The 111433-nt window shown below is 70.4% G+C and carries 116 protein-coding genes, 4 tRNA genes and 3 pseudogenes (2 of these 123 only partly in view); 60 read left to right on the top strand and 63 right to left on the bottom strand.

Annotated features, from left to right (window positions below; translation table 11 throughout):
• Together ACFWRT_RS12955 and ACFWRT_RS12950 are read left to right on the top strand one after the other, a co-directional pair.
• Positions 1-16 carry the end of a type II toxin-antitoxin system VapB family antitoxin gene (locus ACFWRT_RS12955; RefSeq protein WP_003967677.1) on the top strand. The gene continues 281 nt to the left of window position 1, outside the view, so the window shows 16 of its 297 coding nt (coding positions 282-297); the start codon falls outside the window, past its left edge; it ends in the stop codon at positions 14-16.
• 196 nt (positions 17-212) lie between these two features.
• Positions 213-842 carry a LytR C-terminal domain-containing protein gene (locus tag ACFWRT_RS12950; RefSeq protein WP_380954488.1) on the top strand — a complete coding sequence of 210 codons (630 nt, stop codon included), beginning with the start codon at positions 213-215 and terminating at the stop codon, positions 840-842.
• A 117-nt stretch (positions 843-959) separates the two neighbouring features.
• Here the strand turns inward: ACFWRT_RS12950 and upp are convergent, their stop codons facing one another.
• Positions 960-1595 (bottom strand): uracil phosphoribosyltransferase, encoded by a 636-nt coding sequence (gene upp, locus ACFWRT_RS12945; protein ID WP_018513622.1) that lies wholly within the window; start codon positions 1593-1595, stop codon positions 960-962.
• Positions 1596-1691: 96 nt separating this feature from the next.
• Here upp and ACFWRT_RS12940 point away from each other — a divergent pair, with 96 nt between their 5' ends.
• From ACFWRT_RS12940 to ACFWRT_RS12925, 4 genes are all read left to right on the top strand, one after another.
• Entirely contained in the window at positions 1692-1964 is a 273-nt protein-coding gene (locus ACFWRT_RS12940; RefSeq protein ID WP_380954476.1) for a hypothetical protein, read from the top strand.
• Between the two features lie 221 nt (positions 1965-2185).
• Entirely contained in the window at positions 2186-2773 is a 588-nt protein-coding gene (locus ACFWRT_RS12935) for a tRNA adenosine deaminase-associated protein (protein ID WP_380954490.1), read from the top strand.
• Between the two features lie 155 nt (positions 2774-2928).
• A complete protein-coding gene (gene tadA / locus ACFWRT_RS12930) occupies positions 2929-3357 on the top strand; it encodes a tRNA adenosine(34) deaminase TadA (RefSeq protein WP_380954491.1) in 429 nt (142 codons plus the stop codon).
• Between the two features lie 67 nt (positions 3358-3424).
• Positions 3425-3512, top strand: a tRNA-Ser gene (locus ACFWRT_RS12925).
• An 82-nt stretch (positions 3513-3594) separates the two neighbouring features.
• Here ACFWRT_RS12925 and ACFWRT_RS12920 read toward each other — a convergent pair.
• The 4 genes and pseudogenes from ACFWRT_RS12920 to ACFWRT_RS12905 form a co-directional block, all read right to left on the bottom strand.
• Positions 3595-4698, bottom strand: a complete 1104-nt coding sequence (locus tag ACFWRT_RS12920; protein WP_380954478.1) for a methyltransferase domain-containing protein — start codon at positions 4696-4698, stop codon at positions 3595-3597.
• Positions 4695-5044 (bottom strand): annotated as a pseudogene (locus tag ACFWRT_RS12915) (hypothetical protein). The gene ACFWRT_RS12920 and the pseudogene ACFWRT_RS12915 overlap by 4 nt, the downstream one beginning before the upstream one ends.
• The gene (locus ACFWRT_RS12910; protein ID WP_380954479.1) at positions 5041-5340 is read right to left on the bottom strand and encodes a hypothetical protein; all 300 of its coding nucleotides are present in this window, start codon (positions 5338-5340) and stop codon (positions 5041-5043) included. Before ACFWRT_RS12910 ends, ACFWRT_RS12915 begins: the two are co-directional and overlap by 4 nt.
• A 130-nt stretch (positions 5341-5470) precedes the next feature.
• Entirely contained in the window at positions 5471-5623 is a 153-nt protein-coding gene (locus tag ACFWRT_RS12905) for a hypothetical protein (protein WP_380954492.1), read from the bottom strand.
• Between the two features lie 130 nt (positions 5624-5753).
• Here ACFWRT_RS12905 and ACFWRT_RS12900 point away from each other — a divergent pair, with 130 nt between their 5' ends.
• The 8 genes and pseudogenes from ACFWRT_RS12900 to ACFWRT_RS12865 all read left to right on the top strand — a co-directional run bounded on the left by ACFWRT_RS12900 (position 5754) and on the right by ACFWRT_RS12865 (position 12674).
• Complete coding sequence (locus ACFWRT_RS12900) at positions 5754-6872, top strand: helix-turn-helix domain-containing protein (protein ID WP_380954480.1); 1119 nt, start codon at positions 5754-5756, stop codon at positions 6870-6872.
• A 12-nt stretch (positions 6873-6884) separates the two neighbouring features.
• Positions 6885-7466 carry an HD domain-containing protein gene (locus ACFWRT_RS12895; protein ID WP_380954481.1) on the top strand — a complete coding sequence of 194 codons (582 nt, stop codon included), beginning with the start codon at positions 6885-6887 and terminating at the stop codon, positions 7464-7466.
• A 490-nt stretch (positions 7467-7956) separates the two neighbouring features.
• Positions 7957-8513 (top strand): annotated as a pseudogene (locus ACFWRT_RS12890) (Uma2 family endonuclease).
• Positions 8514-8895: 382 nt separating this feature from the next.
• Positions 8896-9060 (top strand): hypothetical protein, encoded by a 165-nt coding sequence (locus ACFWRT_RS12885; RefSeq protein ID WP_204117102.1) that lies wholly within the window; start codon positions 8896-8898, stop codon positions 9058-9060.
• A gap of 19 nt (positions 9061-9079) precedes the next feature.
• Positions 9080-9373 (top strand): Dabb family protein, encoded by a 294-nt coding sequence (locus ACFWRT_RS12880; protein WP_380954482.1) that lies wholly within the window; start codon positions 9080-9082, stop codon positions 9371-9373.
• A gap of 246 nt (positions 9374-9619) precedes the next feature.
• Positions 9620-10531, top strand: a complete 912-nt coding sequence (locus ACFWRT_RS12875) for an RNA polymerase sigma factor SigF (protein ID WP_380954483.1) — start codon at positions 9620-9622, stop codon at positions 10529-10531.
• Positions 10532-10765: 234 nt separating this feature from the next.
• Positions 10766-11632, top strand: a complete 867-nt coding sequence (locus ACFWRT_RS12870) for an RNA polymerase sigma factor SigF (protein ID WP_018513654.1) — start codon at positions 10766-10768, stop codon at positions 11630-11632.
• Positions 11633-12119: 487 nt separating this feature from the next.
• Entirely contained in the window at positions 12120-12674 is a 555-nt protein-coding gene (locus ACFWRT_RS12865) for a hypothetical protein (protein ID WP_381121267.1), read from the top strand.
• Positions 12675-12810: 136 nt separating this feature from the next.
• On the opposite strand, the gene ACFWRT_RS12860 is transcribed toward ACFWRT_RS12865, so the two are convergent.
• Complete coding sequence (locus ACFWRT_RS12860; protein WP_031122634.1) at positions 12811-13026, bottom strand: hypothetical protein; 216 nt, start codon at positions 13024-13026, stop codon at positions 12811-12813.
• Between the two features lie 244 nt (positions 13027-13270).
• On the opposite strand from ACFWRT_RS12860, the gene ACFWRT_RS12855 reads away from it, so the two are divergent.
• From ACFWRT_RS12855 to ACFWRT_RS12835, 5 genes are all read left to right on the top strand, one after another.
• Positions 13271-13783 carry a MarR family winged helix-turn-helix transcriptional regulator gene (locus tag ACFWRT_RS12855; RefSeq protein WP_380951799.1) on the top strand — a complete coding sequence of 171 codons (513 nt, stop codon included), beginning with the start codon at positions 13271-13273 and terminating at the stop codon, positions 13781-13783.
• A gap of 136 nt (positions 13784-13919) precedes the next feature.
• Positions 13920-16370 carry an MFS transporter gene (locus ACFWRT_RS12850; RefSeq protein WP_463288169.1) on the top strand — a complete coding sequence of 817 codons (2451 nt, stop codon included), beginning with the start codon at positions 13920-13922 and terminating at the stop codon, positions 16368-16370.
• A 226-nt stretch (positions 16371-16596) separates the two neighbouring features.
• Positions 16597-17412 carry a YceI family protein gene (locus tag ACFWRT_RS12845; protein ID WP_380951797.1) on the top strand — a complete coding sequence of 272 codons (816 nt, stop codon included), beginning with the start codon at positions 16597-16599 and terminating at the stop codon, positions 17410-17412.
• Positions 17413-17474: 62 nt separating this feature from the next.
• On the top strand, positions 17475-17945 hold the full coding sequence (locus ACFWRT_RS12840) for a PPOX class F420-dependent oxidoreductase (RefSeq protein ID WP_355873689.1): 471 nt from the start codon (positions 17475-17477) through the stop codon (positions 17943-17945).
• Between the two features lie 5 nt (positions 17946-17950).
• The gene (locus ACFWRT_RS12835) at positions 17951-18955 is read left to right on the top strand and encodes an NAD(P)-dependent oxidoreductase (RefSeq protein ID WP_380951806.1); all 1005 of its coding nucleotides are present in this window, start codon (positions 17951-17953) and stop codon (positions 18953-18955) included.
• Here ACFWRT_RS12835 and ACFWRT_RS12830 read toward each other — a convergent pair.
• Both ACFWRT_RS12830 and ACFWRT_RS12825 read right to left on the bottom strand, forming a co-directional pair.
• A complete protein-coding gene (locus ACFWRT_RS12830) occupies positions 18949-19860 on the bottom strand; it encodes a TetR/AcrR family transcriptional regulator (protein WP_380951796.1) in 912 nt (303 codons plus the stop codon). The genes ACFWRT_RS12835 and ACFWRT_RS12830 overlap by 7 nt on opposite strands.
• 88 nt (positions 19861-19948) lie before the next feature.
• Positions 19949-21478, bottom strand: coding sequence for an MFS transporter (locus tag ACFWRT_RS12825; protein WP_380951795.1), 1530 nt, complete (start codon positions 21476-21478; stop codon positions 19949-19951).
• Between the two features lie 329 nt (positions 21479-21807).
• Here ACFWRT_RS12825 and ACFWRT_RS12820 point away from each other — a divergent pair, with 329 nt between their 5' ends.
• Both ACFWRT_RS12820 and ACFWRT_RS12815 read left to right on the top strand, forming a co-directional pair.
• Positions 21808-22680 (top strand): endonuclease/exonuclease/phosphatase family protein, encoded by an 873-nt coding sequence (locus ACFWRT_RS12820; protein ID WP_380951794.1) that lies wholly within the window; start codon positions 21808-21810, stop codon positions 22678-22680.
• Positions 22681-22980: 300 nt separating this feature from the next.
• Positions 22981-24153 (top strand): serine hydrolase domain-containing protein, encoded by a 1173-nt coding sequence (locus ACFWRT_RS12815; protein ID WP_380951793.1) that lies wholly within the window; start codon positions 22981-22983, stop codon positions 24151-24153.
• A 25-nt stretch (positions 24154-24178) separates the two neighbouring features.
• Here ACFWRT_RS12815 and ACFWRT_RS12810 read toward each other — a convergent pair whose 3' ends face one another.
• From ACFWRT_RS12810 to ACFWRT_RS12775, 8 genes are all read right to left on the bottom strand, one after another.
• Positions 24179-26299 (bottom strand): mannosyltransferase YkcB-related protein, encoded by a 2121-nt coding sequence (locus ACFWRT_RS12810; RefSeq protein WP_380951792.1) that lies wholly within the window; start codon positions 26297-26299, stop codon positions 24179-24181.
• Entirely contained in the window at positions 26296-27648 is a 1353-nt protein-coding gene (locus ACFWRT_RS12805) for a bifunctional glycosyltransferase family 2/GtrA family protein (RefSeq protein ID WP_380951791.1), read from the bottom strand. The genes ACFWRT_RS12810 and ACFWRT_RS12805 overlap by 4 nt, the downstream gene beginning before the upstream one ends.
• A 26-nt stretch (positions 27649-27674) precedes the next feature.
• Positions 27675-29333: a sensor histidine kinase gene (locus ACFWRT_RS12800; protein ID WP_380951805.1), complete on the bottom strand. Its 1659-nt coding sequence runs from the start codon at positions 29331-29333 to the stop codon at positions 27675-27677.
• A 19-nt stretch (positions 29334-29352) separates the two neighbouring features.
• On the bottom strand, positions 29353-30099 hold the full coding sequence (locus ACFWRT_RS12795) for a response regulator transcription factor (RefSeq protein WP_380951790.1): 747 nt from the start codon (positions 30097-30099) through the stop codon (positions 29353-29355).
• Between the two features lie 75 nt (positions 30100-30174).
• The gene (locus ACFWRT_RS12790; protein ID WP_380951803.1) at positions 30175-31056 is read right to left on the bottom strand and encodes an amidohydrolase family protein; all 882 of its coding nucleotides are present in this window, start codon (positions 31054-31056) and stop codon (positions 30175-30177) included.
• An 80-nt stretch (positions 31057-31136) separates the two neighbouring features.
• The gene (locus ACFWRT_RS12785) at positions 31137-32033 is read right to left on the bottom strand and encodes a DUF2797 domain-containing protein (RefSeq protein ID WP_380951789.1); all 897 of its coding nucleotides are present in this window, start codon (positions 32031-32033) and stop codon (positions 31137-31139) included.
• Positions 32034-32084: 51 nt separating this feature from the next.
• Entirely contained in the window at positions 32085-32711 is a 627-nt protein-coding gene (locus ACFWRT_RS12780) for a hypothetical protein (protein WP_380951788.1), read from the bottom strand.
• 435 nt (positions 32712-33146) lie between these two features.
• Positions 33147-33902, bottom strand: coding sequence for a signal protein (locus tag ACFWRT_RS12775; protein WP_381121266.1), 756 nt, complete (start codon positions 33900-33902; stop codon positions 33147-33149).
• A gap of 98 nt (positions 33903-34000) precedes the next feature.
• Between ACFWRT_RS12775 and ACFWRT_RS12770 the strand changes: the two genes are divergently transcribed.
• Positions 34001-34945 carry an RNA polymerase sigma-70 factor gene (locus tag ACFWRT_RS12770; protein ID WP_380951786.1) on the top strand — a complete coding sequence of 315 codons (945 nt, stop codon included), beginning with the start codon at positions 34001-34003 and terminating at the stop codon, positions 34943-34945.
• Positions 34946-35038: 93 nt separating this feature from the next.
• Positions 35039-36271 carry an NAD(P)/FAD-dependent oxidoreductase gene (locus ACFWRT_RS12765; RefSeq protein ID WP_380951784.1) on the top strand — a complete coding sequence of 411 codons (1233 nt, stop codon included), beginning with the start codon at positions 35039-35041 and terminating at the stop codon, positions 36269-36271.
• A gap of 361 nt (positions 36272-36632) precedes the next feature.
• Here the strand turns inward: ACFWRT_RS12765 and ACFWRT_RS12760 are convergent, their stop codons facing one another.
• The gene (locus ACFWRT_RS12760) at positions 36633-37484 is read right to left on the bottom strand and encodes a GIY-YIG nuclease family protein (protein ID WP_380951783.1); all 852 of its coding nucleotides are present in this window, start codon (positions 37482-37484) and stop codon (positions 36633-36635) included.
• 117 nt (positions 37485-37601) lie between these two features.
• Between ACFWRT_RS12760 and ACFWRT_RS12755 the strand changes: the two genes are divergently transcribed.
• The 3 genes from ACFWRT_RS12755 to ACFWRT_RS12745 all read left to right on the top strand — a co-directional run bounded on the left by ACFWRT_RS12755 (position 37602) and on the right by ACFWRT_RS12745 (position 41038).
• Positions 37602-38975 (top strand): DNA cytosine methyltransferase, encoded by a 1374-nt coding sequence (locus tag ACFWRT_RS12755; RefSeq protein WP_380951782.1) that lies wholly within the window; start codon positions 37602-37604, stop codon positions 38973-38975.
• A gap of 130 nt (positions 38976-39105) precedes the next feature.
• Positions 39106-39789 carry a very short patch repair endonuclease gene (locus tag ACFWRT_RS12750; RefSeq protein WP_380951781.1) on the top strand — a complete coding sequence of 228 codons (684 nt, stop codon included), beginning with the start codon at positions 39106-39108 and terminating at the stop codon, positions 39787-39789.
• A gap of 715 nt (positions 39790-40504) precedes the next feature.
• Positions 40505-41038 carry an NUDIX hydrolase gene (locus ACFWRT_RS12745; RefSeq protein WP_380951779.1) on the top strand — a complete coding sequence of 178 codons (534 nt, stop codon included), beginning with the start codon at positions 40505-40507 and terminating at the stop codon, positions 41036-41038.
• Here the strand turns inward: ACFWRT_RS12745 and ACFWRT_RS12740 are convergent.
• Positions 41016-42364 (bottom strand): annotated as a pseudogene (locus ACFWRT_RS12740) (hypothetical protein). The gene ACFWRT_RS12745 and the pseudogene ACFWRT_RS12740 overlap by 23 nt on opposite strands.
• 346 nt (positions 42365-42710) lie before the next feature.
• On the opposite strand from ACFWRT_RS12740, the gene ACFWRT_RS12735 reads away from it, so the two are divergent.
• The 4 genes from ACFWRT_RS12735 to ACFWRT_RS12720 all read left to right on the top strand — a co-directional run bounded on the left by ACFWRT_RS12735 (position 42711) and on the right by ACFWRT_RS12720 (position 45450).
• Positions 42711-43016 (top strand): hypothetical protein, encoded by a 306-nt coding sequence (locus ACFWRT_RS12735; protein WP_380951778.1) that lies wholly within the window; start codon positions 42711-42713, stop codon positions 43014-43016.
• A gap of 193 nt (positions 43017-43209) precedes the next feature.
• Entirely contained in the window at positions 43210-44334 is a 1125-nt protein-coding gene (locus tag ACFWRT_RS12730) for a radical SAM protein (protein WP_380951777.1), read from the top strand.
• Positions 44331-44495: a hypothetical protein gene (locus tag ACFWRT_RS12725; protein WP_380951776.1), complete on the top strand. Its 165-nt coding sequence runs from the start codon at positions 44331-44333 to the stop codon at positions 44493-44495. Before ACFWRT_RS12730 ends, ACFWRT_RS12725 begins: the two co-directional genes overlap by 4 nt.
• Positions 44496-44583: 88 nt before the next feature.
• Complete coding sequence (locus tag ACFWRT_RS12720) at positions 44584-45450, top strand: GNAT family N-acetyltransferase (RefSeq protein ID WP_380951775.1); 867 nt, start codon at positions 44584-44586, stop codon at positions 45448-45450.
• Positions 45451-45535: 85 nt separating this feature from the next.
• Here ACFWRT_RS12720 and ACFWRT_RS12715 read toward each other — a convergent pair.
• Together ACFWRT_RS12715 and ACFWRT_RS12710 are read right to left on the bottom strand one after the other, a co-directional pair.
• Positions 45536-45608 (bottom strand) — tRNA-Arg (locus tag ACFWRT_RS12715).
• A 466-nt stretch (positions 45609-46074) separates the two neighbouring features.
• Positions 46075-46299 carry a hypothetical protein gene (locus tag ACFWRT_RS12710; RefSeq protein ID WP_380951774.1) on the bottom strand — a complete coding sequence of 75 codons (225 nt, stop codon included), beginning with the start codon at positions 46297-46299 and terminating at the stop codon, positions 46075-46077.
• A gap of 196 nt (positions 46300-46495) precedes the next feature.
• On the opposite strand from ACFWRT_RS12710, the gene ACFWRT_RS12705 reads away from it, so the two are divergent.
• From ACFWRT_RS12705 to ACFWRT_RS12665, 9 genes are all read left to right on the top strand, one after another.
• Positions 46496-47515: a hypothetical protein gene (locus ACFWRT_RS12705; RefSeq protein ID WP_380951773.1), complete on the top strand. Its 1020-nt coding sequence runs from the start codon at positions 46496-46498 to the stop codon at positions 47513-47515.
• Positions 47516-47620: 105 nt separating this feature from the next.
• Positions 47621-48340: a DUF6907 domain-containing protein gene (locus ACFWRT_RS12700; RefSeq protein ID WP_380951772.1), complete on the top strand. Its 720-nt coding sequence runs from the start codon at positions 47621-47623 to the stop codon at positions 48338-48340.
• Positions 48337-48756 (top strand): DUF6907 domain-containing protein, encoded by a 420-nt coding sequence (locus ACFWRT_RS12695; RefSeq protein WP_380951771.1) that lies wholly within the window; start codon positions 48337-48339, stop codon positions 48754-48756. Before ACFWRT_RS12700 ends, ACFWRT_RS12695 begins: the two co-directional genes overlap by 4 nt.
• Positions 48753-48947 (top strand): hypothetical protein, encoded by a 195-nt coding sequence (locus tag ACFWRT_RS12690; protein ID WP_380951770.1) that lies wholly within the window; start codon positions 48753-48755, stop codon positions 48945-48947. Before ACFWRT_RS12695 ends, ACFWRT_RS12690 begins: the two co-directional genes overlap by 4 nt.
• Positions 48944-49171, top strand: coding sequence for a hypothetical protein (locus tag ACFWRT_RS12685; protein WP_380951769.1), 228 nt, complete (start codon positions 48944-48946; stop codon positions 49169-49171). Before ACFWRT_RS12690 ends, ACFWRT_RS12685 begins: the two co-directional genes overlap by 4 nt.
• A 221-nt stretch (positions 49172-49392) precedes the next feature.
• Positions 49393-49794 (top strand): hypothetical protein, encoded by a 402-nt coding sequence (locus tag ACFWRT_RS12680; RefSeq protein ID WP_380951768.1) that lies wholly within the window; start codon positions 49393-49395, stop codon positions 49792-49794.
• Positions 49791-50168, top strand: coding sequence for a hypothetical protein (locus ACFWRT_RS12675; RefSeq protein ID WP_380951767.1), 378 nt, complete (start codon positions 49791-49793; stop codon positions 50166-50168). Before ACFWRT_RS12680 ends, ACFWRT_RS12675 begins: the two co-directional genes overlap by 4 nt.
• A gap of 832 nt (positions 50169-51000) precedes the next feature.
• The gene (locus ACFWRT_RS12670) at positions 51001-51597 is read left to right on the top strand and encodes a DUF5753 domain-containing protein (protein ID WP_380951766.1); all 597 of its coding nucleotides are present in this window, start codon (positions 51001-51003) and stop codon (positions 51595-51597) included.
• A complete protein-coding gene (locus tag ACFWRT_RS12665) occupies positions 51590-51775 on the top strand; it encodes a DUF397 domain-containing protein (RefSeq protein ID WP_380951765.1) in 186 nt (61 codons plus the stop codon). Before ACFWRT_RS12670 ends, ACFWRT_RS12665 begins: the two co-directional genes overlap by 8 nt.
• A gap of 97 nt (positions 51776-51872) precedes the next feature.
• Here ACFWRT_RS12665 and ACFWRT_RS12660 read toward each other — a convergent pair whose 3' ends face one another.
• A complete protein-coding gene (locus ACFWRT_RS12660) occupies positions 51873-52412 on the bottom strand; it encodes a hypothetical protein (RefSeq protein ID WP_380951764.1) in 540 nt (179 codons plus the stop codon).
• Positions 52413-52553: 141 nt separating this feature from the next.
• On the opposite strand from ACFWRT_RS12660, the gene ACFWRT_RS12655 reads away from it, so the two are divergent.
• Entirely contained in the window at positions 52554-53342 is a 789-nt protein-coding gene (locus tag ACFWRT_RS12655) for a hypothetical protein (RefSeq protein WP_380951762.1), read from the top strand.
• Between the two features lie 60 nt (positions 53343-53402).
• On the opposite strand, the gene ACFWRT_RS12650 is transcribed toward ACFWRT_RS12655, so the two are convergent.
• The 6 genes from ACFWRT_RS12650 to ACFWRT_RS12625 all read right to left on the bottom strand — a co-directional run bounded on the left by ACFWRT_RS12650 (position 53403) and on the right by ACFWRT_RS12625 (position 61848).
• Positions 53403-53714 (bottom strand): hypothetical protein, encoded by a 312-nt coding sequence (locus ACFWRT_RS12650; protein ID WP_380951761.1) that lies wholly within the window; start codon positions 53712-53714, stop codon positions 53403-53405.
• An 87-nt stretch (positions 53715-53801) separates the two neighbouring features.
• On the bottom strand, positions 53802-54644 hold the full coding sequence (locus ACFWRT_RS12645) for a helix-turn-helix domain-containing protein (RefSeq protein WP_380951760.1): 843 nt from the start codon (positions 54642-54644) through the stop codon (positions 53802-53804).
• Positions 54641-55174, bottom strand: coding sequence for a DUF6879 family protein (locus ACFWRT_RS12640; protein ID WP_380951759.1), 534 nt, complete (start codon positions 55172-55174; stop codon positions 54641-54643). The genes ACFWRT_RS12645 and ACFWRT_RS12640 overlap by 4 nt, the downstream gene beginning before the upstream one ends.
• Positions 55175-55176: 2 nt before the next feature.
• Complete coding sequence (locus tag ACFWRT_RS12635) at positions 55177-55380, bottom strand: hypothetical protein (RefSeq protein ID WP_380951758.1); 204 nt, start codon at positions 55378-55380, stop codon at positions 55177-55179.
• 99 nt (positions 55381-55479) lie between these two features.
• Entirely contained in the window at positions 55480-55977 is a 498-nt protein-coding gene (locus ACFWRT_RS12630; protein WP_380951757.1) for a hypothetical protein, read from the bottom strand.
• An 84-nt stretch (positions 55978-56061) separates the two neighbouring features.
• Positions 56062-61848: a peptidoglycan DD-metalloendopeptidase family protein gene (locus ACFWRT_RS12625; RefSeq protein ID WP_380951756.1), complete on the bottom strand. Its 5787-nt coding sequence runs from the start codon at positions 61846-61848 to the stop codon at positions 56062-56064.
• Between the two features lie 136 nt (positions 61849-61984).
• On the opposite strand from ACFWRT_RS12625, the gene ACFWRT_RS12620 reads away from it, so the two are divergent.
• Positions 61985-62275, top strand: a complete 291-nt coding sequence (locus tag ACFWRT_RS12620; protein ID WP_380951753.1) for a helix-turn-helix domain-containing protein — start codon at positions 61985-61987, stop codon at positions 62273-62275.
• A gap of 38 nt (positions 62276-62313) precedes the next feature.
• On the opposite strand, the gene ACFWRT_RS12615 is transcribed toward ACFWRT_RS12620, so the two are convergent.
• From ACFWRT_RS12615 to ACFWRT_RS12520, 20 genes are all read right to left on the bottom strand, one after another.
• Entirely contained in the window at positions 62314-62454 is a 141-nt protein-coding gene (locus ACFWRT_RS12615) for a hypothetical protein (protein WP_380951752.1), read from the bottom strand.
• 87 nt (positions 62455-62541) lie between these two features.
• On the bottom strand, positions 62542-62706 hold the full coding sequence (locus ACFWRT_RS12610) for a hypothetical protein (protein ID WP_380951751.1): 165 nt from the start codon (positions 62704-62706) through the stop codon (positions 62542-62544).
• Between the two features lie 251 nt (positions 62707-62957).
• On the bottom strand, positions 62958-63227 hold the full coding sequence (locus tag ACFWRT_RS12605; RefSeq protein WP_380951750.1) for a hypothetical protein: 270 nt from the start codon (positions 63225-63227) through the stop codon (positions 62958-62960).
• On the bottom strand, positions 63224-63658 hold the full coding sequence (locus tag ACFWRT_RS12600) for a hypothetical protein (protein ID WP_380951749.1): 435 nt from the start codon (positions 63656-63658) through the stop codon (positions 63224-63226). Before ACFWRT_RS12600 ends, ACFWRT_RS12605 begins: the two co-directional genes overlap by 4 nt.
• Positions 63655-64350 (bottom strand): hypothetical protein, encoded by a 696-nt coding sequence (locus tag ACFWRT_RS12595; protein WP_380951748.1) that lies wholly within the window; start codon positions 64348-64350, stop codon positions 63655-63657. Before ACFWRT_RS12595 ends, ACFWRT_RS12600 begins: the two co-directional genes overlap by 4 nt.
• Positions 64347-64760 (bottom strand): helix-turn-helix domain-containing protein, encoded by a 414-nt coding sequence (locus ACFWRT_RS12590; RefSeq protein WP_380951747.1) that lies wholly within the window; start codon positions 64758-64760, stop codon positions 64347-64349. The genes ACFWRT_RS12595 and ACFWRT_RS12590 overlap by 4 nt, the downstream gene beginning before the upstream one ends.
• On the bottom strand, positions 64750-65004 hold the full coding sequence (locus ACFWRT_RS12585) for a hypothetical protein (protein WP_380951746.1): 255 nt from the start codon (positions 65002-65004) through the stop codon (positions 64750-64752). The genes ACFWRT_RS12590 and ACFWRT_RS12585 overlap by 11 nt, the downstream gene beginning before the upstream one ends.
• Positions 65001-65471: a hypothetical protein gene (locus ACFWRT_RS12580; RefSeq protein ID WP_380951745.1), complete on the bottom strand. Its 471-nt coding sequence runs from the start codon at positions 65469-65471 to the stop codon at positions 65001-65003. The genes ACFWRT_RS12585 and ACFWRT_RS12580 overlap by 4 nt, the downstream gene beginning before the upstream one ends.
• Positions 65472-65799: 328 nt before the next feature.
• The gene (locus tag ACFWRT_RS12575) at positions 65800-66144 is read right to left on the bottom strand and encodes a DUF3846 domain-containing protein (RefSeq protein WP_380951744.1); all 345 of its coding nucleotides are present in this window, start codon (positions 66142-66144) and stop codon (positions 65800-65802) included.
• Positions 66141-66566 carry a hypothetical protein gene (locus tag ACFWRT_RS12570; RefSeq protein WP_380951743.1) on the bottom strand — a complete coding sequence of 142 codons (426 nt, stop codon included), beginning with the start codon at positions 66564-66566 and terminating at the stop codon, positions 66141-66143. Before ACFWRT_RS12570 ends, ACFWRT_RS12575 begins: the two co-directional genes overlap by 4 nt.
• Positions 66567-66590: 24 nt before the next feature.
• Positions 66591-67022 (bottom strand): hypothetical protein, encoded by a 432-nt coding sequence (locus ACFWRT_RS12565; protein ID WP_380951742.1) that lies wholly within the window; start codon positions 67020-67022, stop codon positions 66591-66593.
• Positions 67019-67387 carry a hypothetical protein gene (locus tag ACFWRT_RS12560; protein ID WP_380951741.1) on the bottom strand — a complete coding sequence of 123 codons (369 nt, stop codon included), beginning with the start codon at positions 67385-67387 and terminating at the stop codon, positions 67019-67021. Before ACFWRT_RS12560 ends, ACFWRT_RS12565 begins: the two co-directional genes overlap by 4 nt.
• A gap of 83 nt (positions 67388-67470) precedes the next feature.
• Complete coding sequence (locus ACFWRT_RS12555; RefSeq protein WP_380951740.1) at positions 67471-67818, bottom strand: hypothetical protein; 348 nt, start codon at positions 67816-67818, stop codon at positions 67471-67473.
• Between the two features lie 238 nt (positions 67819-68056).
• Positions 68057-69061, bottom strand: coding sequence for an AAA family ATPase (locus tag ACFWRT_RS12550; protein ID WP_380951739.1), 1005 nt, complete (start codon positions 69059-69061; stop codon positions 68057-68059).
• Positions 69062-69117: 56 nt separating this feature from the next.
• The gene (locus ACFWRT_RS12545) at positions 69118-70104 is read right to left on the bottom strand and encodes a bifunctional DNA primase/polymerase (RefSeq protein WP_380951738.1); all 987 of its coding nucleotides are present in this window, start codon (positions 70102-70104) and stop codon (positions 69118-69120) included.
• Positions 70101-70358 (bottom strand): hypothetical protein, encoded by a 258-nt coding sequence (locus tag ACFWRT_RS12540; protein ID WP_380951737.1) that lies wholly within the window; start codon positions 70356-70358, stop codon positions 70101-70103. Before ACFWRT_RS12540 ends, ACFWRT_RS12545 begins: the two co-directional genes overlap by 4 nt.
• A gap of 97 nt (positions 70359-70455) precedes the next feature.
• A complete protein-coding gene (locus tag ACFWRT_RS12535; protein ID WP_380951735.1) occupies positions 70456-70956 on the bottom strand; it encodes a hypothetical protein in 501 nt (166 codons plus the stop codon).
• Positions 70953-71534, bottom strand: a complete 582-nt coding sequence (locus tag ACFWRT_RS12530; protein ID WP_380951734.1) for a hypothetical protein — start codon at positions 71532-71534, stop codon at positions 70953-70955. Before ACFWRT_RS12530 ends, ACFWRT_RS12535 begins: the two co-directional genes overlap by 4 nt.
• A 126-nt stretch (positions 71535-71660) precedes the next feature.
• Complete coding sequence (locus ACFWRT_RS12525) at positions 71661-71999, bottom strand: DNA-binding protein (RefSeq protein ID WP_380951733.1); 339 nt, start codon at positions 71997-71999, stop codon at positions 71661-71663.
• Complete coding sequence (locus ACFWRT_RS12520; RefSeq protein WP_380951732.1) at positions 71999-72235, bottom strand: helix-turn-helix transcriptional regulator; 237 nt, start codon at positions 72233-72235, stop codon at positions 71999-72001. The genes ACFWRT_RS12525 and ACFWRT_RS12520 overlap by 1 nt, the downstream gene beginning before the upstream one ends.
• Positions 72236-72323: 88 nt before the next feature.
• Here ACFWRT_RS12520 and ACFWRT_RS12515 point away from each other — a divergent pair, with 88 nt between their 5' ends.
• Together ACFWRT_RS12515 and ACFWRT_RS12510 are read left to right on the top strand one after the other, a co-directional pair.
• Entirely contained in the window at positions 72324-73049 is a 726-nt protein-coding gene (locus tag ACFWRT_RS12515; RefSeq protein ID WP_380951731.1) for a helix-turn-helix domain-containing protein, read from the top strand.
• Positions 73046-74554: a tyrosine-type recombinase/integrase gene (locus ACFWRT_RS12510; protein ID WP_380951730.1), complete on the top strand. Its 1509-nt coding sequence runs from the start codon at positions 73046-73048 to the stop codon at positions 74552-74554. Before ACFWRT_RS12515 ends, ACFWRT_RS12510 begins: the two co-directional genes overlap by 4 nt.
• 61 nt (positions 74555-74615) lie before the next feature.
• Here ACFWRT_RS12510 and ACFWRT_RS12505 read toward each other — a convergent pair.
• Positions 74616-74706 (bottom strand) — tRNA-Ser (locus ACFWRT_RS12505).
• A 301-nt stretch (positions 74707-75007) separates the two neighbouring features.
• Between ACFWRT_RS12505 and ACFWRT_RS12500 the strand changes: the two genes are divergently transcribed.
• Together ACFWRT_RS12500 and ACFWRT_RS12495 are read left to right on the top strand one after the other, a co-directional pair.
• Entirely contained in the window at positions 75008-75559 is a 552-nt protein-coding gene (locus ACFWRT_RS12500) for an SSI family serine proteinase inhibitor (protein WP_380951729.1), read from the top strand.
• Between the two features lie 257 nt (positions 75560-75816).
• On the top strand, positions 75817-80022 hold the full coding sequence (locus ACFWRT_RS12495; protein ID WP_380951728.1) for a hybrid sensor histidine kinase/response regulator: 4206 nt from the start codon (positions 75817-75819) through the stop codon (positions 80020-80022).
• A gap of 93 nt (positions 80023-80115) precedes the next feature.
• Here the strand turns inward: ACFWRT_RS12495 and ACFWRT_RS12490 are convergent, their stop codons facing one another.
• The 9 genes from ACFWRT_RS12490 to ACFWRT_RS12450 form a co-directional block, all read right to left on the bottom strand.
• Positions 80116-81768, bottom strand: coding sequence for a long-chain fatty acid--CoA ligase (locus ACFWRT_RS12490; RefSeq protein ID WP_380951727.1), 1653 nt, complete (start codon positions 81766-81768; stop codon positions 80116-80118).
• A gap of 124 nt (positions 81769-81892) precedes the next feature.
• Positions 81893-82459 (bottom strand): SigE family RNA polymerase sigma factor, encoded by a 567-nt coding sequence (locus ACFWRT_RS12485; protein WP_350679392.1) that lies wholly within the window; start codon positions 82457-82459, stop codon positions 81893-81895.
• A 190-nt stretch (positions 82460-82649) separates the two neighbouring features.
• Positions 82650-83816, bottom strand: a complete 1167-nt coding sequence (locus tag ACFWRT_RS12480; RefSeq protein ID WP_380951726.1) for a lipid-transfer protein — start codon at positions 83814-83816, stop codon at positions 82650-82652.
• On the bottom strand, positions 83813-84286 hold the full coding sequence (locus ACFWRT_RS12475) for a MaoC family dehydratase (RefSeq protein WP_380951725.1): 474 nt from the start codon (positions 84284-84286) through the stop codon (positions 83813-83815). Before ACFWRT_RS12475 ends, ACFWRT_RS12480 begins: the two co-directional genes overlap by 4 nt.
• Positions 84283-85332, bottom strand: a complete 1050-nt coding sequence (locus ACFWRT_RS12470; protein ID WP_380951724.1) for an acyl-CoA dehydrogenase family protein — start codon at positions 85330-85332, stop codon at positions 84283-84285. The genes ACFWRT_RS12475 and ACFWRT_RS12470 overlap by 4 nt, the downstream gene beginning before the upstream one ends.
• A gap of 1 nt (position 85333) precedes the next feature.
• Positions 85334-86413, bottom strand: coding sequence for a bifunctional MaoC family dehydratase N-terminal/OB-fold nucleic acid binding domain-containing protein (locus ACFWRT_RS12465; RefSeq protein ID WP_380951723.1), 1080 nt, complete (start codon positions 86411-86413; stop codon positions 85334-85336).
• A 26-nt stretch (positions 86414-86439) separates the two neighbouring features.
• Complete coding sequence (locus ACFWRT_RS12460; RefSeq protein ID WP_380951722.1) at positions 86440-87615, bottom strand: acyl-CoA dehydrogenase family protein; 1176 nt, start codon at positions 87613-87615, stop codon at positions 86440-86442.
• 257 nt (positions 87616-87872) lie between these two features.
• Positions 87873-88187, bottom strand: a complete 315-nt coding sequence (locus ACFWRT_RS12455; protein ID WP_380951721.1) for a hypothetical protein — start codon at positions 88185-88187, stop codon at positions 87873-87875.
• 231 nt (positions 88188-88418) lie between these two features.
• Complete coding sequence (locus ACFWRT_RS12450) at positions 88419-88964, bottom strand: pyridoxamine 5'-phosphate oxidase family protein (RefSeq protein ID WP_380951720.1); 546 nt, start codon at positions 88962-88964, stop codon at positions 88419-88421.
• Between the two features lie 108 nt (positions 88965-89072).
• On the opposite strand from ACFWRT_RS12450, the gene ACFWRT_RS12445 reads away from it, so the two are divergent.
• A complete protein-coding gene (locus ACFWRT_RS12445) occupies positions 89073-90005 on the top strand; it encodes a bifunctional DNA primase/polymerase (protein WP_380951719.1) in 933 nt (310 codons plus the stop codon).
• A gap of 73 nt (positions 90006-90078) precedes the next feature.
• Here ACFWRT_RS12445 and ACFWRT_RS12440 read toward each other — a convergent pair.
• Both ACFWRT_RS12440 and ACFWRT_RS12435 read right to left on the bottom strand, forming a co-directional pair.
• A tRNA-Ser gene (locus ACFWRT_RS12440) sits at positions 90079-90165 on the bottom strand.
• An 86-nt stretch (positions 90166-90251) separates the two neighbouring features.
• Positions 90252-91964 carry a S1C family serine protease gene (locus ACFWRT_RS12435; protein ID WP_380951718.1) on the bottom strand — a complete coding sequence of 571 codons (1713 nt, stop codon included), beginning with the start codon at positions 91962-91964 and terminating at the stop codon, positions 90252-90254.
• A gap of 201 nt (positions 91965-92165) precedes the next feature.
• Between ACFWRT_RS12435 and ACFWRT_RS12430 the strand changes: the two genes are divergently transcribed.
• The 3 genes from ACFWRT_RS12430 (at position 92166) to ACFWRT_RS12420 (ending at position 94864) form a co-directional block, all read left to right on the top strand.
• Positions 92166-93002, top strand: a complete 837-nt coding sequence (locus ACFWRT_RS12430) for a glycerophosphodiester phosphodiesterase (RefSeq protein WP_380951717.1) — start codon at positions 92166-92168, stop codon at positions 93000-93002.
• 93 nt (positions 93003-93095) lie between these two features.
• Complete coding sequence (locus ACFWRT_RS12425; protein WP_380951802.1) at positions 93096-93704, top strand: ATP-binding protein; 609 nt, start codon at positions 93096-93098, stop codon at positions 93702-93704.
• A gap of 194 nt (positions 93705-93898) precedes the next feature.
• Positions 93899-94864 carry a DUF5926 family protein gene (locus ACFWRT_RS12420; RefSeq protein WP_380951715.1) on the top strand — a complete coding sequence of 322 codons (966 nt, stop codon included), beginning with the start codon at positions 93899-93901 and terminating at the stop codon, positions 94862-94864.
• Between the two features lie 240 nt (positions 94865-95104).
• Here ACFWRT_RS12420 and ACFWRT_RS12415 read toward each other — a convergent pair whose 3' ends face one another.
• A complete protein-coding gene (locus tag ACFWRT_RS12415; protein WP_380951714.1) occupies positions 95105-95515 on the bottom strand; it encodes a hypothetical protein in 411 nt (136 codons plus the stop codon).
• Positions 95516-95876: 361 nt separating this feature from the next.
• Entirely contained in the window at positions 95877-96560 is a 684-nt protein-coding gene (locus ACFWRT_RS12410; RefSeq protein ID WP_380951713.1) for a bifunctional DNA primase/polymerase, read from the bottom strand.
• A 564-nt stretch (positions 96561-97124) separates the two neighbouring features.
• Here ACFWRT_RS12410 and ACFWRT_RS12405 point away from each other — a divergent pair.
• Complete coding sequence (locus ACFWRT_RS12405) at positions 97125-98615, top strand: PP2C family protein-serine/threonine phosphatase (protein WP_380951712.1); 1491 nt, start codon at positions 97125-97127, stop codon at positions 98613-98615.
• A gap of 104 nt (positions 98616-98719) precedes the next feature.
• Positions 98720-100201, top strand: a complete 1482-nt coding sequence (locus tag ACFWRT_RS12400; protein WP_380951711.1) for an aminopeptidase P family protein — start codon at positions 98720-98722, stop codon at positions 100199-100201.
• Between the two features lie 35 nt (positions 100202-100236).
• Here the strand turns inward: ACFWRT_RS12400 and ACFWRT_RS12395 are convergent, their stop codons facing one another.
• A complete protein-coding gene (locus ACFWRT_RS12395; RefSeq protein ID WP_380951710.1) occupies positions 100237-100797 on the bottom strand; it encodes an ATP-binding protein in 561 nt (186 codons plus the stop codon).
• Between the two features lie 305 nt (positions 100798-101102).
• Between ACFWRT_RS12395 and ACFWRT_RS12390 the strand changes: the two genes are divergently transcribed.
• The 9 genes from ACFWRT_RS12390 (at position 101103) to ACFWRT_RS12350 (ending at position 111337) form a co-directional block, all read left to right on the top strand.
• On the top strand, positions 101103-101948 hold the full coding sequence (locus tag ACFWRT_RS12390) for a hypothetical protein (protein WP_380951709.1): 846 nt from the start codon (positions 101103-101105) through the stop codon (positions 101946-101948).
• A 207-nt stretch (positions 101949-102155) separates the two neighbouring features.
• Positions 102156-102917, top strand: a complete 762-nt coding sequence (locus tag ACFWRT_RS12385; protein ID WP_380951708.1) for a YcnI family copper-binding membrane protein — start codon at positions 102156-102158, stop codon at positions 102915-102917.
• A 148-nt stretch (positions 102918-103065) separates the two neighbouring features.
• Positions 103066-103725, top strand: coding sequence for an SCO family protein (locus ACFWRT_RS12380; protein ID WP_326704728.1), 660 nt, complete (start codon positions 103066-103068; stop codon positions 103723-103725).
• Positions 103722-104171, top strand: a complete 450-nt coding sequence (locus ACFWRT_RS12375) for a copper chaperone PCu(A)C (protein WP_380951707.1) — start codon at positions 103722-103724, stop codon at positions 104169-104171. Before ACFWRT_RS12380 ends, ACFWRT_RS12375 begins: the two co-directional genes overlap by 4 nt.
• A 13-nt stretch (positions 104172-104184) precedes the next feature.
• Positions 104185-106086: a copper resistance CopC/CopD family protein gene (locus ACFWRT_RS12370; RefSeq protein WP_380951706.1), complete on the top strand. Its 1902-nt coding sequence runs from the start codon at positions 104185-104187 to the stop codon at positions 106084-106086.
• Between the two features lie 137 nt (positions 106087-106223).
• Entirely contained in the window at positions 106224-107450 is a 1227-nt protein-coding gene (gene efeB / locus ACFWRT_RS12365; protein WP_380951801.1) for an iron uptake transporter deferrochelatase/peroxidase subunit, read from the top strand.
• Between the two features lie 157 nt (positions 107451-107607).
• The gene (gene pheA / locus ACFWRT_RS12360) at positions 107608-108543 is read left to right on the top strand and encodes a prephenate dehydratase (RefSeq protein WP_380951705.1); all 936 of its coding nucleotides are present in this window, start codon (positions 107608-107610) and stop codon (positions 108541-108543) included.
• Between the two features lie 695 nt (positions 108544-109238).
• Positions 109239-110516: a serine--tRNA ligase gene (gene serS, locus ACFWRT_RS12355; protein ID WP_380951704.1), complete on the top strand. Its 1278-nt coding sequence runs from the start codon at positions 109239-109241 to the stop codon at positions 110514-110516.
• A complete protein-coding gene (locus ACFWRT_RS12350) occupies positions 110513-111337 on the top strand; it encodes an HAD family hydrolase (RefSeq protein WP_380951703.1) in 825 nt (274 codons plus the stop codon). The genes serS and ACFWRT_RS12350 overlap by 4 nt, the downstream gene beginning before the upstream one ends.
• A 71-nt stretch (positions 111338-111408) precedes the next feature.
• Here ACFWRT_RS12350 and ACFWRT_RS12345 read toward each other — a convergent pair whose 3' ends face one another.
• Positions 111409-111433, bottom strand: the end of a protein-coding gene (locus tag ACFWRT_RS12345) for a hypothetical protein (protein ID WP_380951702.1). Its footprint extends 683 nt past the window's final position; the window shows 25 of its 708 coding nt (coding positions 684-708); its start codon lies beyond the right edge, outside the window — the gene reads right to left on this strand; the stop codon is at positions 111409-111411.

Raw genomic sequence — 111433 nt, 5'->3', positions numbered from 1 at the left:
CCTCGACCTGGGCTGACGCCGCCACACCTCCAGCGCACGCGCGCCGCGCATCCGTACGTATCACCCTCATAACAGCCCCCCGGCGTCCGCACGCGAATTCGGGCCTTTCGGGTGCTTTCGCGCTCATCCGGGTGCCATACGTTGATCATTTAGTACGCAGCATCACGGGGTCGCACTACGCTGCCTCCATGAGCATGCTCACTCCCCCCGGCATGGGCGGAAAGTACCGCATCACGGGCGACACCTACCCCCGCATGCGCCGCCCCCGGCACCGCCGCAGGATCGTCCTCGTGGGCGTCTCGGCCGTGGTCGCCCTCGGCCTCGCCGGCTGGGGAACACTGCAGCTCATCGACGTCTTCACGGGCGGCGACAAGAGCGCGAGCGCCGCCGGCCACCAGCGGGACTGCCCCACGCCGAAGCCCGCGGCCCCGGCGAAGGCGCTCCCGAAGCCGGCCGCCATCAAGGTCAACGTCTACAACGCGACGACCACCAGCGGGCTCGCCAAGGCCGCCGCGGACGAGCTGAAGAAGCGCGGGTTCACCGTAGGCGAGGTGGGCAACGCCCCGAAGGCGTACGACAAGAAGGTCCCCGGTCCCGGTGTGCTGCTCGGCGCCCCGATCGCGGCGGCCGGCGGCAGCTTCACCGTGCTGGGCACGCAACTGCCGGGCACGGTGCAGAAGACCGACCAGCGCAAGAGCGCCGAGGTCGACCTGATCCTCGGCGCGAAGTTCAAGGCGTTCAGCACCCCGGCGGAGGCCACGGCCGCCATGACGGCCCTCACGAAGCCGTCCCCGGCGCCTTCGGCGTCCTGCGCGACGACTCCGACGACGAAGAGCGGCTGAACAACACACGCGGACACGCGCGGACACACCGGTGCCCCTTCCACCACGTACGCGGAAGGGGCACCGTGCCGTTCTGCCGTCGGGCCGTATGGATGGCCACTCCGCCCGTACGGGTGGCTACTCCGCGGTCCCGTACATCCGGTCGCCGGCGTCGCCGAGGCCCGGCACGATGTAGCCGTGCTCGTTGAGCCGCTCGTCGACGGAGGCGGTGACGACGGTGACGGGGGTGCCCGCCAGCTCGCGCTCCATCACCTCGACGCCCTCGGGCGCCGCGAGGAGGACGACGGCGGTGACGTCGTCGGCGCCGCGCTTGATCAGCTCGCGGATGGCGGCGACGAGCGTGCCGCCGGTGGCCAGCATCGGGTCGAGGACGTAGACCTGGCGGCCGGAGAGGTCCTCCGGCATCCGGGTCGCGTACGTCTCCGCCTGGAGCGTCTCCTCGTTGCGGATCATGCCGAGGAAGCCCACTTCGGCGGTGGGCAGCAGCCGCACCATGCCGTCCAGCATGCCGAGACCGGCGCGCAGGATCGGGACGACGAGGGGCCGGGGGTGCGAGAGCTTGACGCCCGTCGTGGGCGTGACCGGGGTCTCGATGTCGACCTGCTCGGTCCGCACATCCCGGGTGGCCTCGTAGGCGAGGAGGGTGACCAGTTCGTCGGCGAGGCGCCGGAAGGTCGGGGAGTCGGTGCGCTTGTCGCGCAGCGTGGTCAGTTTGTGCGCCACCAGCGGGTGGTCGACGACGTGGATCCGCATGCGTCAACAGTAACCGCGCCTTCCGGCACCCTGCGCTGGCATCAACCACCTGTTCGGGGGGAAGGTGGGGGCATACGGACCCAGGGTTGGGGTGGTATGTCGATGGCGGACGGGGAACGGCGGCGGAACGCGGTCTCACGCGGAGTGAGCGACGCGCGCGAGCCGCGCGACACGACACGCGAGCCGGCGCGCGACATGACAGGTGATGTCACGGACGCGCAGGAGAGTGACGCGGCCCGGCGCCGACGACGGGCACAGTTCCTCCGCGAGCTCCATGAGGCCAAGCAGCTACGCGACCGGGTGCAGCCGCGCCGAGCCCGTGCGGCCCGTATGCGCCAACAGATGCGGATGCGTACGTTCCGCTGGTGAAGCGGGTCCGTACCACCGGCGCACGCCCTCCGCTGATCGGGTCCGTCAGGCGGACGTCCGAGCAGGCACTCCTGGAACTGATGGCCGACGCAACGGTCGAAGAGGTCTCGCTCGGCGCTTGTTTCTGCCACGATGCCGATTGGGCGGGGCTCAGAGCAGACGGACTTCTCCATCTGCCCTCCCGTCGGACCGATTCACCTATGACCAGTGGGAGAGTCACGGTGTACTTCGCCGCACTGCTCGCGCGCACCGAAGACGGGTGGGAAGCGAGCGATACAGAGCTCGACGATGTGGAGACCCTGTCCGACCTGACGGATCTGGCCCAGGAGGCCTCGGTGGACGAGGACACGGTCCTGGTCTACATCGAGCAGGAGGACGCCTGGTTCGGCATCCTCCGGGTGGACGGTGAGGAGGACCCCCGTATCTACGTCTCGGACGCGTCCGCCGCCGCCCGCTCCTCGTACGGGGAGATCCTGCTCACCGACGAACTGCTCGGCCGCGATCCAGGGGCCGAGGACGAGATCGCCGCGCTGGAAGAGCTCGTCGACCTCGACGGCACGGAGGACGACGACCCGGACGGCCCGACCCGCCTCGCGTCCTCGTCCACCACCACCACCACAACCACCCCTGAAGCGGATACGGACTCCGATCCCGACTCCGACTCCGTACCGGCGGGCCCGATCGGCGAGCTGGGCATCCTTGCCGACTTCGGGGTCTCCGAGAAGGACCTGCTGACGCTGCGAACCGACGCGCTGACGGAGATCGCCGACGCGCTGGGAGCGGCCGAGGTTCTGGAGGCGGTCCGCTAGGGGGCGTCGGGCGGCCCTGATCGCCGGACGCTCTCCCGCCCCTCCCCCTTCCCGTCCGTTAGGGTCCGCGGGTGACCGCAAGCCCGCCGAACCCTTCCTCCTCCCCCTCCTCCCGGCCCGCCTCGGATCCCGTACGCGACCCGTGGCAGGCCCCGATGCGCCGCGCCCTGGCCGAGGCCGAGCGGGCGGCGTCGGCCGGTGACGTACCGGTCGGCGCCGTCGTGCTCGGCCCCGACGGCACCGAGTTGGCCGCCGCCCACAACGAGCGCGAGGCCACCGGCGACCCGACGGCCCACGCCGAGATCCTGGCCCTGCGCCGGGCGGCCGAGGCGGTCGGCGAGTGGCGCCTGACCGACTGCACGCTGGTGGTCACCCTGGAGCCCTGCACGATGTGCGCGGGCGCCCTGGTCCAGTCCCGGGTCGCCCGGGTCGTCTACGGAGCCCGCGACGAGAAGGCGGGCGCGGCCGGCTCCCTCTGGGACGTGATCCGCGACCGCCGCCTGAACCACCGCCCGGAGGTCGTCGCGGGCGTGCTGGACGCCGACTGCGCAACCCGACTGACGGCCTTCTTCCGCACACTCTGACCGGCCACGGCCCCGCCCCCGGGAACCGATTTCTGTGCACGCCCCGGGATGGTCTAAGCTCTCTCTCGGTAGCGTGTCCGAGCGGCCGAAGGAGCTCGCCTCGAAAGCGAGTGTGGCGTAACCCGTCACCGTGGGTTCAAATCCCACCGCTACCGCTGGTAGAAGGGGTGTCCGACTGATCTCAGTCGGACACCCCTTCTGGCATGCGTCTTACGTCTCTGCGGCCATGGCGGCCGGTTACCGCCTGCTGGGTCGGATGACCTCGCGCGGATCTCGCAGCCATACCTGCTGCCCCCGGTCGGTCACGGTGAGCCCGAACTGTTCGGCGTCGGGCCGCCCGACGGTCTCGTACTCCCACCAGGTCTGTTCGATCTCCTCCCACAGGAAGCCGGGCCCGTACTGCCACACCTCCTCCCCCGTGGCAGCCGTAGCGGCGCCCCCGTCCTGGTGGGTCGCCCACACCTGGACACCGTCCGGGGTGTTCTGATGGACGAGCCGTACACCGGGCAGCCGGGCCCCGGCATACAGGGCGAACCCGAGATCGAGGAGCCGGCCCGGATCCAGACCGGCCGCCCGGGCCCGCCCCTTCTCCCGCACCTCGTGCAGGTCGGGGACGCGGTGGGAGCGCATCGGCATGTACGTCGCCCCGCCGCGGAACGGACCGGTCGCGGTGCCGTCGCCCTGGACATGGAGCTGGACCAGGGCCCCGGACCAGAACTCCCGGGCCAGCGGGGCGACAAGAACCCCGCCGGGCCGCACCTGCCGCAGCAGCACGTACGGGACGTGCCGCAGGGCGCAGGTGGCGATCAGCCGGTCGACCGGCCCGAGGCCGGGCCAGGGCTGTTCGCCGTCCCCGACCCGCAGATGCGGCCGGTACCCGGCCTGCGCAAGAGCCTCCGCCGCCTGCCGGGCCACGACAGGATCCAGCTCGATGCTGTGGACGAGGTCGTCGCCGAGCCGCTCGCAGAGCAGCGCGGCCACATACCCCGTCCCGGTCCCGATCTCCAGCACCCGCTGCCCGTCCTCCACAGCGAGGAGCCCGAGCATCCGGGCCACCATCGACGGCATCGAGTTCGACGACGTCGCCACACCCGGCCCACCCTCGGCCCCGTCATCAAGCTGCGTGACAACGGGTTCGTCGCTGTTGACCAGGGCGAGCCACTGCTCCGTCCCGATGACCAACTCGCACCGGTCGGGCAACTGCCGCCACACATTGGCCGGGACGAACCGGCTACGCGGCACAGCCTCGAACACCCGCCGCCACCGGGCATCCACCAACCCCCGATCGGCAAGGCCCCGAACCAGCCCCGGATAGGTAGGGGCGGTGTGTGCGGTACTCACGACTGCGGGGCGAACTTGGGGCGGCTGCCGTCCGGGGACGGCTTCGGCTCCTGGGGCGGCGTCCACGGCTTGTCCGACGGCGGCCCACCATGCTTACCGTCATCGATCAGTGCGGTGCTGCTCATCATGCGTCTCCTTCATGGAGTGGATTGGTTCGGCTGCCCGGGCGGCGCAGCCGGTAGATCCCGTACGGCGGAAAGAGGTCGACCCGGCGCGGACAGCCGCCCTCGGCGCACCCCCGGCACAACAGATCCCGCCCGTTCGCGGTGCGCCGGACAGCCGTGACCGGCGCACGCCAACACGCCTCACACGTACGGACAACCGTCGGCGACAAGCTGACGCTCATCCGTCCTCCCGGAGGGCGGTGGCGGTCACGTGACACGGACAGCCGCAGTCCGCCTGCCGGCAGACCGCGTGCGCGGCGGCCAGGTCCGAGACCGAGGCACCACGGCAGACCACGCTGTACCGGCCATCCGCCCCGGGCAGCAGCTCGCCCCAGGAGGTGTCCGCCTCCTGGACCAGATCGGCCCCGGCGATCGGCTCACCACGCCAGAGCAACGTCACCCCGTGCTCGGGGCAGTAGGCACCGGTGACGTCCTGAATCGGGAAGTCGTGCGCGTCGCCCTCCACGTAACACCTCACCCGCGAGCCTCCCGCCAGGCCCGGCCGAGCCGGGTGGCCGTCGCACACGAGACCCTGGCACGACACACGGCACAGCGCTGAGTGTGCCCAAGCCAGGTCTTGTAGGCGGTGTCGCCTGTGGAAGTGGTCTTCACGAGGCCCCCTCGGAACAGGTGAGGCATGCGCAAGCGGGGTACTCGGGCGCGTACTCCGGCCTTTCCAGTGGTGCCACCTCGGTCTCCGGCCGGATGACCCGGGTACCGCCCTCGCGGTCCACCTCGTACACCTTGATCGTCATCGTCACGACTCCGCCCTTCCACTACGCTCAGTTGCCCGGTCGTCACTGTGACTACGAAGGTAGGGAACGGGGGCCGCCGCTTGAACTGACCGCGAGTACGGGTGTCCGACTGCGGTCGACAGGCAAGGGGGACACCATGGACAACGGCACACGCACCTCCCTGACCAGCGGTCAGGGAAGGACACAGAGGAGCCGTGGCGGCACCGTGTCCGGTTACGTGTTCCGCCTGATTCGCGAGCAGTTGGGCCACACCCAGGACTCCCTCGCGGAGCAGCTGCGAATTTCGCCCGACACCGTCGCAGGTTGGGAGTCGGGGCGCCGCCCCCTGATCGCTGTGCCGGTCGGGCAGATGCTCGTGTACCGCCATCAGCTCTTACGGCTGGGTAGTGCGCCGGCCTTGCTGATGACTCTGGAACGGGCCATGGAGGCCGACGTACTTCTGGGAGCGGCTCTCGACGAGGACGTACCTGCCCGTGACAGCCCGCTCGGCGCGTGGGTCATGCAGCGCGGACTGGTCGAGGTGCTGTCCTGGCCGCTCAACGGCGTGACTCCAACACCGTTGCACACGCTGCCTGTCCCGCCGCGACCACGCCGAGGCCCCGTACCGCGAGGACCGGAGCTCGCTGCTGCCGACCACAGGCGCTTCTTCTCCCGTATGCGCGAGTCGGCAGAGCAGGCGCACGGCAGGGACAGCTTTCTGCTACGCCGCCAGGCCCTTTACCTCGCCGGGTACGACGCCGCATCCGACACTTCCGAGTGGCTGGCCCAACAGCAGCGGGCCGAGCGCCCGGAGGGCTGGCTGGCCAACTGGCTCAACGCCCGTTCGGTCGCGGCCGTCGCCGCCAGGCAGGGCGACCGAGACCGGATGAAGCACTTCATCACCACGGCCCTCACCGATGACGACGCGGGCGAGGCAGCGAACCTCAACTACTGGGCGTACTGGATCGGAGAGGCACCGCATATCCAGCTGTCCGACGACTTCATCGCCAAAACGTCCCCAGGCCCGTGGCCTGGGGACAAGCTGATGCGTCACCTCGTGCGGGGCTTGACTCCGGACTTCGGGTTCTTCGATCTGAACGTCCACACCCTGTGGGCCCTGGTCGCCGCTCGTCCCAACCTGCTACGCCCCGGAACCGTGATCGGGAACGAACTACGCGCATCCCTGCCTGTGATGTTGGATGGTCGGGAGCTGTCGGCGCGATCGCGCCGGGAGTTGGAGGGCATCCGGTACGCGATTCGCCTCGCCGAGGCGTGAGAGGAGAGGGTCGTGGCTGACGACCTGTCCGCGGTGGGCCGTTTCCTGTTCGAAGCGGGCACACTCAAGCAGACGCGGCGCACCGGCTGGTGGATGGCCGGGGTGCGTGATCCCGAGAGCGTTGCCGAGCACTCCTGGCGTACGGCACTGATCGCCACGATCATCGCGAAGCTGGAGGGCGCCGACCCGGCCCGGGCCGCCTACCTCGCCGTATGGCACGACACGCAGGAGAGCCGGACCGGGGACGTGAACCACCTCGGGAAGAAGTACGCGCCCGCCGGCGACCCCCAGGAAGTCACCGCCGACCAGACAGCGGGCATGCCCGAGGTACTGGCCTCGGCGGTCCGCGAACTGGTCGCGGAGTACGAGGCGAAGGAGTCACCGGAGGCGGTCTGCGCCCGCGACGCAGACAAGCTGGAGTGCCTCCTCCAAGGCATCGAGTACAAGGCACAGGGCTACGAGAACGTCCAGCGATGGATCGACAACAGCCGCAGCCGCCTCACCACCGGGACCGCGAACCGCCTGGCCGACGAGCTTCTAGCGCAAGGATCTCTCGACTGGCTCCGCACAGCTCTCGGAGAGGGCAAGAAGTAGACGCTGGCGTGCGGCGGAACATGAAGTCCGGCCGCATCGGGAGGGTTGCGCCTTTTCGGGGTGGGCGAGGGCCTGCGCGTTGTCGCCTTGGCGGCTTCTGAAGCTCACCCAGGTCGAACGTGCTGCGAGGGGATCTAGGTCGCCCGAGTGCTGATGGCGTAGCTGTGCATCGAAATAATGAGGGTCGCACGACTTCCGAACGGGGACCGCTGGGAGATATGTCCGTTTCTCAAGAAGTAAGTAAAAACGAGCCCCCGGCCGCCTAAACCCGCAGGTCACGAACTGTGGTCCCCGCGCGTGCGGGGGTGTTCCCGTCGAGCTTTATGGCCCGCCAGGCCGGGGCCAGTGGTCCCCGCGCGTGCGGGGGTGATCCCTGCTTCGCGACCTGTGCCTACGTCATCGCTGAGTGGCCCGCTCCCACTCCCAACTGAGGCCGCCACGGGCGTGATGCTTCGCAGCCTGCCTCGGACACAGACGGAAGCAGGATCTAATGACCGGTGCACCGGACTACAGCCAAGGCATCGACGTCGAGCGCGCCCTGAAGTTCGCCGTGCAGCGTATGCGCGGGGGCCGTGTCCAGATCATTGAGGGGATCATCGAACCGGTGTCACCGACGTGGAACCACGAGCACGCCGCCGGACTGGTACGCCGCCAGATTGAGAAGCGGGTTGGCGAACTCGGGTGCGTGGAGGGTTCCGGGAACTGGATCTGCCCGGAACCTCCAACTGGTACATCCCTGACATCGCTGTTGTACCGGAGGATTTGGCCAAGGGCGGCAGCGCCCTTCTTCCTGAGCAGACATTGCTGATCGTGGAAGTGACGTCCGAGTCAAACGCGGAGGCAGACCGTGCCGTCAAGCGTCGTAGATATGCGGAGTACCGCGCGCCCCTGCACCTGCTCGTCGACCGCAGGGAACGCAGCGTCACTCTCTTTTCAGAGCCGCAAAAGTTGGGGTACACCCACGTGAAGGGCCCCCACCCGTTCGGTGCCGTCGTGCGGCTCCCAGCGCCATTCGGTCTCGACCTCGACACCAGCGGCCTCGTGTGACAGATCGCTTCGGCGGCAGCGCCGGAAAAGGTCAGGTCGGGGGAAGCGGCGTCGGGGGGACAGGCCGCTTCCCCCGATGAGAACAGGGCCTCCCGGTCAGCCGTCGCGGTCAGGGGGGAAGTCGCGCGGCGGTGACCCCGCAGTGAGGGCCTGTTCCGGCCCTCCGGTTTCCTGCCAGGGCCGGAGGGCTCGGATCCATCCTGACGGGGCGCAGAAGCCGTACGGGTGGGCAAAAGGCCTTTATGGGCGGGGCCTAGGTCCTTAAAAGGCGCATCAGTGATCGAGAGCAGCCCCTGGATACGGCCATACGTGCGGATACAATCTGCCGATCGCACGCCGGGTCCAGGCGGCGTCAGGCGGGGTCTACGGGGAGGCAAGGGCAGTGGCGCAGGCTAGGAAGATCGCGCTCTACATAGTGGTGGTCTTCGTGCTGTACTCGATCATCACCTCGCCCAAACGGTCCGCCGAGCTCGTGGGGGTGGGGTTCGAAGGCGTCTCCAGCGCTGCTCAGAGCGTCGGCGACTTCATGACCGAACTGGTGAAGTAGCGAAACCGTAGGGGTACCGATGATCCGCCACCTGGTCCTGTTCAAGCTGAACGAAGGCGTCGAGCGGGACGACCCGCGCGTCGCCGCCGGGGACCGCGCCTTCCGGGAGCTGGAGGGGCAGGTTCCGGAGCTGGAATTCTGGGAGTGCGCCTGGAACATCACCGACCGGCCGATCGCGTACGACTACGCCATCAACTCCGCCGTCGCCGACGAGGCCGCCCTCAAGCGCTACATCGAGCACCCGGCCCACCAGGCCGCCGCCGGTCAGTGGCGCGAATTCGCCACTTGGGTGATCGCCGACTATCCCTTCTGAGACCACTCCGGCCCCTTCCCGGCCCCTTCCCTGTGTAGGTGCAGGACCCGTTCCGGCCGACCCCTCGCCGTTCAGGCGAGGGGTTTCTTTGTGCTGTTTAAACCTTTATGACCTCAACACGGACTTTTGCGGTGCTTGCACACAGTGGACATGTCTTGTGATGCTATGACCGCTTTTGACGGATGAGTTGACCGAAGTTGACCGCGAAGGGGTGGCGTCACCGTGCCGGCCAGTACAGCGCCTCAAGTGCCTCCCCAGTCCGTCCAGCCGTCCCAGGGCGCTCCTCAGGTTGCCTCCCAGGGTGCCTCTCAGGCCGCCCCTCAGGGCGTCCAGGCCACTCCCGCCGAGGAGATCCAGACCGAGACCCCGGACCCCACCACCCCGCCCGCCAGAACCCGCGGGGCGGACACCAGGGCCCTCACCCAGGTCCTCTTCGGGCAGCTCAAGAACCTGGAACCCGGCACCCCGGAACACGGCCGCGTCCGGGCCGCCCTCATCGAGGCGAACCTCCCCCTCGTCCGGTACGCCGCCGCCCGCTTCCGCAGCCGCAACGAGCCCATGGAGGACGTCGTCCAGGTCGGCACCATCGGTCTGATCAACGCGATCGACCGCTTCGACCCGGAACGCGGCGTCCAGTTCCCCACCTTCGCGATGCCCACCGTCGTCGGCGAGATCAAGCGCTACTTCCGCGACAACGTCCGCACCGTCCACGTCCCCCGCCGGCTGCACGAGCTCTGGGTCCAGGTCACCGGCGCCACCGAGGACCTGACGACCGCTCACGGGCGCTCCCCAACCACCGCCGAGATCGCCGAGCGGCTGAAGATCTCCGAGGACGAGGTGCTCGCCTGCATCGAGGCCGGGCGCTCGTACCACGCCACCTCCCTGGAGGCGGCCCAGGAAGGCGACGGGCTGCCCGGGCTGCTCGACCGGCTCGGTTACGAGGACCCCGCGCTCGCCGGCGTCGAGCACCGCGACCTCGTACGCCACCTCCTCGTCCAGCTTCCCGAGCGCGAGCAGCGCATCCTCCTCCTGCGCTACTACAGCAACTTGACCCAGTCTCAGATCAGCGCCGAACTGGGCGTCTCCCAGATGCATGTGTCAAGGCTCCTGGCCAGAAGTTTCGCCCGACTGAGGTCCGCAAACAGGATCGAAGCGTAACCGGAACGGGTAGACCCTCCAGGGACCGGTTCTGACGGTGTAAATGCCCTACACCCCCTGTTTCCAGGGCGGATTCACCGCTGACTTGTCGACATGTCACTACAGCGTGTTGCCGACATGTGACATTCTGCTGGAAGCGCGTTTGCCGCAGCCCCACCTCCGGTATTCAGGTGGAGGCTGCGTTCCTCCGATGGTCGCGGCCACCGCGACCGTCCGCGACCTCAAGGGGGTGGCATGTCCGCAGAACAGGGCAGCTCGAAGGTGCTCACGCTCACGAAGAGCGTGCCGGCACCCGCCGTGCTCACCAGCTCGCCGGAAGCCATCGACACCCGCACTCTGTCCCGCTCCCTGTTCCTGCGGCTCGCCGCGCTCGGCCCCGCTTCGGGTCCTGAGGGAACGGACAGTCCGGAGCGGACCTATGTGCGGGACACACTCATCGAGCTCAACCTCCCGCTGGTGCGTTACGCCGCGGCGCGGTTCCGGAGCCGCAACGAACCGATGGAGGACATCGTCCAGGTCGGCACGATCGGCCTGATCAAGGCGATCGACCGGTTCGACTGCGAACGGGGCGTCGAGTTCCCGACGTTCGCGATGCCGACCGTCGTCGGGGAGATCAAACGCTTCTTCCGCGACACCTCCTGGTCCGTCCGGGTCCCCCGGCGCCTCCAGGAGCTGCGGCTCGCGCTGACGAAGACCAGCGACGAACTGGCTCAGCGGCTCGACCGCTCCCCGACCGTGCCGGAGCTTGCCAAGGCGCTCGGGGTCTCCGAGGAGGACGTGGTCGACGGCCTCGCCGTCGGCAACGCGTACACCGCCTCCTCGCTCGACTCCCCCTCGCCCGAGGACGACGGCGGCGAGGGCTCCCTCGCCGACCGCCTCGGCTACGAGGACGCGGCGCTGGAGGGCGTCGAGTACCGCGAGTCGCTGAAGCCCCTGCTGGCCAAACTCGCCCCGCGCGAGCGCCAGATCATCATGCTGCGGTTCTTCGCCAACATGACCCAGTCGCAGATCGGCGAGGAGGTCGGCATCTCCCAGATGCACGTCTCCCGGCTGCTCACCCGCACCCTCGCCCAGCTCAGGGAAGGGCTCATCTCCGACTGAGCCGTGCGAGCCGTGCGACGTGAAGCTTGCGCCGTGCACGAGGGTTCTTAATTGACGGGGCGTCAGACACACTGGCGCGATGCGATGTCAGACTCGTCAGTCATGCGGACCCGCCGGCCGCCGAGGCACCGTGATCGCCGCCTCGGCGGCCGCGCTGTGTCTGGTCGGCGGCCTCCTGACCGGCTGCGGAGGCGGCCCCGGGGACGGTTACGCGGCGGTGGGCGCGGGCGGCGGCGGGCCTGAGCGGTCCGCGGGCGGGGCCTCGGGGCACCAGGGGCCCTCGGGGCCCTCGGGGAAGGTGACGCTGGTCCCGTTGGACGGCAGCGGCGCTGGGGGTACGGAGAGGGGCGGGGGGTCTGGTGCCGGCCGGGGCCCGGGGGCCTCCTCGCCGCCGCCAGCCGGAGGCTCCGGTGGGCCTGACGCCGTCGATGGGCTTACGGGAGGCCCCTCGGCACCCCTTCCGGGTCCCGGGGCAGGAGGCGGCGGCGTGAGCGGGGGCGGGGGCGGAGCTCGTACGGGAGCGGCCGGCGGGTCCGGAGCAGGGGGCACCGAGCCCGGGGCCCGGCCCGGTGAGCCCGCTCAGCCGCCCACGTCGTCCAGGCCCCCCAAACCCGCCGAGCCCTCCGCCCCCGGCAGTGGCTCCAAGCCCGGCGGCGGGTCCAAGCCCGGTGAGGGAAGCGGAACGACCACCCCTCCGCCCAGCCCCCCGCCCGGCAAACCCGCCCCGCCCCCGGCGCCCGCCGCCCTCACCCTGAGCGCCCCGCAGCGTGCGCCGGCGGGCAAGCGGTGGTGCGAGAAGGTGACCGTGGAGTTCCGCAACACCGGCGGCTCCCCGGCCCGTTCGGGAACCATCACCTTCGCCACGCACATCATCGGCGCCCTGGGCGTCGACTGGGCCACCATCCGGTCCAGCCAGTCGCTTCCCGCGCCCATCGCGGCCGGGGCGACGCGCTCGGAGACGTACACCGTGTGCGTGGCGTCCTGGCGCGTGCCCCTGGGGATGCGCGTCGAGACCCAGGACGTCTCCGCCGTGTGGGAGTGAACCTCGGCCGATACCGAAGCCGATACCGAAGCCGATGCCGATGCCGAAGCAGATCAGAATCAGAACCGCCTGGGGGGCGGGCAGCGACGTCGGCCGCTGCCCGCCCCCCAGGCGGTTCAGGTCGTGGTTCGGTGCGTCAGCCCAGTGCGAGCCACGCCACCGCGCCGAGGACGACGACGACCGCGACGACGATCGCGATCACCCCGACCTTCGGCCCGGAGGAGGTCGCCGCGGGCTGCTGCCGGCGCTGCGGCTCGCCCTCGTCGACGAAGGCGCGGAACATCTGCGTGCTGCCCGCCGGATCAGGGGTGCCCTCGGGGCCCGGCTGAGGGGCGTGGGGGTTGTGTGCCATGGGGCAGGACCCTAGCGAACTCGGGCCTTCCGCCCAACCCCCGGGCCACCCGGCACGCCGCCCGACCAGCGGCGGAACGCAGCGGAAACGGGCTTGACCCGGACCCGACGGAGGCTTTTGCGTTCCTTTACTTCTGCAAGGCCGTTTTCGTTTGCCTGTAGCAACCAACGGCTTCTATGGTTGCCCTAAGCAACAACATATCCAGCCATGACCAGCACAGTCATCAGTGCGTTGGGGGGTCCCGGTGGCCGCACGGAGTCGGTACGAGGAACTGGCCCGGCAGCTCAGCGCGGTCGGGGCCGTCAAGCGGGGACTCGCCCGCGCACTCCCCCCGGAGTGTCCCGGTGGCTCCGCCGCCGTGCTGACGCTCCTGGACCGGCACGGCGAGATGCGGATCAGCAGGCTCGCCGAGCTGATGGCCGTGGACCTCTCGGTGACCAGTCGCCACGTGGCCCATGTGGCCGATCACGGCTGGATCGAGCGGTCCCCCGACCCGGCGGACAAGCGGTCCCGCATCCTGCGGCTGACCCCCGGCGGTCGCGCGCAGCTCGGCGAGCTGACGCGGCGGACCACCGAGATGTTCGCCCGCAATCTCGACGACTGGTCCGACGAGGACGTCGGCCGGCTCAACGCGCTGCTGTCCCGGCTGCGCGACAGCTTCGCCTGTCGCGGACCCGGTGGCTGTGCCCCCGGAAGCCACTCCGGCGAGTGCCGGAACGGGCTCGGCGACAACGCGCACACCCGTACACCTGTGTAACAGAAGCAAATACGCACGGATAAGGAACTCAATGGCTACGACCACACCGACCGGTGTGCGGGGCGGCCACGCCAAGCACGGAGGTCACGGAGGCCACGGAGGCCACAGCGGCCCCGGCGCCTCCGACGGCACACCCATGACGCACCGCGAGATCATGGAGGCGCTGACCGGGCTGCTGCTCGGCATGTTCGTCGCGATCCTGTCGTCGACGGTCGTCTCCAACGCCCTGCCCGAGATCATCTCCGACCTCGGCGGCGGGCAGAGCGCCTACACCTGGGTCGTCACGGCCTCGCTGCTGGCCATGACCGCCACCACCCCGCTCTGGGGCAAGCTCTCGGACCTGTTCAGCAAGAAGCTGCTGGTCCAGATAGCCCTGGTCATCTACGTCCTCGGATCGGTCGTCGCCGGTCTGTCGACCAGCAGCGGCATGCTCATCGCCTGCCGGGTCGTCCAGGGCATCGGCGTCGGCGGCCTCTCCGCCCTCGCGCAGATCGTGATGGCCGCGATGATCGCCCCGCGCGAGCGCGGCCGCTACAGCGGCTACCTGGGCGCGGTCTTCGCCGTCGCCACCGTCGGCGGCCCGCTCCTCGGCGGTGTCATCACCGACACCAGTTGGATGGGCTGGCGCTGGTGCTTCTACGTGGGCGTGCCGTTCGCGATCATCGCCCTCATCGTGCTCCAGAAGACCCTGAAGCTCCCGGTCGTCAAGCGCGAGGGCGTCAAGGTCGACTGGACCGGCGCGTTCTTCATCAGCGCCGCCGTCTCGCTGCTGCTGGTGTGGGTCACCTTCGCGGGTGACAAGTACGACTGGCTGTCGTGGCAGACGTACGTGATGGTCGCGGGCTCGGTCCTGCTCGGCCTGATCTTCGTCTTCACCGAGTCGCGGGCCAAGGAACCGATCATCCCGCTGCGCCTCTTCCGCAACCGCACCATCACGCTGGCCTCGATCGCCTCGCTGTTCGTCGGTATCGCGATGTTCGCCGGCACGGTCTTCTTCAGCCAGTACTTCCAGCTCGCGCGCGGCAAGTCGCCGACCATGTCCGGCGTCATGACCATCCCGATGATCGCGGGGCTCTTCCTCTCCTCGACCATCTCCGGTCAGGTCATCACCAAGACCGGTCGCTGGAAGGCCTGGCTGGTCACCGGTGGCTTCCTGGTCACGGCCGGGCTCGGACTGCTCGGCACGATCCGGTACGACACCGAGTACTGGCACGTCGCGGTCTACATGTTCGTCATGGGTCTCGGCATCGGCATGATGATGCAGAACCTGGTCCTCGCGACACAGAACCAGGTCGCTCCCGAGGACCTCGGTTCCGCGAGCTCCGTCGTCACCTTCTTCCGGTCCCTCGGCGGTGCGATCGGCGTCTCGGCGCTCGGCGCCGTCCTGGGCAACCGCGTCACGCAGTACGTCAAGGAGGGCCTCGCCGACCTCGGCCCCGAGGGCGCCAAGCTCGGCCACGGCGGTACGGGCGGCGGGGGCATCCCCGACCTGGACAAGCTGCCCGAGCCGTTCCGCGTGGTCATGGAGGCCGCGTACGGGCACGGCGTCGGCGACGTCTTCCTTTACGCCGCCCCGTGCGCCCTGGTCGCCTTCATCGTGACGCTCTTCATCAAGGAGGTCGCCCTGAAGACCAGCGCCGCCAACGACGCCCCGGAGACCCCCGCGGTGGAGGCTCCCGTGCCCGCCGCCATCGGCGCCGCCGGGCTCGGCTCCGAGGGCGCGGCCGGGGTCACCTCGGTCGATACGGCCGAGGCGGCCGACACCGTCACCTCCTCGTACGAGAACGGGACCGTCCAGGACACCTCGTACGAGACCGTCCAGGGCACGCCCGTACAGGGCGTCGTGCGCGGCGCCGAAGGGGTGCCGGTCGCCCGGGCGGCGCTCACCCTGATCTCGCTGGGCGGCCGGCAACTGGGGCGTGCCGTCGCCCGGGGCGACGGCGGCTACACCCTGGACGCGCCGGGCTCCGGCAGCTACGTCCTGATCGCCTCCGCCGACGGCTTCCAGCCGCAGGCGTCCACGGTGGTCGTCGGCGAGGAGCCGCTGGCCTTCGACATCCTGCTCTCCGGTACGAGCGGACTGGCCGGAACCGTACGGGCCGCCGAGTCCGGTACGCCGGTCGACGGCGCGATGGTCATCGTCACCGACGTACGGGGCGATGTCCTGGCCACCGGGACCACCGGCCAGGCCGGGGAGTTCACGTTCGGCGAGCTGGTCCCGGGCTCCGTGACCGTCGCGGTCAACGCGGCCGGGTTCCGTCCGCTGGCGCTGCCCGTGGAGGTCGGCGGCCAGGGCGTCACCCGCGTCGAGGCAGCCCTGCGGGCCGGTGCGCTGGTCCGGGGCGTCGTACGGGCCGGGTCCGCCCGGAGCCCGCTGGCCGACGCCCGGGTCACGCTGATCGACGCGGCAGGCAACGTGGTCGCCACCGCGACGACCGGCGAGGACGGCGCGTACGCCTTCACCGACCTGGACGCGGGCGAGTACTCGGTCATCGCGACGGGCTACCCGCCGGTGGCGGGTGCCGTGACGGTGACCGGTACGGGAGTCGACGGGCACGACATCGAGCTCGCCCACCCCGGCGACTGATTGATCCCTCCCCATACGTGCACGCGTGCGCCTATAAGGATGCGCGTCAACACGTGAAGGGATCGCAAAGACCCCTGGTCGGACAGCACTTCTTGCGGAGAGGCTGTCGCGGCCGGGTGGAAATGGGCCCCGGAGGTGGGTACGGCAGGCAGGGGACGGCCTGCCGTGGCCGCCCCGGGGCCCGACTCATGTGACCCAGGGTCATGGAGCTAGGAGAGAGATACGGATGGGACTTCGCGCACAGGTACGGACGCGGGACGGCTGGGCGGTCCAGCACGCCGTCGTGACGGTCACCGACATGACCGGCACCCAGGTGCTGCGGGCCGCGGCCGACGAGGACGGGGCCGTCCGCACGGACGGGTCCCTGCCGGCCGGCGCGTACACGGTGATCGTCACGGCGGTCGGGTACGCCCCCGCCGCCTCCACCGCCCTCGTCACGGCGAGCGGCCGGATCGAGGGCGGGCAGATCGTGCTGGCCCGCCAGGGCGGGGTCCAGCTCCCGCCACCGGGCGCCTGGTCGCTGGACCCGGTGCACTCCTCGGTCGGCGCGGTCGCCCAGCACCTGGGGATCTCCAGCGTCCGGGGCCGGTTCACCGACTTCGGCGGCCGGATCACGATCGGCGACGACGTCGCCCGCTCCCGGGTCGACGCGGTGATCGGCGCGGCCAGCATCGACACCGGCAACGGCATGCGGGACAAGCACCTGCGCTCGCCCGACTTCCTCGACGTGGACCGCTTCCCGGAGATCACCTACCGCTCCACCGGCATCGCCCCGGCAGGACCCGACCGCTGGACGGTCCACGGCGAGCTGACCATGCACGGCGTCTCCCGCCCGGTCGACCTGGACCTGACCTACCTCGGCACCGGGCCCGACCCGTGGGGCGGGGTGCGTGCCGCCTTCCACGCCACGGCCGAGCTGCGCCGTGACGACTTCGCGATGAACTACAACCAGGTCGTCCAGGCGGGCATCTCCGCCATCGGGACCACCCTGCGCGTGGAGCTGGACATCCAGGCCGTACAGGGCGACGCGTTGCCCGGATAGGGACCGCGGGGGCGTGGTTCGCTGCCGGGGTGGTGTGCGTGCGCGGTCGTAGGGTGGTCGCCATGGCTCCCAACATCGCGACCAACACCGCCGTGGACCTCGATGAGTTGCTGGCGTTCGTCCGGCCCCGGCACCGGGCGATCCTGCTGACCGCCCGGGCCGACGGCCGTCCCCAGGGCTCCCCGCTGACCTGCGGGGTCGACGACGCGGGCCGGATCGTCATGTCGACGTACCCGGAGCGCGCCAAGACCCGCAACGCCAAGCGCGACGAGCGGGTCAGCGTGATCGTCCTCTCGGACGAGTGGGACGGGCCGTGGGTGCAGGTCGACGGCGTGGCGGAGGTGCTCGACGTCCCGGAGTCGGTCGAGCCGCTCGTCGAGTACTTCCGGAACATCTCCGGTGAGCACCCGGACTGGGACGAGTACCGGGCCGCCATGGTGAAGCAGGGCAAGTCGATCATCCGGGTCACCCCGGAGCGCTGGGGGCCCGTCGCGACCGGCGGCTTCCCGGCTCACCTCGCACCGGGCCGGTGACAGGGGTGGTGCCGCCCGGCCCGGAGCTCCTCGCGCGGGCCCGGCTGCTGGTCGCGCCCGAGCTGAGCGCCTCTCTCGTACGGGAGGTGGAGCGGATCACCGGGCGGAGAGCCGAGCCTTTGGAGGACGGGGCGGCGGGCAGTGATCCGCTGCTCTGTGTGGGGGCCGCACTGCCGGGCTCGGTGCGGGCGGCGGAGCGGCTGCTCTGGTTCCACAGCGTCAACGCCGGTACGGATCCGCTGCTCGCGGCCGGGCCCTGGCCCGCCGGGGCGCTGCTGACCCGGACCGTGGGGCGGATGGGCGAGCGGATCGCGCAGTACGTGCTGGGCTGGGTGCTCGCGGAGTGCCAGGCCGTCCCGGAGTACGTCGCCCAGCACGCCCGCGCCGAGTGGCGCCGGCTCCCGACGGAGCTGGTCGCCGGGCAGACCGCCCTCGTCTACGGCACCGGGCGCATCGGCGGGGCCGTCGCCGGGCTGCTGCGGAGTTGTGGGGTGCGGACGGTGGGGGTGGGCCGGACCGCACGGACCAAGGCGCCGCCGCCGGGCTTCGACCGGGTGATCGGGGCGGGCGGGGGCGCGGGGCCGGAGAGGGAGGAGCCGGAGGGGGCGGCGCGTGCGGATGCGGAGGCCGAAGAACTGGCGGGGGCGCGGTGGGTCGTCGGTGCGTTGCCGTTGACCGGGGTGACGGAGGGCTTCTTCGGGGCGGGGCGGTTCGCGGCGGTGCGGGGCGCGACGTTCGTCAACGTGGGACGGGGCGCGACGGTGGACCTGGGGGCGCTGGAGGCCGCGCTGCGGGGCGGTGGGGTGCGGAGTGCGGTGCTGGACGTGCTGGCGGAGGAGCCGGCCGCGCCCGACGACCCGGTCTGGCGGCTGCCCCGTACGGTCATCACCTCGCACTCCGCGGGGATCACCGCCGACGAGGACGTGGCCGTGGACTTCGCCGCCTGCTGGGAGGCCGTGCGGGAGGGCCGGCGGCCGGAACTGGCGGTGGACGTGGGGCGCGGTTACTGAGGTTGGCGGGGATGCTGGGGTTGCCGGGGTTGCCGGGGTTGCTGGGCAGCGGTGGTCGTTGCGGAGTCCGTCCGCTCGCACATCGTCTCGATGCCCGCGACCAGCAGGTCCAGCGCGAAGACGAAGTCCCGCTCGCGCATCTCCTCCACCGTGTCACCGCCCCGGGCCGCCATCAGGTCGTCGGACGACTCGACGATCGCCCGCAGGTGCGGCTGGGCCCGGATCGTGCCCATCGCGTGGCGGTGGTACGCGTCCTGGGTGAGCCCGGTCGCGTCGCACCGCGCCTTGAAGTGGCCCTCGACGGTGCCGAATCCGTACACGAACTGGAAGACCGCCGCGAGCGCGCCCGTCTGCCGCTCCAGGGGCAGGCCGGTGGAGCGGATGACGTCCATGACGGTGGACGAGAACAGCACCGAGTTCGGGCCGATGTTGAGGAAGGTCCCGGCCAGGGGGGAGGTCCAGATGTGGCGGACGAGCAGTTCGCGGTAGCTGCGCGCCAGCTCGCGCAGCCGCTCCCGCCAGTCGGCGTCCTCACGGGGCGGTGCGATCTCCGCGTAGACCGAGTCGAGCGCCAGCTCGAGGAGGTCGTCCTTGGTGTCGACGTACCAGTAGAGGGACATCGCGGTGACGTCCAGCTCGGCGGCGAGCCGGCGCATGGAGAACTTGGCGAGGCCCTCGGCGTCCAGCAGCCGCACCGACGCCTCGGTGATCCTGTTCAGGTCCAGGCCCGTCGGGGACTCGGTCCTGCGGGGCCGCGAAGGGGTCCGTCGGTCGAGCCACACGCTGGTCCGCGCGGGGGACTTCTCGGCAGGCGTCGCCTCGGGGTCCTTCTCGGGGGATGTCGCCTCGGGGGGCGTGCCGGCGGCCTTCCCAGGGTTCGTCACACGGTCGGACGCGGACACCATGGCGCACTCTCCTCGTCTCGTCTCGCCTTGCCTTGGCTTGGCTTGCTGGGACCGGCCCGGCCCCAGCCCCGCGCTGCCCCTTCCGATGCTATGCCGCCGGTCCCACCGCCTCGGCCCGGCCTCCGGCCGCCTCCGTCCGTTCGGCCCGGCGCAGCAGCATCGCCGCGAGCAGACCGCCCGCCAGCACCGCGACCGCGCCGGCCAACTGGCTGGCCTCCAGGCCGGAGGCGAACGCGTCCTTGATCGTCGCGCGCTCGCCCGGGCCGTCGGCGGCGGCCAGGGCGGCCGGCAGCGAGGCGGCCCCGACGGCGGCCGGTACGAGGGCGGCGAACCGGATGTTCAGGACCGCGCCGAGCACCGCGACGCCGAGCCCGTTGCCGAACTCCGCCAGCGTGCCGTTGACCCCGGCGCCCACCCCGGCCTTCTCCGGCGGGATGGCGCTCATGATGGCGTTGGCCATCGCGGGCATCGCGAGGGAGATCCCGGCGCCCATCACGACCAGGCCGAGCAGCATCCCGGTGTACCCGTCGCGCCCGAGCACCGCGATGGCCGCGAGACCGGCCGCCAGCGCGGTCATCCCCGCCGCGATCGTGGCGGGCGTGCCCGTCCTCCGGACCAGCCGGGCGCCCAGGCCTGTCAGGTTGAGGGCGACCACGGTGAGCGCCATCGGCGCCGTACGCAGACCCGCCTCCAGCGGCCCGTACCCGAGAACGAACTGAAGGTGCTGCGTGAGCAGAAAGAGGGAGCCGCCCATACCGAAGGCAACCAGAACAGCGCCCGCCACCGCGCCGATGAACGTCTGGTTCCGGAAGAAGTGCATGTCGAGCATCGGGTGCGGGATGCGCAGCTCCCACAGGACGAACCCGGCGAGGACCGCGACCCCGATGAACGCCGTCAGCAGCACCCGGGCCGATGCCCAGCCGTGCTCGGGGCCGGAGATGATCGCGAACACGACCGCCGCCATCCCGACCGTGGAGAGCAGCGCGCCGAGCAGGTCGGGCCGCTCCCCGCGCGGGTTCTTGAACTCCGGTACGAGCCGGACGACGGCGACCAGGCCGATCACGGCGACCGGGATGTTGATGAGGAAGATCGCGCCCCACCAGAAGTGGTCCAGCACGATGCCGCCGACGAGCGGCCCCGCCGCGAACCCGAGGGAGTTGACGGTCGCCCAGAGGCCGATCGCCTTGACCCGCTCGGAGTCGTCGAAGATCTGGACGACGACGGCGAGGGTGGTGGTGATCAACAGCGCGCCCCCGACCCCCATGCCGGCCCGGGCCGCGATGAGCTGGCCGGAGGACTGCGCGAGACCGGCGGCCAGCGAACCGATGCCGAACAGGGCGAGGCCCACGACCAGCATCTTCTTGCGCCCGTAGCGGTCGGCGGAGCTGCCCGCGGTGAGCAGCAGACCGGACTGGACGAGCGAGTAGGCGTTGATCATCCACTGCACGTCGGCGGTGGAGGCGTCCAGCTCCGTGGTGAGGGAAGGGATGGCTACGTTGAGGACGGTGTTGTCGAGCAGCACGGTGAGCTGGGCCAGGCAGATGACGCCGAGGATCAGCCAACGCTGCGGGTGCCCCTGGGGGGCGAGATCGGGTCGCGGTGCGGCGGGCGCCGTCATGCGGGCTCCTGGGTCTCCGGTTTGGTCGCCGGTCGGGTCGCCGGCGCGGCTTGCGGCCTTGACGGATCGATGAGTTCTACGGTGTATAGGAAGTGGGCGTTGTACACCGTAGGGCACCCCTTGTACGGCGTACAACTCGATTACGGCCTGTGCGCCGCCATCCCTGCCGACTCCCGCCATCCCTGCCGACTCCCGCCGCCCCTGCTGATGCCGCCGTCCCTGCTGACTGCCGCCGCCCCTGCTGATGCCGCCGTCCCTGCTGACTGCCGCCGCCCCTGCTGATGCCGCCGTCCCTGCTGACTGCCGCCGCCCCTGCTGACTGGAGAGCCATGTCGCCGCGTCACCGTGTCCCCAGCCGTGCCCGCCTCCCCTACCTGCTCCTCGCCGCCGCCTTGCTGAGCGCGTTACTCGGAGCGCCCCCCGCCGCCGCTGCGGCCTCCTCTGCTGCCTCCCCCGGCGTGCCGCTTCGAGTCGCCACGTACAACATCCATGCCGGTGCGGGCATGGACAACGCGTTCGACCTCGATCGGCAGGTGGCCGAACTGCGCACGCTCAAAGCCGATGTGATCGGCCTTCAGGAGGTCGACCGGCACTGGGGCACCCGCAGCGAGTGGCGCGATCTCGCGGGTGAGCTGGCCGGGCGGCTGGGTATGTACGTGTACTTCGCGCCGATCTACAGCCTGGACCCCGCCGAACCGGACGGGCCGCGGGCGGAGTTCGGGGTGGCGGTGCTGTCCCGGTACCGGATCGTGAGCGCCGAGAACCACGAGATCACCCGGCTCTCGACCCAGGACCCCAACCCGGTCCCGGCCCCGGCTCCGGGGTTCGGCGAGGTCGTCGTACGGGTGAAGGGGCGGCCCGTGCACGTGTATGTGACCCACCTCGACTACCGCCCGGACCCCGCCGTACGCGTCGCCCAGGTCGCCGACACCCGGCGGATCATGGCCGAGGACCGAGGCCCGAAGATCCTGCTCGGCGACTTCAACGCCGAACCCGGGGCCCCGGAGCTTGCCCCGCTGTGGGGGGAGCTGACGGACGCCGACCCGGGGGCGCCGACCTTCCCGGCGCAGGACCCGGTCAAGCGGATCGACTACGTGGCGGTGTCGAAGGGGGCCGCGCAGGTGCGGCGTGCGTGGGTACCGGAGAGCGTGGCCTCGGACCACCGGGCGGTCGTGGCGGATCTGGTGCTGCGGGAGCGGTGAGTGCCCCGGGGGCCCGTGAGTGCCGGGGGGGGTGCCGGGGGGGGTGCCGGGGGGGGTGCCGGGGGGGTGCCGGGGGGGGGTGCCGGGGGGGGTAAGCGCGGGGGCCGTGAGGGCGGGGGCCGGAGGCTCCGGAGTCCCTATTACCTTCAGTCGCCTCTTTTTGCCGTCGCGCCGCTTTCTTTCGGCCACCGATGACGTCTTACAGTCCGAGCACCGCTCGCGGACCGCTGCCCACGGGGGGACGCACCACGGAGGGGGCGGACTCATGACCGAGCACGCGGTATCGGAGAAAGGCCGACCATGAGCACCCCGCACGGACTGCAGGACCTGCTGGACTCCCACATCGCCCGGGGATCGGCGCCGGGCGCGGTGGCGCTGGTCGCCCGGGGCGAGCGGGTGGAGGTGGCGGCGGCCGGTTCGACCACGCTCGCCGGGACCACGCCCATGCGGCGGGACTCCGTCTTCCGGATCGCCTCGGTCACCAAGCCGGTCATCGCCGCGGCCGCCATGACCCTGGTCGAGGACGGCCTGATCGCCCCCGCCGACCCGGTCGCCGCGTGGCTGCCCGAACTGTCCTCGCCGCTGGTCGTCCGGACCCCGCAGAGCCCGGTCGACGACGTGGTGTCCGCGGTCCGCCCGATCACCCTCCTGGACCTGCTCACCTTCCGGGCCGGGTACGGCTTCCCGTCCGACTTCTCGCTCCCGGCCCTCGCCCCGCTGTTCGCCGAGCTGAAACAGGGCCCGCCCCAGCCCCAGGCCGTCCCCGCCCCGGACGCCTGGATGGCCGCGCTCTCCCGGATCCCGCTGCTCCACCAGCCGGGCGACGGCTGGCTGTACAACACGTGCTCCGACATCCTCGGGGTCCTGATCTCCCGGGTCGCCGACCGCCCGCTGCCCGCGTACCTGGCGGAGCGGATCTTCGAGCCCCTCGGCATGACGGACACCGGGTTCGCCGTCCCGCCCGCCGCGCTGGACCGGTTCACCGGCTACTACCGGGCCGGGGAGGGCGGCGGGAGTGGCAGCGGTCTGGAGCTGGTCGACGCCCCGGACGGGCAGTGGAGCACCCCGCCCGCCTTCCCGTCCGGCGCCGGCGGCCTGGTCTCGACCGTCGACGACTGGTACGCCTTCGGCCGGATGCTGCTCGCCGAAGGCCTGGCGGACGACGGCAGGCGGGTACTGGCCGGCGAGTCGGTGCGCCAGATGGTCACCGACCACCTCACCCCGGACCAGCGCGCGGCGAGCGGACTGTTCACCGAGGGCCAGGGCTGGGGGTTCGGCGGCTCGGTGGACGTCGAGATCACGGCCCCCTGGAACGTACTGGGCCGCTACGGCTGGATCGGCGGCACCGGCACCACCGCCCACGTCATCCCGGCCACGGGGACGGTCGCCGTCCTGCTCACCCAGATGGAGCTGGCCGGACCGGTCGCACCCCAGGTGATGCGGGACTTCTGGACGTACGCGGCCGGGTTCTGAGCCCGGCCGCGTACGGGTCGGCTCATCAACTCGTCGGCTGCGTCAGGTCGTAGAAGGTGGCGCTGCCGACGGTGACCTCGGTGAAGTTCTCCGTCACCCAGGAGGAGATCTGGGACGAGGCCCCGGCGCTCCCGCCCAGGCCCCCTCCTTCTCCTCCTCCGCCTCCCATGCCTCCGCCCGAGACGAAGTAGTGGATCCGGCCCTCCGCCACGTACTTCTTGAACTGGGCGAGCGTCGGGGACGGGTCGCTGCCGTTGAACCCGCCGACGGCCATCACCGGGTCGCCGGTGGCGAGCTGGTAGCCGGCCGCGTTCTGCGCGCCGACGGCCGCGGCGGTCCAGGTGTAGGCGCCCGCGTCCTTCTCCAGGAGCGCCTTCGCCTCGGCGGAGACGGACGCGCCGTTGAGCAGCCCGCCCATACCGCCGCCACCTCCTCTCATACCCTCGCCGAAGCCGGTGCCGGTGCCGGGTGCGGTTCCGCCGGGCGTGGCGGGCATTCCGCCGGGCGCGTTGCCCTGCTGACCGCCCTGCCCTTGCCCCGGGAACTGCCCCTGACCCTGACCGCCCGGCGGCTGCATCCCGCCGCGCTGCCCACCGCCGTCACCACCGGCACCGCCCCCAGGACCCCCAGGGCCACCCCGGCCACCACCCCCGGGCCCGCCCATACCGCCCCCGCCCGACGGCCCGGCGGTCACGATCGACCCCTGGTGCCCGGAGTTCAGGGTGCTGAGGGTGTACGCCGTCGGCCCCGCCAGCGACGCCGCGAAGCTCAGCACCACCACCGCGAGGGCCAGCCCCCGTCCGCCGAACCGCCCCACGACCAGCAGCCCGGCCGCCCCCACCAGCCCGCCCACGAGCACCGCCCACCGCAGCCACGGCAGGTACTCCGGAACCCGGCCCAACAGCACGAACGCCCAGATCACCGTCGCCACCACAGCCCCCGCGAGCACCACCCTCGGCCACCAGGCAGCCCGCTCCTCCCACAGCACCGCCACCCCCATGGCGACGAGCGCCGCGATGTACGGAGCCAGGGCCACCGTGTAGTACTGGTGGAAGATCCCCGCCATGAAGCTGAACACCGCAGCCGTCATCACCAGCGCCCCGCCCCACGCCAGGAACGCGGCCCGCGCGGAATCGGTCCGGGCCGCCTTCCGGGTCAGCCAGAGACCGGCCACCAGCAGGATCAGCGCGGCAGGCAGCAGCCAGGCGATCTGGCCGCCGACCTCGGAGTTGAACATCCGCCCGATCCCGGTCTCCCCCCAGCCACCGCCCCCACGGCCGCCCCCGCCCCCACCGACGCTCCCGGTCTCCTCCCCGTTCAGCCGGCCGAGCCCGTTGTAGCCGAAGGTGAGCTCCAGGAACGAGTTGTTCTGCGAGCCGCCGACGTACGGCCGCGACGACGCGGGCATCAGCTCCACGATCGCCACCCACCAGCCCCCGGCGACGACCATCGTCAGCGTGGAGAGGGCGAGTTGGCCGAGCCGCCTCCGTACGGGAACCGGCGCGCACACCGCGTACAGCACGGCCAGCGGCGGCAGGATCAGGAACGCCTGCAAGGTCTTCGTCAGGAACGCGAGCCCGACCGCCGCCCCCGCCCACAGCAGCCACGCCGTCCGCCCCTGCTCCAGCGCCCGCAGCACGCACCACACGGTGACGGTCATCAGCAGGGCGAGCAGCGCGTCCGGGTTGTTGAAGCGGAACATCAGCGCGGCGACCGGCGTCAGCGCGAAGACCCCGACCGCGATCAGCCCGGCGACCGGCCCGAAGCGACGGCGTACGGCGGTGTTCAGCACGGCCGCCGTGGCCACGCCCATCAGCACCTGCGGGGCGAGGATCGCCCAGGAGTTGAGCCCGAAGAGCCGTACGGAGAGGGCCATCGGCCAGAGCGCGGCCGGGGGCTTGTCGACGGTGATGGCGTTGGCGGAGTCCAGCGAGCCGAAGAAGAGCGCCTTCCAGCTCTGGCTGCCCGCCTGGACGGCGGCGGAGTAGAAGGAGTTGGCGTAACCGGAGGCGTTGAGGTTGGAGAGGTACGCGAGCCCGACGGCCAGGAGGAGCCCGTACAGCGCGGGTCGGGCCCAGCGGGGGCCTCCGGCGCGTTCGGGCGGCGCGGGCACCGGGATCGGAGATGCGACGGTGGTCGTGGTCATCGGACGTCCTCGGAGTCAGGGCAGGCGCGGGCCGGGAAGACCCAGGCGCGCAGGAGCAGGAAGCGCAGCACGGTGGCGGCGAGGTTGGCGGTGACCAGGACGGCCAGCTCGGTGGAGTGCGAGGGCGAGGTGCCGTGCGACGGCGAGCCGGTGGCCGCGCCGAGCGCCGCGAGGGATCCGCTGGTCAGGGCGAGGCCGATCGCGAAGACGACGAGGCCCTGGGCCTGATGGCGTACGGCTCCGCTCCGGCCGCGTACGCCGAAGGTGAGACGGCGGTTCGCGGCGGTGTTGGCGACGGCGGAGACGAGGAGCGCGCCGCCGTTGGCGAGCTGCGGGCCGACGCCGAGCCGGAAGAGGGAGTAGAGGGCCAGGTAGAAGAGGGTGGACAGGACCCCGACCGCACAGAACCCGACCAACTGCCGGGCCAGTCCGCGCTCCACCCCGGTCAGCGCCCGGTCGCGCGGGTCGTCGCCGAAGGGCCGGGCCAGCCGGTCCAGCGGCAGGGCGCCCACGGCGAGCGCGCGCCCCACCCGCCACACCCCTTTCAGGTCCTCGGTGGCCGTCCGCACGATATGGACGGTCGAGTCGGGGTCGTCGATCCAGTCGACGGGCACCTCGTGGATGCGCAGCCCGGCCCGTTCGGCGAGGACCAGCAGTTCGGTGTCGAAGAACCAGCCGCTGTCCTCCACCATCGGCAGCAGCCGTTCGGCCACCTCGCTCCGGATCGCCTTGAACCCGCACTGGGCGTCGCTGAAGCCGGCGGCGAGGGAGGAGCGCAGGATGAGGTTGTAGGCGCGCGAGATGAACTCCCGCTTCGACCCGCGCACCACCCGTGCACTCCGGGCGAGCCGCGAGCCGATGGCCAGGTCGGAGTGGCCGGAGATCAGCGGGGCGACCAGGGGGAGGAGGGCGTTGAGGTCGGTGGAGAGGTCGACGTCCATGTAGGCGAGGACCGGTGCGTCGGAGTCCGACCAGACCGTACGCAGCGCCCGCCCGCGCCCTTTCTCCTCCAGCCGTACGTGCCGCACCCCGCGCAGCTCCGCCGCGAGCGCGGCCGCGACGGCCGGCGTGGAGTCGGTGGACGCGTTGTCGGCGACGGTGACGCGGAAGGCGTACGGGAAGGTGCGGGAGAGGTGGTCGTGGAGGCGCAGGACACAGGGGCGGAGGTCCTTCTCCTCGTTGTGGACGGGGACGACGACATCGAGGACGGGGACGGGGACAGGGACGGCGGAGGCGGCGGGCGCCGTCTGCCAGGCCGGCAGATGCTCCCTGCCCGGCAGACGGCCGCGGTTCGCGCTGCGGCGGCCGTCGGGGCCGGGTCCGCTGCGGAGGCTGTCGGTGGTGGTCATGGCACCGACGTTCGCCAACCGCGCTGTCACACCGGTGTGGTGAGCCTGTCCCCGTCCTGTGAACCCTGTTGTGCGGCCGTCGCGTCCGTCGCGGCCGTCGCGTCCATCGCGGCCGTCGCGGCCGGCAGCTCGACCGCGAAGACCGTCCGGCCCGGCGCGGAGTCCACCCGTACGCGCCCGCCGTGCGCGGAGACGACGGCCTGCACGATGGCGAGGCCGAGACCGGTGGAGCCGGTGGTGGTCCTCTCGTCGGCGGCGCCCCGGGTGCGCGAGGCGTCACCGCGCGCGAACCGCTCGAAGACGTGCGGCAGCAGCTCCGCCGGAATCCCGGGCCCGTCGTCCCGTACCTCCAGGGTGACCGGCTCACCGCCACCTACGGACGTCTGTACGGGCGGCTGTACGGGCGCCTGTGCACCCGGCCGTGCGCACGGCTTCACGGAGACCGTCACCGTCGTCCCCGGCGGGGTGTGGGTGCGGGCGTTGGCCAGCAGGTTGACCAGCACCTGCTGGAGCCGGGCGGGATCGGCGCGTACGGTCACGGGCTCGTCGGGCAGCTCCAGCCGCCAGCGGTGGAGCGCGTCGCCGCCGGTGGCCGTGTCTGCCGCCCGGGCATCGCTCACCGCGTCCACCACCAATGGCAGCAGATCACTGCTCTCGTACGAGAGCGGGCGTCCGGCATCGAGCCGCGCGAGCAGCAGCAGATCCTCCACCAGCCCCGTCATCCGGTCCGCCTCCGACTCGATCCGCCCGAGCGCGTGCCGGGTGACGGTGTCCGCGTGCTCCCGACGGGTGGCGCGCCGGGTCAGCTCGGCGTACCCCCGGATCGAGGCCAGCGGGGTGCGCAGCTCATGGCTGGCGTCGGCGACGAACTGCCGTACCCGCGTCTCGCTCTCCTGCCGGACCATCAGCGCCGAACCGACGTGCCCCAGCATCCGGTTGAGCGCCGCGCCGACCTGCCCGACCTCCGTACGGGGATCGGCCTCGGCGTCCGGAACGCGTTCGAGGAGCGCCACCTCACCGCTGTGGAGCGGGAGTTCGGCGACCCGGGTGGCGGTGGCGGCGACCCGGCGCAGCGGGCGCAGGGCGACGCCGACGAGGACGGTGCCGGCGAGGGATGCGGCGATGAGGCCGGCGGCGGTGACACAGACCTCGACGACGATCAGGGTGGTGAGCGCGCCGCTCACCTCGGCGGTGGGGATCCCGACGAGGACGGTGCGGCCCTCGGTGGTGGTGGCGGCCTCGACGCGGTAGCCGCCGAGGCCGGGCAGATCGACGCTCCGGGCACCGTCGCCGAGCGCCGGGGCCGCCGCCTCCAGGGCCCGCCGCTGCGCCTGAGTCAGCGGCTTCGCGCTCTCCTCGGAGCGCAGCCCGCCGTCCTCGACGACCTTCGACGCGCTGATGTCCCGGTCGTCGTCGACGAGGGCCCCGAACGTGCCGAGCGGCTGCCCGCCCCCGCCGACGAAGCCGAGCGGACCGGCGTCCCGCAGGGCCTCGGGCAGCGGCCCGGGTCCTGGTGGCCGCTCCGCGCGTACGGCGATGGAGTGGAGCTGGTCGTCGAGCTTGCCGTACAGGTAGCTGTGGAAGGCGATGGCGGTGACGGACCCGATGACGGCCGCGACGACGGCGATCAGGGAGACGGCGGAGACGACGAGCCGGGTCCGCAGGGTCCACGGCCGCCGCAGCACACCCCTGACGCCCGGGCGCCTATTCACCGGGCTTGATCAGATACCCCGCCCCGCGCCGGGTGTGGATCATCGGCGTCCGTCCGGCGTCGATCTTCTTGCGGAGGTACGAGATGTAGAGCTCGACGACGTTGGCCTGGCCGCCGAAGTCGTAGTTCCAGACCCGGTCCAGGATCTGCGCCTTGCTGAGCACCCGGCGCGGGTTGCGCATCAGGAACCGCAGCAGCTCGAACTCCGTGGCGGTCAGGTGGATCGCGTCCCCGCCCCGGCTCACCTCATGGCTGTCCTCGTCCAGCACCAGGTCCCCGACGGTGAGCGTCGACTGGCTCCGCTCGGCGGCGAGGGCGGTGCCGGAGCGGCGGATCAGCCCGCGCAGCCGGGCCACGACCTCCTCCAGGCTGAACGGCTTGGTCACGTAGTCGTCGCCGCCCGCCGTGAGCCCGGCGATGCGGTCCTCCACGGCGTCCCGGGCGGTCAGGAAGAGGACGGGTACGTCGGAGTGGTCCCGCCGGAGCCGGCCCAGCACGGAGAGCCCGTCCATGTCCGGGAGCATCACGTCGAGCACCACCGCGTCCGGGCGGAAGTCACGGGCCGCGCGGACGGCCCCGGCCCCGTCGGCGGCGCTGCGCACCTCCCACCCCTCGTACCGCAGGGCCATCGAGAGCAGCTCGGCGAGCGGGGCCTCGTCGTCCACGACCAGGACGCGGACGGGCGTACGGTCCGGCCTGAGCAGTTCGGTACGCCCCTGGGGCGCGGTCGTCGTCGTCATGGGCACCAGCCTGTGAGGCGCCCGTGAGAGAAGCCTGACCCGTTTCTGTGAATTGCCTGAGAAAGCGGCGGCTCTCTACGTGCGGATCCCGAACAACGCCTCCGCGTTCCGGTAGCAGACGGCCCGCAACCACTCCTCTCCGAGCCCCAGCCGCTCCAGGGCCTCCAACTGGTGGACGTACGGATACGGGATGTTCGGGAAGTCCGTCCCGAGCAGGATCCGGTCCCCGAGATCGGCGAGCCGCCCGCGCTGGTCGGCCGGAAACGGGGAGAGCCGTTCGCTGAAGTCGGTGAACGCCATCGTCGTATCGAGCCGCACCTCGGGATACGCGGCCGCCAGCGCCAGGAACTCCGCGTACTCCGGCATCCCCATGTGCGCCACGATCAACCGCAGCCGGGGGTGGCGCGCGAGGAGCCGCCCGATGGGCTCGGGCCCGGTGAACCTCCCCGGCGCCGGTCCGGACCCGCAGTGCATGACCACCGGCACCCCGGCCTCGGCGAGCAGCCCCCAAGCCCCTTCCAGCAAGGGGTCGTTGGCGTCATAGTTCCCCACCTGGAGGTGCGACTTGAAGACCCGCGCCCCGTTCTCGACGGCCTCCTTCACGTACAACTCCACGCCCTCCTCCGGGAAGAGGGTCGCGGTGTGCAGGCAGTCGGGCACCCGGGCGGCGAAGCCGACGGCCCAGTCGTTGAGCCAGCGGGCCATGCCGGGCTTGTGCGGGTAGAGCATGGAGGTGAAGCGGCGCACCCCGAACGACCTGATGAGGGCGAGCCGCTGCTCCTCCTCGTACCGGTAGGTGATCGGCCACTCCAGCCCGGTGAGCGGCCCGGCGGAGTCGAAGTAGGCCCACACCTTGCGCAGGACCTGCTCGGGCATGAAGTGGGTGTGCACGTCGATGATCCCGGGCAGCCCGAGCCGCTCCCAGAACCGCACGACGTCATGACTCTCGGCCTCCACGGACTTCACAGACTCCACGGCCTCCAGGGCCTCCACAGGCTCCACAGACTCCACGAACGACGACTCCTCACCGGGCAAGGTCAGAACAACCCACCCTGCACGCCGCCGCCCCCGATGTCGATGAGGGGGACACGTACATCGTTGGCCGCGGCCGGATCCACGGCGGCGAGCTCCCACCCGGTGATGAGCCGCGTATCCAGCACGACCACGCCACCACTCCCGCCCCTGTCGACGGCCAGATGAAGATCGGGCCCGGCGGCAGCCACCAACTCCCCGGCCACCACGCCCCCGTCGACCAGCTCACGCACCGACCGTGTGGCGCGGGGAGCACGGTCCAGCCCGAAGATCCCCCCGTGATCGACCACGTCGAGCGGAAGCCGCTCCAACGACTCGGGCCACCCGCGCCCCTCAAGCTCCGCGGCCCGCCCGTACAACGTCACCACTTCGGCCAACCGCGTGCGCTCTCGCGGCAGTTGACCGCGTACGCCCCGCTTCCTGGCGTACGGAATCCGGTCCGGCACCCCGAGGGCGGCCCGCAGCACCTCCTCGGTCCGCCGGGCGGCCATCAGGGGCCCGCGCCCCAGCCAGGTGAAGGCCACGGCCCCCTGCTCCCGCAGCCGCGCCCCGCCCCGCTCCTCCCGGGTGATCCCCACCTTGACCAGGCCGGGCCCGAACCAGGCGAGATAGACGCGGTACGTCCGCGGGTCGTCCAGCAACGTATCGGCGGCCACCGAGTGGGCCCGGTCCAGCCGCGCACACTCCGGACACCGGGCCCCGGTACTGCGCGCGGACACCACGGCCCCCAGCGGGCACACGTTGCCCCGGGCCCCCACACAGTGCCGCTCCCCCACCACGCGGAACCCGAGCCCGACCCCGTACGCGAGGGTGCTCACCCGCCGCTCGCCGCCCCTGCTCCACCCGAGCTGCGGCTCATCCCCCGGCCACGCGACCCCGGTACACCGCCACCCGAAGGCCACCCGAACCCCGCTCTCCGCTCCACCACGCCGCCGCCTCGGCCTCAGCGAAGGCTAACGGGCCCCGTGAGCGAACCCCTCCGCACCACCGACGGGACCGGCGGCGGGACCACCGACAGGACCGGCGGCGGGACCACGCGCCAGGCCACCACCGACTCCCTCGATCCGCCGCCGCATCCCGGCCATCCGGCGGGCGAAGCGCCGGTTGAACCAGACCATCCACCCCAGGAACGCGGCACCGAACGCGAGCCCCCACAGGCCCGCCGTCACGTTCCCGGCGGCGAACCAGAGCACCGGGATCCCGAAGAAGAGCAGCGCCAGCAGCGGGAAGGCCCACCACCGATGGCGCCGCAGCTTCTCCTCCCGGCGCCGGATCAGCCGGATCATGGCAGCCTGTTCGGCCGGGTCCTCGGGCAGCGGACCGTTTTTCGCAATACGCCGCTCCAGCTCCGGCACGCGCGCGGCATCGGTCCCCACCGCCCGGGCGTCACGACGTCGGCGCCGCATCACGAGCCACGTCATGAACCCGGCGTAGACGAGCCCGCCGACCAGAATGCCGGGCCACCCCGACCACCCGTCGAAGGCCAGCCGGATGCCGACCCACACCACCAGCACCAGCAGCCCCACCGCCCACCACCGGTCCTGCCACCGCTGCACCTGGCCATGCTCCTGCGACCCCATCGGTAACCTCCGAGCCGGGCGCGCCCATCACACCCCGTGCATGTCCGGCTACCCCGGCTCGGGACCCTGATGCGGCGGGCGCGGCGCCTCACCGGGGGGGCGGGTGCGCAGGCGGCCCCCTGTCGCCGCCCGCGTCCAGGTGGTCGCCGTACCCAGGGTCGCTCGATGTGATCCCGTCCTCCGGACCCTCGACCTCACGCGCATCGCCTGCCGTGATCACCCCTGAGAGAACGGTGTATGTCCCCTCGAAGACCTTCAGGCTGCCGTCGCTCTGGAGCGCCTCCAGCTCGGCCCGACGTGCTCCCCTCCATGTCGAGGATCCGGACGGTATCGCGCTCCGTCCCGGCGAGGCCGACGGCGAGCAGCGCCCCTCCCGTCAGCAGGAGAACCCCGTGCACCACATCCATCAGCGGACCGGTGTCCCCTCCACCCGCGTCACGACAGCCGTGCCTCATCCACGACCGGTGCCACGCCGGTGACCGGCCCGGGCATCGCCTGCGCAGGGCCGGACGGCTCCTCCGACGGCTGTCCGGTCGACGCCTCAGGCGACTCCTCGATGGTCAGCCTGTATTCCGCGCCGACCGAGAGGCCGGTCGACCGACCACTGAACTTCAGGATGTGCTGCCCCAGCCCCGGCGCGGGCAGTTGGATCCACAGGCCGCACCCTGTGGTGGTGAAGCGCTCCGCCACTCCCGTGACCGCGTTCCCCGCCAGCCCCTGCACGGTGATCGACTCGCCTGCGTAGACCTCCGGTTCGACCGGCATGCCATCCAGGAGCGCGGCCCCTTCCGCGTCACGCATGAAAGCCAGGCAGTCCTGCCCACTCCCGAACAAGTTCGCCAGCGGGAACACGATCGGGCGCCCTTCCGGAACCGTGCACTCGCGCTCGACCTCACCACCGAAGGTGCCCGCCAGGAACCAGACGGCCTCCGGCTGATTCCGGTCGCAGAAGCTTCCGTCCTCGTCGGCAACGGGGTTGGTCTCCTCGGGCTCGGACGCCGCCCACGTCCACCACTTGCCCTGCAACTCGGCTGAGGCGGAGACCGGTTCTCCCGCCGTCGTCATGACCGGGCCGCAGCCCGCCGCCGAGACCACCGCCAGGGCGGCAAGCCCGACCATTCCCCACGTGAATCTCATCCGTCCCCCTGACTCACCGCGCGGCTGCCAGAACCCCCCGGCGCGGCGCGACATCGAGCGCACACCCTACCGACCGGGCTGCCGACCCGACGCCTTCGGCAGGCCCCGCATGCCCAAGGCTCCGGGCAGCCCGCGAGCGTAGGATCCGGACCATGGCTCTGACGAGGACGCACATGGACCGGTTCGAGGCCTCCATGCCCCGCCTGGAGGCCATCGCCTACCGCCTGCTCGGCTCGGCGAGCGATGCCGAGGACGCCGTACAGGACACGTTCCTGCGGTGGCAGGCCGCCGACCTCGACCGCATCGAGGTCCCCGAGGCCTGGCTGACGAAGGTCCTCACCAACGTCTGCCTCAACCAGCTCACCTCGGCCCGCGCCCGGCGTGAGTCGTACGTCGGCCAGTGGCTGCCCGAACCGCTGCTCGCCGGGGACCCGATGCTCGGCCCCGCCGAAACCGCCGAACAGCGCGAGTCGCTCTCGTACGCCGTCCTCACCCTCATGGAGCGCCTGACGCCCAACGAGCGGGCGGTGTACGTGTTGCGGGAGGCGTTCGACCACCCGCACCGGAGGATCGCGGAGATCCTCGACATCAGCGAGGCCTCCTGCCAGCAGATCTTCCACCGCGCCAAGAAGCACGTCGCGGAGGGAAGGGCCCGCACCGAGATCGACGAGGCCGCCGCCCGGCGGATCGTCGAGGAGTTCCTCACCGCCGCCACCAGCGGGCAGACCGAGCCGCTCGTACGGCTCCTCACCTCCGACGTCACCGCGATCGGCGACGGCGGCGGAAAGGTGCCGGCGCGCACCAGGCCGTTCGCGGGGGCGCTCGCGGTCGCGAAGTTCATGCGGGGTCTGTTCAAGCCCAGCAAGGCCAAGCGCGATCTCGTCGGCGGCTCCCCCGAGGTCCACCTCACATCCGCCAACGGCGCCCCCGCCGTCCTGGTCGTCCTCGACGGCCGGGTCATCGGCGTCCTGTGCGTGGAGATCACGGCGGAGGGCATCGCCGCGTTCCGCAGCCAGGCCAACCCCGACAAGCTCGAACGCGCGACGAGGCAGTGGGCGGCCACCGACCACGGAGAACCCCTGCTCCACGTCTTCTGACCACCCCGTGACGCAGGTCACATCGCATACCTGTCAGGAAACGGCGGGCTGCCCGGTTCAAGGGGCGAAACCGCGCGAGACAGGAGCCAGGTCATGCAGGTCACGCAGGTCACACAGCACCGCATCATCGTCATCGGAGCCGGATACGCCGGAGCGATCGCCGCCGGCCGCCTCGCCAGGCGGCTGCGGAGCGAGGACGTCGCCATCACCCTCGTCAACCCCGAGCCGGACTTCGTCGAGCGGGTCAGGACGCACCAGTTGGCGGTCGGGCAGGAGCTGAGGCCCCGCCCGTTCGCCGAGATGTTCGCCGGTACGGGAGTCCGGCTGCGGCTCGCGAGGGTGACGGCCGTGGACGCGGACCGCAGGACGATCACCGTCACGGACGAGCAGACCACCGAGGAACTCACCTACGACACCCTCGTGTACGCCCTCGGCAGCACCTGGAACACCCACGACGCCCCCGGCACCGCCGAACACGCCCACGACATCGCCGGCCGCCCCGGCGCCCTCCGGCTCCGCGAACGTCTGGCGGCCCTCACCGCCGGGCAGCCCGTGGTCGTCGTCGGCGGCGGCCTCACCGGCCTGGAGGCGGCAACCGAGATCGCCGAGGCCCGCCCCGACCTGGACGTCGCCCTCGCCGCCCGGGGCGCACTCGGCGACTGGCTCTCCCCCAAGGGCCGCCACCACCTGCGCAAGGTCTGCGACAGGCTCAACATCACGGTCCACGAACACACGACGGTCACCGCCGTGGACGCGGACCACGTCACCACGTCCTCCTCCACCATCCCCGCATCGGTCACGATCTGGACGACAGGCTTCGCGGTCCACCCCATCGCGCAGACAACCGCGCTGAAGACCGACGCCACGGGCCGGATCGCGGTAGACGGCACCATGCGCTCGCTCTCCCACCCGGACGTGTACGCCATCGGGGACGCGACCCTGGTGCTGGGCCCGGGCGGCAAGCCGCTGCGCATGTCGTGCGCCTCGGGCGTCCCCACCGCATGGCAGGCCGCCGACTCCATCGCGTCCCGCCTCACCGGCACGAAGCCCACGACCGTCCCGCTGCGCTACTTCAACCAGTGCATCTCGCTGGGCCGCAAGGACGGCCTGATCCAGTACGTCACCGCCGACGACCGGTCCCGCCCCGCCGCCCTCACCGGCCGCCTGGCCGCCCTCTACAAGGAAGTGGTCTGCAAGGGCGCGGCCTGGGGCGTCGCCAACCCCACCCTGGGCCTACCGACCCGCCGCCGCGCCGTCGTACAGGACCCGCCCCCCGTGCCGCACCCCACCACGGCGACCGCCGCGAACGCCGCGAACGCCGGATAACGCGAGAGGCCCCCGGGATTTCTCCTGGGGGCCTCTGGCCTGCTGTGCACTCGGCAGGATTCGAACCTGCAACCTTCTGATCCGTAGCTCTAGCCGGATCGGTCAATGATGACCATTCCAGCCGCTACGCGGTTCCCGAGGGGCACCACCGGGTGGAGGCGGTTGCTTGGGTTGCGGTACTGCGCTGCTGTACTGACGACCCCTCCGTCCCGGAGCAACTCGGCGCGCTCGCTGTCCCTGGGCTGCAGTGCCTGTCACCTGAGTTGATGGTCCGATGACGTTGGCGGATGTTCGTGGTCGTCTGCCGCCGTTGTCACGCAGTTAGAAACTCAGCCGCGGAGGGGCTTCCGCCCGGCCAGGCCTACTCGTCATCCTCCGCCGCATCGGGCTCCTCGGGGATCTCTCCGACCTCCCCGATCTCGGGCTCGACGTCGAGAATCTGTGCGCCTCGGTAGTAACGCCACACGCTCGGGTAATCACGCCGGTTGTCTGGGTACATGATCACCCGACCGGGGAGGACCGCGATTTGCCACTCAGCCGGCAGTGAACCGGCGATCAGTTCGAGCAGTTGGGCGATTGTCAGCTCGCCGTCAGGGATTTCCACCTCTCGCTTGTAAGCGCCATCCGTTTTCTTCTTCTCGTAGCGGAAGGTGTAAGGGGCTTCGGCGCTCACCCTCGCGAGAACCCTACTGAGGGGCATAGGTCCCGGCTTGAAACCGGAGATTACGCGCTCCAAGTCGATGCGAAAGAGGGCATCGAAATGGTTCGCCTTGACGATGGTCTCGTCCCGCCGCTTGCCAGGGTCATTATTGCCGAACCCATTGTTGTTCCAGCGGATCTGACCTTTCTTTTTATAGTGATTGATCAGCAGCTTCTCGGGCGCGAGCGCGGAGAAGTCTTCGGCAACATAAAGACAAGTAAAGGACATTTCGGCGAGCGATATTCCCTGGCGGCCGGAGACCTTCCTCAGGTGCTTGAGGATGCGGGTAGGGAGCGACTTGTCGGCTTTGCCGACGTAGACGAACTGGCCGTTGCGGTACAACTGGTAGACGCCGGCCCTGTCGGCCAACCGATCGAGGTTCGGTTCGGTAAGGGGGGCTGGCGTGAGCTGCTTCAAAGCTACGGCCAGTTGATCGCCGAGGGCCTGCGTGATGCTTAGCCTGAAATCACCATGATTGGTAGCATCGGTGCCGGGTTCGTCCGGTTGTGACATCAGCCCTGTTCCTTTCGGGTCGGTGATCAACTGGAACCCTATGGCGCTGCGGAGCCGCTGCCAGCTCGTTTTAATGGATCGTCCCCAAGATCACAAACTCCGCGGTATGGTTTACGCATGGTTGACCTGCCAGAAGACATCAAGAAGCGCCGCACCAGCGTTGAACTGTTCGCCGGCGGGGGCGGCCTTGCCATGTCGGTCCACCAAGCCGGGTTCCGGCCGCTCCTGTTCAACGAGTACAACGCCCGCGCCTGCGAGACCCTGGTGGCTAACGCGGCCAGGACGCTCGGCGTGGACGGGATCGCTCGCACAGAGACGTTCAAGCCCGAACCACCGCAGGAGGGCGAGCCCGCGCCCTTGTTCCCACTGGACGTGGGCAAGCTGGACCTGAGCGCCTTCGAGGGCCAGGTAGATGTGCTAGCTGGTGGGCCGCCCTGCCAGCCGTTCAGCGCCGGCGGCGTGGCCAAGGGCGACGAAGATAAACGCAACATGTTCCCCGCCATGTTCAAGGCCATCCAACAGATGCGCCCCAAGGCCGTCATCTGCGAAAACGTGCGCGGCCTGCTGCGGCCTTCCTTCCGGGACTACTTCACCTACATTCAGCGCGAGCTGTCTCTACCCTTCGAGTCGCGCAAGCCGGATGACCTCTGGCAGTACCACAACCAGAAGCTTGCCAGCATCCTCGGCGAGCGTGTTGAGCTTCCGGACGAAGATGACAACCCCGAGCATTATCGGGTCAAGGTGTTCCCGGTAAACGCGGCCGACTACGGGGTACCCCAGGTACGCAACCGTGTCGTGATGGTTGCCTTCCGTGCCGACCTGCCGATCGATGTGGAGAAGTTCCACGAGATCTACTCCGCGCGACAGTTCTCCGAAGAGGCGCTCCACTTGTCGCTGCTCGATGACAATAGTGAGTACTGGCAGCGGCACTCGGAAGTAGAACCTCACGTTCGCGAGCGAGTGCGCGCCCGCATCCCGAAGGACGTGCGCCCGAAGAAGGGCGAGGAGGAGCTGCCAGCCTGGCGGACCATGCGTGACGCCATCCAGGGCTACGGCACAGACACGAAGCTGCCCGCGCTCCCCAAAGTCGATCTGAACATGCTGGATCGAAAGTCCGAGCAGGCCCAGCACCTCGGGATCTCGGATCACATCGGCTGGCCGGACGCGAGGATCTACAAGGGGCACACGCCCAACGAACTTGACCGGCCGGCTAAGACTGTCAAAGCCGGGGTGCACGGGGTGCCCGGAGGCGAGTCTGTGGTGCTCCTGGACGACCTCGCCCCGGGGTCAAGGCCTGGCGAGGGCGCGACGTACCTGCACCGTTACATGACAGTGCGCGAGACTGCCCGCGTCATGACGTTCCCGGACGAATGGCAGGGTGCCGGCCCCCGAGGCGAGAAGATGCGTCAGCTCGGCAACGCCGTGCCTGTGGTCTTGGGCGAGTTCTTCGCGCGCGCGGTGGCCGACACCCTGGACAAGGCGGGACAGTGACCGCCTCGTGACTTCGGGAGACCGACACTGGAAGGAAAAACTTCCACCTGAGCATGCCTACAAACGGCGACCCGGCGCTGCGGCACCCGCTACAGAGCAGGATCGTGTGGCAGGAGGAAGGCACCGCCGGATGGTGGCCCTCGGAGACGGACGCTTCGCCCGGGCCTCGATCACCCTTCGCCTATACCGACGCACGCGGAGGATCCGTGCCTACCTGCGCTGGTCGAAAGACGGGGAGACTCAGGAGCGGTACGTCTGCGAGGTCACGCATGAATGGCGCGGAGCGAACCTCGCGGAGGCATGGCGACGCGCACGGGAGCAGGGATTTCTCACTGAGGAGCCACTTCCCGCCGAGTCCAAGGCCTCTTCACGTGCGGTCCGTGCCAATATGCAGGCCAACCGTGGGCGGGACACCGGTCCGGAACTGGCCCTCCGCTCCCTGCTCTACGCTGCCGGGTTGCGCTACCGGGTCAACACTCGCCCTCTCCGGGAACTCCGGCGTACTGCCGATGTCGTGTTCCCGCGAGAACGTGTCGCGGTCTTCGTAGACGGATGCTTTTGGCACGGCTGCCCTGAGCACAGTCGACCCGCGAAGGCGAACGCTGGGGCGTGGTCAGCAAAAATTGAAGGCAACCGTGCGCGTGATGCCGACACGAACATGCGTCTTCGCTCTGCTGGATGGACAGTCCTTCGAGTATGGGAGCACGACGACGCCAGCGAGGCAGCGCGAATGGTGGCGCAATTGGTTGCCGCAGCACGTGAATCCGCTGCTAAGGATGAACCGGAAAGCGCCGACGGCGTCACGAGAGCTTAGCGACCGATACCCACCACTCTCCCCGGCTTCCATCCCGTCCGCCTTCGACCCACACACCGTGGAGCGGTTGTGGTTCAGGGCGTCAAGGTGGAGCGCGCCAATGTACGGACGCCCTTGATGCCCTGGGCCGCGACTGCTCGGCTCTGCCTGGGTCGAAGGTGGTCGGGATGGGAGCCCCACGACGCTCACCCCGCTCCGACCGGCACTCGCGAACGGGGCTCCTCCCATCCCGGAGTCTGAGCGCCCCCGCCGGAGGCATCCTCTTGAAGCCGCGGGCCTGGTTCTCGTCTCATGCCCCCGGGCCTATCCAGTTGTGGGCGCGCGTCGGCGGCGGCAGCGCCGAGCGGGCCGAAGGCAGGAGCGCGGGCGCAGCCAGAGCCGGGAAGCGCGCCCGGCGGAGCGGAGCGCAGCCGGGTGCCTTGATGAGGTAGAGAAACCTGTAACACCACCAGGCGATGCCTGCGTCGGCTCGGCCGTTCGCCGGGTGGGCTCGTGAGCGTCTCGCTCACTTCCGCGTGCTGCCTCTGCCAACACCAGCCGGTGCACTACAGATCGGACAGAGGCGTGAGCGCTGCGTTGGCGCCGTGATACGCCTCCTGCCTCCCTCGCTGGACACATCTCTCGTATGTGTCAGTGTGACGCGAACTTGCCTGATGCACGGTCCCCGCACCTTCACCTCTGCGATGCTGAAATCCGATCGAGAGGGGCCGCAGCAATGCAGTGGAAGATCCACGGGGAACGTCCGATCTACGAGAACAACTGGGTGAACCTGTGGCTCACCGACGTGGAAACGCCGGACGGGAACCGTTGGGAGCACCACGTCGTCAAGCTCCGGCATCTGGCCGTGGCCGCCGTCCTCAACGAGCGCCGCGAGGTTCTCATGATGTGGCGGCACCGTTTCATCACGAACGCCTGGGCATGGGAGCTGCCCATGGGGTTGGTGGAGGAGGGCGAGACGCCGGCGGAAGCGGCAGCCCGGGAGGTGCTGGAGGAGACCGGTTGGCGGCCCGGTCCGATCAAGTCGCTGATCTACGCCGAGCCGGCCAACGGCATCACCGACTCCCAACACCACATCTTCCGGGCCGACTCGGCGACGTACGAAGGTCCGCCGACCGAGAAGAACGAGTCGGACCGGATCGAGTGGATTCCGCTGGCCGACGTGCGGGGCATGATCGACCGGCGCGAGATCGTCAGCAGCGGCTCCCTCGTAGGGCTGCTCTACGTCCTCATGGACGAGGCGATCCGCTGACTTGGCGGGGCAGCACTTCACGGAGCCGGGCCTCGAACGCCACCGCGGCCGATTCGCGGCGGAAGGGCTCCAGTTGCTCGTAGAACTCCCGGAGGTGACCGGCCACTCGTTGCGAGCTGACGGCCACCGCCGGGGCGAGGGCGTTCATGGCCGTGTGGCACGCCTCGTCGAGTTTGCCGCGCTGGAGCTGGGTTCGGGCGAGCCAGAAGGCGTGGAAGGCGCGGCCTCGGTGGTTCGTCCGGTGTTCTCGGCGGAGGGCGTCCGCGATGAGGGGTTCGGCGAGGGCGGCTTCGCCCAGGCGGCCGTGTGCGATGCCGGTGTCCACGATCAGCTTCGGTTCGTCGAAGTAGGCGACCCAGGCGGGGTCCGGATCGCCTGTGCTGATCCGGCCGAACTGGGTGTGGGCTTCCGAGATCGCGGTGTGGGTCGCACCGTGGTTGCCGAGGGTGGCGTGGGCGAAGGCTTCGCGCATCGCGAGCATTGCCAGCACGCGCGGTGTCGTCCCTGCGGGCGCCCGGGCCTGGTCCTGGGCGGCCGTGACGAGTGCGAGGGCGTCGCCGGGCTTGTCCTGGTAGGTGGCCTGAAGGCTCATACAGGCAAGGACGTTGGCCATGAACTGACGGTCGTCGATGGTCCTGGCCAGTCCGAGGGATTCGGTGAAGTAGACGCGTGCCTGGTTGTACTGGCGGGCGTCGAAGTAGGTCCATCCGGTGAGCCGGGCCAACTCGGCCGCAATGCCGTATAGGCCGTCCCGAAGAGGAGTTGAGTGCTGCTCCTTGAGGAGATCGACGACATAGCGGAGCTGGCCGACCACCGCCGGCCGTAAGGTCTCGCTGCCGTGCTCGTCATCCCGGCGCCAGTAGTCCGCGATCGACGAATGCAGGGCGTCCAGCGTCGACACACCAAGGTCCCGATCGGCCGCCAGTGCAAGGATGCTGTCGACGTCCGCCCCCGGTAGTCCGGAAGCCAGTGGTTCGACGGCTGAGGGAGCCGGTACCTCGGCCGGCACACGGGGCGCGACCGTCAGGCTGGGCGGCGTTTCCCATGAGCGTCGGGCGAGTCCGAGCATGGTTCCAGGGATGCGCAGTCCGTCCGAAATCCGTTCGATCACGTCCATGTGCAGCAACTGCCGCCGTCCGGCGATGACCTCACCCACACGGCTTGGCGTGAGGTCGCAGCGGCGCGCGATCACGACGGATAGATGCCTGCTCGCGCCTTGACCAGCTGAAAGATGCGGCCGAAGTCTCTGCCTTGGCATGCCTCGATCATCACTGAGTCCGTGAGAAGGCTGACCGGGAGTTCCTTCGGACGAGATGGCTCGGGCATCGGCACGCTCCGGCATGAGAACTACGGATCGCTGCGCTTCATCAACCGAGGGTGATGTTACCCAAGTTGGGTAATCAGCTTGGCCTTTCTGGCCGGGTCCGCGCATCGCGATGCTCCTGGCCATGGTGAACGGACATGAAGACGTACGGATGACCTTGCGAGTCTCCCGCGATTCCGGCCAGACGTGGGGGCCTCTCACGGAGGTACGCGTGGGCGACGACCCGGTGGTCCCGGAGGATCCTGGCCGCTACCCGCCGTGCGACTGCCCCCGGTGCTCACAGCAGGCCCGGAAGGCCGTCGCGTCCTTCCGGATGGTGTCGTAATGCGGTGTACGCACCGCCGTCGGGTGCCCCTCGACCTGGCGCGGGAAGCGCAGCAGAAATCGGCCTCCACCTACGTCGACCGGGCGTTGCAGTGCCAGCTGTCCGCGCACGACGAGGGTGAGCACTTCGGCCTTCTCGTTGACGCCGGGGCGTGCGGGACGGCGCTCTGGCTCCGCTGGTACGGGATGGACGAGGCGGAACTTGTCGTGCTGCCGGACTGCCCGGTGGTCGCCCCGGGGCCCGACAGTGAGGGCTGCTGCCTGTTCGCCGACCACGCCGAGCAGCACACCTGGGAAGACGCCCTGGAGGAGGGCTCGTGCAGCGGCTGATGACGACTTCGCACAAAAGTCGGCGCCCTCGCCCGCCTCGCAACGAACAGTGCGGGGACTGCCGTGGCCGCGGCACCACCTCGTCCGGCAAGACCTGCGGCACCTGCAACGGCCTCGGCGAGATCCACTGCCGAGCTGGCTGCCAGGAGTCCGGTCCGCTGTCCCGCCCCGTGATCCGGAAGGAGGGCCACCGATGGCCCACGCTCTGATCGCCTCCCCGTTCCTCGACGGACACCTCCTCCTCAAGCCGGGAGCACGAGCCGGCGCCCGCATCTCCGCCGACCACTACGAGGGCCTGCGCCAGTCCGTCACCGACGGTGAGTCGCTTCCCACCTGGGCGGTGCAGACCGCCGCCGACGTGTGGGGCCTGGGCCTGGGTGGCCGGACCGCGCGCGGCACCGTGCTGGTGCGCGAGCCCTCCCCGTACGGCTACTACCGAGCCTCCTGGGAGATCAACCTCGGCTGCAACTTCGGCTGCAAGCACTGCTACCTCGGCGAGCGGCCCTTCTCCGGCCTCGGCTGGGAGGACAAGGTGCGGCTGCTGGACATCATGCGCGAGGCCGGGGTCCTCTGGCTCCAGATCACCGGCGGCGAACCCACCATGGACCCCCACTTGCAGGGCGCCTACCGGTACGCCTGGCAGGCCGGGATGATGCTCACCATCTCCACGAACGGCTCGCTGCTCTGGCGGCCGGACCTCCTGAAGCTCTTCCACGACTCTCCGCCGTACCGCCTGGTGGTCAGCTTGTACGGGGCGAGCGAGGAGTCCTTCGACACGCTCACCCAGCGCCGTGGCGCGTGGAAGGCGTTCCGGCGCGGCATGGACGCCGCACGCCAGGCTGGCCTGCCTCTGCGCATCAACGTCGTGGTGACCGAGGACAACGCCTCCGAGGCTGACGCGATGGCCGCCCTCGCCGACGAGTGGAACGTCGAGAACCACGCGTACACGAACATGACGCCCACGATCTACGGCGGCGGTGAGCCGCTGCTCGCCCAGTCCGCCGCCCACCTGCGGCAGCGCAAGCCGTTCGCCGGCTGCAACGCGGGACACACCTTCTTCCACGCCGACCCGCACGCCAAGGTGTCGATCTGCAAGGTCGGTCGCGACGACCAGATCGACCTGATGACGGAAGGCATCGACGGCCTCACCCAGCTCGGCGCGATCGCCGACCGCCTCATGCTTCGCACCGGTGGGTGCGAGGGCTGCGCCCTGTCCGGCACCTGCCGGGTCTGCCGCCCCCTGGCCAAGCACTACCAGGAGGCCAAGGCGCCGCTGCACAGCTACTGCCAACACGGAAACAAGGAGAACGCCTCATGACCCCGCCCGTACCAGTGACCATCCTCCCCGGCCCGCCACCCTCAGCCCGCCGCGCGGCCCCGCCCGTCGCGACCACCTCGATCACCGCCGTCCAGGACCTCGACCTGATCGTGGAGAGCGCGGAGTGCTCCTGCGACGCCGGAGACGACAACCCCCACTGACCGACACGGTCCGGTCAACTCCGCTCACGCCCCGGCGTACTCGCGTCGGGGCCTGAGCTCTTGCCGGTCCACCGCTAGGGTGCCGGGCATGTTCTTCCGCTGGGACTGGCTCCGGCCCCAACTGACCGCACCCGTCGTGCCGACCCTCGGCCCCGTCCACCCCGACTCCCTGTCCGTCGGCATCTTCGAAGACATCCTGCGAGCGGCCGACACCCGGAGTTTTCTGCCCTACGACAAGGACCGGCGCTGGGGCGGCGAGAAGGACGAGAAAGTCCTTCAAGAGGACGTGGTGCACCAGCGCGAGCACACCCTCATCCCCACTCTGATGCGTCGCGGACGCGGCACCGTGAAGGTCTTCGCCTACGGGCGCGCCGACAGCGTCGTCGATGAGGCCACCGAGCTGGCCGCCAAGCTCGCCGCCAGGCACGGTGTGGTCAACGCGAGGGTCGTACGGCCCCTCGGCCCCGGGACCGCACACCCGCGCAGCACCCGCATCCAGTTGAAGGACTTCACCATCGGCGCTTGCCGTGCCCCGGATGGTCCGGTCCGCCCCGTCACCGACTGGCCGACCGCCGTGCAGGAGACGTTCGCGCCGTTCGCCGAGGCCATGGCGGGTGACGGCCTGGCCTTCCTCCACACCCAGATGCAGGCGGGTCAGTGCGGCCCGGTACTCGCCGCCGCCATCGAGGACCGCGTCGTGGGCGCGATCGGCCCCATGGACGTACGTCCTGACGCCGTCGGACGCCCCCAACTCATGCCCCAGTACTTCGCCGTCCTGCCCCATGCCCGAGGCCAAGGGCTGGGCAAGCTCCTGTGGAGAGCCGCCATGTGCTGGGGCCAATCCCACGGCGCCGCCTACCAACTGCTCCAGACCGAGGTCGGCGGCGCCTCAGACCGCCTGTGCCAGTCCGAAGGGCTGATCTCCCTCGGCTTCAGCCATACGACGCACGCGTAGTCGCTGACGCGGTCACTGTACTTCGCTGCTGTACGGGCAACGCCAGAGGCCCCCAGGATTTCTCCTGGGGGCCTCTGGCCTGCTGTGCACTCGGCAGGATTCGAACCTGCAACCTTCTGATCCGTAGTCAGATGCTCTATCCGTTAAGCTACGAGTGCTTGGCGTTCCGGGCTTTTCTGCCTGGTCGGCGTTGCGGGAACAACATTACATGACCTGCGCCGTGACGCGAAATCCATTGCCTGCACCACCTCTGACCTGCGGAAACACCCTTTCGGGGTGGATCTCGGATGCCCTCTTGACCTGGCCGTGCGGCCGCTGCGGTGCCGGGAACGGCCGAAGCCCCGTGCCAGGGGCACGGGGCTTCGGGGTGGAGCGGAGGCGGAGGGATTTGAACCCTCGATGGGCTTTAAGACCCAAACCGCATTAGCAGTGTGTTGCCCCTCGTCCGATCGGGACGGGGGGCAACCTCTCTATGTGCTCAACCGCAGGTCAGCGGGGGTGTGGCTGGACAGCTGGTAGGACGGCGACTGAACCTCACCGTGCCCTTTGGTGCCAGCGCCGTGCCATCTGGCACACGGCACACCAAAGGCCCTGACCAGGGCCAGGGCCTCACCTTCTGCACCTTCAGTCCTGCGTCGACTCCGACCAGGGGCCGGCGGCCGGACGGTCGGGGAGCTTGGCGCCGGGCCGGCGCATGTACCAGCGCATGAACTCGCGCAGCACCTTGCCGCGGGGGCTGCGGCCCTTGGGATGGACGGCGCGCGTAGCCGCCTCGAAGGGAAGCCACTCGTCGTCGGGCGCTCTGAAGTTTCGCGCCGGGTCGTACTCGGTGTCGGGATCGGGCGTCATGGCCCGAGGTTACCGCCTTGTACACACAAGAGGCCAGACAGGCGAGCGCATTTCGTAGGTACAAGATTCTTCGACGATGGGGTTGCTTTGTAGGTACAAGGCGACTAGCTTCGTACCTACAAGAACGGCCCCCGCCGGTGCTACCAACACCGAACGAGGGCCTCACGGACACACCTGAGCGAACAGGAGTACCGCTGTGAGTCATGCTCTCACGTCGCGTCATCGTCGGATTGCCGCTGCTGCGGCCGTCGACAAGGCCGTCCTCTACACCACGATCTCCGCTGGGATGGTCCTCGCCCGCCGGTACCTGACCGGCCGGGGTGTCGACCAGGCGTTCGCCGACCAGTACGGCAGCCCCTTCGGCCGGACGGCGGCGAAGGTGTACCGCACCGAGATGGGTACCGAGCCCCGCAAGGCCTGGTCGAACGTCCACGGGAAGTGGCGCCGGGTCAACGGGTTCCTGCCCTCGGAGACGGCGGTTCTCGACAAGGCGTTCGTGACGTACAAGCGGACCGCCGAGTACGTCGCCCCCGCCCCGGTCGCCGCCCCGGCCCCGGCCGAGGTGTACGTGAAGGCGACCGCCGGGTACGCCGCCCGGTTTGAGGGCCTGACCGGTGACAGCCTGCGGGCCCTGGAGACGATCCACGGCAGCGAGGCGCCCACCGACCACATCGCCCCGCTCCTCGACACCCTCGCCGACTGGCAGCAGCACCTCGACCGGTTCGAGGCTGCGGTCACGGACGCCGACGAGAAGGCGGTTGAGGGCCTGCCGGAGGACGACCCGCGCCGGGTGGCGTGGCGTGCGGCGAGCACGGGCATGGACGCGTTCCTGAAGGCGCAGGCGGCCGTGCACGGCGCTTACGTCGACTGGTCGTTCGACCTGACCGGCACCGTCGAGATCAACGACGGGCCTCTCCCCGCCGCCCCGGTCATCGCGGACGGGTGCCGGATCCCCGGCTGTGACCAGCACTGGCACTCGGACGGGCTGTGCGTCGCCCAGCTGGGCGAGCTGCCGTTCGACGAGGGGTCGACCCTCCCGATCGAGCTGACGTCCCCCGAGGACGAGCCGCCGTACATCGTGGCCTACGCGTTCGACCCGGTCGCGATGAACATGCGCCGCCAGATGAACACCCAGGCCGACGCTGTGGCGTTCGCCAAGGCCCTGCGGGACGCGGCCGACGCGGTCGATGAGGCCGCCGCCCACCTCGCCGCCTAACAGCCCCCTGCCCCACCTCCGTGTCCCGCGGTTTCGGGACTGCCCCGGCCGGACGTGTCACCGTCCGCCGGTCGGGGCCCCTCACAGCCTTTGAGGAGACTCGCCATGAGCGACACCGCCCGCACCACGTCCGTCCCCGCCGCGTTCCGCCAGTCCGGGGCGCCCGTCACCCCGCCGGCCGCCGAGCCCGCCCCCGCGTCGCCCACCGCAACCGCCGACCTGTACGCGATGTGGCAGGGCATGACGATCGGGGAGACCGCGGCCACCCCCCTCCCGCAGCTGCTGACCCTCCTCGGGGTCAACGTCGAGGAGGTGGAGCCGGAGGAACTGCCCATCGGCGTGTACGCCACGATCCACGGGCAGATCGGTGACGCTGACGTCAAGCTGTCCCGTTCGCTGCCGCAGGCCGAGCGTGAGCCGATCATCCGGGAGTTCCTGAACACCATCACCCCGGACCTTGCGCACAGGTCGAAGGGCCCGGCCCGGTACAGGGTGACGAAGCAGATCACCGGCACCATCGAGTGCTACGACTGGTGCAGCGAGGCGCACCACGAGCACACCGGCAACATCGAGAACATCGTTCACCAGAGCTCCCGCATCACGATGGAGCTGCCGACCGAGAACGGCCCGATGGCGCTGCTGTACGCGCACATCGCGGTCGACCCGTTCGCGGTGGACGTGGTGCAGCGGGAGCCGCACATCGTCATCGACGACGACCAGTCGCTGTACTTCCTGCCGCTGATGCAGTCGGTGGAGCTCTGCACGGAGCTGACCGAGTTCGCCGCCTCCCTGCGCAGCATGACGGCGAAGGCGGCCGGCAAGTGAGCGGCGACCGGCCCACCGTGGCTCCCGAGCCCCGCCGCAACGCGGACGGCACGACCAGCGTGCGGACGTCGGACGCCGGGACCGTGCGGATCGCCTGCCCCACGTGGTGCAGCTTCCAGCACGGCGACAGCACCCCGCGGACCAAGGCGGAGATTGCGCACAAGAGCGAACCGTTGTGGGCTCTGACCGCCCCCACCGCCTTCGGGGAGGTGGGTGTCGGCCCGGTCCACATCACCCAGCAGCCCTACGCCTCGACCAGGTCGGCGGTGCTGGTGTCCGTCGAGACGGACACCGAGGAGTTCCACGTCGGCCCGGCGGACGCCCGCCGGTTCGCCGTGGCGTTCCGGGAGCTGGCCGGCCTCATCGACCAGGCGGCCGACCAGGTCGAAGCGATCCGGGCGGGTGAGGGCCAGTGAGTACCGCACTCGTTCACCGGCCCACGGAGAACATGGCGATGGGCCTGGTGCAGCCTCCGGGTCGTCTGTCGGCGGAGCGGGTTGCCGACGCTCTGATCGAGGCCCGCGAGGCAGGCGACCGGTACGGGGCGCTGCTCCTCGACCGCAAGCTCGACCGGGCCCTCGGGCTCACGAACGGGCGGCCGTCGTGAGGAAGCCGCCGCCCCCGGGCAAGGGCCTGTCGGTCCGGATGGACGTCGAGCTGTATGACGACCTGACGGTGATGATGTCGACCGGCATCACGGCGTCCGACGCGGTGAAGCACGCGGTGTCGCTCATCGCCCAGATGTATCGCGGGTCGTGGGAGGAAGGACTCGTCCCCGAGGGCGAGCAGCCCCGGATCGACTCGTTCAACGCGTCTCGGTATGACACCTGAGTCGCACGTCGAATCCCATCAACCACCTGTCATACATGGCAGGTCGTTTCCCTAATGCCCCCCGCTTCCCGCAAGGCCGGGAAGCACCCCGCACCCCCTGGCGGTAAAGGCCTCCGCATCAATCCCCCCAAGAGGGCGGAGCCCTTTACGCCCAACGTAATACGGGCCCCGGGACAGCACCCCGGGACCCGCCAGTGGTCCGCTCCTGGAAGGGCAGAACCATGACCATCCTCTCCCACACCGAGACTCAGCCGGTAGCCCTGCCGCCGGCCGTCCCGACCGACTACGTCTTCGGCGCCAGCGACACGAACGACATCCTTGGCGGCGGCGACGTACACGCGGTCGTCACGCTTAAGGTGGCGATGACCCGGGACATGCTCGCCGCAGCGTTCGACCTGGCGATGCGCGGCGCCTACGACGAGAACATCGACGAGTTGCCCGTCGCGGAGATCCGGCACCGGGTTGAGCTGTCGCTCCACATGGAGTCCCCGTGGGACCTGATGCGGGACGGCGCCAGCTTCTCGGATCTGCTGTACGACGAGAGCGTTGCGGAGCTGATCCGGTCCGAGTACCGGGCGATCGACCGCGCCTACCCGCTCATGGCCCCGAGGGTGGAGTCGTGAGCGAGGTCGTCACCACGTGGACCGGCCGCACCGCCTGCGCCTTGCAGGCCGCGCTCCGCATGACGAACGAGGGCTTCGCCGCGAAGCTCGGTGTCGCGGTTCGCACGGTCGCCGGCTGGCACCGGAACCCGGAGATCGTGCCGCGCACCGAGATGCAGCAGATCCTGGACGTCATGTTAGAGCGGGTCAATGGCGGGGCCCGGGAGCGGTTCACCGCCGCCCTGAGTCGTGGGGATGTCCCCACGACTGCCGCCCCGACTCCGGCGGTTGACCCGGTGGTGTCGCAGATGGCTGCGGACATGGCGTTGATGCAGGCCCGTATCGACGCGCTACAGGAACAGCTAGGGGCGCTGGCTCTCCGCATGCTGACCTGACCCGTCTGTCCCTCCGTCTATGACCCGTCTTGACCCCGTCTAAGGCCCGTCTAGTGATCGTTTGCTAGTCGGGTGTTAGACGGGCCAAAGACGGCCTGTAGACGGGGGTTAGTCGGGCCGGTAGACGCCCGGCGGAGACCCGGCAGGACCCCGGCAACAGCCCGGCGGACACCCGGCAGGTGGGTCACTTTGACCCACCTGCCGCCGGGTCTGCGCCGGGTGCAAACCGGGCATCTGCCGGGTCTGGCACCCTGCCCGGACCATGCCCCAGGAGTCCTCGACCCTGCCCTAGCCGGGCAGGGTCACACTCTGACCGTGCCCCTTCGGGCAGGGTCCAGGCAAGGTCAGGGACAGGGTGCATACCGGCACAGATTGGTACGGCGGAAGCTGGACGCGACCCGGACACAGCCCGGACGGATGATCTTTGAGCCGGACAGGCGCGTCCGGGTCAGGGGCTTCCCCGTCCGGCTTGCGTCCGGGTCTGAACTGGGAGTGTCCGACTCGTGTCGGCTTCCCGCCGTACCAGTTCGACCCGATATAGGACCCTGCTCAAAGGCTGCTCAGAGGGTGCTCAAGATCCCAAGTTGAGCACCCTCTGAGCAGCAGTCTGAGCGGCTGTGACCTGCGACGGAGTGGCGCTGAGCACCCTGTGAGCACCCCCTGTCAGACCGCTGACACCTCGCCTGACCTGCGGTGACACCACTTCTGACACCTGCCGACTGTCAGAACGGTGTCAGAAGGGGGTGTCAGACCCCGATTTCGGCCCGATTCCCTTAGGTCAACGCGTGTGCGCGCGCGAGGCCTGACACCCGACTGACACTAGGAAGGCTCCATGACCATCACCGACCCCCAAAGCCTGGACGAGCACCTCGACCGGCTGCTCGCCTTGGAGACCACGGCGGACCACATCCACGGATGGCACCCCACCCTGATGCCGGGGATGCTCCAGACCGCCGACTACGCCCGCGCCGCAATCCGCGCTTCGGCGCCCGCCTTGCCCCCTCACGACGTCGAGAAGCGGGCCACCGGCCGAACCGTGCGCATCGACACCCTGGGGCGTGCAGCGGGACGTACAGCCCGTTTCGTCATCGGGGAGAACGTCCTCACGCAGCCTGTCGGCGGGCCGGCCACCCTCGCCGCACAGCTCGACCACCTCATGACGCTCCTCGCCCTACGCCCCACCCTCGACGTGCGCGTCCTGCCCGAGGGAGGAGAACACCCAGGCCTGAACGGATCGTTCACCGTCTACCGGGCCCGGCCGGGGCGCAGCGTCTTCGTCGAGCACCTGGCGGGCACCTCGGTCATCAGCCGCCCGGAAAGCGCCGCGTCGTTCATCCACGCTTGCGATCATGTTGTGGAGCGGGCGGCGAGCCCGGCGGACTCGCTTCGGATGATCGAAGCCGCGAGAAAGCGACTCACTCATGCGTGACAACGAACTGACCTGGCAGCTGTCCTCGTACACGGATTCCGGGGCGTGCGTTGAGGTCGCCCGCCCGGCCGGCGAAGTGCTGGTCCGGGACTCCAAGCGGCGCACCGGGCCCCGCATCCGCGTCACCCCCGGCACGTTCGCCGACCTCGTCGACTGGGCCAAGGGCCACCAGGTGTGACGCACCACAAGGTGGGTCAATCTGACCCACATGCCCTAATTTTCATCCAAAACAGCAGCGAGCCCCCACCGCACAGAACGGCGGTGGGGGCTCGCGCCTACCTGGCCAGTGCCTGTCCCGCGTAAATCTCTCTGACGCGCGCAGAGAGAGCTTCGTGGGCCCGATTCACCGCCGCGCCCATTTGCCCGAGGTTGGGCCCATCGTCGTTGATCAGGATGTCGGAAGCTGCCATGTCGATGGCTACGTATGCTTCATCGACGATTCTTCGGGCGTCATCGTCCAGGACGAAGCCGATCTGGGAACGCACCGCCTTGCCAGCGGCTTCGGTCGCGGCATAGACCTCGCGAGGGAATATCGCGCCACGCTCCGTGTCGGACAGTGCAGGAGCTTGAGACCAGTAGGTCGTCAAAGCCCCTACTAGAGGCGGCAACGTATCCACATAGTCCTGCAGCAGTCCGTTGAGCTCCACCAAGTGACTCAGCTCAAACTCTTCGCGGCGCTGCTCAACCGCTGCCGCATCGTCCGCAGCTCTCTCGGCACGCTGCCGGCGGTGGTTCAGCCACCCCGTTACCTGAGTTGCGACACCACCGAGGAAGAACGCTGCGACTGGCCATACGGCCATCCATCCACTGTCCATCGCGGCAGTGTACGAGCGCGGGCCGAGCGAGCGGATTGATCAAAGAGAGCCCGGGGCCCCTCAGTCTCAGCTACGTTCCCCCCAGTCAACACGGAAGGGGGCCTTGTGGCACCGGGGAGAGTCGCCCGCACGAGGGCTTGGTTGAAAGACACACCGAAGCTGGTGCTGCGAACGTCAGTGATCATGCTGATTCTAGGCTTGGCCCTGCTCGCGTTCGGTCTCGTGGCTGACGCTCACGGCTGGTGGGAAGGGCACGAGTTCGCTACCAATGTCGCCTCAAGCGCCACCTCGCTCTGCTTCGGCGTACCTGCCGCACTCCTGGTGTTCAGCCACCTCGGCCAAGCGCAGGAGGAGGCGCGGGAGAAGACTCATGCGCGCACGCAAGTCGTGGAGTCAACGGCTGAGTTCGAGGCGACGCTTCTGGACCCCTTCGATGCGGTGGACCTTGCACACCTCAGATCCGAGCTGAGGCAGCTCTCGCAATCTCTCCAGTCGACCAAGGACGCTAGCTTGGATGACAGCGCGAGGGAGGAGCGGATCACTGACTTTCTACGCCAGCTGCAGGCCCTGCTTCCCCGAGTTGGAAGTCAGCACCCTTACCGCAACCTGCGCGCTGCACAGCACGACAGGGAAACCTGGGCGGCGATGCGTAGATGGCAAACACGAGTCGCCAGCCAGTCCCGCATCTTGGATCAAGAAGTGCGGCCGCGTCTTGTCGCAACAAAATCACCATGGCTGACCACCAGTCAGGCATCTGACATCTTGCAGGCGACAAGATGGTTGTTCATGGAAGGCCGCAATCCTTGGAAGGCGGGACCTCGGCGGGACGCGAACGAAAGCGTGTCGGGAGCTGCGATGAAGTACTTCCTAGACGATGTGACCGAACTCTGTTCAGGGGTCATCGCGCTAAAGGCTCTCTATCCCCAGTAGCCGTTCAGCTCGTGGTCGAGCGCAGCAGCCACACCGGGTGGGGCTGCTGCGCTCAGCCGGTCAGGGGGCCGCGTCGAGGGCTTGCTGGTAGATGTCACGGAGCCGCCCGCCGACATCGCACCGGCCGATACGGCTGCATCCCGCACAGTCCGTGGTGTGGATCAGGTAGTCCCGGTAGGCCACCTCGTGGGGCTGCTCGACGACGGACCGCAGACCGTGCTGCTCCCGGCACGGGGAGCACGCGTACAGGCCGGCGCCGGGCCCTGAGCTCTGCTCGATGACGTCGACCATGACGGCGGTACCGGACGGGCCTTTGTGCCAGTGGCACCAGCCGAAGGAGGCGGGCGCTGCGGTGTTCGATGGTGTGGTCATGGCCAGGACCGTAGAAGCGGCCAGGCCTGGCGGTCCCGGGCGTTGCGCGAGATTGCGCGACCCGGCACGGGTGTTGGGGTGGATTGCTCAGGTCGGGGCAATCAGGTGCCGGGCGCGGGCGATGATGCGGTGCGCCCTCGCCCCGTAGGCGGCCGACTCGTTCAGCCCGTCCCACGTCCGCCCGTACAGGGCCAGGTCGTCGGCGGTGTCGAACGTCAACTCGGTGTTGATCGTCTCGACGACGACCCGGGACTCGTCGAAGATCCAGAATCCGTGTTTCGGGGTGAGGCGCATCGGGGCGCCGAGCGGCACGATGCCGAACTCGACGGTGCTCATCCCGATCAGCCCGACTAGCCGGTCGAGCTGCCCGGCCATGACGTCCCGGGGGCACACCAGGGCGTGCAGGGCCCCTTCCCACACCAGCACCCGGAACAGCTTGCCCGCCGCGTAGAGCACCTCTTGGCGGCGCATCCGGGACGCAACAGCGGCTTCGGTGTCCCGGGGTGTCTGCAACAGTTCGGCGCGCGCCATCAGCAGGTGTCGGGCGTAGTCCGGGGTTTGGAACAGGCCGGGGATTACCGTCGCCTCATAGCCGCGGAGGACGGTGGTCTGCTGGTACTCGATGACGTACCGGTCCTGCACGGGGGCGTGTCCGGCGGCGAGCTGCTTACGCCAGTGCCGTTGCCGGGACTCCAAGACCCGCAGCCGGCCCAACAGGTCCGCGGCAACCTCCGGCCGCCCGCACGCTTCCGCCCACGCCTGGAGGTCTTCGGGGGTCGCGGCCTGCCTGCCGTTCTGGAGCCGGGACACCTTCGAGGGCTGCCAGCCGAGCAGTTGGGCGAAGTCGCGGCCGTTGAGCCCGGCCCCGGTGCGCAGCTCGTTCAGCCGGGCACCGAGAGCCTCCCTCGCGCTCTGAAGGTCGGTGCTCACGCCGACGAACGTACCTGCGCCCACACGGTGGCCGAGGGCGTAGCGAGCGGCCAGGCAATGTCCCGAGCCCGGCACGCGGCGAGCACTTCTGTTGGATCTTCGGTGACCTCGACGCCGACCGTGGTGTCCGTCTCGTCGATGTGGAACCGGGCGACGAGACGGGAGTCGAACAGCCAGAAGTCGTAGTCGGGCAGGCCTGCGGACTCGGCTACGTACCGGCTGAGTACCCGGATGTCCTCTCCGGCCGCGATGTTGCTCGACGCGGCGGCCATGAGGAAGCGCTGCCCGTCCGTGGGCGGGTCGTCGACGATCCGGACACGGGAGAAGTGGGCGCCCTGTGCTGCCTTCTCCCGCACGTTCGTGTTCCACGGGCTGTTCGGGGCCGGCTGCGGGTCGATACCGCGCTGGAACGCCTGGAACCGTTCCGCTGCCCGATCTGTGGCGTACCCGCGGCGAGTCTCCAGGCGGAACGCTGTGTGCTCGAACTCGGCGAACAGGTGGGTGATCTGCTCGAAGGGAACCAGTGGCACGGCTACTCCTTGGGGGCGAAGCGGGTCAGGAGCTCACGGGGGATGACGACGAACGTCTCGTGTTCGCCGACGTCCCGGAGCTGCGCAAGATCCTCAGGGGCGGTGAGCCGGTCGCCCTGGACGACGATGTCGCCGGTCTCGACGACTTCGTAGAGGGTCGGGCAGTTGCCGTCTTCGGAGGTGGTGCCGATGAACCTGAGCGTCACAACAGGGCTCCGTTCTCGCAGGTGAGGCACCAGCATGCAGGCGACGGGGCTACCGCGGGGGACGGTTGCGCAAGATTGCGCGCGACGGCGTCCGAGACGCTAGGCAAGCAGGGACCCGGGCCGGGTCTGCTCTGTGGCGAGCCATCGTCGTACCTCCTCAACGACGACCCACACCGCCTGCCCTTCAATCCACTTCGCGTAGCAAGCCTCACCTTTACGGTCCTCATGACCTCGGTCTGCGGGCGGCAGGGCGGATGCACTCACCCAGCAGATGACTACGGGCAAAAGGGTGGCCGGCAGAGTGAACGGCAACTGGATTCCCCCCGACTGCTGCACGACCAGCGGCAACTGGTGTGCCGCACGATTCCGGACGAAGCGAAGCGCCCTCATCAGCTCTGGTCCGTCACCCGTGAGCTGCCGATAGGACTGGTCATCCGCTCGGAGCCTCAAGTCGAGAGCGTTGGCCCAGTACGCAGCTTCCATCGCGGACACCATCGCCATGCCTGGGTCACGGACGCTGGCCAGGTTCTCTTGCAGTCTCGCCTGAGCGTCCTGGAAGGCGGTCAGGGCGAGGTGGTACAGCGGCAGCGTCGACATCCCGCGACCATATGACGCAGCCGCCAGCCTGCGCCCGGTAGTTCTGGAGCCCCGACCATCGCGCGGTCGGAGCTCCGCCGCGCGTTACCCCAGCCCGAGCATCACGCCGCGGTGCGTCATCTCGTCCTGCGCCAGGGCGTCGAGGATGCTGCGCCGGGAGGCGACCTCGGTAACGTGAGCGTTGTAGTTGAGGATGCGGTCGCCACCCCGGTTGTTGACGGTGTTGGTCTCCAGGCGGGACGTGCTGGTCGCCTTGACGGTGGAGCGCACCGTCTGCGCCATCGCGACGGCCGCCGACGCCGCCCCGGGGATGCTGGCCCTGATCCCGCCCTCGAAGCCCTGCCCGGTGAACCGGCCCAACTGGTGGGCCACCTTCGACGGGCTACTGATCTTCAGCTCGACCTTGAGGGTCTTCTGCACCTTCTTCGCCAGGCCCGCCAAGGCCTTCACGATCGCCGACTCCTGCGCGACCAGGCCGGTCAGGAACCCCTTGCCCGCCATCGACCCCGCGTCGAACATGACGTCCGCGGCGGTGTTGCCGTAGGCGGCCGAGGCCTTCCCGATCTGCGTCTGCGTCGCGTTGATGCTCTTGAGCTGCGAGGCCGTCGCCTTCACCAACGCGGCGGCATACGGTGCGCCCTGGTCGGGGCCGGCCTGGATCAGCTGCCCGATCAGGGTCTTCGACAGGCCCCGCTTGCCGAGGGCGGCGATGTTCGCCGAGAACGCCTTGAGCTGCCCCAGCCGCACCTGGAGCCCCGCCAGGATGCCGCTCGCCCCGAACGGCAAACCGGAGTTTGGGAGACCGGTGAGCGAGGCGAAGCCGGCGGCGTTCGACGTCGTCTCCGTGGCGAACGTGCGAGCCTGCGCGATCTTCTCCCGCAGGACATCCCGCTTGTTCGCGAGCGACTGCAATGCCTTGTTCTGCATGGCGAGCTGACGCAACAGCCGGTCATCGAGGGTCGTCTTGACCCCCTTGAACGCGTTCTTGATCGCGGTAGCCACCTGCGTCATCGCGGTACTGATCGCCGACGCCGTACCGGTGAGCGCCTTGAGGAAGTTCGCCCCGACCGACGCGGCGAGCGGCCCCGTGTCGATGCTCTTGCCGCCGACCTTGATGATGCCGCCGGTGGCGTACCCACCGCGGCGGAGTCCCGTGCTGATCTGCACCCCGCCGACGATGCCGCCCCGCGCATACCCGCCGATACGGTTGTAGGCGGCGGAGAGACTGCCGTAGGTCTTCAAGGCGTACCGCATGGAGGCGTAGATGTTCGCCATCGGGTCGACGGACACCCCGTACAGGAACGGCCCGGTCTTGCGGTACTTCCCGGCGAAACGCTCAAAGGTCGGCTTAATCACCTGGAGTAGGCCCACGGACGGTGTGCCGTTGATCCAGTTGATGTCATCCCGGTTCACGGCCCGCGGGTTGCCGGACGACTCCTGATTCATCCTGCGGAGGGTCGTGTTCACCAGGGCAAGCGACTGCCCCACCTGGCCGAGGGCCTGCGTGACCACGCCCCGGAAGCGCTCGACGCCGGCGCCCGCATCCCCACCCGTGCCGCCCTCCAGGTAGCGCATCGGGTCGACCGACTTCCCGCCGATGCGGGCCTCAAGGTGCAGGTGCGGGCCGGTGGTGTTGCCGGTCGCGCCCACCTTCCCGATGACCTGGCCCCGGGTGACACCGTCCATGGCCCTGGCGACCATCGCCGACATGTGCGCGTAGAGGCTGGACAGGCCGCCGCCGTGGCTGATCTCGATGTGCTGCCCATACGGGCCGCTGGACGCCGCTGTGCGGACCTGCCCGTTGTCGACGGCCCGGATACTCGCCCCGGTCTTCGCAGGGAAGTCCAAGCCCGTGTGGCGGCCGGAGGACCACATCAGGCCCGGCTTGCCGAACGGGGTCCCATACGGGGCGTCGACCGGCTTCAACCACTGGCCGGTGGACTCCAGGATGTCCTTGCCGCGGATGTAGTCGACGACCTTGTTCAACAGCCCGATCGGGAGCGCCCCGACCAAGCCCGGGTAGGTGTTGGTGTTGTCGCCGAGGGCCTTGCGGATCCCGGACTTGACCGGCTTGAACGCCGCATCCGCCAGGTTCGCCAACCCACCCCGGGCAACATCCGCGCCCTTCGACAGGACGCTCCCCACCGCGTTCGTAATGCCGTCGAAGATGCCACCCTCAGCGAAGCCCCTGAACGAGCGCAGAGACTGGCCGCGCATGGCAGCTTGGTTGACCGCGTGGAGCCGGGCCCGCTCATACGGGTCCTGCATCGCCTCGGAGACGTAGACGCCTTCACCACGGCGCATGGGGACGAGCTGGTCGTCGCCCTGCCGCCAACTGCTGGAGCCTGGGAGTATCCCGCCACGCGCGAAGCCTCGCGGAAGGTTCATCGGTTCGAGCGGGTCAATGCCCGGGATCTTCGCCGCGGTCTTCTTCCAAACCTCGACGATGCCGCCGTTGTAGACCGTCTCGATCCAGAACTTCACCGGCGCCTTGACCAGCGACTTCAGCCCGTTCCAGACCTTCCCCAGGCCCTTCTTCAGGGTCTCGAACGCGGTCGTCAGCCCTTCCGCGAAGGTGTCGAAGCCCTCGCGGACGATGCGCCACGAATCCGACGCGACCGACTTGACGTTGCCCCACAGGGCAGACCAGGACTCGTAGACCTTCTCTTTGATCCATCCGAAGATGCGGAGCGCCTTGTCCCGCAGGTCCGTGAACCACTTGATGGCCCCGTTCACGATGTCCGGGATGACGGAGTGCCCGAGGAGCTTGTCGTACAGCCAGTCGAAGGCCTTGGCGATGCCCTCGGTCAGCCACTTGACCGCGTTGATCGCGGGCTGGAACTTCTCCTTCAGCCCCGCCAGGTAGTCGACCAGGCGCACCAGCGCGGGGATGACGAACCCGACCAGCACCTTCACCGCCAGCTCCGTCATCAGCGTCGAGAGCTGGATCAGGGGCGGCATCAACGGCAGCAGCGCCGGCAGGAGCTCCACCAGCACCTGTGTGGACAGGAGCAGCAGTTGCGGCATCAGCGGGGCCAGGGCGAGGAGGATCTGCCCGATGGAGTCGGCGAGCTGGATGAACGCCGGGATCAGCATGGGCAGGACCGGCATCAGCTCCTGGAGGAGATCCAGGAACTGAGTGGCGTACTGAGCGGTCAACTCGCCGATGACAGCCGCCAGGCCCTCGATGATCGGGGTGAGGATCGGGCCGAGCTGGGCGGCGATCTGCGCAATCACCGGAGCCAGGGCGTCGAACACCGTGATCATCAGGTCGAAGATCGGGACGACCAGCGGCAGAAGATCCCCGATCAGCTTCCCCAGCACCGGCAGGACCGGGGACACGGCCTTGACCAGGGCGATGAGGGCCTCGGCTGCCACGATCAGCACCGGGCCGAGAGACTTCGCGACGGGCAGGAGCGCCTCGCCGAGGGTGCGGAACAGTTCCGCGATGGCGGGGCCGAGGAGACCGGCGACCTTCGTGACGACGGGGGCCAGAGCGGCAAGGACCGGCATCACGGCCAGCAGGGCGGCACCGAGGGCGCCGGCAACAAGCTTGGCGACCGCGTTCAACGCCGTGAAGATCGCCTTCAGCGCGTCCTGAACTTCCGGCAGGGCGGTGACCCGGCGGATCTCCTTCAGTGCCGACCCGACCACGGCGAAGAAGTCGCCGCCAGCCTCGGACGCCGCACCCATGACGTTCTTCAAGATCCCGAAGACGTCCGCGAGGACTTCCCCGAAGCTGACCGCCACATCGAGGGCGGTGTTGATCGCGTCGGTGAGCTTCCCGTTCTCCAAGGCCTTGGCGAGCCGGTCGGTGACCTTGTCCATGAACGACCCGGCACCCGCGGTGATCCGGTCCCACGCCGGGCCAGCGGCAATCGTCAGCCGGGACAGGCCCGTCACGATCTGCCCGGGGATCCGGTTCATGTTGTCCAGGCCGTTGCGGACGACGTCGAACGCGCCCTTCAACTGGCCCGACTTCGCCAGGTTCCCCACCGCGGTCAGGGCGTTCTTGCCCATCGTGCCGAGGACACCGGCCGTGCCCGCGAGCCCTTCGCGCAGCACCGGCAGGGCGGTGGCGGAGACCTGCCGCAGGCGCTCCCCGAGCCCGGCGAACAGCCGGTCCTGAACATCAAGCTTGAGGGCCGTCCACGCCGGGGCCAGGTCCCGCAGCACGTTCACGAAGGTCCGGGCGTTCGGGGACAGCTTCGCCATCGCCGTATCGAGCTTCGACGTCTGCGTCGCCGCCTTCGACTGGGCGTCCGCCACCGCGCGGGCCGCGTCCGCAACAGCGCGGTGGGCGTCCTGCACGGCCCGTTCCTGCTGCTCGACCTGGAGCCCCGCCGTGCGGATCCGCTCCTGCGCCTGGACGACTCCTTCAGCCCCGGACACCCCGGCCTTGTTCGCCGCCGCCGTGTCGACCTGGAGGCGCTTCTGCTGCCGGGACTGCTCCTCCGCCGACGCCTTCGCCCGCACCAACGCCAGGTCCGCTTGCTGGATCTGCAACTGTGTGGCGGCCGGGTCGGTACGGACCGCCGCAAGGTCAACCTCGGCCTGCTGCACGTCCAGGGCGGCCTGCCGCTGGTCCAGCGCCCCCTGCCGCAGCCGCCGGTTCATGTCTTCGAGGTCCCGGGCCGCCTGCCTGCGGGCCGCCGACAGTTCCTGCTGCGCCTGGCGGGCGGTGCGCTGGGCTTCGGTCAGGCCCCTCTCCGCGTCCCTGACGCCTCTCTGGGCGTTGGACAGGGACCGTTGGGCGTTCTCCACCTGCCGGGTCGCCGTGGCGGCTGCTGCGGCCTCTGCGGAGGTGTCCGCGAACGCCGCCTTGATGGCGTCACCCACACCCGACGTGCCGACCTTGATGGCGGCGAAGGCGGAGACGAGGGTGAGGATGCCCGGGGCGGCGAGGGCGGCGAGCGGGCCGAGTTGGGCCAGGGCCGACCCCAGCGAGGCGATCGTCGGGAGGGAGCTGAGGGCCGCCCCGCCGATGAGGAGGATCTGCCTCTGGAGCCGGCTTAGCCCGCCCCCGGTATCGCCCGCGCCCCCAAGGCTTCCGAGAGCGGTCGAGAGGGACCCGACCCCGAGGAGCCGGGTCCGGACGTTGATGACACGGTCCCGGGTCAGGAACCGCATGGCGTTGGTCGCCGCGGTGGTGTCGGCCCGTGCGGTGACCCGGGCCATGCGGGCGCGGGTCAGGTTCGCCAGGTCGTTCGCTGCAACCCGGGTGTCGACGTCGACTCCGAGCCGGACGCGCTGCCGTTGGGTGAGGCCGCGCAGCTCGTTGGCGGCGACGCGGGTGTCGAGGGTGGCGCGGATTTGGACGAAGCGGTCTGCGGTGAGCTTGTCGAGTGCCTTCTCGACTCGCTTGTACGCCGCGTCGATGATCTTGGCGACGATGTCGACGGTGGTCTGCCCGAACCCGGCGAGCTTCGCCTTGGCGGCGGTGTCGTCGACCTGGGCAACTATCCGGACGGTGCGTTCGTCGGTGAGGCGGGCGAGGGCCGTCTTCGCGGCCTTGTCGTCGAGCTGCGCCGTGATCTTCACGGTTCGGTCGGCGGTCAGCTTGGTCAGGCTGGCGGACGCCGCCTTGTCGTCGAGGTCGACCTTCACGCCGACCGTGCGGGCCTTGGTCAGGTCCCGCAGCCCGGCTTTGGCCATGACGTCGTCGAGGTCGACACCGACCTTGATGACCGGTCGCATCTTCGCGACGGCGGCGTTCACCTTGAGGGCGATGACGTCGCCGATGACATCCCCGGCCCGTTCAGCGCCGGGCCTGACCGCCTTGGGGAGTTCCGTGAGGAGTTCCGGGCCGAACCGGGTCACGTCCGGGACGACAGAGACCCGGGTGGATCCAACGAGGGTCGGTTCGGCCACGGTGCGCTCCTTCGATCCCAGCCCCTCACCCCGAATAGAGGGGCACATTCAAAGGCCATAGGCACGATTACCCTTTGAATCATACTTCCTAGGTAACCTTGAGGCTATGAACCCAAGGGGAAGGGGTGGTCTGGCGATGGCATCCAAGGCCCGCATCCGAATCCGCAGGACACCGCCGGCCGAGCTGGGGCCGATGCTCGCCGCCGCACGGGGACGCACCGGGCACACACAGGCCCGCGTCTCCATCGCCGCCGGACTGGGCCGCAGTTACGTCTGCCTCATCGAGGGCGGGCACCGCACCCCGTCCCGGGTCGCCGCGGAACGCCTCGCCGACGTCCTCCAACTCACCGCCGTGGAAAGGGAGCTGCTGTACGCCGCGGCCGTCACCGACGCCGGGTACTCCCACCCCGCCCGCCAGACGGCATGACGAAGCCCCCGCCAGCGGCGGGGGCTCCAGTCATCCGGCTACTTACCGGGGCACTCGGTCACCTCGCCCTCGGCGTTGCGGTGGTAGGGCTCCGGCGCCTGCTCGTCGAACACATTGACCAGGGTTACCGTGCCGGGGCAGTCGGGGCAGGAAGCGGTACCTGCGGGGGCGTCGTTCACGACGGTCCTCTCCTTCGGGTGCATGTACCCGATAGGTTCCGGCGCCGACCCCGGACAGTAGGGACCCCAACTTTTCTCGGTGCGCCGCTACTGGCGGGCCTCGGTGTTCTCCCGGATCGCCGCCGCTACATCGAGCAGGGCGTAGGCGATGGCGGAGAGGCCGAGGCCGATCGCGCCAGCCTGTTCTTCCTCGCCGCTCTGGTCCGCTGCCCGGTCTGCCCGGTTCTCCGCGTAGTCGGCGAACATCGTCACGGCTACCTCCTCTTGCCGCCGACCCGTTCGACGGCTTCCCGTGCCTCCCCAGAACGGCCGCGACCGAATCCCCGAGCCACGGAAGGGTCGTTTCCCCGCCCGGGACCGTGTGCCATCACGGAGAAACCACCGGAGGAAACAGCAGGTCAGGGACGGTGAACCGCATCCTGTATGCGGTTACCCCTTAGACGTTCAGGCAGCGAAAAGCGCCCGCCCCCACGATCGGGACGGGCGCTCTAGTGATTCCTCGCCTACAGGCTGGTGGCCTTCTCCAGCTCTTCGTACAGCCACTCCCTGACCAGCGCACGCGGCTCCGAAGCACCGGACGCCCCCGCAGCCATATCCAGCGCCCCCACCCACGCCTGCGCCAGCGCCACCATGACCGCACCCAGCTTGTCCTGGTCGGCACCCGCCAGAATCTCGTTCCAGCGCTCCAGCTCACCATCCGCAGCAGCCAGACCCAAAGCCGCGGCCCGACGGCGGACATCCCTCACATCGACGTCACCCTCGTTGCCCGTCACGCCGCACCTCCAGCGGCCTGCGCCTGGTCGTAGTCGTAGAAGTTGCCCGCCGCCCGATATGCGTCGACCTCCTCGGAGGTCATGTGCTCGATGTGCTGCGCACCGAACTGGAACCCGAACCGCACCGGGGCCGGCGCTGGCACCTCCGGCGGGGGCGGGGGCGCATCGTGCCCGGCAAGGTAGGCGTTGAGCTGTCCCGCCCTGATCGCCGCCCGCTGCTCCACCGGCCCCAGCTTCGCCACCTCCGCCGCACCCAACTGCGGCACCGGCCGGCCCGTCTCCGGGTCCTCCGGCACCGTGTACGGGCGGGCGGACGACGGCGGGGCCGCCAACTGCGCCTCCAGGTCCACGAGACGCCCCTCACGGCGGGCCTCACTGATCTGCCAGGAAGTCATCCCCACCACGTCCTCGGCCGACAGCTGCCCGCTCATCGCCCCTCCCCCTTCTCACCCTTGCGGGCCGCCGACACCAGCAGCTCCGCGAACCCCGTCGTATCCGACTGCTCCCGCGCCTCCGGCTCCCCCACACCCACACGGGCCGCCACCAGGCGCTCAACCGGGCTCGACCCGATCCCGATACGCGGCGCCCCCGACAGACCCCGCACCGCATACACCCGGTTGATCGCCCGGCTCACCAACTCCTGAGCCTTCCGCTCCCCCACCTCGAACTTCGTGCCGTCCACCCGGATGATGAACTGCGGGTTCTCGTTCGCGATCACGTTCGGCATGTCGAGCTCGACGAACGCCTTCAGGTGGGTGCGCACCGCGGTCTCACGCTGAACGCACACCTCCGCCAGAGCGTCGAGCGCAGCCACCGCCGCCATGAACTTGTCGGCGATCACCTCATCCGACGCCGCCCCCAGGTCCGCGCGGGCCGCCTCCTCGGCCTCACCGCGCCGGCGGGCCGCCTCGGCTGCCTCGGCCTTGGCGAGCTTCCGTTCCGCGGCCTCCTGCCGCAGCTCCGCCAGGCGCTTCAGCCCGTAACGTTCCGCGATCTGCTGCGCCTCCTCGGCCTCCTCGCCCTCGCGCACCCGCTCTTCGAGGACGTCGATGACGCCCTGCATCTCGGCGATCTCCGCCCGGGTATCGGCCAGTTCCTGCTGCGCCGCCGTCAGTTCGCTCATGCCGCCTGGTCCTTCCGTTCTGGGGCGACGATCGCCGCCTCGGCCACCAACCACACCGGGCCGACCTTCCGGCCCCGGAGACGGCCAGCACGGGCCAGACGCCTCACATACGACTCGCTGCAACCCAGCTCGCGGGCTGCTGCTGCGGTGCTGACCTCTACACTGACCGGCCGTTCAGCAGGAGTTCCGCAGGCGGAACTCCCCTCGGCCTCGGCCCGCTCCGCCGCCAACGCCAACGCCCAAAGCAGACTCGACGTCGACAACGGAACCGCCCCCCGATCCGACTGCAACCGGGCCCCCACATCCCGCAGCAAGACCCGCAGCACCACGGCCGACAACTCCGCCGGGACGATCACCGCACCGTCCTCGCGCAACAGTCGGCGGGCCGCCGCCTCAACGTCAGGCAGCATCCGAACCACCCCCCTGGAGGGCGAGGATCTGAGCCCGCAACCGGGCACACACCACCGCCCGCCGCTCCGGGCCCTGCACATCCGGCGCGATCGACCGCAACGCCAGATCAGCCAAGCCCGCGACCAACAGGATCAGGTCGTCAATGAGGAGGTCGTCGATGAACGCGTCAACGTCCGCCGTCTCACTCTCCGCGACCAGAGCCAACAGGGCGAGGATCCGCAGGTGCATCTCGTCGGTGTTCACGCCGAACCACCGTCCTCCGCCTGGTCGACGCCCTCGGCCGCCGCCACACCCAACGCCTGAGCCAGCTGGCCAAGCATCGACTTCGCCGCCTCGGTCCCCGTCGCATCGTCCTTATCGACCGCGACCAGACGGACGTGCGTGGACGCCAGGGCGGCAACCGCCTTGGCTCCGTCGAGGAAGTTCCGGTTGTCGTCGGCGCCGTGCATCCGTTGCCGGGCCGCCTGCACGTCGTCGAGCATCGACGTCGCCAACCCCAACCGGGCCGCCTTCAAATCGATCACCCGGGCCTGCACCGCAGCCGCCGTCAACGACCGGTCAAAGCTGACACCCGCCGCCGAACAGATCGCCGTCACACTGCCCTCCGACACCCCCGTCTCCCTCGCCACCCCGTTACGGGTAGCACCCGGCCGGCGAGCAGCCTCAAGGACCGCCTCGCGCTGCTCCTCACTCAACGACGCCATCGTCATCTCTCCTCTCGCGCGCGCGTGTCAGGGTCTGACCGGTCAGCGCGCTCTGCTGCTGTGGTGCGGGGTGGGGTGGGGTGGGGTGGGGTGGTTGTGCGGGCGAGGCGTGCGAGCTTCTGTGCGTGCCGTCGGGCGAGTCCGTGTTTCCGCGCTTCGGCGAGTTCTTGTCGGCGCCGTTTGTCGTTGGCGATCTTGCGTCGTGCGGCGGCTATGCGTTCCTGCACGATGTCGTTGACGTCCATCTCGTTCCCAAGTCCGGGGCGGGGGCTGGGTGGATGAGAGCCTTGCGGGTGGCCGGGCCCGGTTGCTGCGGGCCCGGCCGTAATGCGGGTCAGACGGCGGCGTCGTTGAGTTCCTTGAGGAGCTGGATCGCCTGGTCTGTGGTCAGCGGCTGGACGTGGGTGCTGTAGCCGGTGATGAGCACGGGGCCGTGGAAGCTGTTCGTGTGGCCGTGCAGGTTGCCGAGGGCGTCCATGAGGGCGTTGTACGGCCACTGGCCGCGCCCTTCCTCGTCGAGCCAGACGGTGATGCCGTCGGTGAGGTCGAACGCTTCGAGGGTGGCGCACCGGAGGATCGCGGCCGTGTAGTCGGCGAAGCTCTCGCGGTCTGCGGGCAGGTTGACGGTGACGACGGTGCCGTCCTCGGTGATGAGGATGGCGTCTCCTATGTGCCTCACGACGTCTCCTTGATGTCGGTGGTGTTCTCGAATGCAGGCCGCCCATAGGCGGGAACGTTCACGGTGGCGCTGGATGCCGGAATGACCTCGACTGCAACAAGCGTTCGCCAGTCACCGTCGACTTCGCCCGCCCCTAGCGACCAGCGGAAGTGAGTCTCATGAGTGATCCCGGTGTCACTCAAGAACAGGGGCTCGACCTGAGTCTTGCGGTCCCCTCCGCGGAACATGGCATCGACCAGGACCCATGCGATGAGCGGGAAGACCTTGGCCTCTTCGCGTTCCACCTGCCTGCTCTTTCGATGAATGCGTTCCTCCTGAGTTCCGACGAACCAGCCCTCGGGTGCCGGTGTCATCGATAGGATCTTGCCGCCGTAGCGGGTTCCGCTCTCGTGCTCTTCGACGTCGTCTGACCTGTTGATCATTGGTGCCTCTCGGTGGTTGAGGTGCTAGAGGGTTCGGCCGCCGTGGTATTCAGGGCGCATGATCGGCAGCGGTTGCCTGCGGAGGCGTTCGATCGCGGGCGAGGTCTGCCCGTCACTGATTGCCATGAGCTGGGCGTCGGAAGTCCGGCGCATCTTTCCCCAGACCTGGGCCAGGGGCGTATTCGTCACGGCGATGAGGTAGCCAGTCGCTTCGTAGGCGCCGCGCTGGTAGCAGTGCGGGTAGCGGTGCAGGACGTCGCCGGGCCGGTTGGTGGCGTCTCCGTGGCGATGCCAATTCGCGCACGGGGGGCACCAGGCGAAGACCTGCGTGAGGGCTGTTGGTTCACCGGGGCGCCGGCCGATGAACCCATAGAGGGTGGGCGCTTTGAGCCAGGCGCAGCGGGTGCAGTTGCCGCAGAAGCAGGACCCCGGCGAGTGGGGTGCGGTGGCGGTCACTGTGCCGCCTTGGGGAGAACCACGTTGTGCGGGTGGTATTCGCCTTCGTCGTCGTCGGCGAAGGCGTTGGTGAGGTTGTGGGTGAGCTGGCGGGTGAAGTCGTCCAGGTCGTCCCAGAGGTCGGTCCAGCCGTCGGCGGGCGGGTAGGTCTTCTCCAGCCAGGCTTCGAGGGCCCGGCCGCAGCGCCCCTTGTGGGCGACGTAGATCGGCGACTGACGGTGTGGGCCGGGCTTGCCTTCGCCAGCGATGGTGGTGCACCAGGTGACGATGCCCTGGTCGACGACCTGCTTACGGCAGGCGTCGCAGATGAAGGCGGGGCAGTTCATGGCTTCCGGGGGGCCGGAGCGGGCGACGTATTCGATCACTGGTTCCTCCTGGTGTGGGTGGGGTGTCGATGTTGTCCGGGTGCGGGTGTCCGCGCTATGGGTTCGGCCGTTTTCGGTGGCGGTCAGGCGGCCGGCTGGGGGAAGAGCATCCGGTAGTCGTTCTCCGCCGACTCCAGTTCCTCTTCGTTGGTGCCGTTCCTCTGCGTGCGAAGCGCTGCGAGGACTTCGTCGAGGGTCGGTGCGGGGCGGGTGGCGGAGTCCCACATACCGAGCAGGGTGTGCGTGTCCGCGTCGAGCGTTTCGACCTCGAAGTTGTGCAGGTTCTGCCAGGTGAGGCCGGCCCACCTGAAGCCGCTGTCACCTTCGACGGTGGCCCAGCCGGGCATGAGGGCGAACGTGACTCCGTCGGCGTCACCGAACAGAACCCATATCGGGCGGGGCGCGGGGCGGAACTCGATGAGGTCGGTCACGGGGACTCCTTCGGAGAGAGAGGAAGAGCATTCGAGATTGGGTTGTCGGCGGCCCGGCTCACGTTTCACCCCCTCTTAAGAGGGGGGTGAAAACGTGAAGCTAGGCGCGTGAAGTGCGTGAGGCGTCGCGTGAAGCTGTGACCTGCATAAACGTTGTGGGCGTGAAGCGTGAGAGAGGTGCGTGGGGCTTGATGCGGAGAAGGGTGCGTGAAGCAGTTCGTGAAGCTCCACGCCGCGCTCACGACACCGAGCGGATCTGTAGGTAGTAGGTGGCTGAACTCGTCTTGGACTGACCCTCGTGGCGGAGCAACTGGCCAGCGTTGCGCAGCCCTTCGAGCCGCCGCCTCGCTTTCTCGACCTGGGCAGGAGTGGGCTTGTTTGTCTCGAACAGAGCCTCGGCCGCGCGCTTCGCGGTCAGCCCCTCTGCTCCGCTGGTACGTACCAGGTCGAGTAGGTCAGTCGTCTGCTGGACAGAAGAGGTGCCGCTTGGGTGGTCATGCACGACCCGGAACGGGCCCACCTCGTTCATGGGCTGCTTGAGGTGCCGGAACGAAACGACAGGGTCTCCGGGGTCGCCGTAAAGGGAGATGACTGACCCGGTTCCCGATGTAAGCCACACGGACCCGTAGACGTCGGAGATGGTGTTCGGTTCTCCTCCATTGGCTCCGGCCTTGCGGTTGTGGTGCAGCTCCAGCACCTGCACGCCCTCGGTCAGGGCCTTCTGTCTGGCGCGGTTGTACCCCGCGCCGACCTCATCGTCTGAGAGGCCGATTGCGGCGTCCTTCAGGCTGTCGACGACGACGGTGTCAGCCTTTGCGCGTTCGCACATCGCGGCAAGGATGTCGGGCCGCTTCGCGAGGTCAAAAGGGGGTGGCCCCTTCCAGACGATGAGACGCTCGTTCAGGATCTCTCTGTCGTCGAGGGCGAAGAGGCGGTTGGCAGCCCTCTGCGCCTGGGCGGGCCTGTCCATCGCGAGGTAGAGGACGCGCTCGCCCGGTGTGACTGGGAGTCCTAGAACGGTGTCCTGAAGGCCGAGGCGCGCCCGAACGACCTGGAAGGCAACCGTCGTCTTTCCTGCGCCTTGTGGTGCGGCGATCATCAGCGCTTCGCCTTCGGCCCACAGGACGTCCGCTTCCGATCCCCACACGGACGGCGGCGTGTCGGGGACGTCCAGAACGAACGCCCCGCCGGGCACGAACAGTTGGCCGAGTGTCTCCTCCGGCGAAGGGGCAGGTTCGGGCATGGGGGGAACTTCTCCCTCCCAGGGGTCCTCTCCGGCGTCCGAACTTGAGTCCTGCTTCACGCAGCCCTCCCTGCGGTGTAGGACAGGGCGCTCTCGATGGCCTTGTGGATCTCATAGTCGGTGCGTTGGGCGTCGCGGCCGGCGTCGTACATGGCGTCGCGCATCTCGGCTTCGTCACACAGCCCGCGGTGTACGAGGTACGCGGAGGCGGCGGTGACACGGACCAGGACGGCGTGCCGCTCGTTCTCTTGGGCGGTGGCGAGTTCGTGGGCGAGATCCTGCACGGTCTTGCCCCGGTACTCGCGGTCGTCCCGCTCGTTGCGCTGGCGGATGATGCGCGGCCGTGGCGGGGCGGGCGGCTTCGGCTTGTGTCCGGTGTGCTCCAGGTGGTGGAGCAGCCACTCCGGTGCCACGGTCGGTTCGGTCACGTCTCCGAGACGCCGGTACTCGCCATCCTTGGTGACCGAGGTGGGGCCGATGATGTAGCTGTTGGTCGACCGGATGTCGACGAGCCAGCCGAAGGCCCCCTCCGACTTGTTGATGACGACGCCGGGCGGGAGGCTGTGCCAGATGTGCAGGCCCCCGTTGGGGGTGCTGACCTGCATGGTGTCGGTGGGGTGCCGGGCCCCGTAGCGTTCGAGGGCGAGCGCCCACACGTCGTACCCGTCTTTGACCCCGGGAATGTTGGCGTACTTGTCGGGCACCGAGGCGCCGTTCTTGTTGGTGTCGAGGTCGACGATGACGAGCCCGGCCGGCCCGGTCGAGATCGCGAAGTTGAGGTCGGGGTATCGGTCGATCCACGTCTGGGCTTTGTCGTGGTCGAGGGTGGCCGCGTGGAACCCGTGGCACATGTCGGGCTCGTGGGGGCAGTCCTTGATGCCGTGGTGGCGGACGTAGTCGGGTGACTTGATGTCGCACTGGGGGCAGGACTTGACGGGCACTTTGGTGCCGGGTGTGAGGGCAGACACGGGGCAGCGCCGGTCGATGAAGGCGTGAAGGGCGCGGTGCCTGCGTTCGCGCGGGGTGTACCTGCTGCGGCTCACTGTGCGGTCTCCGTGCTGTTCAGGGCCGTGATGGCGTCTGCGGCGTAGCGGTGGAAGTCGTCGGTGTAGAGGCGGAGTACGGCGCGCACGGCCCATGGGCTGGGCTGTTCGGCGAGGTGCTCGCGGACGCTGTCCTTGACGATTTGGCAGCGGGCTCGTTCCTTGGCCAGCTGGAGGTGCTGGCGGCCTTGCTGCTCGGTTTCGTCGAGGTCGACGGGGGTGTTGACCGGCCACTGGCCGTTGGTGTTGCTCACGTGGTCTTCCGTTCGCGAGAGCGAGACGGGGCGGGGAACGTCTCGCGAAAGGGGTGGGGCAGGGGCCCGGCCCCGGGTGTGCGGGGCCGGGCGGCGGTCACCGGAAGTCGGCGGGGTTGAGGAACAGTTCGCCGCCGTGCGCGAGCCAAGCCAGCTGTTGGGCGTCGGTTCGGTCGGGCATGTCCCACCAGGTCCGTCCCCAGTTCTGCCCGGGAAGGGCCACCGGGGGCGGGTAGCCGAAGGTGCGGGCGATCTGGGTGATGGGCGCCATCGTGGCGTTCCATCGGCCGCGGGTGTCGGTGTGGACCCAGAGGTCTGCCCCGGGGGTGATGTCGGGGGTCAGGTCCCGATAGGCGGCGACGTGCTCAGGGGCCATGCCGTGTGTGCCGATGTGGCTCATCGATTCGATGACGAGCTGGGCGTCCGCCCAGTGCTGGCCGCCCGCGTCGATGAAGAACGTCTTCGCGCGGGCGTCACCGAGCAGATAGGTAGGCCCGTCGAGGCCCAACCACCTGGTGCTGGTCTCTTCGGTGAAGCTGACGCGTTCGGCTTCGTTGAAGGCGCGTTGGGCTTCCTGGAGTTGCAGGTGATGGCTCACAGGTTGACCCCCAACTCGCGGAGCGCGTGGCCGGCGGGGGAGCAGGAGACGACCCAGGACAGCGCCTTCTCGCTGATGAACCAGTCACCGAAGGCTGTCCAGCGCTTCCCGGCGACGTCGGGGGTCGCGTCGGGGTCGGGGGTGGTCCTCTGCACTCCAAGTTCGACGTAGTCGAGGAGGTACTCCCATCCGAACCGGCCGTTGCCTCGCTCCTCGTCGATGCGTCGCTGGTCGGCGAGCGCCATCTCGTGCATCCGCTCGGCGAAGGCGTGCGCCTTGTGCTGCGGCCAATCAATGACCTGGCAGATGTCCGACAGGAGCAGATAGGCGCGCTCCGTCGACTTGAAGATGACGTGCACCTCGCCGAAGCCGGGGATGTCGACGGTCTCGTCGTTGACCACGGGGGTGAGCGGGGTGACCTTGTCGATGCGTCGCATGGCGCGAACGACGTCCTCGGCCTGCTCGTCGGGCCCTTCCTCGTAGAGGATTCCGGGCTGCTTCTCGACGAGCACCTGCGCGAAGGACAGGAAGGGGTGGCGCTCCCGCGCCCCGCGGTTGATCGGAATTACGTCTGTCATGATGGGGTGAGTCCTTTCGTTGGAGCCCCGGTCGCTGGCGAGCGATGAGCCGGGGCTTCGGCGTGTGCGGGCTGGCGGCCCTTGCCTGCCGGTGTTCGAGCACCGGCGACCTGGCGGGGGCCGTTTCTATGCGCCGCGGAGGCCCTGAATCGGGGCCACGTCGTTGAGGTGGCAACCGCATTGGGAAAGCGGTTTGACGTCTGTGACCTGCACGTTTTCGGGGGTTTCCCCCCTTGATGGCACAGCCGGTTCGGTGGGGAATTCCGGCTCGTACAGGGCGGCGATGAGGTCGCGGGTGGGGATGCGGATCTTCCGGCCGAGCCGCAGGATCCGGGTGGCCGTCCACTCGTTCCGGCGGATCTGGGCGTAAACGGTGTCCGGGTCGACCTGAAAGATCGCGGCCGTCGTCCGGACGTCGGTGATGGGCCCGAGGGCTTCGATGGCGTCGCGCGTCCAGGTGGCCATCACGCCGACCGCCGTCCGGCGGCTTCGCCCTGATTCAGGTAGGCGATGACCTCGGACCTGTCGTAGCGGATGACGCGAGGGCCGAGACGCCGAGGCCGGGGACCTACGCCCTGGCGTGCCCAGCGCTTGACCGTGCTGATGTCCACTCGCGCCATGCGGGCGAACTCAGACCGGGGCACCATCTCCGCACATGAATGTTCGCTGAGATGCCGTTCTTCGGCAGTTTCGTTCTCCACGCTGCTAAGGGTGCATGCGGGGGTGGCAGGTGTCAAATGTTTCAGATACCGTCATCTCAGAAAACGGTCACGATCTAGAGGGAGCCTCGTGGACAGCTCGGAAGACGCGCAGCTCGAACTAGGCGAAGCCTGGCGAGCAGGGCTTGCGGCAGGGGTCGCCAAGAGGATGCGCGAGCGGCGCCTAGCGGTAGGCCTCAGCGTCCAGCGCGTAGCTGACATCTGCACGCGCGACTACGGCTTGCCGATGAAGCGCAGCGTGCTGGCCAACTTCGAGGGGGGCCGCCGGCCCGCCCTCAGCGTCGCCGAGCTTCTGGTGATCGCTCGCATCCTGGGCATCACCCCACTGGATCTGCTCTTTCCGGTGGGTACAGAGCCGGAGACCGAAGTTCTCCCCGGGATTCGTGAGGAGACCTGGGAGGCAGCCAAGTGGTTCACGGGTGAGTCGGATGTGATCCCTGGCCTCCGCGGCGCCGCTGATCCTCGATCCGAAGCGCAAGCTGTCCAGCTGTTCCGCGCCCATGACCGGCTGATCGAGAGCTGGGGTGCGCAGCAGCGCTTCAACATGACTGCTATGCAGGACCGCGCCGCAGCTGGTGGCGCCCCCGACGCGACCTTCTTTGAAGGCATGGCCAAGGCCCTTGCCGACCTCGAAGCGTCCATCCGAGAGGTCCGGCAGAAGATCCGCAGCGTCGGACTGACACCCCCCTCGCTGCCCACTGGCCTCGCCCTCAGCGAGGAGTCGCGGCAGTTCGCTGACACTCCCGCCGGGCGGGAGTTGAACAAGTACGCACCACGCACAGATGGAGAGACGTGAAGCCATTTCGGGCCTGCTCATGCAGGGATCCGCAGACGAAGAAGCTGCTCGGAAAGAAGTGCCCTGACCTGGCGAAGAAGGGTCACGGCGGGTGGTACGCCCGCTATGAGGCGCCGCGCACCGCGAACGGGAAGCGTCGTCAGCCGCGCGTCGGCCCGTTCAGCACCGAGACGGAGTGCAAGAAGGCCGTTGCCAAGGTGCTCGGTACGGCCGCGTCCCCCAAGGCGCAGGACGAACGGAACACCACGTTCGGGGAGTACCTGGAGCGGCGCTACGCCTGGCGGGTCTCCGAGGCCGAGACCGGGGAAGGGCTCGCGAAGACGACCCTGGACGCTGAGCGCGAGACCATCGACCTGTACGCGAAGCCGGGCCTCGGGCACATCAAGGTCATCGACCTGACCGATGAGCACTTCCGTGAGCTGTACGCCGACATGCGGAAGATCAACCGGCCGGAGGAGCACACCGCGAAGACGGAACTCCTGCGCCGGCTCCTTGAGGCCAGGTACAGCCAGGACGGGAAGCGTCGGCACAGCCGGCCGATCGGCGAGTCCCGCATCCGCCGAGTGCACGCCGTTCTCCACGGGGCACTGACCGACGCGGTGAAGCTGTCGAAGATCCGGACGGACAACCCGACGGACGGGGTCTGGAGATCGAAGGGCGGCAAGAGGAAGTCGGGCCGCAAGAAGCCGCTGCTGTGGACCGCTGAGCGGGTCGAGCAGTGGCAGAAGACCGGGGTCATCCCGGCGCGGGTCATGGTGTGGACCGCGGACCAGACCGGCAACTTCCTCGACTTCGCCGAGGCGTCCGGAGAGCGTCTGTATCCGGCGTTCCACCTGGATGCTTACTACGGTCCGCGCCGTGGCGAACTGGTCGCCGCCGAGGAGCAGCACTTCAGTCTTGAACGGGCCCGCCTGCACATCCTCCAGTCGCAGGCCGCCGACGAGCTCGACGACACCAAGAGCGAGGCCGGATGGCGGCAGGTCCCCCTGGACGCGGAGACCGTGCGGGTTCACCGAGCCTGGCACAAGCGGAAGCTTGAGGAGCGGTTGCAGTGGGGTGAGCTGTACAAGGACTCAGGCCGGCTGTACTGCTACGAGGACGGGCAGGAGCTGAAGCCCGAGTACCTGTCGAGCCGGTTCGCGATCCTCATCGAGCGGCACGGCAACATCCGGGCCCGGCACGCCGAGGGCTGGTCGGTGGAGCGGATCGCCCGGAAGTACCGGACGCCCGAGGCCGCGGTCGAGGTGGCGTTGCTGATGCCGCTGCCGCCGATCCGTTTCCATGATCTGCGTCACGGTGCGGCGACGATGCTCCTCGCGGCCGGTGTGCCGATCAAGTTCGTCAGCGAGATCCTGGGGCACGCCTCGGTGTCGTTCACGATGGACATCTATGCGGTGGTGGCCGAGGAAATGGCCGCCGACGCCACGGCACGTATCGCGGCGTTCATCCCCCGCCAGAACCGCCTTGTGGCGGTTGGTGCCAGCACGGTGCCATCTCGGCCCTGATCCGGGCCTGAAAACGACTCAGGGAGCCCGCACCGTTTGGCACGAACTCCCTGGTCAACTGCGGAGGCGGAGGGATTTGAACCCTCGATGGGCTTTAAGACCCAAACCGCATTAGCAGTGCGGCGCCATAGACCGGACTAGGCGACGCCTCCTCCACACACCTCGCGCGGACGCGAGTGGTGCGTGCAGATGATGACACAGTCGAACGTCGTGCCACCAATCGCCGCTCAGGTTACTAGCCATGCGGGGGGCAGGGCAAAGCACTTCGGCGTGGTGGCGCAACGTCCGGGCGGGAGACGCGTTAGAGAGGCGTGGAGGCTTCGGTCTCCGCCGGTCGGGAGCGGCCGGGTGCGGCCGTGAGCGGTCGGGCCCGCCGCCCAGCACCCGACCGCCCACCCCTCGCTCATCCGTCGCGTCCGCGGTCGTCCGTGACGCGGAGATACAGGAGCCCGCATGTTGCGCCGTCTCGCTCTCGCCGCCGTCGTATCGCTCGCCGCCCTGGCCACCACCGCACCCGCCGCGACCGCCACCGGTCCGGTGCCCTCGGCCGTGCCCACCGCCGGGCCCCTCTCCTCGGCCTTCCCCGCCCTCGGGCCGCTGCCCGTGCCGCTCCCGCCGCTCCCCTCGTTCCTGGACGGCGGCAGCGGCGTGGGCCAGGAGGAGACCGCCGCGCGGACCCGGCTCACCGTGACCGTGGAGCACTCCGGGGTCGCCGGTGCCGACGGCACGTTCGAGCTGACCTGCGGGCCCACCGGAGGCACCCACCCCGAGCGGCAGGGCGCCTGTGACCGGCTCGCGGAGGTCGGGGCGACCCGGGCGGGGCAGGAGCTGTTCCAGCCGGCGCCCCAGGGCACCATGTGCACCATGATCTACGGCGGCGACGCCTCCGCCCGCATCGTCGGAACCTGGGAGGGCCGGGCCGTGGACACCACCGTGACCCGGGGCGACGGCTGCGAGATCGCCCGCTGGAACAACCTCGTTCCGGTGCTCCCCGATCTCCGATAGGGCCTGATAGATCTTCACTGAGGCTCCCGCAGGACCCGCTCCACCTCGCGTCCGCGCACGTCACAGGGTGCGCGGACGCTCACGTCATAGGCCGGTGGCGTACACGCCGTGCACAGAACCTTGGTGAGAGCTCCCCCTCATCCGCCGCCCCCGGGCCCTCCCCTGGCCTTAGACTCCTCCAGTGACAGTCTGCGGCCCGAGGGGCAAGATGGGGCCCGCTGTCGGCAAGGTGCGGTAATCAGGGAGGAAGCGTCGTCGTGAGCAGCAGGCCATCCCGAGGCACTGCTCGCCTCGCAGCCATACTCGATGCCCTTCCGGACGGGCTTCTGCTCGTCAATTGCAACGGCACGGTCGTCAACGCCAACGCCATCGCCCTCGAAATGTTCGAGACCCCGGGCACCGCGCTCGTCGGTCGCGGACTGCTGGATCTGCTGCCGGAGTTCGACTCCACGCTGATCCCGGGATCGATGCGCCGGCCCGAGGCTGCGGACGAGCAGGGCAGGACCAAGCCGACGCGCATGATCGCGCGCCGCACCGACCGGCACGAGTACCCGGTCGAGGTCACCAGCGCCAGTCTGGACAGCGGCCAGGCCGCGTACAACGACATCCACTCCAGCTACACCGGTGACGAGCTGCTCATGCTCGTCGTACGGGACCTCTCCGGCACCGTCGACACCGAGGCCGAGCTGGCCCGTTCGCAGCGCCAGACCGAGATGATCCTGCGCGCCGCCTCCGAGGGCGTGGTCGGCACCGACACGGACGGGCGCGTCGTCCTCGTCAACCCCGCCGCCGCCCAGATCCTCGGCTTCCGGGCCAGCGACCTCGGCGGCCAGGAACTGCACCCGCTGATCCTGCACTCGCGGGCGGAGGGCGAGCCGTTCCCGTACGAGGAGTCGCCGCTCGCCGACACCCTCAAGTCCGGGCGCAAGCACCGCGTACGCGGCCAGGTGCTCTGGTCCAAGAGCGGCGCCCAGGTTCCCGTGGACCTGACGACCGCACCCGTGCGCGACGGGGACCAGCTCGTCGGCGCCGTGATGACCTTCACCGACCGCAGGCCGTACGAAGAGCTCTCCGCCCAGCACAAGAACGTCGTCGCCGAGCTGACCACCAGCCACTCCGACGAGGTCACCGCGCTGAAGGAAGCGCACGCGGCCGAGCTGGCGGCGCTCAAGGAGGCCCACGCCGCCGAGCTGGCCGACCGGACCGAGCGGTACGCCGCCGAGATCGAGGGACAGGCCGAACTCCTCGCCTCCGTGGGCGCCCAGCACTCCCAGCTCACCGCCGTCCTCGGCGGTTCGCTGCGCGGGCCCCTGGAGGAGCTGCGCGGTGAGCTGTCCATGCTCGCCGCCGACCCGGCCGGGCAGCTGTGGCCCGAGGCCAACCAGATCCTGCACCACCTCGCCGCCGGGTACGCCCGGATGACCACCCTCGTCGACAGCGTGCTGAGCTACCAGCGCCTCGACGCGGGCGTGGAGGGGCTGCACAAGGCCCCCGCGATGATCGACGGGATCGTGACGGGCGGGATCGACGGGGCGGTCGAGCTGATCGGACCCGGGCGCGCCCAGTTCGCCGTGCACGCCCCGCCCATCGAGGCCGAGGTCGACGCGGTCCGGCTCGCGACCGCCCTCGCCCATCTCGTCGCGGACGTCTGCGGTGTGGACTCGACCGGCAAGACCCGGGCCGTCCCCGGCGGCGGCTACGTCGACTCCACCGTGGTCGTGGCCGCCGCCCAGCGCGGTGACGTCGTACGGATCGAGGTGCGCGGCCCGTTCGCCGGGGGAGACCCGGTGCACGAGCCGATCGTGCGCGGCATCGTCCAGGCGCACGGCGGTGTGCTCCAGACCCACGAGATGCCGGGCATGAGCGGCAGCGCGTACGTCCTCGACATCCCGATCGGCGCCGGCTCGGGCGCCATCGCGCCCCCTGAGGTGCCGATGGAGATGTCCCCGGCGCCGGTTCCCTCCGCCGAGAGTGTCGGGGCTCCGGGCGTCACCAGTGGCGGGCGGCGCCGGGCGCGCCGGTCGTCGACCGACGCGTTCCTGGACAGCCCCGGCGGTGCGCCCGAGGCCGAGGCCGCCCTCGCGGAGGGCCAGGGAGGGGCAGGACCCGGCGACGGGCCCGTCGCCGAGCCGACCGGGCGGCGCCGGGCGCGCCGTGGTCCGGCCGCGGACGAGGAGCAGGCGGTTCCCGAGCTGATCCCGGCCCAGCAGGGCGAGGGGTCGGGGCGCAGGCGCGGACGGCCCAGCCCGGCGGAGAGCGGCGCGGTGGCGGCCGGAAACGGTACGGCTGAGAGCGGCCCGGCCCAGATCGAACCGCCCCGGCCGGCTCACCAGCAGGCCCAGCAACCACCCCAGCAACAACCCCAGCAGCCGCAGCGGCAGGCTCTCGCGCTGACCTCCGCGCCGTCCTCCGCGCCGTCCGAGGGCTCCGTCGTCACCGCCGCCGAGGGCGCCCAGGGCGCCGGACGTCCCCAGCGCGGGCAGACCGTGCCGCCGCAGGGCGTCCCGGCGGACCCGCAGCAGCCGGTACCGCCCGCCGGACGGCGGGCACGGCGTGAGGACGACCACCGTCCGGCGCTCCCCGCCCTCGCGGCCGGCAACGGCGGTACGAGCCCGGAGCACGGCCCGTACAACCAGAACGGGCAGAACGACCCGAACAACCAGAACGGCCTGAACGGGCAGAACGGGCAGAACCAGCAAGCCCCGGCCCAGGCTCACTCCCAGGCCCAGGCCCAGCAGCCCGGTGGCCGTCGGGCCCGTCGAGCGCTGGCCGCCGCCCAGGAGCGCACGGCCGCCGAGGCCGGTCCGCGTACCGCCTTCGCCCTGCCGCCCGCCGACGCGGACCGGACCCCGGCCACCGCAGCGGCCACCGCGCCGACCACCGCACCGCCCCCCGCCCCCGCGTCGGTCCAGGCGCCGGGCACCGCCCCCGTACCCCCCTCCCCCTCCCCCTCCCCCTCCGGCGACGAGACCCACCACGGGCGCACCGCCCCCGAGGCCGGTCACACGCCCCCTCCGGCCCACCCCGTGGCGCCGAACGCCGACTGGCCCGGCGCCCCGGACCGGGACGCGGCACCGGACGAGCAGCCCTGGGGCGGCGTACCGCAAGCCCCGGGTTCCCCCCGTCCCGCGCCGGACGACCGGTCCTGGGGCGGCGACGGGCAGACCGCCCACACCACCGGCACCGCGGCCGTCCCGGCGGCGCACCCGGCCGACTCCGGCGCGTCCCTCGCCACACCGGACGCGCGGCGGCAGCCGCTGCCCGCCGAGGAGCCGATGGCGGACGTCAACCCCGACTCCACCCAGGGGCGCGCGTTCAGCGTGCGGACGCTGGGCCAGGGGGTGCCGTTCGCGCAGCACCTCAGCCAGCAGCAGAACCAGCCCGTCCCCACTCCGCCGAACCAGCAGCACAGCATCGGTGGCGGTGCCGGCCGGAGGCGGAAGCTCTCCGCCCCGCCGGAGGGCGAGCGCCCCACGGCCCCGTCGTCGCCTGCCGCAGGCACGGATCCGGATACCGCCGCCGCGCAGGGACAGCAGCCCCAGCCGCCGGAGGGTCAAGGGCCCGCCGACCCCACCAACCCCGGCTCGGGCCAGTTGCTGGCGCCTCCGGTGGCCGAGGGGCGCGCGTACGCCATAGGGGCGCCTGACGAGGGCGCCGAGGGTCCCGAGCCGCTGGACGGCCCCGGCGGTGCGGTCGAGGTCGCCAACCGGCCGCAGCCCCGCCCGCTCGACGACGAGCTGCCGCCCGAGCCGCTGGACAACCCGCGCCGGCTGCTGGTCTGGCCCGCCCCCGACGTACCGACCCAGCAGGCGCTCAGCGACCGGGGCTACCGTCCGGTGATCGTCAACTCCCGTGAGGAGGTCGACGCCCAGATCGCCGCGTTCCCCGCCGCGCTCTTCGTCGACCCGCTGACCGGGCCCATCACCCGTACCGCGTTGCAGTCGCTGCGCCAGGCCGCCGTCGCCGCCGAGGTTCCGGTGCTGGTCACGGCCGGTCTGGGGCAGGCGACCCGGGAGGCCGCGTACGGGGCCGACCCGGCCGTGCTCCTCAAGGCGCTGGCCCCCCGCGACAGCGAGCAGCACCCGCCCCGGGTTCTCCTGATCGAGGAGCACGAGGAGATCGCGGCGGCGCTGGCGCAGACCCTGGAGCGGCGCGCGATGCAGGTCGCGCGGGCCGCGACCGACAGCGAAGCCGTCGACCTGGCGGGCCGGATGCGGCCGAACCTGGTGGTCATGGACCTCATGCAGGTACGCCGCCGGCGCGCCGGGATCATCGACTGGCTGCGGGCGAACGGGCAGCTCAACCGCACCCCGCTGGTCGTCTACACCTCGGCCGGGATGGACCCCTCGGAGCTGCCGCGGCTCGCTTCCGGGGAAACCGTTCTCTTCCTGGCGGAGCGATCGACCAGCGACGAGGTGCAGTCCCGGATCGTCGACCTGCTGGCGAAGATAGGCACCAACTGATCCAGTTGACCACGCACGAAGGCGGGGGCGGTACGGGAACTCCCGTACCGCCCCCGCCCTGTTTCACGTGAAACCAAGGCCGGAACCGACGCCTCAGAGCTGGGTGACGTCCAGCTCCCCGGCCGCGTACTGCTTCCGGATCACCTTCTTGTCGAACTTGCCGACGCTCGTCTTCGGTACGGCCGGAATCACCGACCACCGCTCCGGAAGCTGCCACTTGGCGATGCCCGACTCGGCGAGGAACGCCTTCAGCGCCTCGTAGTCGACGTCGGCGGCACCCTCCTTGAGGACCACCGTCGCCAGCGGCCGCTCGCCCCACTTCTCGTCCGGTACGGCGACGACGGCCGCCTCCGCGACGTCCGGGTGGGCCATCAGCGCGTTCTCCAGCTCGACGCTGGAGATCCACTCGCCGCCGGACTTGATGACGTCCTTGGCCCGGTCGGTGAGGGTGAGGTAGCCGTCGGTGCTGATCACGCCGACGTCGCCGGTCTTCAGCCAGCCGTCCGCGCTGAACTTGTCCTCGGGCCGCAGGTGCTCGCCGTCGGCCCCGCCGTAGTACGCGGCAGCGATCCACGGGCCACGGACCTCCAGCTCACCGGCCGACTCGCCGTCCCACGGCAGGTGCTCCCCGGCCGGGCCGACCAGCCGCGCCTCCACACCGGCCGGGAAGCGGCCCTGGGTGATGCGGTAGGGCCACTCCTCCTCGGCGCTCAGCCCGGCGGGCGGGTGGGCCATGGTGCCCAGCGGCGAGGTCTCCGTCATGCCCCAGGCGTGGCAGAGCCGGACGCCGAGCTTGTCGTACGCCTCCATCAGCGACGGCGGGCAGGCCGCGCCGCCGATGGTCACGTTGGCCATGGAGGAGAGGTCGCGCGGGTTGGCGGTGACCTCGGCGAGGAGGCCCTGCCAGATGGTGGGCACCGCGGCGGCGTGCGTGGGGCGCTCGCGCTCGATCATCTCGGCGAGCGGGGCGGGCTGGAGGAAGCGGTCCGGCATGAGCATGTTGACGCCGCTCATGAAGGTGGCGTGCGGCAGGCCCCAGGCGTTCACGTGGAACTGGGGAACCACGACCAGCGTGGTGTCCTTGTCGGTCAGCCCCATCGACTCCGACATGTTGACCTGCATGGAGTGCAGGTAGATGGAGCGGTGGGAGTAGACGACGCCCTTGGGGTCGCCGGTGGTGCCGGAGGTGTAACACATGGCGGCGGCCTGGCGTTCGTCCAGCTCCGGCCAGTCGTACGTGGTCGGGCGCCCCGCGATCAGCTCCTCGTACTCGTGCACGCGCGGCGCGACCCCGGCGAGCGCCGAGCGGTCGCCCGGCCCGGAGACGACCACGTGCTCGATGCTCGGCAGGTGGGGCAGGAGCGGCACGAGGAGCGGCAGCAGCGTGCCGTCCGCGATGACGACCTTGTCGTCCGCGTGGTTGACGATCCAGGCGAGCTGCTCCGGCGGCAGCCGGAGGTTGAGGGTGTGGAGCACGGCTCCCATGGAGGGAATCGCGAGGTATGCCTCGATGTGTGCCGAGTTGTTCCACATGAGGGTCGCCACCCTCTGGTCGCCGTCGACGCCCAGTTCGTCGCGGAGCGCGTTGGCCAGCCGGGTCGCGCGGGTGCCGATCTCGGCGAAGGTGCGTCGGTGCGGCTCGGGTTCGCCGGTCCAGGTCGTGACCTGCGACTTCCCGTGAATCGTCATCCCGTGGTGCAGGATGCGGGTGACAGTCAGCGGTACGTCCTGCATGGTGCTCAGCACGGCGTCCTCCCGGTGGGCGCTACGCGGCAGTAGGGTTGCGCTGATTCTGCGCACATACCACGCGGTATGTCACTACTCGCGGGAGAAAATTCCTGTCCGGGGGGTGCCAGGGGATGCGCGGTCCTCAGCGCACCGGGGTCAGCTCGGGGTCCTCCCGGAGCTTGCCGAGGGCACGGGAGACGGCGCTCTTCACCGTACCGATCGACACCCCGAGCACCTCGGCCGTCTGAGCCTCGCTGAGGTCCTCGTAGTACCTCAGGACGACCATCGCCCGCTGGCGGTCCGGGAGCTTGAGCACGGCACGCCACATCGCGTCGTGCAGCGACTGCTGCTCGGCCGGGTCGGGGGCCGCGACGCCGCCCTGCTCGGGCAGCTCCTCGCAGGCGAACTCGTCGACCTTTCGCTTGCGCCACTGCGAGGTCCGGGTGTTCAGCAGCGCCCGGCGGACGTACCCGTCCAGCGCCCGGTGGTCCTCGATCCGCTCCCACGCGACGTACGTCTTGGCGAGCGCGGTCTGCAGCAGGTCCTCCGCGTCGCACGGGTTCGCGGTGAGCGAGCGCGCGGTGCGCAGCAGGACCGGGCCCCGGGCCCGGACGTACGAGGAGAACGACGCGTACGGCGCGTGGGTCGGGTGGCCGGCGGCGGTGGCGGAAGCCGCCCTGGAGGCGCCCGTGCAGACTGGCGTGGTCATGTACTCAACCTAGGAGCGGGGCCCGGCGAGGGGATCGGCCCCAGGTCCCGAAGGCCCGTCCGCCTCAGGTTGTAGGGCCGGCTCACCCTCCACCTCCTGAAGGTGGACGGGCCCTCGTCCGGCCTTAAGGGTCCCGCCTCCCCGCCGTCAGGGTCCGGCCCGGCGCCGACCGGGCGCCGGCCGGGCCGGTTCAGCCGTCCGCGCCGAGGATCAGCCCGGACGTCGGGACCCCCGTACCGGCCGTGACCAGGGATCTCGCCGCCCCCGCCACCTGGTTCACCGACGTGCCGCGGATCTGCCGGACGGCCTCCGCGATGCCGTTCATCCCGTGGAGGTACGCCTCCCCCAGCTGGCCCCCATGGGTGTTCAGGGGCAGCGCGTCCGCCGCGACGAACGCCCCGCCCTCCCCCGGACCACAGAAACCGAACTCCTCCAACTGCATCAGGACGAACGGCGTGAAGTGGTCGTAGAGGATGCCCACGTCGATATCGGCCGGGGCGAGACCCGAGCTCCGCCAGAGCTGCCGGGCGACGACGGCGGTCTCCGGCAGGCCGGTCAGCCCGTCCCGGTAGAAGCTCGTCATCTGCTCCTGCGACCGGCCCGCGCCCTGCGCCGCCGCGACGACGACGGCGGGCGGCCGGGGCAGGTCGCGGGCGCGCTCCACGCTGGTGACGACGAGGGCCTGGCCGCCGTCGGTCTCCTGGCAGCAGTCCAGCAGCCGCAGCGGCTCCACGATCCAGCGGGAGGCGGCGTGGTCGGCGAGCGTGATCGGCTGCCCGTGGAAGTACGCCGCCGGGTTCCGCGCCGCGTGGCGGCGGTCGACCACCGCCACCTCCCCGAAGACCTCCGGTCCGAGGCCGTACGTGTGCAGGTAGCGCTGGGCTGCCATCGCCACCCAGGAGGCGGGGGTGAGCAGCCCGGACGGCAGGTTCCAGCCGAGCGCCGCGCCCTCGGCGGTGGGCTCGCGCCGCTGGACGCCCGAGCCGAAGCGGCGGCCGGAGCGCTCGTTGAACGCCCGGTAGCAGACGACGACGTCGGCCACCCCGCTCGCCACCGCGAGGGCGGCCTGCTGGACGGTGGCGCAGGCGGCACCGCCCCCGTAATGGATGCGGGAGAAGAACGACAGCTCCCCGATCCCTGCGGCCTGGGCGACGGTGATCTCGGGACTGGTGTCCATGGTGAAGGTGACGAGGCCGTCGACGTCGGCGGGGGTGAGGCCCGCGTCGTCGAGGGCGGCGCCCACGGCCTCGACGGCGAGCTTGAGTTCACTGCGGCCGGAGTTCTTGGAGAACTCGGTGGCCCCGATGCCGACGACGGCCGCCTTTCCGCCGAGGGTGTCGGCCCTGCGGATGCTCATGCGCCACTCTCCCTGGTGATGGCGACGGCGATGGCGACGGTGACCTTTCCGCTGACGTGGCGCCCTATACGGTTGTCGCCGACCACCGCGACCTCTATAAGGGCGTCGTTTTCGCCTTCCAGGGCCATGTTTTCCGAGGCCGCGTTTTCCGAGGCCACGTTTTCCGAGGCGACGACGTGGCCGGACAACCGCAGCACGTCCCCCGGGTAGTTGGGAGCCCCGAGGCGGATCGCGACCTTGCGGAGGACGGCGGCGGGCCCGAAGTGGTCGGTGATGTAGCGGCCGACGAGCCCGTTGGTGGTGAGGATGTTCATGAAGATGTCGGGGGAGCCCTTCTCCCGGGCCAGTTCGGCGTCGTGGTGCACGTCCTGGTAGTCGCGGGAGGCGATGGCGGCCGCCACGATCAGGGTGCGGGTGACGGGGATCTCCAGGGGCGGCAGCGCGTCGCCGACGCGGTACGCGTCCTTCACGGCGTGCCCCCGGACCTGTACCTGTCGCCCGCCAGCAACAGGCCCAACTCCTCCAGCAGTTCCGCGCCGCAGCCGAGGTACGCGTCGAGCTGGCGACCCCAGAGGAAGTGCCGGTGGACCGGGTGGTCAAGGTCGGCCCCGGTGCCGCCGTGCAGGTGCTGCCCGGCGTGCACGACTCGCCGACCCGCCTCCGATGCCCACCAGGCGGCCGTCAACGCCTGCGCCTCGTAGTTCAGTTGCCGGTCGCGCCGCCATGCGGCCTCGTACGCCGTGACCCTGATGGCCTCCGTGTCCATGTGGGCGTCGGCGGCACGGAGCAGGACGCCCTGGTTGGTGGAGAGCGGCCGCCCGAACTGCTCCCGGGTCGTGGTGTGCCGGACCGCCCAGGCGAGGGAGCCCGCGCAGACGCCCGCCTGGAGCCCGGCGAAGGCGGTCCGGCTCGCGGTGAGGACCGCGGCACAGGCCCCCGGGCCCGTACCGAGGGGCTCTCCCCGTACGCCGTCGAGGCCGAGCCGCCCCGCCGACCAGGGCGCGGTCGTCTCCACGGGCACCACGGTCACGCCCGGCGCCCCGGTCTCCACGATCCACAGGGCCCGGTCCGCGTCGGCCACCAGCACCCAGGTGGCGTCCCGCAGCCACGGCACCCAGGGCACGACCCCGTACAGCGCCCCGTCCACCGCCCGTACTCCGCCCCGCGCCGGGAGGGCTCCCGTCGCCACCGCCGTACCGTCGCGCAGGGCGGGCAGCAGGCGCTCCCGCTGCTCCGGCGTACCGTGCTCGGCGACCGCGAGGAGCCCGTACACACAGGTCGCCGCCAGTGGGACCTGGGCGGTGGTCCGGCCCTGTTCCTCCAGGAGGAGTACGAGACCGAGCAGCCCGATGTTCTCCACCGCCCCGGGCAGTCCGGCCGTGCACAGCTCTTTCCACAGCCCCGCGTCCGTACCCGTCCCGGCCGACAGCAGCCGCTCGTGCGTCGAGAGATCATCGAAGATCCGCGCGGCCAGGCCCTGTGCCGCCGCCTGCTCCTCGCTCGGAGTGAAGTCCATCTCAACCGCCCTCGCTCGCCCGGAAGACCGGGAGTTCCAGATCGGGGTCCGTACGCAGGAACTCCAGCCGTACGGGCAGGCCGACGCGCACCTTGTCGTACGGCACCCCGACCACGTTGCCGACGATCCGCACGCCCTCGGCGAGTTCGATGAGCGCGACGGCGTACGGGCCGCCCTCGCCCGACGGGTCGAAGGCGGGGAAGGACGGGTGGTGCATCACGACATGGCTGAACACCGTGCCCTCGCCGCCCGCCTCGACCGTGTCCCACTCCTGGCCGGCGCAGGCGTTGCAGCCGGGGAGCCAGGGGAAGCGGAGGGTGGCGCAGCCGGTGCAGCGCTGGATGAGGAGGCGGTGCTCGGCGACTCCCGCCCAGAATCCGGCGTTGTCGCGGTTGATGACGGGCCGGGGGCGGAGAGGCGCTTCCTCCTCCGGCTTCGCGGTTCTCGGTTGCACGGGGTTCCGTTGCGCGGGATACCGTTGCGCGGGATTCCGTTGCGCGGGGCGGTACTTGAGGATGCGGAAGCGGTGCGTCCCGGCGGGTTCGCCGTCGGCGCGGACCTCCATGCGGGTGGTGACGAAGTAGCCGGCGCCGAGCTTGGTGGTCTTGCGGGGGGAGACGGCCTCGATGACGGCGTCGAAGGTGATCCGGTCGCCGGGCCGGAGCGGCCGCAGATACTCCTGCTCGCAGTCGGTGGCGACGACGGAGGTGTACCCGGCGCCGTCGAGGAGCCCGAGCAGTTCGTCGTACGCCGCCGAGCGGCCCGTACCGTCGTGGGGCTCCGGGTCCGGGTCCGGGTCCGGGTCCGGGTCCGGGTCCGGCTCCGGCTCCGGGTTCGGGTTCGGCTCCGGGTCCGGGTCCGGGTCCGAGGAGAGGCCGCGCATCGTCCAGGCCTGGAGCATGGTCGGCGGGGCGACGGCGTCGGGCCCCCGGTAGGCGGATGAGGTGTCGCCCATGGCCTCGCACCAGTGCCGGATCATGGGCAGGTTGACGGGGTCCTTGCCGGTGCCGGCGGTGGCCGCGGGACGGCCGACATACGCGGTGAGCCGTTCGTACAGGAGATCCGGGGCATCGGCCGGCATGTCCTGGCCGTCCTGGCCTCCCGGCTTCACCGCTTGCCCCGCGTCATCCCGAGCCGCATGGTCGCGACGATCTCGCGCTGCACTTCGCTGACGCCGCCGCCGAAGGTGTTGATCTGCGCGGCCCGGTTCATCCGCTCCAGCTCTCCCGCAGCACTGCCCCCTCCGAAGCAGCCGGCCGACCCACCCCGCAGAAGCCCGACGTCCCCCACCACCTCCTGGCACATCCGATACACCTCCACGGCGCTCTCGGTCCCCGCGAACTTCACGCCGCTCGCCTCGCCGGGAGCGAGCGCCCCGGCCCCCACGGCCCCGACCAGCCGCCAGTTCAGCAGCCGGATCGCCGCGAGCCGGGCGTACGCCTCCGCGAGCCGGGCACGTACCCACGGCTCGTCGACCCGGCGGCGCCCCGTGGCGGGGTCGGGGGTACGGGCGTGGGCGAGGGCCTCCTCGTAGAAGTCCTCGGCCTGCATGCCGATGGCGGCGAGGGCGACGCGTTCGTGGTTGAGCTGGTTGGTGATGAGCCCCCACCCCTGGTTCTCCTCGCCGACGAGGTTCGAGGAGGGAACACGTACGCCGTCGTAGTACGTGGCGGTCGTGGTCAGCCCGCCTACCGTCTCGATGGGCGTCCAGGAGAAGCCGGGGTCATCGGTCGGCACGAGGATGATCGAGATGCCGCGGTGCTTGGGGGCGTCGGGGTCCGTACGGCAGGCGAGCCAGATCCAGTCGGCCTGCTGGGCGTTGCTGGTGAAGATCTTCTGGCCATGGACCACCCAGTCGTCGCCGTCCCGCACGGCACGGGTCCGCAGCGCCGCCAGGTCCGTACCGGCTTCGGGCTCGCTGTAACCGATCGCGAAGACGAGGTCGCCGCTGAGGATGCGGGGCAGGAAGTACGCCTTCTGCTCCTCGGTGCCGTACTTCATCAGGGTCGGGCCGACGGTGTTGAGGGTGACCATGGAGACGGGCGCACCGGCCCGGTACGCCTCGTCGAAGAAGACGAACTGCTCGTCGGTCCCGCGCCCCTGCCCGCCGTACGCGACGGGCCAGCCGAGGCCGAGCATCCCGTCGGCGCCGATCCGCCGGAGCAGCCGCCGCTGCTCACCCGGGTCGTCGCGCCAGCTTCCGCCCTCGGGCAGTACGGCCGCGAAGTACGCGCGCAGTTCGGTACGGAGCTGCTGCTGGCGCTCCGTCGGGGCGAGGTGCACGGCGGACCTCCGAGGGCGGCATTCACGGCGACAGGAACAGTTTCTGACTGTCCGTCAGTTTCACTTCCCCTGTCAAGAGTCGAGGGTCAGGGGCAACGGCAACAGCCCGCGCGAGGCACCGAAGTGCCGCCGCACGGGCTGCTGTGCAACCGACCGGAACCCACCCCCCGGGAGGTCCCGGACGCCCGATCACCTCTGATCGTCTCCGCCGCCTCTGATCACCTCTGATCACCGAGGAGGCGTGACCACCGGGATCATCACCAGAAGAACGGAGTGAAGTTCACGTCGACGCTGTGGTCCGACTGGTCGATGACGGTGAAGGCCGAGCCGCTCACCTGGGCCGAGGTGTTCTGGTTCGACGCGCCGGCCCCGACAGCCTGCTGCTGCGTCGTGGACGCGTTGCCGGTGTTGGCGCCATCGACACCGCTGCCGCCGATCGTCGCCACGGCCGCGTTCGATCCGTCGTTCGCGAAGGAGCCGTTGTCCGCCAGGGCCACACCGCCGCAGAGGGCGACGGTCAGGGGCAGCGCGGCGACGGCGGCGAGAACACGAGCGGTACGGATGCTTGCCATGTCATTTCCTCCAGGAACCGGAAGTCCGGCTTCAGTTGGTTCATGTGCGACTGTTTCCGGGGAAGTCGGCCGACTGCCCCCGGTGCTGGTCACGACGTCGCGAGACCAGAGTTGCCCAGCACATCCCCGGCGAACCATGCTGTGCCACCCGATTCCCTCGCAAGCATGAAGAAGGGGCGCTAAACCCCTCCCGGACAGCGAAGGCCCAGGCTTCTCCGACGGAGAGGCCCGCTAGAAGGTGTACCGGGTGTGACTGAACACCTGGCCGTCGTGCCCGAAGCCGTACGCCGTGATGGGAGCCACCGCGAACAGCAGGTCCCGGCCCTCGCGGATGCTGTCGCCGAAGCCGAAGAAGGCACCCTCCGGCGAGGTGATGTGGTCCCCGTACTGCGCCTCGAACGCGGCGATGGCCTCGTCCTGCCGTGCCGGATCCGTCACCTGCTCGGCCTCGCCCTCGACCACGATGTCGAGACCGCCCGCGAGCGAGCCGTGCCCGGTGGTGAGCGCGCAGTGGGCGTTGCCGGCCAGATTCCTCGCCTTCTGGCCGCCCGGCCCGGTGCTGAAGAACAGCGTCCCGTCGTACCAGGCGGCCATCAGCGGCGTGACGTGCAGCCGGCCGTCCGCACGGACGGTGGTGATCCAGAAGACCTCGGCGTCACACAGCCGGCGCTGCGCCTCGGCCCAGTCGGTCGCGGTGACGTCCTCCGCACCGGGACGCGGGTTGAGCGCGGAGCTGTAGCGGGCGTCGAGCTCGGTCGTGGGCTGCTGGGGAGTCATGCGGAACCACTTCCCTCTCCTTACGACGTACGACAAAGGCTACGCAGCCCGGCCCGGTGGCGCCCGTCCCCACTTCCCTTATTCGAACCTATGTACGAAACTAAAACCATGGCCACCATCGACCGGCAGACCGCCACCCTGGCCCTCGCCCACGCCCTATCCGCCGCCGGGCGCGGGCTCCCCGTCTTCCCCCTGTCCGCCACCAAGCTCCCCGCGCTGCGCTCCCCCCACCACGGCGAGCAGCCGCCGGTCCACTGCCGGGGCGAGTGCGGCCTGCCCGGCCACGGGGTGCACGACGCGACGACGGACCCCGCAGCCGTCCGGGCCCTCTTCGCCGCCGCACCCAGGGCCACCGGCTACGGCATCGCCTGCGGACGCGCCCCGCACCGGCTCGTCGGCATCGACCTGGACATCGACACCGCGCACGGCAACGACTCGGTGGGCGCCCTCCGGCAACTGGCGCTCCAGCACCTGTTCACCATCCCGCCGACGGTCACGGTGCTCACCCCGAGCGGGGGCCGCCACCTCTGGCTCACCGGCCCCGCCGACACCACGGTCCCCAACTCGGCCGGCCGCCTCGCCCCCGGCATCGACATCCGCGGCAGCGGCGGCTACCTGGTCGGCCCCGGCTCGATCACCACCCACGGCCGCTACCGCCTGGCCCCCGGCACCGCCCACCTCACCCCGGCCCCCTGCCCCCGCGCACTCCTCCGCCTCCTGACCCCACCACGCCGCGAACCCACCCCGTCCGGTCACCCCGGCCATCTCGGCCATCCGGGGAAGGAAACGCCCCCCGGCCGCCGGGGCGAGGGCCTGATCCAGTTCGTCCTGGCGGCCCACGAGGGCCAGCGCAACACCCGCCTGTTCTGGGCCGCCTGCCGCGCCTACGAACACGGCTTCGGCGACACCCTGGCCGACGCCCTCACCACCGCGGCGGTCCGCACAGGCCTCACGGAACAGGAGGCGCGTGCGGCGATCGCCTCGGCGGAACGGCTGACGCGGGGACGGGGACGCGACGACCGAGACGACAACCGCCGCTGAGGCAGCGGACGACGAAGAGGGGCGCCCCGACATCGGAGCGCCCCTCGTGACCGGCACGGACGCCGACCTGCTGCGGTGGGTGTGGGATTTGAACCCACGGTGACATCGCTGCCACGACGGTTTTCAAGACCGTTCCCTTAGGCCGCTCGGGCAACCCACCCCGCATCGTCGGCCCCCGGGCCGTGACGGCCGACGGGCCGTCAGGGCCCTGTGGGGCCGGGTCGACGCTCGGTACAGCCTAGCCGGTCAGCTGTCGCCCTCGCGCTGGCCCAGGGTGACTTCGGCCGTGGCCGTCTTGCCGTCGCGCTCGTAGGTCAGGGTGACCTTCTCGCCGGGCTTGCGGGTCCAGATCTCGCCGATCAGGGTGGGGCCGCTGTCGATCACGGTGTCGTTGAACTTGGTGATCACGTCGCCCGCCTTGAGGCCCGCCTTGGCCGCCGGGCCGTTCGGAGTGACGGAGGGGGTGTTGCCGGCGCCCTCGGGGGAGATCTCGGCGCCGCCGGTCTTCTCCTCCATGGAGACCGTCGCGCCGATCACCGGATAGACCGGCTTGCCGGTCTTGATCAACTGCTCGGCGACGTTCTTCGCCTGGTTGATCGGGATCGCGAAGCCGAGGCCGATCGAGCCGGCCTGGGACTGGCCGAGGCCGCCGCCGGTCGACTGGATCGCGGAGTTGATGCCGATGACCGCGCCCGTGGCGTCCAGCAGCGGGCCGCCGGAGTTGCCCGGGTTGATCGAGGCGTCGGTCTGCAGGGCGCTCATGTACGAGTTCTTGTTGCTCTGGCCGTCCCCGGAGGCGACCGGGCGGTTCTTCGCGCTGATGATGCCCGTCGTCACCGTGTTGGACAGGCCGAAGGGGGCGCCGATCGCGATCGTCGAGTCGCCGACCGCCACGCTCTCCGAGTTGCCGAGGGGGAGCGGGGCCAGGCCCGCCGGCGGGTTCTTCAGCTTCAGCACGGCCACGTCGTAGCCCTGCGCCCGGCCGACCACCTCGGCCGCGTACTTCTTGCCGTCGGAGAACGTCGCCGACAGCTCGCCGGACTCCGCCGCGGAGGCCACCACGTGGTTGTTGGTGAGGATGTGGCCCTCCTTGTCGTACACGAAGCCCGTGCCCGTGCCGCCCTCGCCGTCGCCGCCCTGCGCGTCGATCGTGACCACGCTGGGGAGCGCCTTCGCCGCGACCCCGGCCACGGTGCCCGCCGGGCGCTTGAGGTCCCTCGGGGAGTCCGATGCCGCCACGGTGGTCGAACTGCCGGAGGAGCCGTTGTCGTTGCGGTCGGCCGCCCAGAAGCCGAGTGCGCCACCGATGCCGCCCGCGACCAGGGCCGCCACCGCGACCGCCGCGACCAGGCCGCCGGCGCCCCGGCGCTTGCCGTTGCCGTTGCCGTGGGAGGGGTCGTGGCCGGGCTGCGGGGCGCCCCAGACCGGGCCGTGACCCCTCCCGTTGCCGATGCCGCCACCGCCGGGCGTGTGCGCCGCGCCGCCGCCCGCGTACGAGGGGACCGCGGGCGGGGGCGGGGGCCAGGAGGCGGCGCCCGCGGGGGGCTCGGGCGCCGCCCCGTACGGGGAGTGCGGGGGCTGATGGGGCTGATGGGGCTGCTGGGGGGTGTGGGGCTGGTGAGCCTGGTGGGTGTGTGTGCCGGGGTGCGCCGGCGGGTCCTGGTGGGTGCCCGCATGCGCCGGGGAGCCCTGGTGCGTGGGGGTGTGGCGCGGTGCGTCAGCGTGCGCCGGAGTGGGGGGCGCGATCGGGGCGGCCGGGGAGGGAGTCCCCGTACCGGCGCCGTCCGTGGACCCGTCTCGCACACCGTCCGGAGCCTTGTCTCCTACGCCGTACTCCGCTGGGTTCGCAGCCCCGTCCGCAGCCGGGTCGGGAGTGGTGGCCGGCACGGGAGGTGCGGGCGGAACGGGCGGCACGGCCGGTACCGCGTTGCCCTCGGTGCCCTCGTTCTCGGTGCTCACAGCTCTTTACTCCTCGGTTCCACTCGGCATCCAGTCGGCATTCGGCAAGAAATCCGCTGTGCACGTGTCTGCGGTCAGCTTTTCCCACAGCACGTCGGGCCACTGTAAGCAGGACCTGTGCATCCGCACACCAATCTTTACATCAGACAAAACGGTCCTCCAGGCTGACATGTGCTCGCCTACCCCCACGGCGGTGACACCATGACCCGGGTGACCCACGCACGGCAGCGCAGCCCGCAGACCTCGATCCAGGTCATCGCCCATCGCGGAGCGTCCGACGACGCCCCCGAACACACCCTGGCCGCCTACCGCAAGGCGATCGAGGACGGTGCCGACGCCCTGGAGTGCGACGTACGGCTGACCGCCGACGGCCACCTCGTCTGCGTGCACGACCGCCGGGTGAACCGTACGTCGAACGGGCGCGGCGCCGTCTCCGCCCTGGAGCTCGCCGATCTCGCCGCCCTCGACTTCGGCTCCTGGAAGGACCGCGAGGAGTCGCCGGACTGGGATCCGGTGCCGGGCGAGCTCACCTCCGTACTCACCCTGGAACGGCTCCTGGAGCTCTTCACCGAGGTACGGGCCACCGGGCGGCCGCTGCAACTGGCCATCGAGACCAAGCACCCCACCCGTTGGGCCGGACAGGTCGAGGAGCGGCTCCTCGACCTGCTGAACCGCTTCGAGCTGGCCTCGCCGCCGGCCGACGAGCCCTCCCCCATCCGCATCATGAGCTTCTCCGGCCGCTCCCTGCTCCGCGTCCACGCCGCGGCGCCCACCCTGCCGACCGTCTACCTGATGCAGTTCGTGTCACCCCGGCTGCGCGACGGACGGCTGCCCGCCGGTTCCCGGATCGCCGGACCCGGCATGCGGATCGTGCGCAGCCACCCCGGGTACATCGAGCGGCTGCACCGGGCGGGCCACCGGGTGCACGTGTGGACCGTGAACGAACCGGCGGATGTGGAGCTCTGCGCCGAACTCGGCGTCGAGGCGATCATCACCAACCGCCCGAAGCAGGTCCTGTCCCAACTGGGGCGTATTTAGCACAGAACGGGACACCGTCGGCACGTGACAGCACCCCGCACCACCATGACGGGGAGTACACCGGCGCATTCGCTGCGCGTTCAGTGGTGCCGAGTGCGTCACCGGGAGCCCCTTGGCCGGTTTCCGGTGCAGCTCAGTGGGGCATCCAACCCGTGGCGTGGGGCAAAGGAGGTCTCGGGGGTGGCGTTGGTGGTGGCACAAGAGGTGCCTGCGTCGTCGAGCATGGCCGTTCCCCATGGCCCTGCGGGCGTGGGGCAGGCACGGCACCGGATGCGTGAGCAGTTGCGCGGCAACGGGGTGTCGGACGCGGTCGTGGACGACGCTGTTCTCATTCTTTCCGAACTGCTCAGCAACGCCTGTCGGCACGGCAGGCCGCTGGGGCGGCACGCCGATGTCGGTGACGGTGACATCCGGGCCGCCTGGCGGGTGGACACGGGCGGCGGCCTGACCGTGGAGGTCACGGACGGCGGCGGGCCCACCCGGCCCGTTCCGGCCACCCCTTCGGTGACGGCACGCGGCGGCCGGGGGCTCAACATCATCAGCGCCCTGGCCCAGGAGTGGGGTGTACGGGACGACTCGTCGGGCGAGGTCACCGTCTGGGCGCACGTCCCCTGCCCGAAGCCGCCCGAGCTCGGCGCGGTCGGCGGACTCACCGGGTTCGAGGGGCTCGACTTCTCCGACGTCCTCGACGACGCGAGCTGAGGCGCCTGCCCGGCCACCGGGAGCGGCCACCGGGAGCGGCCACCCGGAGCGGCGGCCCCGAGCGGCTGCCCGGCGAGGGTGGGCGGCGAGGGCGCCCGGCGGGGGTGAGGCGACGGGCGCGGGTGCCGCGAGGGTGGCACGGGCGGCTAGGCTCGCGCCGAGTCCGCACCGTCACAATCGGGAGAACGCCCACCATGGCCAAGAAGCACCCTCAGACCAAGGCCGGGAAGCAGCAGCTCAAGGACGGTGAGATCCCGGTCGTCGGGGCCCGTGAGCCCTGCCCGTGCGGTTCGGGCCGTCGCTACAAGGCGTGTCACGGACGCGCCGCCGCCCAGGCCGTGACCGAGCTCGTCCACCGCCCGTTCGAGGGACTCGCGGGCGAGTGCGACTGGGTCGCCCTGCGCGAGCTGGTGCCCGCCGCCACGGTCGAGCTGACGCTGAAGGACGGGCTGCCCGAGGGCGTTCCGTCGGTGACGCTGGCGACCGTCCTGCCGATGGCCTGGCCCGCCCTGCGCCGCGACGACGGTTCCGTCCTCCTCGCCCTGCAGAACGACACCTCCTCCGGCGACCTCAGCCGCGACCTCGCGGACACGCTCCAGCGCGCGCTGGAGGTCGAGCCCGGCACCCCGGTCACCGCCCGCCGTGTACCGGCCGACGGGCCGCGCCTGCAGGATCTGCTCGACCCGGACGCCGCGTTCGAGCCGGTCGTCCACACCGGGTTCGAGTTCTGGGTGCCCGACGCGGAGAACGCCACCCCCGAGGTGGCCGCCTCTCTGGAGCGCGCGAACGCCGCCGCGATCCCTACGGTGCTGCTCTCCGGCGCGGATGCCGCGTACTGGTGCGAGACCCCGGACAAGAACCACCTGCGCTGGGTCATGCCGCACCCCGAGGAGCAGCTCCTCGACGCGCTCGCCCGGCTGCACGCCGCCGGCACCTCCTCGCTGGGCGAGGACACCCGGCTGGTCGGCTCGTTCCGGGCGCACGGCCTGGTCGTCCCCGTCTGGGACCTGCCGAGTTCGATGGGGGCCGAGGCGTGCGAGAAGCCGGCCGTCTCGTTCGCCGAGCGGCTGGCCACGGCGCTCGCCTCCGACGCCCCGCTCACCGCCGAGGAGCGCCGGGCCCGTGGGGGGCTCACCAACCGCCAGGTGACCCTCAGCTGACCTTGCCGGGGCCTGCCGGGGCCTGCCGAGGGCTCGCCGAGTCGGTGACTCGCGTCACAACTCACCGTACTCACAAGTAAATCGCCGTCCTCATAGGCGAGATCGAATTTGCGAACGGCAGATCTCTTGTTACCGTTCTAGAAGCCCGGTCGCTGGTGCATCCCCCGTCGCCAGCGATCGGGCGTCTTCGTTTCCGGCCGCGCCCCGCACCGGGCAGCCGCCCGCGCCCCGCCCGCACCCTCAGTCCGATGCGCCCGGCGCACGGTGCGATCCGGCCCTGAGCAGCAGCGGCGCCTCCTCCACCGGCCCCGCGCCCGCGTACTCCGCCACCGCCGCATAGGCGCCGGGACCACCCGCCGACGCGCTCCGCGGGGTCTCGCAGCCGCCCGGCTCGTCGTCGGCCGCCAGGACGCACGTCAGCTCCACGGTCCGCCCGCCCGGCCCCATCAGGGTGAGTACGGCGCGGAGTTCCGTACCGGAGGTGTTGCGGTGGTAAGCGCGCGCCCAGGTTTCGCCGCCCCCGGTCATCACACAGGTCTGCGCCTCGATGCCCTCCGGCGAGACGAGCTCGGGACCGCACCGGACGGCGCCCTCGCGGACCTCTCGGGCCCCGTCACCGGATGAGTCATCAGAAAGCTTTTCTCTATGCATTTCTGATGAACTGTCCGGGGATTTCTCATCGCTTGGTACAGGGGCCGGGGAACCGCCGGGATCCGCGGAAGCAACGATCGGAATCAGACACGCGAACGCGGCGACAACCGTGAGACCGATCATGCGCAGATTCATGGTGGCCCCTTTACCGGCCGCGCGGGCCATCGCGGATACGCGGGTATTCGGGGCGACGATATCGACGTGCGGCACCCGGCCGGGCCGTCCGGCGCCCGTTCACCGCGCATACGGCCCGGCTCACACCCGTACGAGTGAGACGTACGGGTGAGGCGTACGCGCAGGAGACGTACACAGGAAACGTACGCGTGAGACGTACGCGAGTGGGAGCCGGGCCGCCCGCCCCTCAGTACGCCAGCCGGCTGCCCCCGTCCGGGGCGCTGGTGCTCGCCTCCACCAAGGCGTCCAGGACCGCCCCGACATCCGGGAGCCAGGGAGCCGCCGCCCCCGGCGAAGGGGCCCGCTCCCAGCGCACCTGGCCCGCGCCGGTCTCGGACGGGGGCACCACGAGATAGCCGCCCTCCCCGTGGAACCGGAGCGAGCTGGGCACCCAGTCCTTGCTGTACAGCAGCTCACCGAGCCGTTCCAGCGTGTACGGGGCCACCAGCAGCGACCACCGGGTGGGCGTCGCCACGACGGGGCCGAGCCGCATGCCCATGCGGTCGAGGGCGACCAGGGCCTTCGCCCCGGCCAGGGCGGGCAGGCTCACCGCGCAGGGGGCCCGGCCGCCGGTCGCCAGCATCACCGGGGCCGTCGGGCGGTTGGTCCACCACCAGCGCACCATGCGCTCGTCCGTGGTGGCCGCCAGCAGCCCGGGGGCGAAGGGGTGCGCGCCGGGAACGGCGCAGTCGGGGTCGGGGCAGGCGCAGCCGAGGCCACGCACGTCGGGCAGGGCGGCCGGCGCGGTCCCGGCTCCGGGGAGCACGGGCCACTGCCATGCGGTGGCGAAGGTCAGGGCCGCGTCGAGCCGGGCGGCACCCTCCTTGCGCCGGAGCCGGAGCCTGCGTCGCCTTCCGAGGATCTCGCGCATGAGCGCTCGTTCCTTTCCGTTGAACGCCGAGTCCACATGACGCCACGCGGGGTGGGACATCGCGCGAGCGTCTCTTCGCTGTGCGTACGTGCTCATCAGGTTCTGCGGTACGGGGGTACGGACGTGCCTTCGGTACCGAGCGTGAGCCGAGCCGAGCCGAGTGGAACCGATCCGAGTGGAACCGATCTGAGGTGGTGCCGAGCTGCGTGGAGCCGGGGGCGCCCGCCACGGGCGCCTCGTGCCTGCCGGCCGGGTCCGAACCCCGCCGCGTGGGCCGGAGGCGTGACCGTCACTGATCGCGACCGTCACGGGTAAGGACGTCCGGACCCGCTGTCAGGTTCCTGAGCGATCACATCCGCCCGTGAGCGTCTGCCCCGAGCATCGCCGATTACGTACCCAGCCTGCCCGGAATGACGCCGCCCCGGGGATTTCGTCCCTGGGGCACCCCTGGTGGAGCCTTGTTGAACGGCTCCAGTCGATCGTAAATAGCCGCCGGAGGGTGCATTTTTCGGCCAACTTGACTGACACTGGAGAGGAGCGAATCCGGCGAGCCCCCAGGGGACAATGCTGGACATCGGGTTACTTGTGCGTGTACATGTGGATGCACTGATAGTGGCGCAGAATCACATGGGGGTTTGCGATGCTATTCGACGAATCGCACCGGCCGGAAAGCTGGCTGCCATGAGCGCCCCACACCTGCCGAAAGTGGCTGGAATCGATTCAGAAGTTCCGGTTTCAACGCACACTCCCGCTCCTCTGAGAGAGGTTCCGGCAGCACCCGGAGCCTTCATCCAGGACCGGCTCGCGGGCTGGGTCTCGGATCTCACGACCCTGCACGAACTCACCGAGCGGCTGGCCGCCACCGCCACCCTCGATGCCGCCCTGAACGAGCTGCTGCACGCCGGAGCCGCCCTCGTGGGCGCCCCCCGCGGGCTCCTCGTACTGGAGCCGGCGGACACCACGGCCACGCCGTCCACCACCCTCGGACTGGGGCTCAGCCACGCCGATCTCGGGCACATCGAGACGGTGGAGCGCGACGCCACCGCCCTGGGCCGCGTCCTCGACGGGCGGCCCGGCACCGCGGACGGGCTCACCACCCCCGACCTGCTCGGCGACCCGGACCTGGACCCCCGCCACCGCGAGGTCGCCACCCGGCTCGGCTACGCCGCCAGTTACGCCCTGCCCCTCGCCTCCGAGGCGGCCGGACGGCTCGGCGCGGCCCTCTGGCTCTACGACGAGCCCGGGGAGCCCTCGGAGAAGCAGCGCCACCTCGTCGGCCTCTACGCGCGGTACGCCACCGAGCACCTGGCCCGGCTGACCGAGCTGGAACGCGCCCGCGCCGACGTCGCGACCGTCGCCGAGGAGCTGCTGCCCAGCCGGCTGCCCCGCATCCCCGGCGTCCGGTTGGCCGCCCGGCACCGGACCGGCCCCCGAGGCGGCGGCGACTGGTACGACGCGCTGCCGCTGCCCGACCACGCGCTGGGCCTCGCGGTCGGCTCGGTTGGCGGATCGGGGCCGAGCGCGATGGCCGCCATGGGCCGGCTGCGCGCCAGCCTGCGGGCGTACGCCGTGATGGAGGGCGAGGACCCCGTCGCCGTACTCTCCGATCTCGAACTCCTGCTCCGGCTGACCGAGCCCGCGCGGACCGCCACCGCCCTCTTCGCCTACTGCGAGCCCGCCGCCCGCAAGGTCGTGCTCGCCGGGGCCGGGCACACCCCGCCGCTGGTGCTCGGGGACCGGCGCTGCGAGTTCGTCGAGACCACGCTCTCCGCCCCGCTGGGGATGCTCGCCTGCTGGGAGGCGCCGAGCGTGGAGTTCTCCCCCGCGCCGGGAGAAACGGTGCTTCTGTACACGGACGGCCTGCTGCGCCGCACCGGCGACGCGATGGACCGCGCCTTCGCCCGGCTGCACTCCGCCGCCGCCTCCGTACCGAAGACGGGCCGGCACGACCCGGCCGCCGTCGCCGACCACGTCCTGCGCACGATGCTGCCCGACGGACTCGACCGGAGCGACTCCGCCGAGGACGTCGTGATCCTCGCCGCGCACTTCGACTGACCTCCCAGCGGCCTCTCCGGTAACAGGCCTTTCGGCCCTGGGCCCCCTTCCGTACGCCCGTACGATGGGTGATGGTCCAGTGTCGTATCAAGGAGAATCACATCGTGTCTGAGGAGCTCATCCCGGAGACCCCGGAGCAGGAGACCGAAGAGAACGAGGCGGCGGAGCCGATCAAGCAGCGGAAGAACGGCCTGTACCCGGGCGTCTCCGACGAGCTCGCCGAGAACATGAAGTCGGGCTGGGCCGACACCGAGCTGCACGGGCTCGAACCGATCGCCCAGGCCGAGCACACCGCCGCCCGCCGCGCCGCGCTCTCCGCGCGCTTCCCCGGCGAGCGCCTGGTCATCCCCGCGGGCAACCTGAAGACCCGCTCCAACGACACCGAGTACGCCTTCCGCGCCTCCACCGAGTACGCGTACCTCACCGGCGACCAGACCCAGGACGGCGTCCTCGTGCTGGAGCCGACCGGCGACAGCGGCCACCAGGCCACGATCTACCTGCTGCCCCGCTCGAACCGGGAGAACGGCGAGTTCTGGCTGGACGGCCAGGGCGAGCTGTGGGTCGGCCGCCGCCACTCCCTCGCCGAGGCCGAGCAGCGGCTGGGCATCCCCGCGAAGGACGTTCGCGAGATCGCCGCCGCGCTGACCGAGGCCACCGGCCCGGTCCGCAACGTGCGCGGTCACGACGCCGCCATCGAGGCCGCCCTCACCGACAAGGTCACCGCCGAGCGCGACGAGGAACTGCGCGTCCACCTCTCCGAGGCCCGCCTCGTGAAGGACGCCTTCGAGATCGCCGAGCTGCAAAAGGCCTGCGACGCCACCGCGCGCGGCTTCGAGGACGTCGTCAGGAGCCTGGACAAGGCCGAGGCGACCAGCGAGCGCTTCATCGAGGGAACCTTCTTCCTGCGCGCCCGCATCGAGGGCAACGACATCGGCTACGGCTCGATCTGCGCCGCCGGACCGCACGCCACCACCCTGCACTGGGTCCGCAACGACGGCGCCGTCCGCTCCGGCGACCTGCTGCTCCTGGACGCCGGCGTGGAGACCAACGAGCTCTACACCGCCGATGTGACGCGCACCCTGCCGATCAACGGCACGTTCTCGCCGCTCCAGCGCAAGATCTACGACGCGGTGTACGAGGCCCAGGAGGCGGGCATCGCCGCCGTGAAGCCCGGCGCCACCTTCCGCGACTTCCACGACGCCTCGCAGCGCGTGCTCGCCGAGAAGCTCGTGGAGTGGGGCCTGCTCGGCGACCTGTCCGTGGACAAGGTCCTGGAGCTCGGCCTCCAGCGCCGATGGACCCTGCACGGCACCGGTCACATGCTCGGCATGGACGTCCACGACTGCGCCGTCGCGCGCACCGAGGCGTACGTCGACGGCATCCTGGAGCCGGGTGTCTGCCTGACCGTGGAGCCGGGCCTCTACTTCCAGGCCGACGACCTGAGTGTGCCCGAGGAGTACCGGGGCATCGGCATCCGGATCGAGGACGACCTCCTCGTCACCGAGGACGGCAACCGGAACCTCTCCGACCAGTTGCCCCGCCGGGCCGACGAGGTCGAGGCCTGGATGGCTCAGCTGAAGGGCTGACCCACGGCCGTACGTACGGCGTCGGAGGGCGCCGCTCACACCATGAGCAGCGCGCCCTCCCGCCATTTCAGGACCTTGTCGAAGCTGACCACCGCGCCCCGGCCCGGCCGGTTTCCGAAGTGGACGTGGTCGGCGAGCTGCTCGATGAGGTCCAGCCCGCGGCCGCTCTCGGCGACGCACGGGAGGTACGGGGCGAACGTGGGCTGGGCGCCCGCGGGCTCGGCGCCCTGGGTCTTCTCGATGTGCTCCGCGTGTTCGGTGTGCGCGGCTGGGCGAAGCGCGCGGCGGGCGGGGAAGCCCGGCCCCGAGTCGGCGACCTCGATACGGCATGTCTCGCCGTCCAGATAGGCCGTGACCCGGTACTGCCCGGAGTCCGCCGGGGGCCTTTCGGTTCCGCGATCCCCTTGCTCCGCCAGGCCCGACCGGTCGCCGCCGTGTTCGACGGCGTTGGCACAGGCCTCGCTGAGCGCGACCGAGAGGTCGAAGGAGACGTCCGGATCCACCCCCGCGGTTTCCATGGTGCCGAGCAGAAAACGACGGGCGAGCGGAACGCTCGCAGCTTCGCGCCGCAAATGGAGTGACCACCAGATGCTCATGCTCCAGCCTCCTGGCTGCGGCTCGACGTACCGATACGTATTGCCGCACAAGGCACTTCGTAAGCACGGATCGGCCGTGAGAGCCCTCATTCGGCGGATGCGGATACTCCGCGCACCGGTGTATAGCCGCTCCGGGGACCACCCCGGCGGAGGCGGGATGGTCCCCGGGGCAGGGCCCGGAAGCGGCGCGTCCATAGTCCGTACATCCCCCGCCAACAGCCGCAACAAGCACGGTTGGGGACGGAGGCTGATCTTCCGGACCTGCCGTACCGCCGCGGGGTACGCAGTGCGATGATGTTCCGGCCATGTCCACGCCTGTCGCACACGCCGGAGCCGGTCTGCGGCTCATGAGGGCCGCGGTGTTCACCGCGGTCTGCGTCGTGCTGTCCGCGGCGGGGCACGCGTTCGCCGCCGGGGCACCCGTCCCGGCGTGGACCCTGCTCGCCGGATTCCTCGGCGTCCTCGCCGTGGCCTCGGCCCTCGCCGGACGGGAACGCTCCCTGCCGTCGATCGCCGGTGCGCTGGCGGGCGGCCAGATCGCCCTGCACGTCCTCTTCGCGTACGGCAGCCACGGCAGCGCGCAGGCCGTCGCCGCCGCCGCGCCCCGGGGCAGCGGCGAGAACCCGCTGATCCGGTTCGCCGCCGGGCTGGTGTGCGGTGGAGGGCCGGGGCAGATCGACGCCGCCGACGCCCACCGCATCGTCACCACGGCGGGCATAGACCCCTCCACGGTCGCGGGCCACGGCCACCTCGCGTCGGGTGCCACCGCGGCGGCCGCGGACGGCGGACCGGGTGCAGTGTCGGCGTACGCCTCGGTGGCCGCGCTGCTGCCGGGCCTGCCGATGTTCCTGGCCCACCTGCTGGCCGCGCTCGCCGCCGGCTGGCTGCTGCGGCGCGGCGAGGCCGCCCTCTTCCGGCTGGCCCGGCTCTCCGCGTACGGCGCCCAGGCGCTGGCGGCCGGCGCCCGGCTGCGCTCCCTGCGCGCGGCGCTCGCGCTCGTACGCGCCCTGCGCGCCGGAGCGCGTGAACAGCTCGTAAGCGGCCCGCGCGCCCTGCGTACGGACGACGAGCCGGCACCCGCCACCGGGGACCCTCTGCACCACCTGGTGATCAGGCGTGGGCCTCCGGCCCCGTACGCCCTCGCAGCCTGACGCGACACCTGCGCCCACCGCCCGCCGTACCCGAGCACCGACCGTCCGCACCGGACGGCCCCTCAGGGACGGCTCGCGCGGGCATGGCCGGACTCCTCGACGGACCGGACGAGGTGTCGTGTGTCGTGCCGCCGTCGCACACCCGCGCGCCGGACCGCCGTGTTCCTCTTCCGATGTATTCCTCTTCCTCCGTGGAGTGTTCCTGCCATGAGCGCCACCAACGTCTCCCGCATCGCCATCGCCGCCGGCGTCGCCGCGTCCACCGTCCTGCTGCTCGCCGGTCCCGCCGCCGCGCACGTCAGCGTCCAGCCGCAGGGCGAGGCCGCCAAGGGCGGTTACGCCACCCTGAACTTCAAGGTCCCCAACGAGCGGGACCAGGCCTCCACGGTCAAGCTCGAAGTGAACTTCCCGGCCGACCACCCGCTCTCCTCCGTCACCCCCGAGGCCGTGCCGGGCTGGAAGATCGCGATCACCAAGGGCAAGCTCGACAAGCCCCTGGAGGTGCACGGCCGGAAGATCACCGAGGCCGTCACCAAGGTGACCTGGACCGCCGACGGTTCCAAGATCGCGCCCGGCTACTTCCAGCAGTTCCCGGTCTCCGTGGGGCAGCTTCCCGAAGACGCCGACCAGCTCGTCTTCAAGGCCATCCAGACGTACGACAACAAGGAAGTCGTCCGCTGGATCGAGGAGCCCAAGGGCGGCGAGGAGCCCGACAGCCCCGCCCCGGTCCTGAAGCTGACCGCCGCCACCGAGGACCACCACGGCGGCGCGGCCGGCGACGACGACCCCAAGGCCGGCCACCAGGCCGATGACCAGGCGGCGTCGGCGGAGGGCGACACGAAGGAGACGCACGCCGCGTCCTCCTCCTCCAGCGACACCACGGCCCGCACCCTGGGCATCATCGGCATCCTCATCGGCATCGCGGGCGTCGCGTTCGGCGTGCTCGCCGGCCGCCGCCGCACGGCCTGATCCACCGGGCCGGGCCGTACGGCGTACGCGTACGGCCCGGCCTGCCCGGGTCCGGCCGTCGTCGTACGGCCCGACCCGCCCGGTCCGGCCGTCCCGTACGGCCGGCCCGCCGGTTCCACCACCCGCACCACACTCAGGACACCCCTTCATGCGCAACAGAAAAGCAGTGACGGCCCTGGCGTTCGCCGCCGCGGCCGCACTGACCCTCTCGGCCTGCGGCAGCAGCGGTGACAAGGCCGGCTCCTCGTCGATCGCCGATGTCGAGGCCTCGCCGAAGACCCAGGCCGCGACCGTGCTCGACCGGCCGTTCACCAAGCCGAACCTCGTCCTCACCGACACGAACGGCAAGGAGTACGACTTCCGCGAGGTGACCAAGGGCAAGCCGACGCTCATCTACTTCGGCTACACCCACTGCCCGGACGTCTGCCCGCTGACCATGAGCAACATCTCCATCGCCAAGCGGGACCTGCCCAAGGCCGACCAGGACAAGCTCCAGGTCGTCTTCGTCACCACCGACCCCGAGCGCGACACCCCCGCCTCGCTCGGCAAGTGGCTCAAGGCCCAGGACCCCACCTTCACCGGCCTCACCGGCGACTTCCCCACCATCCAGGCGGGCGCGCGCCAGATCGGCATCGGTATCGAGCCGGCCACGAAGGACAAGAACGGCAAGCCCGTCTCGATGCACGGGGCGCAGGTCGTCGCCTTCTCCCCGAAGACGGACGGCGGATACGTGCTGTACGGCGAGGACACCACCGCCGAGGAGTACGCGAAGGACCTCCCTAAGCTGATCAAGGGGGAGAACCCGTGACCCGCCGTACGGCCCTCGCCGGCGTCCTCGCCCTCACCACGGGGCTGGCTCTGGCGGGGTGCTCCACCGGGAGCGACGAGCCCGAGCTGAAGGTCGTCGGCGCGTATCTGCCGCAGCCCGTCAGCGACATGGCCGCCGGCTTCCTCGTCGTACGGAACAGCGGGGGCGCCGCCGACCGGCTCACCTCGGTGACCAGCCCGCTCTCCGACGACGTCACGATCCACGAGACGAAGAACCAGCAGATGCGCGAGGTCGCGTCGTTCGAGGTGCCGGCGGGCGGTGAGCTCGACCTCGAACGCGGCGGCAACCACATCATGTTCATGGATCTCAAGAAGAAGCCCAAGCAGGGCGAGAAGGTCTCCGTCGAGCTGCACTTCGAGAAGGCCGGCCCCATCACGGTCGACCTGCCGGTGAAGGAAACCACCCACAACCCGAAGAAGCAGTGAGGGTCCGACCGTGATGACTGCCACCGCCCCGCGCCCCGGAGCGTCCCCGATACGGCGGCCGTTCACCGCCGCCGCGCTCGTCGCCGCCCTCGTCAGCCTGGTGTTCGGGCTGATCCTGGCCGGCGCCGGGCCGGCGTCCGCGCACGCCGCCCTCACCGGGAGCGACCCTCAGGACGGGGCGGTGGTGGCCACCGCGCCCGAGGAGGTCACCCTCACCTTCTCCGAGGCGATCGCCGTCGGCGACGGGTCGATCCGGGTCCTGGACCCCAGCAGCAAGCGCGCCGACACGGGCGTCGAGCCGAAGGACCGCTCCGACGGCTCCACCGTCCGGTACGGCGTCGAGCTGCTCCCCGGCCTGCCCGACGGCACCTACACGGTGGCCTGGCAGGCGATCTCCGCCGACAGCCACCCCATCTCCGGCGCCTTCACCTTCTCCATCGGCGCCCCCTCCGAGACCACCGTGGCCCTGCCCTCCGAGGAGGTCGGCGGCGGCCCGGTCGGCGTGGTCTACGGCATCGCGCGGTACGTCGCGTACGCCGGGTTCACCCTGCTCGTGGGCGGCGCGGCCTTCGTCCTGGGCTGCTGGCCCCGCGGCGCGTCCGTCCGGCCGATGCAGCGGCTCGTGGTGCGCGGCTGGGTCACGCTGACCGCGGCGACCCTGGTCATGCTGCTGCTCCGCAACCCGTACACCGGCAGCGGCAAGTTCGCCGACGCCTTCGACCTGGACGGGCTCCAGGCGGTCCTGGACACCAAGCCGGGCGCCGCCCTCGTCTCGCGGCTGCTGCTGCTCGGGGCGGCCGCGCTGTTCATCGCCGTCCTGTTCGGCACGTACGCCCGGCGCGAGGACGCCGTCGAGAAGAAGGACCTCACCTTCGGCCTGGCGGTCGGCGGCGGGGTCGTCGCGGCGGGCATCGCCGCCACCTGGGCCATGTCCGAGCACGCCTCGACCGGCATCCAGGCGGGGATCGCCATGCCGGTGGACGTGTTGCACCTGCTGGCCGTCGCCGCCTGGCTCGGCGGGCTGGTCTCGCTGCTGGTGGCGCTGTACCGGACGCCGGACATCGGGAGCGATGCCGTACGGCGGTTCTCCCGGGTCGCGTTCGGCAGCGTCCTCGTCCTCGCGGCGACCGGGATCTACCAGTCGTGGCGGCAGGTCGGCTCCTGGTCGGCGCTGACCGGGACGCGGTACGGGCAGCTCCTGATCCTCAAGGTCGCGCTGATCGTGGTCCTGCTCGCCGTGGCGTGGTTCTCGCGACGGTGGACGGGGCGGCTGACGGACGCCGCGCCTGGCGAGGCCGCTGAGGAGGCGCCCGATCCGGTGGCGGCCCCGGACGACATCGATCCCGAGCGCGCCGCCCAGCTCGCCCGTCAGCAGGCCGTCCTGACCGCCACGAAGAAGAAGCGGACACGGGACGCCGACCCGGATCGTTCCGGGCTGCGCCGATCGGTCCTGGCCGAGGCGGCGATCGCCGTGGTCCTGCTGGCCGTCACCACCGTGCTGACGTCGACCGAGCCGGGCCGTACGGAGGTGGAGGCCCAGGGCGCCTCCACCGCTCCCTCCGCACCGGCGGCGGGGCCCGTCAACCTGAGCATGCCCTTCGACACCGGCGGCCGGAACGGCAAGGGGACCGTCCGGATCGACATCGACCCCGGGCGCACCGGCTCCAACGAGCTGCACGTGTGGATCGACGGCAGCGACGGCAAGCCGATGGACGTCCCGGAGCTGAAGGTGGCCCTCACCCTGGAGGCGCAGGAGATCGGCCCGCTGCCGGTCGTGCCGGACCGGCTCGCCGAGGGGCACTGGTCAGCGAGCGGCGTCCAGATCCCGATGGCGGGGGAGTGGAAGGTCGACGTGACGGTACGGACCTCCGACATCGACCAGGTCACCATCGACAAGAACGTGAAGATCGGCTGAGGTACGTGAGCACCACCAGGAAGCAGGACCAGGACCCGAGCCAGGACCGGAACCAGGACTGGAACCAGGGCCAGGACCGGAACCAGAGCCAGGACTCCGCGCCGGCCTCCGCGCCCGCCGGGGTCTCGCGGCGGCGGCTGCTGGGCGGCGTGGGCGCGGCGGGTGCCGCCGGGCTGGTGCTGGGCGCGGGCGGCGGGGCCGCCGGGTACGCCGCGACCCGCTCCGATCCGCCGACCGCACTGAGCGCCGTCGGCTCCACCGAGGCGATGTTTCACGGGAAACATCAACCGGGGATCACCACTCCGCTTCAAGCCCGGGGCCATCTCGTCGCCTTCGACCTGGTGGCGGGCGCGGGCCGTAAGGAGGCCGTGGCGCTGATGCGGCGCTGGTCGGCGGTGGCGAGGGAGCTGATGGCGGGCCGCCCGGCGGCGGGCGCGGCGGACGGGCCCGGCCATGACACCGGCATCGCGCTGGACGCGGGGCCCTCGTCCCTCACGGTCACCTTCGGCTTCGGCCGTACGTTCTTCGCGCTTACGGGCCTCACCTCGCGGCTGCCCGCCGGGCTCGATCCACTGCCCGCGTTCTCCTCCGACCAGCTCGACGCCAGGCGGTCCGACGGCGACCTCTGGGTGCAGATCGGTGCCGACGACGCCCTGGTCGCCTTCCACGCCCTGCGGGCCGTACAGAAGGAGGGCGCGGGAACAGTAAAGGTGCGGTGGCAGATGAACGGCTTCAACCGCACCCCTGGGGCCACGGCCCGGCCGATGACCGCCCGCAACCTGATGGGCCAGATCGACGGGACCGGCAATCCGAAGCCGGCCGACGAGGACTTCGGGCGGCGGGTGTTCGTGCCGGCCTCCCCCGGCACCCCGCACGAGTGGCTGGAGGGCGGTTCGTACGCTGTCGTCCGCCGGATCAGGATGCTGCTGGACGACTGGGAGAAGCTCCCGGTGGACCACCAGGAGCGGGTCATCGGGCGGCGCAAGGCGGACGGGGCCCCGCTGAGCGGCGGGAGCGAGACCACGGAGCTGGACCTCGACAAGGCGGGCCCGGACGGCCGGCTCCTGATCCCCGACAACGCCCACGCCCGGATCTCCTCCCCCGAGAAGAACGGCGGGGCCGCCATGCTGCGGCGGCCGTTCTCGTACCACGACGGGATCGCGGAGGACGGCACCCCGGACGCCGGGCTGCTCTTCGTCTGCTGGCAGGCGGACCCGTTCAAGGGGTTCGTGCCCGTGCAGCGCAAGCTCGACCGGGGTGACGCGCTGTCACCGTTCGTCCGGCACGAGGCGAGCGGGCTGTTCGCGGTGCCGGGCGGGGCGGCGGAGGGCGAGTACGTGGGACAGCGGCTGCTGGAGTCGTGAGGCGGGGACCTCATGGAGACCGGGGCGCCTCATGAGCGGCGCCGGGTCCCGCCGGATTCCCCGGCCCCGACCCGCGCCGGCCCCGGCCGGATTCCTCGGCCCTGACCGGATTCTGAGACGGCGAGGCCCCCGCCGTACGGCGCAATAGGGTGAGCGTATGTCAGCCACGCGCTACGCCTATCTCGGTCCCGAAGGCACCTTCACCGAGGTCGCCCTCCGCACGCTCCCGGAAGCCGCCACCCGCGAGCTCGTCCCGATGGTCTCCGTCCCGGCGGCCCTGGACGCCGTACGCAGCGGGGAGGCGGCGGCGGCTCTCGTGCCGATCGAGAACTCCGTCGAGGGCGGCATCACGGCCACGCTCGACGAGCTGACCAGCGGCGAGCCGCTGATGATCTACCGCGAGGTGCTGCTCTCCATCACCTTCGCGCTGCTCGTGCGGCCGGGCACCAAGCTGTCGGACATCAAGACGGTCACCGCGCACCCGGCCGCCCAGCCGCAGGTGCGCAACTGGATGGCGGCCCACCTCCCGCAGGCCGCGTGGGAGTCGGCGGCGTCCAACGCGGACGGCGCCCGGCTGGTCCAGGAGGGGCGCTACGACGCCGCGTTCGCCGGTGAGTTCGCCGCCGCCACCTACGGGCTCGAACCGCTGGTCACGGAGATCCATGACGCGGTGAACGCCCAGACCCGCTTCGTCCTGGTGGGCCGCCCGGCCCGGCCGTCCGCCCCGACGGGGGCCGACAAGACGTCCGTGGTGATCTGGCTGGGCGACGACCACCCCGGTGCGCTGCTGGAACTGCTCCAGGAGTTCGCGGTGCGCGGCGTCAACCTGATGCTGATCCAGTCGCGCCCGACCGGCGAGGGGATCGGCAACTACTGCTTCGCCGTGGACGCCGAGGGGCACATCGCGGACCGGCGGGTGGGGGAGGCCCTGATGGGGCTGAAGCGGATCTGCCCGAAGGTGCGGTTCCTCGGTTCGTACCCGCGGGCGGGCGTATCCGCCGATGAGGTCCGGCCGCTGCGGGCGGGCACCTCGGACAGGGCCTTCACCGAGGCCTCCGACTGGCTGGCGCGCAGCCAGGACGGGCGGATCTGACAGCGGGTCCGACGCCAGGTCCGACGGCGGATCTGACAGCGGTTCTGACGGCGGTCGGTGGCGACTCATACCGGAGCGGATTTCTCCGCTCCGGGACTCTCCGTGCGCTGCGCTGTGGTCCTACCTACAGATAGTCATCCATCCACAGAGTTATCCACAGGCTGGCTTCTCGACCTGGGGACAAGTCGACACCACAATGCGACATCATCGACAAATCAACGCAGTGGGTCCGGATGCATCCACAGAGGGCCACCCCGATGCGAGCCCTCCCGGGTCGCGCGAATTCCCTTGATCAACTCATCAGAGCGACGAATTGCCACTCGAATGAGCGTGCGGGGCAGGTTTCGACTGCGAAGAGAGGGGGATCGGCGCACCTTCGTCCAGCTCCCGGAAGATTCCGTTCCATCATCCACAGAACTTCTTCACAGCCTGTGGATAACTATTCCGGAACACCCCCTCCTGTGGACAACGCAAGGGAGGGCGACCCCAACTCCCCCTCGACCGAAGGCTCGTACGTCAAAAAAGCCTGCACCTTCTGCCCTGTTCAGGGGAGTTAACCGCCGTTATTGACGCAGCCCGCCGGATCTCACCCCGCGATTCACCCCCAGAAATATCAATTCCGGCAATTCGGTCAAAGTGACACGCTCGGCAATATCGGTTCGAGTGCGAGATCCACGCACCGGTAGCCTGGAGGGGTGATTGACCTTCGCCTGCTCCGTGAGGACCCCGACCGTGTTCGCGCCTCCCAGCGCGCCCGTGGAGAGGACGTCGCCCTCGTCGACGCCCTGCTCTCCGCCGACGAGCTGCGCAGGTCGTCCGGCGTCCGCTTCGACGAACTCCGCAACGAACAGAAGTCGCTCGGCAAGCTGATCCCCAAGGCCTCTCCCGAGGAACGTGCCGAGCTCCTCAAGAAGGCCGAGCAGCTCAAGGCCGATGTCAAGGCGGCCGACGCCGCCCAGGACGAGGCCGACGCCGAGGCCAAGCGGCTGCTCCTCCAGCTCGGCAACATCGTCCACGAGGACGTGCCGGTCGGCGGTGAGGAGGACTTCGTCGTCCTGGAGACGCACGGCACCATCCGCGACTTCGGCGCCGAGGGCTTCGAGCCCAAGGACCACCTGGAGCTCGGCGAGGCGCTCGGCGCCATCGACATGGAGCGCGGGGCCAAGGTCTCCGGCTCGCGGTTCTACTACCTCACGGGTGTCGGCGCCCTCCTGGAGCTCGCCCTCGTCAACGCGGCGATCGCCCAGGCCACCGAGGCCGGCTTCATCCCGATGCTGACCCCCGCGCTGGTCCGCCCGCGCGCCATGGAGGGCACCGGCTTCCTCGGCCAGGCCGCGGAGAACGTGTACCACCTGGAGAAGGACGACTACTACCTGGTCGGCACCTCGGAGGTCCCGCTCGCGGCCTACCACATGGACGAGATCGTGGAGGCGGACAAACTGCCCCTGCGCTACGCGGGCTTCTCCCCCTGCTTCCGCCGCGAGGCCGGGACGTACGGCAAGGACACCCGCGGCATCTTCCGCGTCCACCAGTTCGACAAGGTCGAGATGTTCTCGTACGTCGACCCGGCGGACGCCGAGGCCGAGCACCGCAGGCTCCTGGAGTGGGAGAAGCAGTGGCTCACCGGCCTCGAACTGCCCTTCCAGGTCATCGACGTCGCCACCGGTGACCTCGGTGCGTCCGCCTCGCGCAAGTTCGACTGCGAGGCGTGGATCCCGACCCAGGGCAAGTACCGCGAGCTGACCTCCGCGTCGAACTGCGACAGCTTCCAGGCCCGCCGCCTCTCCGTCCGGATGCGCGAGGGCAAGAAGGTCCAGCCGCTGGCCACTCTGAACGGCACCCTCTGCGCCGTACCGCGCACGATCGTGGCGCTCCTGGAGAACCACCAGCTCCCCGACGGTTCGGTCCGGGTCCCCGAGGTGCTCCGTCCCTACCTGGGCGGGCGCGAGGTCCTGGAACCGGTCGCCAAGTGACCTTCCCCTTCAAGCTCGTCGCGACCGACCTCGACGGCACCCTGCTGCGCGGGGACGACACGGTCTCCGAGCGCACGCGCGAGGCACTGGGCGCCGCCACGGCGGCCGGTGCCGCGCACATCATCGTCACCGGGCGTTCGGTCCCCTGGACCCGGTACATCCTGGACGACCTGGGCTACGACGGCCTCGCCGTCTGCGGCCAGGGCGCCCAGGTCTACCACGCGGGCGAGCACCGGCTGCTGACCTCGCTGACCCTGGACCGGCAGCTCGCCGGGCTCGCGCTCTCCAAGATCGAGGCGGAGGTCGGCCCGCTGGCCCTGGCCGCCAGCCGCGACGGCCTGGAGGGCGAGGTGCTCGTCGGCCCCGGCTACCGGGTGCAGGAGGGGCCGCTCCCGTACGTCTTCGTGGACGACGCCTCCGAGATGTGGACCGCCCCCCTGAACAAGGTCTACCTCCAGCACCCGGAGCTCGACGACGACGCCCTGGCCACCGCGGCCCGGGCCGCCGTCGGCAATCTGGTCGACGTGGTCATGGCGGGCCCCGGCGTGGTGGAGCTCCTCCCGCTCGGGCTGAGCAAGGCGACCGGCCTCTCGCTGGCCGCCCGCCGGCTCGGGGTGAAGGCCGCCGACACCATCGCCTTCGGTGACATGCCGAACGACATCCCGATGTTCGGCTGGGCGCGGCACGGCGTGGCCATGGCCAACGCCCACGACACCCTGAAGGCCGTGGCACACGAGATCACCGCGTCCAACGAGCACGACGGCATCGCCGTGGTCCTGGAGGAGCTGCTCCGCACGGGCTCCCTCGCCGCGCCCCACTGACGTACCACTGCTGTCCGGCCCTGCCCGCCACCGCTGAACTCCAGCGACGGCGGGCAGGGCCTTTTCGCGGCTCAGCGGCGACCCGTGCGGCGCCGC

Origin of the sequence: Streptomyces cyaneofuscatus, from assembly GCF_042718795.1 — a bacterium.
GTDB classification, from domain to species: Bacteria; Actinomycetota; Actinomycetes; order Streptomycetales; family Streptomycetaceae; genus Streptomyces; species Streptomyces cyaneofuscatus_A.
This window is presented reverse-complemented; position numbering and strand designations above follow the sequence as displayed.

Bases quoted from the DNA above. Each gene is read 5' to 3' on its own strand.
- ACFWRT_RS12950 (WP_380954488.1), top strand. From the start codon at position 213: ATGGGCGGAAAGTACCGCATCACGGGCGACACCTACCCCCGCATGCGC.
- upp (WP_018513622.1), bottom strand. From the start codon at position 1,595: ATGCGGATCCACGTCGTCGACCACCCGCTGGTGGCGCACAAACTGACC.
- ACFWRT_RS12940 (WP_380954476.1), top strand. From the start codon at position 1,692: ATGTCGATGGCGGACGGGGAACGGCGGCGGAACGCGGTCTCACGCGGA.
- tadA (WP_380954491.1), top strand. From the start codon at position 2,929: ATGCGCCGCGCCCTGGCCGAGGCCGAGCGGGCGGCGTCGGCCGGTGAC.
- ACFWRT_RS12900 (WP_380954480.1), top strand. From the start codon at position 5,754: ATGGACAACGGCACACGCACCTCCCTGACCAGCGGTCAGGGAAGGACA.
- ACFWRT_RS12880 (WP_380954482.1), top strand. From the start codon at position 9,080: ATGATCCGCCACCTGGTCCTGTTCAAGCTGAACGAAGGCGTCGAGCGG.
- ACFWRT_RS12870 (WP_018513654.1), top strand. From the start codon at position 10,766: ATGTCCGCAGAACAGGGCAGCTCGAAGGTGCTCACGCTCACGAAGAGC.
- ACFWRT_RS12860 (WP_031122634.1), bottom strand. From the start codon at position 13,026: ATGGCACACAACCCCCACGCCCCTCAGCCGGGCCCCGAGGGCACCCCT.
- ACFWRT_RS12850 (WP_463288169.1), top strand. From the start codon at position 13,920: ATGACGCACCGCGAGATCATGGAGGCGCTGACCGGGCTGCTGCTCGGC.
- ACFWRT_RS12845 (WP_380951797.1), top strand. From the start codon at position 16,597: ATGGGACTTCGCGCACAGGTACGGACGCGGGACGGCTGGGCGGTCCAG.
- ACFWRT_RS12840 (WP_355873689.1), top strand. From the start codon at position 17,475: ATGGCTCCCAACATCGCGACCAACACCGCCGTGGACCTCGATGAGTTG.
- ACFWRT_RS12830 (WP_380951796.1), bottom strand. From the start codon at position 19,860: ATGGTGTCCGCGTCCGACCGTGTGACGAACCCTGGGAAGGCCGCCGGC.
- ACFWRT_RS12825 (WP_380951795.1), bottom strand. From the start codon at position 21,478: ATGACGGCGCCCGCCGCACCGCGACCCGATCTCGCCCCCCAGGGGCAC.
- ACFWRT_RS12820 (WP_380951794.1), top strand. From the start codon at position 21,808: ATGTCGCCGCGTCACCGTGTCCCCAGCCGTGCCCGCCTCCCCTACCTG.
- ACFWRT_RS12815 (WP_380951793.1), top strand. From the start codon at position 22,981: ATGAGCACCCCGCACGGACTGCAGGACCTGCTGGACTCCCACATCGCC.
- ACFWRT_RS12810 (WP_380951792.1), bottom strand. From the start codon at position 26,299: ATGACCACGACCACCGTCGCATCTCCGATCCCGGTGCCCGCGCCGCCC.
- ACFWRT_RS12805 (WP_380951791.1), bottom strand. From the start codon at position 27,648: ATGACCACCACCGACAGCCTCCGCAGCGGACCCGGCCCCGACGGCCGC.
- ACFWRT_RS12795 (WP_380951790.1), bottom strand. From the start codon at position 30,099: ATGACGACGACGACCGCGCCCCAGGGGCGTACCGAACTGCTCAGGCCG.
- ACFWRT_RS12780 (WP_380951788.1), bottom strand. From the start codon at position 32,711: ATGGGGTCGCAGGAGCATGGCCAGGTGCAGCGGTGGCAGGACCGGTGG.
- ACFWRT_RS12775 (WP_381121266.1), bottom strand. From the start codon at position 33,902: ATGTCGCGCCGCGCCGGGGGGTTCTGGCAGCCGCGCGGTGAGTCAGGG.
- ACFWRT_RS12770 (WP_380951786.1), top strand. From the start codon at position 34,001: ATGGCTCTGACGAGGACGCACATGGACCGGTTCGAGGCCTCCATGCCC.
- ACFWRT_RS12765 (WP_380951784.1), top strand. From the start codon at position 35,039: ATGCAGGTCACGCAGGTCACACAGCACCGCATCATCGTCATCGGAGCC.
- ACFWRT_RS12760 (WP_380951783.1), bottom strand. From the start codon at position 37,484: ATGTCACAACCGGACGAACCCGGCACCGATGCTACCAATCATGGTGAT.
- ACFWRT_RS12755 (WP_380951782.1), top strand. From the start codon at position 37,602: ATGGTTGACCTGCCAGAAGACATCAAGAAGCGCCGCACCAGCGTTGAA.
- ACFWRT_RS12750 (WP_380951781.1), top strand. From the start codon at position 39,106: ATGGTGGCCCTCGGAGACGGACGCTTCGCCCGGGCCTCGATCACCCTT.
- ACFWRT_RS12745 (WP_380951779.1), top strand. From the start codon at position 40,505: ATGCAGTGGAAGATCCACGGGGAACGTCCGATCTACGAGAACAACTGG.
- ACFWRT_RS12730 (WP_380951777.1), top strand. From the start codon at position 43,210: ATGGCCCACGCTCTGATCGCCTCCCCGTTCCTCGACGGACACCTCCTC.
- ACFWRT_RS12725 (WP_380951776.1), top strand. From the start codon at position 44,331: ATGACCCCGCCCGTACCAGTGACCATCCTCCCCGGCCCGCCACCCTCA.
- ACFWRT_RS12720 (WP_380951775.1), top strand. From the start codon at position 44,584: ATGTTCTTCCGCTGGGACTGGCTCCGGCCCCAACTGACCGCACCCGTC.
- ACFWRT_RS12710 (WP_380951774.1), bottom strand. From the start codon at position 46,299: ATGACGCCCGATCCCGACACCGAGTACGACCCGGCGCGAAACTTCAGA.
- ACFWRT_RS12700 (WP_380951772.1), top strand. From the start codon at position 47,621: ATGAGCGACACCGCCCGCACCACGTCCGTCCCCGCCGCGTTCCGCCAG.
- ACFWRT_RS12680 (WP_380951768.1), top strand. From the start codon at position 49,393: ATGACCATCCTCTCCCACACCGAGACTCAGCCGGTAGCCCTGCCGCCG.
- ACFWRT_RS12670 (WP_380951766.1), top strand. From the start codon at position 51,001: ATGACCATCACCGACCCCCAAAGCCTGGACGAGCACCTCGACCGGCTG.
- ACFWRT_RS12665 (WP_380951765.1), top strand. From the start codon at position 51,590: ATGCGTGACAACGAACTGACCTGGCAGCTGTCCTCGTACACGGATTCC.
- ACFWRT_RS12660 (WP_380951764.1), bottom strand. From the start codon at position 52,412: ATGGACAGTGGATGGATGGCCGTATGGCCAGTCGCAGCGTTCTTCCTC.
- ACFWRT_RS12650 (WP_380951761.1), bottom strand. From the start codon at position 53,714: ATGACCACACCATCGAACACCGCAGCGCCCGCCTCCTTCGGCTGGTGC.
- ACFWRT_RS12630 (WP_380951757.1), bottom strand. From the start codon at position 55,977: ATGTCGACGCTGCCGCTGTACCACCTCGCCCTGACCGCCTTCCAGGAC.
- ACFWRT_RS12620 (WP_380951753.1), top strand. From the start codon at position 61,985: ATGGCATCCAAGGCCCGCATCCGAATCCGCAGGACACCGCCGGCCGAG.
- ACFWRT_RS12600 (WP_380951749.1), bottom strand. From the start codon at position 63,658: ATGAGCGGGCAGCTGTCGGCCGAGGACGTGGTGGGGATGACTTCCTGG.
- ACFWRT_RS12595 (WP_380951748.1), bottom strand. From the start codon at position 64,350: ATGAGCGAACTGACGGCGGCGCAGCAGGAACTGGCCGATACCCGGGCG.
- ACFWRT_RS12590 (WP_380951747.1), bottom strand. From the start codon at position 64,760: ATGCTGCCTGACGTTGAGGCGGCGGCCCGCCGACTGTTGCGCGAGGAC.
- ACFWRT_RS12580 (WP_380951745.1), bottom strand. From the start codon at position 65,471: ATGACGATGGCGTCGTTGAGTGAGGAGCAGCGCGAGGCGGTCCTTGAG.
- ACFWRT_RS12570 (WP_380951743.1), bottom strand. From the start codon at position 66,566: ATGATCAACAGGTCAGACGACGTCGAAGAGCACGAGAGCGGAACCCGC.
- ACFWRT_RS12550 (WP_380951739.1), bottom strand. From the start codon at position 69,061: ATGCCCGAACCTGCCCCTTCGCCGGAGGAGACACTCGGCCAACTGTTC.
- ACFWRT_RS12530 (WP_380951734.1), bottom strand. From the start codon at position 71,534: ATGACAGACGTAATTCCGATCAACCGCGGGGCGCGGGAGCGCCACCCC.
- ACFWRT_RS12525 (WP_380951733.1), bottom strand. From the start codon at position 71,999: ATGGCCACCTGGACGCGCGACGCCATCGAAGCCCTCGGGCCCATCACC.
- ACFWRT_RS12500 (WP_380951729.1), top strand. From the start codon at position 75,008: ATGTTGCGCCGTCTCGCTCTCGCCGCCGTCGTATCGCTCGCCGCCCTG.
- ACFWRT_RS12485 (WP_350679392.1), bottom strand. From the start codon at position 82,459: ATGACCACGCCAGTCTGCACGGGCGCCTCCAGGGCGGCTTCCGCCACC.
- ACFWRT_RS12480 (WP_380951726.1), bottom strand. From the start codon at position 83,816: ATGAGCATCCGCAGGGCCGACACCCTCGGCGGAAAGGCGGCCGTCGTC.
- ACFWRT_RS12470 (WP_380951724.1), bottom strand. From the start codon at position 85,332: ATGGACTTCACTCCGAGCGAGGAGCAGGCGGCGGCACAGGGCCTGGCC.
- ACFWRT_RS12465 (WP_380951723.1), bottom strand. From the start codon at position 86,413: ATGCCGGCCGATGCCCCGGATCTCCTGTACGAACGGCTCACCGCGTAT.
- ACFWRT_RS12455 (WP_380951721.1), bottom strand. From the start codon at position 88,187: ATGGCAAGCATCCGTACCGCTCGTGTTCTCGCCGCCGTCGCCGCGCTG.
- ACFWRT_RS12450 (WP_380951720.1), bottom strand. From the start codon at position 88,964: ATGACTCCCCAGCAGCCCACGACCGAGCTCGACGCCCGCTACAGCTCC.
- ACFWRT_RS12445 (WP_380951719.1), top strand. From the start codon at position 89,073: ATGGCCACCATCGACCGGCAGACCGCCACCCTGGCCCTCGCCCACGCC.
- ACFWRT_RS12430 (WP_380951717.1), top strand. From the start codon at position 92,166: ATGACCCGGGTGACCCACGCACGGCAGCGCAGCCCGCAGACCTCGATC.
- ACFWRT_RS12420 (WP_380951715.1), top strand. From the start codon at position 93,899: ATGGCCAAGAAGCACCCTCAGACCAAGGCCGGGAAGCAGCAGCTCAAG.
- ACFWRT_RS12415 (WP_380951714.1), bottom strand. From the start codon at position 95,515: ATGCATAGAGAAAAGCTTTCTGATGACTCATCCGGTGACGGGGCCCGA.
- ACFWRT_RS12410 (WP_380951713.1), bottom strand. From the start codon at position 96,560: ATGCGCGAGATCCTCGGAAGGCGACGCAGGCTCCGGCTCCGGCGCAAG.
- ACFWRT_RS12405 (WP_380951712.1), top strand. From the start codon at position 97,125: ATGCTGGACATCGGGTTACTTGTGCGTGTACATGTGGATGCACTGATA.
- ACFWRT_RS12395 (WP_380951710.1), bottom strand. From the start codon at position 100,797: ATGAGCATCTGGTGGTCACTCCATTTGCGGCGCGAAGCTGCGAGCGTT.
- ACFWRT_RS12390 (WP_380951709.1), top strand. From the start codon at position 101,103: ATGTCCACGCCTGTCGCACACGCCGGAGCCGGTCTGCGGCTCATGAGG.
- ACFWRT_RS12385 (WP_380951708.1), top strand. From the start codon at position 102,156: ATGAGCGCCACCAACGTCTCCCGCATCGCCATCGCCGCCGGCGTCGCC.
- ACFWRT_RS12380 (WP_326704728.1), top strand. From the start codon at position 103,066: ATGCGCAACAGAAAAGCAGTGACGGCCCTGGCGTTCGCCGCCGCGGCC.
- ACFWRT_RS12370 (WP_380951706.1), top strand. From the start codon at position 104,185: ATGACTGCCACCGCCCCGCGCCCCGGAGCGTCCCCGATACGGCGGCCG.
- pheA (WP_380951705.1), top strand. From the start codon at position 107,608: ATGTCAGCCACGCGCTACGCCTATCTCGGTCCCGAAGGCACCTTCACC.